This window comes from Nonomuraea sp. NPDC049141, from assembly GCF_040648415.1.
Taxonomy (GTDB): domain Bacteria; phylum Actinomycetota; class Actinomycetes; order Streptosporangiales; family Streptosporangiaceae; genus Nonomuraea.
In genome coordinates, this window is sequence record NZ_JBEZDR010000018.1 from 1 (window position 1) to 110,763 (window position 110,763).

Genomic DNA, 110,763 nt, shown 5'->3' on the forward strand with positions numbered 1-110,763 from the left:
ACCCTGCACATCTGGAACGGCAAGGGCGACAACAACTTCTCCAGCGCCGTCGAGGTCGGCCCCGGCTGGGCGCTCTACGACAGCACCCTCATGTCGCTGGGTGACGTCAACGGCGACGGCCACACCGACATCGCCGCCCTCCGCGAAGGCACCGGCACCCTCTACCTCTGGAACGGCAAGGGCGCCAACAACTTCGACTCCGCCACCGAGCTCGGCCCCGGCTGGGCCCCCTACTTCTAACGACCCAATCCCATCCCGGTGAAGCCCTTCCCACGACTTGGAGCGTAAGACAGTGACCAGAACATCCGCTCGCCATGTGGCGACGGCGATGCTGACCACCCTCGCGATCGTCGCCTTATCCCCCTCAGGGCACGCCGAGGCTGATCCGACCGGACCACCGACCGGCCGAGTGACCGCCTCCTACGCCACCGCTGCATGCGACCCCAACGGCACGACCAGCGGGGACACAGCCCTGGCCGCACAACTGAACGGCGTCCTGACAGCCACGATGAAGGGCTACATGACGGCGTACCGCGTTTCGTGCGCCCGCATGGTCGTCAAGGCCGCTCGGGATCGCGGCCTGGCTCCAAGGGCGGCGGTCATCGCGGTCACCACCGCGATCGTGGAGTCGACCATCCAGAACATCAGCGAGACGGTCGACCATGACAGCCTGGGACTGTTCCAGCAGCGTGCGTCGTGGGGCAGCGTCCAGGAGCGGCTCAATCCGATCTGGGCCACCAATGCCTTCCTCGACAAAATGATCAGGGAATACCCGAACAACGCCTGGAAGACGGCGCCGATCGGCGAGGTATGTCAGGCGGTACAGGTCTCGGCCTACCCCGACCGCTACCAACCCCAGGCCGGAGACGCACAGAAGATCGTCGATGCCCTCTGGAAGCCACGGAGTTCGCAGGGTGGGGATTTCAACGCTGATGGGGTGGGTGACATCTTCTCGGCCGCTACCGGGACGCTGACCGTCTGGAACGGTAAGGGCTCGAACAACTTTGCCGGCGCCGTCGAGATCGGCCCCGGCTGGGGCTCCTACAGCAAGCCGATCGCCGGCGACTTCAACGACGACGGCATCAGTGACCTGGCCGCGGTCAAGGACGGCAGCACGCTGACCATCTGGAACGGCAAGGGCGACAACAACTTCTCCAGTGCCGTCGAGGTCGGCCCCGGCTGGGCGCTGTATGACAGCACCCTGACCTCGCTCGGTGACGTCAACGGCGACGGCCACACCGACATCGCGGCCGTCCGCGAGGGCACCGGAACCCTGTATCTGTGGAACGGCAAGGGCGCCAACAACTTCGGCTCCGCCACCGAAGTCGGCCCCGGCTGGGCCTCCTTCAGCAAGCCCGTCGGCGGCGACTACAACGGTGACGGCATCGGCGACCTGGCCGCCGTCAAGGACGGCAGCACCCTGCACATCTGGAACGGCAAGGGCGACAACAACTTCTCCAGCGCCGTCGAGGTCGGCCCCGGCTGGGCGCTCTACGACAGCACCCTCATGTCACTGGGTGACGTCAACGGCGACGGCCACACCGACATCGCCGCCCTCCGCGAAGGCACCGGAACCCTCTACCTCTGGAACGGCAAGGGCGCCAACAACTTCGACTCCGCCACCGAGCTCGGCCCCGGCTGGGCCCCCTACTTCTAACCAATCCACCCATCCCGCCGGGGCGTCGACACACCAAGACGCTCCGGCGGGATTTCTGCTGCGCCATCGGCTTTCCGGTGACGGTGGCGGCCGAACAAGCCCCGGCGGCTACGACCGTTCGTAGCCGAGCAGGTCTCCCGGCTGGCAGTCGAGCGCGTCGCACAGGCGCATGAGCGTGGAGAAGCGGATCGCCTTGGCATGGCCGTTCTTCAGGATCGACAGGTTGACGACGGTGATCTGGACGCGGTGCGACAGCTCGGTGAGCGTCAGGCCGCGCTCTTTGAGGAGTTCGTCCAGCCGTACGCGGATGAACGGCTCGGCCATCAGACGGTGGCCTCGACCTCTTCGAGGAGCACCACGCCGCGCCGTACGATCTCCGACACGCCCAGCACCGCCATTCCCGTCACGACCCCCATCAGCACGTCACCCGTCTGCAGATAGAACGGATAGCTCTTGGCCAACAGTATCGAGGCCAGGATCGACTCGCTCACCGCGCCGAGTACGCCCGTGGCAAGCGAGCCGATGATCAGGATCCAGCCGAGGCGGCGCAGGTGGGCGGCGGTGACGGCGGAGAACAGCGCCCTGTCCCCTGATCTGGCCCGGCGCACCGCGCGGACGACGGTGAACAGGGCGAGCAGCAGGGTCGCGATGCCCGGTGCCCACAGGAGCAGATAAAGCAGGGCGACGACCGGCGCCGAGCCCTGGAGGCTGACTTGGACGTCGGCGATCGCGTGGGAGATCGCGGCACCGGGCGCCGCCATGCCCGCGACCGGCACGTCGTACACGTGCAACGGGATACCGAAGCCGTTGCCGCCGCCGACGGAGGCGATCAAGACGGTGGACACCAGCAGCCACAGCGCGCCCAGGCAGCTGATGATCAGGGAGAAGGTCAGCAGGATTTCAAGTCGGTTGAGCCACTTCGCAGTCATAACGATAATCGTAAATAACGATAGTCGTTATGTCTACTTCGCTGCTCCTCTCCAAAGGCGCGCGACCACCACCGCCAACCCCGCCGCAGCAGCCGTCACCAGCCAGATCATGAACGTCGGATAGAGGTAGACCACCTGGATCCACATGATGTCCCTGCCTCGGGCGAGGACCCGGAAGACCGGCGCGATCGCCGTACACAGGACGAGCGGCAGCAGATACGGCAGCAGTCGCCACCGCTGCCAGCCCGTCCGGCGGGCGGCCCAGCGCCGCGAGCGGGCCACGCCGCGTGCCGCCAGCGCGACGGTCGCCAGGGTCAGCACCAGAAACACCAGGTCGGTGGTCAGGAAGGGCGAGGAGGGCGCGTCCGGTTGCCGTCCCTCGATCAGGGCGACCAGGCCGTCCATGAGGGCGGCGCTGTCGGCGAAGGCCATGCCGGTGTTGGCCATGACCGCCACGCCGTATCCGGAGCCGGGAATCAGCAATTGCTGGGCCGTGGAGGTGAACAGGTCGCCGCCGTGCCGGAGGACAGGAGTGCCGCGCGCGGTCTTGTCGAGCTCCCAGCCGAGGGCGTAATCCGGGTTTTGGGCGGATGGGGTGCGCATCTCTTTGACGCTCGCGGGAGACAGGATGCCGTTGTTCTGGGCGATCAGCCAGCGGGCCATGTCGTTCGCGCTGCTGAGCACGCCGCCGGAGCCGTTGCCGAACCCGGGCGGCTCCGGTACGGCGATCGCCTGGCCGAGGAGGTAGAGGTGGCCCCGGGCGCTGCCCGGCAGGTCCCGGTCGGTGTCGATCGTGCTGCTGTGGCGCAGGCCGAGCGACGTGAACACGTGTGCCTTGAGATAGGCCGCGAACGGCTCGCCGCTCACCACTTCGACCAGCCGGGCGGCGACCTGGTAGTTGGTGTTGTGGTAGCTGTAGGCGGTCCCCGGCGCCGTGGCGAGCCGCGCGTCTCTGAGGCGGGACACCGCACCCTGGAGCGAGTCAGGCTGAGGCAGGCTCTTCTCGCGGAACGCCGAGTCGGCCATGCCCGAGGTCTGGTCGAGGAGCTGGCGCACGGTGATGCCGGCCGCCCGGGGATCGGCCAGCTGGAACTCGGGCAGGTAACCGTGCACCGGTTTGTCCAGCTCGACCTGGCCTTTCTCCACCAGCTGCAGGACGGCCAGTGAGGTGAAGGATTTGCTGACCGACGCGAGCGCCATGGGGGTGTCGGCGGTCACGGGGTCGCCTGTCGCGGTCCGGCCGTAGCCTGCGGCGTGAATGACCTCCTTTCCCTTGGTGACCGCCACCGCCACACCTGGCAATCCGGTCGCTTCACGGTATTGGGCGATATATCGGTCGATCGTCGCCGGAGTAGGAGCGGGGCCGCCAGGCGCGGGGAGTACGGCCAGGCAGAGCGCCGCGAGGGTGTTCAAGAGCACGCGTCAACGCTAGGCACCGCGCCTCGACGGCACATTGCGGAAAGCCCTCAACCTGCACTGCGGAAAACCGCCATCAGATCCCTGTGATTTCGCCGTCCTTGCCCGGTTCGGCGAAGGCGAGCAGCCTGGCCGCCTCATCCCTGATCTCCCGAGCCCGCGCCGGCGACACCGGCCCGAACATCTCGACGCTCACCACCCGCTTGTCCCGCTTCCACACCCCCTGCACGAACCCGTCGACCAGGACCGTCCCGAGCACCTGCCCGTTGACGGTGATGACCCGCTTGCGGTGCTCGTCGGAGATGATCCGGGTCCGGTCGGCATGGCTGAGCAGCACGTTGTCGAACGGTGCCAGCAGCCGCACCGGCGCGTCCACGTCCGGGCCGGGCCGTGGCGCGTCCGGCAGGTCGAACAGCCCCCTGTCCAGCTCCACCAGCCGCGGGCGCAGCCGTTCGACCACCTCGCGCAGCCCGGTCAGCCCCGACCACGCCTGTACGTCGGCCACGGTGGCGGGCCCGAAGGCGGCCAGGTAGCGCACCACCAGATCCTCCAGCGACGGTGACGGGTGCAGCTCGCGGCCCAGCCACGACTCGGCGGTCGCGTACGCGGTCTGCCCGGCCTTGCCCCACACCGCCCTGGGCGGCACCTGCACCAGCGGCGCCAGGATGCGCATGACCTGCGCCAGGTCGGCCGCGGCCGTGCCGGGGAAGCGCCCGGCCAGCAGCGTTCCGAGCTTGGCCGCGGTCAGCGGCCCGTCGGTCAGCGCCTCGCGGCCCGCCTCGACGACCGCCGCCAGGTCCAGGCCCACGAGCTGCGCGCCGTACGCGCTGTGCAGGTATTTGGTGAGCGGCGGCTGCGTCAGCGGCCGCAACGTCAGGCAGTCGGCGGCACTGACCAGGTGGACGGTGCCGCGCATGAGCACGATCCTGACCACCTCGCGCCCGGTCAGCAGCCCCGCCAGCTCCTCGGGCCGGAACCCCTCCAGGCGCGACCAGAGCCCGAAGTACGGCGGGAACGGCGCCTGCGCCTGCAACCCGACCAACTGCTCCACAGCCCGCAAGGCGGGCATCGCGTGCCGCTGGAGCAGGAGTTGCCTGGCCAGCGTGGCCCGGTTGAGCTCTCTGGCAGTGATCATCGGTCCATCCCGTCGAGGAGGTAGCCCATGGTCAGCCCCGACTCTCCCTCCGCATCCAGCGGGGTCACGGCCTCGGCGGCGATCCGCTCCAGGGTGACCGGTTCGCGTTCCTGTTCGCGCGTCCGCGGCCACACGCTGCCGTGGGACCCCAGGCGACAATACTGGATCAATTACGGCTGGTTAAGCGAGGTGATGCGGTCGAGATCCACGACGGCGTCGTACGGGCCGGAGGCGCGGATCCAGGCGTCGCGCTCATCGCTGCCGCCAGGAACGTGATTGCCCAGCGCCGGGCCGCCTCGCCCGCTACCGGGGACAGGCCGGCCGGGACGCGAAGCTCCTCGGCGTCTCCCGCAACACCATCTACAACTGCCCGAGTTGAAGGGCGGCCGTCTCGCGCTCGCTGAGTCGACCCTCCCGGCCAGAGGACTGATCACCGCCGCTTGCACGGTTCTTACAGGCTTAACGGGTTCACGCCGGGGGGTGGAGATGGGTGCGCTGTCCGTCGTGATCGAGGATGACGAGGATCTCTGCTGGACCGCCGTGTGCCTTGATGGCGTGGGGGATCATGGTGGAGAACTCGGCGGCCTGACCGGTCTCGACTCGTATGGCGCGCTCGCCGAGGATCAGCGCGACGGTTCCCGACAGGACCGTGAACCATTCCTTGCCGGGGTGCACTCCGAGCTGATCGGCCCCCGGTCCGTGCGCCTCGTCGGTGATGCGCATCTTGGCGACGGTGACCCCGGCGGGCGCGGAGCCGCGGCTCAGCAGCCAGGTGGTCAGTCCACGCTGATCGTCGCGCTCGGGCCTGATCACGACGTCGTCGTCATTGACGGTTTCCACCAACTGGTCGATCGAGGTTCCCAGGGCGCGTGCCAGTGAGGTCAGCTGGTCGAGGCTGATGCGCTGGCGGCCGGTCTCGATGCGGCTCAGGCTGGAGGGACTCATGAGGGCGCGCTCGGCGAGGTTGTCCAGAGACCAGCCGCGTGCCTGCCGCAGACTCCGAATGCGCATGCGGACCGTGCTGTCCAGATCGCCTTCTTGCGTCATATGCAAGAGCTTATGTGATTCGTGCAAGGCCGCATTACGGTCGAAGTATGAACAGCACCGAAACCAGTCCGTTTCACCCGCACCAGAACCACGCCGGAGCCGACGCCGACGCCGTCGCGATGGCCGAGCTCCTGGAACTGGATGCCGAGGTCCTGCGGGCCTACCTGTCGGAGCTGACCGACTGGCTGGGGGAGCTGTCCGACCGGGAACCCGGTCGCATCGTCGACCTGGGCAGCGGGACCGGGACCGGCGCCCTCGCCCTCGCACGGCGTTTCACGCAGGCCGACATCACGGCTTTGGATCTTTCCCCCCAGATGCTCCACCGGCTCTCGAAGAAGGCATGCACGCTCGGCCTCTCCGACCGGATCCGGGGCGTCCAGACGGATCTGAACGAGGGCTGGCCGCACCTGGAGACCAGCGACCTGGTCTGGGCGGCCGCCGCTCTGCACCACATGGCCGATCCCGACCGCGTACTGGCCGGAGCGTTCGACAACCTGCGGCCGGGCGGACTGCTGGCTGTCACCGAGATGGACTTCTTTCCCCGATTCCTGCCCGATGACATCGGCGTGGGACGCCCCGGTCTGGAAGCGCGCGTCCATGCCACGCTGAACCCGGGCCCGTCCGTCGACTGGACCGAGCACCTGGTCCGCGCGGGATTCGTGCTGGAAGCCAAGCGGCCGTTCGTCGTCGATCTGCCCGCCCCGCTGCCGGCCGCCACGGCCCGCTACGCGCAGGTGTGCCTGCGGAAGCTGCACTCCCACCTCGACGGCCGACTGCCCGCCGACGACCTGGCCGCACTCGACGTCGTCCTCGACAGCGACGGCCCCCACAGCGTGCTGCGGCGCGACAACCTCACTGTCCGCACCACCCGTACCACCTGGGTGGCCCGTCGCCCCTGACCCCGGGCGGCCGCACAATCCCCCGGCCCTTCCCGATCGCGTCCAGAAACGGCCCTGTCATGCCCAACTCAAGCCCCCGCACTCGCTGCAGCACCGCCCGCGCCACCTCTCCAGCCCAAGCATCATCGGCGTTGCCCAGCTGACGGTCGTCCTGAACGCCACCATGGTGTACATCGCACAACCCTCGGTCTCTCCGACGGCAACGGCCGTGACGGTCAGCAGCCGTCGTGTCGCGTATGACATGGTCCTCAGGCGTTGGCGGCGTCGAAGAAGGCGTAGAGGTGGCGGATGCGCCCGTCGGCGAAGACGGCGACGTCGGAGCCGGTCGCGGCGGGGGCGTCTGCTTCGGGGGCGCCGAACCGCCAGAAGAAGCGGGCCTGGTGATGGTGCGCGTCGACCGGGGCGGCCAGGCTGAACCGGAAACCGGGCGGGATCCGCCGCTGCAGGTCGGCGAACGCCGCATCCAGCGCGTCGTGTCCTTCGACGGCGATCTCCGGATCGGTGTAGGTGCAGTCGGGGGTGAGGATCTTCTCGATGGTGGCGCGACGGCGGGCGGCGTCGGTGTCGTTGATGGCGTCGATGAAGTGGCCGATGAGGTCGGCGTAGGTGGGGCTCATCAGGTGTCTTCCTTTCCTGGCGGTCAGTGCTGGACGGTGACGACGATCTTGCCGACCTGGGTGTTGGACTCCATGTGGTGGTGGGCTTCGACGATGTCGGCCAGGTCGAAGGTGCGGTCGATCACCGGGGCGAGTGCTCCGGCGAGCAGGCCGTTGATGATGAACGCCTCGGCTCGGCGGGTGCGCTCGACGTCGGCGAACAGGTGGAAGATGGCGTAGCCGTAGACGTTGATCGGCCACCACATCGGCAGCGGGGTGGGCCGTCCGTCCAGGGAGCCGTAGACGATCAGCATGCCGTCCGGGGCCACTGCCTGCGCGAGATCGGGCAGGCCGGGACCGGCGACGCCGTCGAAGACCAGTCGTGCGCCCCGGTCGCCGGTGAGCGCGCGCACCTGCTTGACCACATCGCCGTCGTCGGAGGCGATCACATGTGCGGCGCCCGCCTGTAGGAGCCGGTCGGCCTTGGCGGCGGTCCTGGTCACGGCGATGGGCGTGGCGCCCAGGTAGGCCGCGATCTGGATGGCCGCCAGGCCGACGCTGCTGGAAGCGGCCGTGATGACCACGGGATCGCCGGGTCGCAGCCGCCCGACTTCGACCAGGGCGCCGTAGGAGGTGAAGGCGGGCACCCAGATGGCCGCGCCGGTCACGGCGTCCATGTGGTCCGGGCGGCGGATCAGCCGCCGCGCCGCCACGATGGCCCGATCGGCGTAGATGCCATGGATGGACATCCCATCGTCGTTCGGCTTGGCCACGATGCTGACCGCGTCTCCGACGGCGACGTCCGCCACGTCCGGCCCGACGGCCTCCACGACGCCGGCGGCCTCGGTGCCCAGGCGCGAGGCGGGCAACACCGCGTCGTAGTAGTACCGGCCCGTACGCAGGAACACCTCGCCCCGGTTGAGGCCGAACGCGTCGATGCGCACCCGCACCTCGCCGGGACCGGGCTCACCGACCTCCACGTCTGCGAGGTGGAGCACCTCGGGACCGCCAAGCTCGTCGAACAGCACTGCCCTGGCTTTCATCGCAAATCCCCTCGATCTGACAGGTCGGCTACGCTTAAACAGCGTTCAAAGAGAGAACGCCGTTCAGACTTTGTGCGCCGTACTCTAACGTAGCGCTGTAAGCTGTCAAGCGTGCAAGAGCAGACACTGGGCCGACGGGCGCGGTTGCGGGCGCAGACCACTGCGGAGATCAAAGCCATCGCTCTCAAGCACCTGACCGAGGGCGGCCCCGACGCGGTCTCGCTGCGCGCGATCGGCCGCGAGATGGGCATGAGCGGCAGCGCCATCTACAGCTACTTCGACACCCGGGACGCGTTGATCACCACCTTGATCAACGACATCTACACCTCGCTGCTGGACCAGGTGGAGACGGCACGCGACATCGTCTCCCCCGACGACATAGCCGGCCGGATCCTGGCCTGGGGGCAGAGCGTGCGCGCCTGGTCACTGGCCAATCCCGAAGGCTTTCGCCTCATTTACGGCGATCCGGTCGCCGGCTACCACGCGCCGGTCGGCGGGCCGGCCCCAGAGGCCGCCAAACGCGCCTGCCTGGGACTCACCGAACTCGCCGTCGCCGCCTGGCCGCACGCAAGAGCCACCCAGGCATCCACCGACCACCAGTGGTCGGACTTCTCCCCCGGCCTGGTCGAAACCGTCCGCGAGCATTTCTCCGACCTGCCCCCGGCCGCCGTCGCCCTCGCGCTGCGCATGTGGGGTCGCATGCACGGCCTGATCTCCCTGGAGGTCTACGGCCACCTCCACCCGCAGACCAGCGATCCCGCCAAGCTCTACCACGCCGAACTGCTCGACCTGATCAGATCGCTGGGGCTCAAACCGGAGCTGTCGCCGGCGACTTCGACCGCTACCTGATCTTCACAGCCCACGGCCGGGTCCGCGAGGCGGCCGAGCCGGTGTGGGATCGGCGAGGAACTCCCGCAGCGCCGGGGCCAGCGCCTGCGGGTTCACGTCGTGCGTCTGGCCCGCCAGTGTGCGATGCCAACCGCCACGCGCCCGGCCGCCGTGGCACCCCGTCGCGCGGCCAGCGTTCCAGCGCGGCGGCGAACGCGTCCTGCGCGCACTCCTCGGCCAGGTCCCAGTCGCCGGTCATCCGGATGAGCGTGGCGACGACCTGCCCCCACTCCTCCCGGAACGCGGTCGCGACCGCCGCGGCGACCCGGTCCGTCACGGTTGCCAGACCGGCCTGATCTCGATCTGTCCCACGCGCGCCCACGGATGGGCGGCGGCCAGCTCGATGGCCTCGTCGAGGTCGACGCAGTCGATCACGCTGAACCCGCCGATCTGATCCTTGGTTTCGGCGAACGGCCCGTCGGTCAGCAGCACCTCGTCACGCCGTACGCGCAACGTGGTCGCGTCGCTGCTGGGCCGCAGCCCCGTCGCGCCCCGCAGGATCCCGCGGCGCTCCATGTCCTCGGTCCAGCCGCCGCAGCCGACCATGTCCGGATCCTGGTCGGCGACCGTCTCGTCGGACACGTCGCTGCGCAGCATCAGCACATAACGCAGCGGTCCTCCTCGTCATCGGGCTCGCCGGTCTCAGTCTGCCAGCGGCCCGCACATGGCGGTGGCCGGCTAACGCCCGGGGCCTGGCAGGACGCGTTCGACCACGTCGGTGACCAGGTCGTGGATCTGGCTCTCGGGAAAGACGTCGGGCAACGTGAGCCGTTCCAGGATCAGCCAGTTGAGCGCCAAGTAGAGCAGGACCACCGTGGTCGCGTCACCGGGCAGGCCGGACTCCGTGTGGAAGCTGACGTTGGCGTCGACGTCGGCGCGGATGCGCTCGGTGAGCAGGCGGCGCAGCTCAGGGCGGCGGGTGGCCTCCAGCCGGAGTTCCAGCAGGGCCAGGTAGCCGGAGCGGAAGTGGCTGACGCGCTCCACCAGGTCATGCATGAGCTCGGTGACCCGGTCGCGGTCGCGCGGCCCCTCCAGCGCGGCGGCCACCCTCCCCGCCTCGGGCTCCAGTCGTTCGTAGAAGCGGTGGCCGACCTGGGTGAGCAGGTCGTCGCGGTTGTTGAAGTAGTTGGAGGCCGTGCCGTTGGGCACCTGCGCCTCGACGTCCACGGCCCGGAAGGTCAGCCCGCGCGCCCCCTCGCGGGCCAGCACCTCGATGGCCGCGTCGAGGAGTGCCGCCCGTCGTGCCGGGTTCTGCCGCATCGAATCTCTCCCGAATCCGGAATTCAAACCACTCTAAGCATAGTACTATGTTGAGCATACGTGAATTCCGTTCACCTGAATTCGAGAACGGCGGCCGGATATAACGAGGAACGTGACTCGCATTCCTTCGCCGATGGCGGATCCCGCGTGGTTCGTCGCCCGGCTTCATCCCGGCGACGAGCGGGGGGTGGCGGCGTCCGCCGCCGTCGTCAACGCCGCGCTCGGCCATGGCGTGCTCACCGTCGGCCGGCTCCTGCGGCACATGCGCGATGACGAGACGGTGCAGTTCCTGGCGGCTTTCCCCCGGGGGTCGATGACGCCGGTGGGGGCGGCGCTGGCCCAGGTGGTCGACGACGAGGGATATCGCGGGTTCATCGCCCCGATGCCGGACGGGACCCTCTCCCCCGCGCCGCCGTCCGCCGGCGGACGCCGGGTCGGCATCCTGAGCGCCATGGCCGTGGTGCCGTCGATGCGCCGTCGCGGCCTCGGCACCGCCCTTGCCATCCAGCGCACGGCCTGGCTGAGGGAGCGGTGCACCGAGGCGTACGCCATGGTGTGGCTGCGCGACCGCCCGGGGTGCGGCGACGGCGTGCTGAAGGCCGCCGGGTGGGAGCCGGTGACCACCGTCCGCCGGTACTGGGAACAGGCCTCGGTGGCGGGCGACTGCCACTGCCATCGGTGCGGCTCGCCCTGCCACTGCGACGGCCTGCTGATGCGCCTGCCCCACCTGCCGACCGTCGACGAGGGCACGGGTACTCGCCGGGCATGGACTCTGTAGTCAGGGGTCAACACGATGCAGGGACGGCAGCGCCTACCAGGAGCGGGCGGCGTGGAGGACCTGTCCGGCGGCCGGGTACGGATCCTCACCCAGGAGTCCCAGCTCGGCCGACCAGCGGCAGAGCTGGCCGAGCAGCGGCCCAACCCCATGCTCAACGGCCACCAGGACTGGCTGACCGGCCTCGCCCGCGCCGCGACCGAGCGGAAGCGTTCCTCATAGTCGGTGACTACCCCCGTCTGGACATGCCCTACGATTACGCGGCGCTGGAGCATCTCAAAGAGAAAGACTGATCTTGTGGCAGCTGACTTTGCGATATTTCAAGCCTCCGTGGGTGACGGGGATGCGGTGGGCGAAATCCACGCGGAGTCCTGGAAGGCGGCCTACGTCGGCTTCTTCGACCCGGCGTTCTTCGCCGAAGCGGTACGAAACCGGCGCGGGAAGTGGCACGACGTGCTCGCCAACACGCAGGACACCCTCCTGCTCGCCGCGAGAGCCGGCCGACCGCTGACCTTCTCCTACTTCGGTTCCTCGCCGACGCGGCCGGGATGGGCTGAACTCTTCGGTTTCTACAACCACCCGGACGCCTGGGGCACCGGCAGCGCGGGCGCCCTGATGGTCGCTTCTTTGCACAGGCTGCGCGAGGACGGCTTCGACGGGGTGCATCTGTGGACGCTGCGCGACACCCCCCAGTCACGCCGCTTCTACGCCAAGAACGGCTTCACCGAGTCGGGTGCGGACCGCCGGCACGATTTCGGGGACGGCAACCCGATCGAACAGGTTGAGTACGAGCTCGCCCTCAGCTGAAGCCCGAAGGCCTGCCGCCGGGTCAGGCAGCCGGAGCCGCAGGCGTGTGTCCGTGTGCTTCCACCGCGAGGTCCTGCCAGTCGGCCCAGGTCTTGAGCCGATCCGCGTAGACCTGCTGGAGGATCGGGTTGCCCTGGGCGCCGAAGAACACCCTCAGCGGCGGGTCGTCGGTGTCGGCGAGCTTGAGCAGTGCCCGGCCCGCGGCGGCCGGGTCACCGACGTCCAGCGTCTCGGCGTAGGCGGCGAAGCTCTCGCGCAGACCTTCGTACAGCGGATCGGGCTCGGCCCGGACGGCGCCGGCGCTCGCGCCGGTGGCGTACGAACCGGGCTCGACCACGGTCACCTTGACGCCGAAACCGGCGACCTCTTGGGCGAGAGATTCGCTCAGACCTTCAAGGGCCCACTTGGAGGCGCAGCATGCGCCGCCGAGCGGAAACGCGGATACGCCGGCGACCGAGGAGATCTGGATGATGTGCCCTGCGCCCTGTTCGCGCAGGTGGGGCAGCGTGGCCTGGACGACCCACACCGCGCCGAACAGGTTGGTCTCCAACTGATCGCGTAGTTGCCGCTCAGTCAGCTCCTCCACCGCGCCGGACAGGCCGTAGCCGGCGTTGTTCACGATGACGTCCAGGCGGCCGAAGTGCTCCTTGGCCCGCTTCACGCTGCCGAAGACGGCGGCTTTGTCGGTCACGTCCAGCTCCAGCGGAAGCACCGCGTCGCCGTAGGTGGTGACGAGATCGTCAAGGCTTGCGGTGTTCCGCGCCGTCGCGGCCACCTTGTCACCGCGAGCCAGGGCGGCCTCGACGAAGCTGCGGCCCAGGCCGCGGGACGAACCGGTGACGAACCAGACTTTGCTCATGATGTCATTCCGTTCTTTATGTGTTGCGGTCAATCCGCGAGCCGGCGAGCCTGGTTCGTCTCGCGAACGACCGTCCAGGCGTCCGCCACCGGACCCAGGTGTCCGAGTTTGTCGGGATTGATCACCGCGCGGATCATCTGGATCTGCCCATCGAGGATGTCGAGCGTCCAGGTGTTGACCACCTTGCCGTCCTGGTCGCGGAAGATCGCGCCCGGCTGGCCGTTCACCTCGTGCGACTCCACGACCCCGCCGATCGCGACGAACGGCGTGACCATCGCGGCCAGCATCCGGGCCACGTTCTCGGCGCCGAAGACGCCCTTGCCCCACAGCGGGGCCTTGCCCCCGCTGTCGCCGACCAGCTGCGCGTCGGCGGCCAGCAGCTCCCGCAGCCCGTCCACGTCGCCTTCCCGGAAGGCGTCGAAGAATCGCCCGGCGAGTTCTTCTCGCTCCCGGCGGTCGGCCTCGAACCGGGCGCGGCCGCCGTCCATGTGGCGGCGCGCACGTACGGCGAGCTGGCGGCAGGCCGCCTCCGAGCGTCCCACCGCCGATGCGACCTCACCGAAGCCGAACCCGAACACCTCCCGCAGCACGAAGACCGCCCGCTCGAGCGGGCTGAGCCGCTCCAGCAGCAGCAGGGCCGCCATCGACACCGAGTCGGCCAGCTCCGCCGACCGCTCCGGGTCCTCATACGGGTCGGTCAGCAGCGGCTCGGGGAACCACAGCCCGGCGTACTCCTCCCGCCGGACGCGCGCCGAGCGCAGCACGTCGATCGCGATCCGGGTGACCACGGCCGACAGGAACGCCTTGGCCGACACGGGTTGCGTCGGGGAGGCCTCGTACCGCAGCCAGGTCTCCTGGACCGCGTCCTCGGCCTCGCTCACACTGCCGAGAATCCGGTAGGCGATCGAGAACAGCAGCGGCCGCAGTTCCTCGAACTCCTCGGCCCGGCTCACGCCAGCTCCTCCTTGAAGCCCTGCCGCCAGGAGGGGTAGCGCAGCTGCCAGCCGAGCTCCCGCTTGGCCTTGGCGTTGGAGAAGCCGCGCCCCTCGGTCATCATGGTCACCGCGGTCTGCCCGGCCAGCGGCCGGGCCAGCCAGACGGGTACCCGCATCGGCGGCTTCGCTCCCGCGCACTCGGCGAGGTAGGGCAGCCACTCACGAGCCGGGGCCGGTTCGTCGTCGACGATGTTGAACACGCCTTTCGCCTGGTGCTCCACAGCCAGGACGGTGGCGCCGGCCGCGTCGTCGAGATGTACCCAGGAGCTGTAGCCGCCACCGTTGCCGACGACCGGGTACTGCCGTTTGCGTACGAGTTCGACCTGATCGTCGGTGGCGCCCGGGCCGTAGAACGCGCCGTACCGCAAGACCGCGCCACCGGCTTTGACGACCGCGTCCTCAAGGTGGCGGAGCGCTTCCGCCCCCTTGCCGGTGCTCGTCGGGTCCAGCGGGTCCTCCTCGGTCTTCACCCATCCGCCCGTGCGGATGCCGTTCCAAGACGCGTAGCCCTGTGCGATGAAGTGGGATACGCCGGTCGCTTCCGCGGCGGCCAGCAGGTGGTCCGTCCCCTCGGTACGCAGCCGGTTCGTGACGGCGAACCAGCGGTCGAAGTGCTTGATATCTGGCTTGCCGGAGATAGCGGTCATCTGGTGCACGATCACGTCCGGCCGGGCCTTGGCCACCGCCTCCCCGACCGACCCCGCATCCAGCCCGTCCATCACGACCGCCTTGGCGCCCAACCGCTCCACGAAGCCTGACTTCGCCGCGCTCGTCGTCGTCGCCGTCACCTGGTGACCACGCGCCACAAGCTGCGGCACCAACCGCCGCCCCAACACCCCGGCCCCGCCGGCCACGAACACCCGCATGATCATCGCCTTCCCGATCCCACGACCTGTCTTCCATACCCGAGACGAGACAGCGCTGCTGTTCTGTGACATCGCAGGTAAGACACTCGTTCGCGGCGCTGTCTGTCCTTCCTCGCGTGTCACAGAACGACCGGGCTGTCTCGTCTCGGGGCAGACGGGCCAGCTTCTAGGAAGGACAGTCGTCATGCGTATCGCAGTCTTCGGGGCCAATGGCCCCACCGGCCGCCTGCTCACCGACCAGGCACTCGCCGCCGGACATCAGGTCGCCGCGGTGACCCGGCAGCCGGACTCCTTTCCACTGCGCCATGATCGGCTCGAAGTGGTCGGTGCCGACGTGCTCGATCCGGCAGCCGTCGACGCCGCCGTGGCGGAGCGGGATGCGGTGCTGTCGACGCTCGGAGTACCCGCCGGCAAGGAACCGATCAGCACCTATTCGCGGGGCGTGGCCAATATCGTCACCGCGATGCGACGGCATCGGGTGCGTCGGCTCGCCGTGGTGAGCTCAAGCGGGGTCGACCCGCACGCGTACTCCGAAGGCGGGTTCCTGTTCAACCGGGTCTTGCTGCCGTACGTGACGCGGGTGCTGGGCAAGACGCTGTACGACGACATGCGGCGGATGGAAGAGCTGGTCCGCGCCAGCGATCTGGACTGGACGATCGTGCGCCCCAGCGGGCTCTACCACCTGCCGGCGGTCACCGACTACACCTTCGTCGAGGGCCATGCCGACGGCAGGTTCACCGCCCGTGCCGACCTGGCCGCGAGCATGCTGGCCCTGCTGGACGACGACCGCTACCTCCGCGCCACCATCAGCGTCATCACCACCGTCGACAACCCCAGCTTGCTCCAGTGGATCCGCGGCGAAGCACTCCCCAAAAGCAGAGCCTGGCACCCTTTGACCCGTCAGGCTGTTGAGTGATAGACGTTGATCGGTGCGATTCCAAGGTGCGGCGGTGACAGCCCGCCGGTTCCGCTGACTTCGGCGGGACGACTCGGTGCGAATCCGGGCCACGCGGTGACACCCCGCCACCTCTCGGGCCTGTTCCGGCCCCTGGTTCTTCGTGCGGTGAGGCTCGTCCTCCCGCTGTCGAGAGGTGGGTCGCATGTTCACCGGCAACATCCAGGAAATCGGCACGGTGGTGGCCGTCGATGAGGCGCGCATCGCGGTCGGCGCTCCCAAGGCCGCCGCGGGCGCGCCGGGGTCGATCTGCCTGAACGGCGTAGGCCTGACCGTCCTCCAGGCCGCTCACGAGACGCACGTACTGGAAGCCGGACTGTCGGCCGACACCCGGCGCAGATCGACCTTCGACCAGATCCGGCCGGGCACCCGGGTCAACGTGGAGACTCCTCTGGCGCTGGGTGACCCGCTCGCCGGCCACCTGGTCCAGGGCAACGTGGACGCCGTGGGCAAGATCGTGCGGATCGATGACGAGGGAGCCGCACGTCGCTTGTGGATCAAACCGCCTGAGCGCTTCCTCCCGCTGATCGTCGCGAAGGGTCAGATCGCGGTCGACGGCGTGAGCCTGACCGTCGCCGAGGTGTCCCGCGACCGGTTCTCGGTGACGCTGATCCCGCTGACTCTGCAGGCCAGCACGCTGTCGGAGCTGTCTGTCGGCGATCGGGTGAACCTGGAACCCGACCTGGTCATCCGCCTGGTGCGACGCCGGTTGCCCGACCTGGCGCGGGCGGTGACCGAGGTGGTCGCGGCGCTTCCGTGGGCCGGCCGGCTCTCCGGCGGGCGCGGCGTACAGCAGGCGCTCACGCAACTGGCCGCCGGAGGAGCCGTGGTCATCTGGGATCCGGATCGGGAGGGGGAAGGTGACGTGGTGTTCGCCGGGGCGCGTCTGCGCCCGGAGGCGTTCACCTTCCTGCTCACCCAGGTCTGCGGCCACACGACCGTGCCGTGCGCTCCCGAGGTCCTGGACCGTCTGGACATCGGGCCTGTCCCCGGCCCCGGCGACCGGCACGGCACCCGCCCGCACATTCCGGTGGATCTGGTCACCGGGACCGGCACCGGGGTGTCGGCGGCCGAGCGCGCCGCGACCGTGCGCCGCCTGGCTCACCCGGACGCCCGGCCGGACGACTTCCTGCGGCCGGGACACGTCTTCCCGCTCGCCGCGCGCCCTGGCGGGCTCTTCGAACGCGCCGGTCACACCGAGGCCACCGTCGCCATGTGCGTGGCGGCCGGGCTGCCTCCCGTCGGGGTGTGTTGCGAGGTCATGAACCCCGATGGGACCATGGCGCAGGCCGCCGACCTGGAGATCGCCGCCCTGCGCTGGGGCCTGCCCCTGCTGGATGTGGCCGACCTCAGGAAGCACCTATGACGCCGAGGGGCGGGGGCCGCGCGGGATTGAGAGAGGCCATGGAAGACCAGACGCAACAGCCGCAGGCAAGCCCCGAGGTGCGGGCGCGCATCCAGGCCAGCTTCGATCGGCAGGGACTGATGCGCCACCTCGGTGCGCGCATAGCTCACATCGCATCAGGATGCGTGCGCATCGTGCTCCCCAGCCGGCCTGAAGTCACTCAGCAGCACGGCTACGTCCACGCGGGAGCCAGCAGCGCCATCGCGGACAGCGCGGGCGGCTATGCGGCGTTCACGCTGGCCCCTGAGAACACTTCGGTGCTCACGGTCGAGTACAAGATCAACCTCCTGGCGCCCGCCGTAGGCGATCACATCGAGGCCGTGGGGACGGTCCTGAGATCCGGCCGAACGCTGGCCGTGTGCCAACTGCAAGTGTTCGGCGTCCAGGACGGGCACCGGTCGCTCGTCGCGACAGGCCAGCAGACGCTGATGTTCGTCAAGGAAAGAGCCGAACAGCCGGAAAACCACCGGGCCGACATTTAAGGGGGTCAGCCCTGGCCACTGTCGTCCGTGGCAGGCACCGCATCCGCAGATCCCGCGAAAACCACGACGAGCTCCAACCCGCCCCCCGGGTTGGGGCTCGCTCGCACGTCGGCCCCGTGAGCCTTCGCGATCGACGCGACGATCGACAACCCGAGCCCGGCGCCCTGTCCACGGGTCGTCTGCAGCCGCCGGAAGGGCTCGAAGAGATCGCCGAAACGTTCCTGGGGCACGTGCGGACCGGTGTTACGGACCGTCAGAACTCCACGGGAGAGCGTTACCTCAACGGTTCCGCCGGGATGGTTGTAGCGGACCGCGTTGTCGAGGAGGTTGGTGACGAGCCGGTTCAGCAGGACAGGGTCTCCATCGACGATGAACGGCTCGGTTCGCTCCGTCACGATGACGCCGTCCGAACCTCCTTCCGCCAGGACGAGCCGTACCACCTGGTCCAGGGCCACGGGACTCCTGTCGTCCAGGCCGTGTTCCGCCTGGGCCAGGACCAGCAAGGCGTCGATGAGGTTCTCCGCGCGGTGGTTGTGGAGCAGGAGCGTGCCGCGGATCGCGCCGACGTCCTCGGGGAGCCCGATCTCGATCGCCGCCCGCTGGACGGCCAGTGGGGTCCGCAACTCGTGGGAGGCGTTCGCGATGAACCGCCGCTGTCCCGCGACGGAGAGTTCGAGCCGGTCGAGCATCGCGTCGAAGGTGTCGGCCAGTTCCTTCAGCTCGTCCTTCGGGCCGCCGAGCGCGATCCGTTCGTGCAGGGTCGACAGGGACAGCCGCTGCGCGGTGGCGGTGATCCGGTGGATGGGCCGCAGGATCCGCCCGGCGACCAGCCATCCGACGACCAACGAGACCAGCGCCAGGATCCCGACCGTCAACGCGGTCACCTTCCACTGGTAGCCGATCACGTCGTTCACCAGCTGCGGCAGCGGCGGAAGCCGATCGACCCGCACCCCCAGCGTCGGCGCCGTCGGCGCGGCCGGTGCCATCGCTCCCCCGGGCAGCCGGGCGATCCGCGTGTCCAGCGCCTGGCGCAGCAGGAGGTTGACCGTGACCAGCAACACGACCGAGGTCAGCAGGAACAGTCCGGAGTAGATCAGCGTGAGCCGTACCCGGATCGTCGTCACAGCAGGTATCCCGCACCGGGAAGCGTCTGAATGCACGGCGGGTCGCCCAGCTTGGCCCGTAGGCGGCTGACCAGGACTCGCACCACCGTGGTGAACGGATCGGCGTTCTCGTCCCATGCCTCTTCGAGCAGCCGTTCGGAGCTCACGACCGCGCCGTCCGCCCTCATCAGCACCTCAAGGACGGCGAACTCCTTGAGCGAAAGGTGCAGGTGCCGCCCGTCCCGCGAGGCTTGCAGCCGGTGAGTGTCGAGCACGATCCCGTGCCGCATCAGCACCGGCGGTACCTGCGACCGGCTGCGCCGCCCCAGCGCTCGCACCCGTGCGACCAGCTCGGCGTAGTCGAACGGTTTGGGCAGGTAGTCGTCGGCTCCCATCCCGAGACCCGCGACTCGCTCCGGCACCGACGCCGCCGCCGTCATCATCAGGATCCGCGTACGGCTCCCGCGCGCCACCAGCTCACTGCACACGAGGTCGCCGTGCATCTCGGGCAGGTCCCGATCCAGCACGAGAACGTCGTAGTCGTGCACCGCCAATCGCTCCACCGCGGCGGCCCCGTCGTACACCACGTCGACGGCCATGGCATGGCGGCGCAACCCCACCGCCACGAGATCGGCCAGGTCGCGTTCGTCTTCGGCCACCAGAATCCGCATGCCGACGTTCGTACCCGAACCGGGGTAACAACGGCGTTAACGGATCCGTTCACGACCGTGCAACCCGCTTCAGGCCACGCTGGCGGCCATGATCAAAGCCCTCTGCGCGGCCGTCCTGGTGGCGGCCTGCTCCATGTCCGCACTCGCGTCAGCATCGGCCGCCACGTCCCCATCGGCCGCCCCAGGCGGGAGCTGCACCACCAGCACGGCGCCACCGCCGGAATCGGCACCGCCGGAATCGGCACCGCCGGAATCGGCACCGCCGACCTCGGTGAACACGCTCCGGCAGGCGTACTTCTGTGTGCTGGACAACTATTACAGCGGCCCGGTCATGGATTCGAAGGCGCTGCTGAAGAGCGCCTTCGCCGCCTACACCCAGAACCTGATGCGGCGCGGCGCCGACCGGGCCAACCTTGGGCTGCCGGCCCTGACCGGGAACCGCGACACCGACTGGGCCGCCTTCGCGAAAGTCCTCGGCGCCGGCGACCCCACCGCCCTGCGCGCCGCGATCACCGGCATGGTCGCCGGACTGCACGACAACCACGCCCGCTGGGTCAGGCCGACCCCGTCGCAAGAGGGCGGGCCAACCGGAACGGGCATCGTGGGCGCGTCGGCTGATCAGGGAGGATCGCAGCTCGACCCCGCGGCCCGGCCGCCGATGTTCATCACCCGCGTCCTGCCCGGCAGCCCCGCCGCCAAGGCCGACATCAGAGCCGGTGACATCATCGTCAAGGTCAACGGCGTGCCGGCGTTCATCGGGGACACCGTGAATCAGAGCATCCTCGACGCCTTCGCCTCCGGCACGGTACGGCTCACACTCAAGCGTCCAACGACGGGACGGACCCGCATCGTCGAGCTCAGAGAGGGCCCTGTCACGCGGCAGACTCCGGCGGTGACGTCAAAGAAGCTCGCCGGTGGCGTCACCTACGTCCAACTGCCTGGATTCTACGAAGGCGCCGCCGACCAGGTCATCGCCAAGCTGCAGGGTAAGCCGAAGGCGGTGGTCCTCGATCTGCGCGGCAACGGCGGCGGGTCGCCTCGCGAGGTGACGCGGCTGCTCGGCGCGTTCGCGCACGGCAAGATCACCAGCTACTTCTGCCCGCTCAAGGGTGACTGCGTGCCCAACAGGACCGACGACAGCGTCCCGCTGCTCGGCTCGCGCCTGGTCGTCCTCACCGACCGCGGATGCGCCTCGGCCTGTGAGGACTTCAGCGCGGCGGTCAAGGACAACGGCCTGGGCACCCTCATCGGGACCCGCACCGCTGGGGCCGTCTCCGGCCCCGGCGAGGGATATCTCCTCGACGACGGCAGCGTCCTGCTCTTGCCCAGGGTCCGGCACCTCGGGCCCGCCCGCGAAATCATCGACACGATCGGCGTGCCGGTCGACCACTACGCCCCCATGACCGCCCTCGACCTGGCCACCGGGCGCGACCCGGGCGTGGCCAAGGCGCTGACGCTTCTTTGACGCGCCTGCCGCAGCGGCCGGCCGCGTGGCGGGCTAGCGTCCGCCGGTGAAGGGTGGCTCGCCTTCCTTGAGCGGGCGGAAGCGTAGCGCCGACCAGACCTCGTCCACCGCGACCTGCCCGTTCGGCCGCAGGCCGTACTCGGCGACGATGGGCCAGAGCGTGTCGCGGTTGATGTCGGCCTTGTTGCCCTTCGGGTAGGCCACCCACAGGGTCGCGGGCTGGGCCAGTTGGTCGCGGTGCTGGTCGAGGAGCTGCCGGGCCGCGGCGGCGTCGGCGGCGAACAGCACCGCCACTCCCGCCTCGCCCAGGTCGTCGATGTGCCGCGCGCCCTCGGGCAGCGGCTCGACGAGTGGGCGGTGCTCGTCGTCGGAGATCCAGACGGTGGCCTGCGGCTTGACCAGCAGCTTGTCGGCGACGGTCTTGGTGGCCACGTCACGCCTTCCCGTAGATCAGGGACAGGACACCGGTGCTGAGAGTCTGGGAGTCGAGCAGCTGGAGCGGGATCTGCCCGGTGCCCTCCTCGAACAGGCGCTTGCCGGTGCCGATCACGATCGGGTGGACCAGCAGGCGCAGCTCGTCGAGCAGGCCGTCGGCCAGCAGCGACCTGACCAGGGTGGCGCTGCCGGTCATGCCGATGTCCTTGCCCGGCTGCTGCTTGAGCTCGGTCAGCTGGGCGGCGACGTCGCCCTTGATGATCGTGGTGTTCTGCCACTCGGCGGTGTCGAGGGTGGTGGTGACGACGTACTTGGGCGTGTTGTTCATGCGGTCGGCGAACGGGTTGGCCGCCGGGTCCTCGTGCGGCCAGTGGGCGGCGAACTCCTCGTAGGTCCGCCGGCCGAGCAGCATCACGTCGGCCTGCTCCATCTGCGAGCCGACGATCTGCCCCATCTCATCGTTGAAGTAGGGGAAGTGCCACTTCTCGGGGGACTCCACGACGCCGTCCAGGGAGATGAACAGGCCCGCCACGATCTTTCTCATCGCTGTGCTCCTTGTTTGAGGTGCCTTCAGCCTCCCACCGAAAAATATAGTTGTCAAGACTTCCGCAATGGTCGGAAGAGGGCCTCAGGAATCGCGGAGCCGCAGCGCCAGCCCACCGCCCAGGAGCGCGGCGGCGGCCCATGCGGCGAGTACGCCGAGCCCCGCCCACGGGCTCAGGGGCAGGCTCGACAGGTGGGTGGTGGCCTGGATGGCGAGCCCGGCGCTCATCGGCGCGATCCGCCAGAGCAGCCTCTGCCAGTCCGGGTCGTAGATCATGAACGGCAGGATCGACAGGACGTAGAGCAGCCCGAACACGACGCCGATGGCCGCCGCCGAGTCCCGTACGATGGCCGCCACGCCGAGGCTGAGCAGGGCGATCAGCCCGAGATAGAGGACCGAGCCGAAGGCCGCGCGCAAGGTGGGTCCGTCGGCCGGCGACAGCGGCGCGTAGCCGTGTGCGGCGGTGAAGCCGTTGCCGGGCAGGATGAGCCGTCCGGCCAGTACGGACGCGAGCACCGCGATGGTCGCCGCGGCCAGCGTCAGCCCGGTGACGATGGTCGCCTTGGCGGCCAGGAGGGTGACCCGGCGCGGCATCGCGGTGAGGGTGGTGCGGATCATGCCAGTGCTGTATTCGCCGCTGATCGCCAGTACGGCCAGGATGGCGACGACCGCCTGGCCCGCCTGGACCCCCATGAGGCTGAGCTTGGTGATGTCCTGATCGCATCCCGCCGACGGGCAGGACACGGCCGCGGCCGCCGCGGCGCTCATCGTCGCGGTCAGTGCGATGACGGCGAGCAGCAACCAGGCGGGACCCGCGACGGTACGCAGCTTCGTCCACTCCGCGTGGAGCTCCTGTCTCATGCGTCCCTCCCGCGCAACCGGACCATGGCCGCGCCGAGGGCGAGCGCCGCATAACCGCGGAACAGGGTTGCTTGCATGCCAAGGCACACTAGGCAGCGGCCCGCCACCGGTCGTCACGCCGCCGAGCCATCTTCACCGTCACTGACTCGAGGGACCTCCCGTCCCCCATGTGAGGGATGCCAGCGCACCACACAAACCGGAACAATGACCTGCGTGGAGCGAGCGGGCGGATGGGCGGACAGGGGACGGCGGATCGCCGCGGCCCCGTACGCGCCCGTCGTGGTGGGCGTGCTGCTGGCGCTGCTCGCGGTGGCCGAGTCGATCGCGCAGGCCCGAAACCCGCGACTGGCCCAGGTGATCGGGCTCGTCGACACCGAGCCGGTGGGCGCGACGATCCGGCACGCCGCGAGTACGCCGCCGCCCGAGTACGCCGCCGCCCCGCTGTACCTGGTGATACTCCCCCTGGTCGGCCTGGCCACCACGCTGCCGATCGCGTTCTTGCGGGGGCACCAGACCGGGGGCGGGGTGGCCGTGTTCGCGATGATGGGGCTGTCACTCGTGGCCTTCCAGACGCTGACCGTGGCGGGCGCGGGCGCGCAGTTGGTCGCCGGATACCGGCTCGGCCGCGCGGGTTCGCAGCGGCTGGCGCTGGTTCTCGCCGCGCCGTACCTGGTGTTAGCCCTGGCCGGTGTCGTCGCGGGCTCGTCGATCCTCTCCACGGCAGGCAACGAGGTGCGGATTCTCATCCTGCTGCTGGCCTGCCTGACCCCGGCGGCGGCCCTGGCCGGAACGGCCCGGCGGGCGCGCAGCGAGGCTCTGGCCAACACCACCGCGCGGCAGGCCATCGCCGACACCCTGATCGAGCACACGGCACGCGGCGAACGCGCCCGCATCGCCCGCGAGCTCCATGATGTCGTCGCCCACCACATCTCCATGGTCGCCGTACAGGCGGAGACCGCCCGGCTGACCACGCCCGGAATGCCGTCCGCCGGCGCCGAGCGGCTGTCCGCCATCGGCGACACCGCGCGGGCGGCGCTGACCGAGATGCGGCGGCTGCTCGGCGTGCTGCGCGAGGACGCGGAGGCGGACCCGGCGGTCCGGCGGCCCCAGCCGGGCCTGCGCCTGCGGGAGCTCAACGAGCTGCTCGACGAGTCACGGGACGCGTCGGGGACGGGGACGCGCCTCATCCTCCGCGGCCCGCCGGTCACGCTCGACCCCGGTGTCGAACTCGCGGCCTACCGCATCGTCCAGGAGGCCCTCACCAACGCCCGGCGGCACGCGCCCGGCGCAGCCGTCGACGTGGAACTGCACTACACCGACGACGACCTGCGGCTGCTCATCCGCGACAACGGACCCGGGCTGTCGACCGTGACGCCCGGCGGCGGTCACGGGCTGTCCACCGCCATACCCGGCGGCGGCCACGGGCTGTCCGGCATGCGCGAACGCGCCGCGGCCGTCGGCGGCACGTTGCGCGCCGGCCCCGCCGAAGGCGGCGGCTTCCTCGTCGAGGCCCGCCTGCCGGGAAAGGAGGAGATGGCCCAGTGAGCGCCCAGCCCCCGGCGGATGGCCGGACGAGTGCCCAGCCCCTGGGGGGTGGCCCGATGAGCGCCCGGGCCTCAGCGGTCAGGATCGTCGTCGCCGACGATCACCCGGTGGTCCGCACCGGCTTCGCCGAACTGCTCGACACCCAACCGGACTTCGAGGTCGTCGGTACGGCCGCCGACGGCGCCGAGGCCGTACGGATCTGCCGCGAGCTGTCCCCCGACGTCGTCCTCATGGACGTCCGCATGCCGGGCATGGACGGCATCGAAGCGACCAGGCGACTGGCCGGCTCCAGCACCGCCGGGCCGCGCGTCCTCATCCTGACGACCTTCGACCTGGACGAGTACGTCTATGACGCGCTGCGCGCCGGAGCCAGCGGGTTCCTGCTCAAGGACGTCACCGCTGAACGGCTCTTCGACGCGGTACGGGTCATCGCCGCCGGCGAAGCGCTGCTGGCCCCGGCGGTCACCCGCCGCCTCATCAGCGAGTTCGCCCAACTGCGGCCGAAACCCGACGCTGCCTCCACCGCCGCGCTCACCCCCCGCGAAACGCAGGTCCTGCGGCTCATCGCCGAAGGGCTGTCCAACCCGGAGATAGCCGGGCGGTTGACGGTCACGGAGGAGACCGTCAAGACGCATGTGAGCCGGGTGCTGAGCAAGCTCGGGCTACGCGACAGAACGCAGGCGGTCGTCACCGCGTACGAGACCGGACTGGTCGTGCCGCGCTCCCGCGGGCCGAGATAGCGTGCCGCGCTCCTGCGGGCCGAGACAGTCCGCGCGGAGCGGCCGGGCTGACGAGCCGACGTGCGGGGCGGCCGGGCTGACGAGCCGACGTGCGGGGCGGCCGGGCTGACGAGCCGACGTGCGGGGCGGCCGGGCTGACGAGCGGGCGGGGCGGCGGGGATGGCGAGCCGACGTGGGGAGCGGCAGGGCCGGCGAGCCGTGGCTGGGGACGTTCGGCAATAATCTTCGCTTATGCAGGTCTTCGTCGCGGGCGCTTCGGGCGCCGTCGGCCGGTTGCTCGTCCCGCTGCTGATCGGCGCCGGGCACCGGGTCACCGGAGGGTCCCGCTCCGACGCGGGCCTGGAGTCACTGCGCGCCCAGGGGGCGACCCCCGTACGGCTGGACGTCTTCGACGCCGCTGCCACGCGGCGCGCGCTCGCCGACGCGGCCCCCGACGCGATCATCCACCAGCTCACCGCGCTGAGCGGTGGCGCGCTCGCCGAGAACAGCCGCATCCGCCGGGTGGGCACCCGCAACCTCGTCGAAGCCGCCAAGGAAGCGGGCGTCGGCCGCATCGTCGCCCAGTCCATCGCCTGGGCGTACGAGCCGGGAGACGCGCCGGCCATCGAGAGCGTCCCGCTCGACGTCGGCGCGCCCGAGCCCCGGGCGGGCATGGTCGGTGGCGTTCGTGCGCTGGAGGAGGCGTCGGCCGAGCTGGAACACCACGTCCTCCTGCGCTACGGCATGTTCTACGGCCCGGGCACCTGGTACTCCCCCGACGGCCTGGCCGCGGCGAGGCTGCGTGGCGAGCCGGCGGCGGGGTTCCCGGGGAAGCTGGTGGCCAACGACGCCGTCACCTCGTTCGTGCACGTGGCGGACGCGGCGTGGGCGGCCGTCGCCGCCCTCGATTGGCCGAGCGGCCCGGTCAACATCGTCGACGACGAGCCCGCGCCGGCCTCCGAGTGGCTCCCAGCGCTGGCCAAGGCGGTCGGCGCGCCCGTACCCGTACCGGACGGGCAGGCCGGGCGCGCCGGGTGGGAGCGTGGCGCCGACAATGGCCTGGCCCGCGCCACACTCGGCTGGCGGCCGGTCCACCCGACCTGGCGGACCGGCTTCGACGCCGGATGAATCCGTGCCTGTGTCAGGCCGGAAGGTCGCCCAGGCGGTCGGCCCAGCCCATCCGCTCCAGGGCCACCCGCAGGAGCGGTTGCCCCTTCTGCACGACCTCGTACTGCAGCAGGTCGGCCGTCTCCTCGTTGATGATCATCCGGAACTCGGTCCCGTCGTCCCCTGTCGTCGAAAGGGCGACCCCGGTACGCCCCACCGCGTCGGTGACCTGACCCAGCGAGGTGATGCCGTTCTGGTCGGCCAGCACCTTGAACAGGGCCGACCGGGTGCCAGGCTTGATCGGCGCGGTCATCAGGTCCACGCCCGTCTGCCACAGGTAGACGGTCATGCCGGTCTGGGTGTTGTAGGGGCTCTGCCTGAACAGGGTGTCCAGGCGGCGCTTCATCGCGTCCTGACCGGTGGGCAGCTGTGAGATGTTCTGCATCGTCAGGCTCGGGTTGTCGATCGACAGGATCCGCTCGCTGCTGTCGTCGCGGGTGGCGGGCTTGTCCGCGAGGGCGGGCGAGCCGGCGGCCTTCCAGGCGGCTTCGTCCTGCGGAGAGCCGAAAGAGACGCGCACGTCCTGGTGCCGGGTGAAGCGGCTGGCCTCGCCCGGCTTCATCGCGCGCCAGGATTCGTCCATGTCGGAGGTGAACGCCTGGTACGGCAGCTCGGAGGTCTTGAGCTTGACCATCTTCTGCCTGATGTCCTTGCGCTCGGCGGCGAGCTCGTCCGGTTTGTCCTTGAGCTCTTTCTCCTTCCGCTTCTCCTCCGCTATCAGGGCCTGCATCGCGGCCATGTACTCGCTCGGCGCGACGTGCACCTTCTGGTAGGTGCGCTCGCGGACGTACCAGTAGCGGCCGGACGTGGCCGGCTCGCGCACCGCGGTCGCGGCCGCCGCGAGCAGGAACGAGCGGGCGTCCACCGGCTTGGCCGCGATCGCGGTCCGCGCGGTGGAAGGCGTGGTGGCCGGTGTGGTGGCCGGGGGCGCGGGTTCGCCGGACACGACGATCACCGCCGCCGCGGCCACTCCGGCCGCGGCCGTGCCCGCGACCAGCAGGAACGGGATCCGGAACCGCTTCGGGGATGGGCGCGCGGAACGGGGGGTCTGGAAGGCGCGGGCCAGGTCGGCCGAGCGGCGCCGCCGGTGGGCCTCTTCTGTCATCTCCTCCAGCTCCGCGGGCTTGAGCTGGGCGAACAAGCGGTCGGTCATGTCATCCTCCGGGTGGGGTGCTGCGGACATCAGGTCTCTGAGCTCTCTTGGAACCGGCCGCGGACCGTACGGGCCTGAGGGCGTGCGCCGCCCGGCTCCAGGCGCAGCGCGTTGGCCAGCCGTTTGCGCGCGCGGTGGAGCCTGACGTTGTAGGTCCTGACCGAACAGCCCATGACGGCGGCGGCCTGCTCGGGCGGCAGGCCGTACCAGGTGGCGAACACCATCGCCTCCACGTCCTGCTCCGGCAGGGCCGACAGCGCGGCCAGCGCGCTCTCCCGATCGATGACGTGGTCGGCCACGTCCCAGCTCACGTGCTCGCGCGAGGTGGTCAGTGTCGTGATCCGGTCGACCAGGGCCTGCCGCCGATGGCGCGAGTCGCGCTGCTTGGCCAGCAGGTTGCGCGCCACGCCGAGCAACCACGGCAGCGGCGGCTCCGGCAGGTCGTCCAGCCGCCGCCAGGCGACGAGGAACGTCTCGCTGGACACGTCCTCGGCCGCGTCACGCTCGGCACGCAGCAGCGCGTAGCCCAGAACGCTCCGGTAGTGCCGGTCATAGAGTTCGGTGAATCGTTCTTGAGGATCGTCCACACCCAGTAGTCCCTCCAACCGCTCCGGGATTACCGCAACCCACCCGGAATCTGGTCAGCCGCCCGGTTTGCGGGCCCAGAACAGGGCGTGCCCGCTGTCCCCTTCCGGGACGAACTCCTCCGAGGTGACCTCCAGCCCGGCCTCCCGCAGCCAGGACCGGTAGGTGGCCACGTCGGTGTGGCTCCACCACATGGGCGCGGTGCCGCCGAGCCAGCCGTCCTCGGTACCGGTCCAGGGCTCCCAGCCGGCGGTGGCCAGAAGCACCCCCGAGGGCCGCAGCCAGGCGGCGACGCGCTCGATGAGCCGAGGCTGACGCTCCAGCGGCAGGTGGATGAGGGTGTACAGGCAGACGACCGCGTCGAAGGAGGCGTCCGGCAGGTCCAGGGCCGTGGCATCGCTCCGGACGAAGGTGGCGGCGGGCACGAGACGGCGGGCCCGCTCGATCTGGACGTCGCTGAGGTCGACGCCCGTCACGTCGTGCCCGGCCGCGGCCAGCGACCGGGAGACGGGGACTCCGCAGCCGCAGCCGAGATCCAGCACGCGGGCCCGGGGCGGCAGGCGGGAATGGAGCTCTTCGAGCCACGGGGCGTATGCGCCGTCGTCGTCCTCGTCGCCCCGGTAGAGGTAGGACAGCTCGTTGTAGCCGTGCCGGACCAGGTCGGTTTCCTCGCTCATACGGTTACTAGATCACGTACCAGGAGACGAGAACGGCCGGCCGTCGAAGGTGCCGGAAAGGGCGGGACGCTCCTGCGCGGTGAACGCCTGCCAGGTCAGCGTAATGGCGTGCGCGCGGCCGTCGGCTCCCGTCGCGCGTAGTGCGGCGGTGGCCTGGCCGGTCGGGCCGAGGTGGATGTCGCCGCCGGCCTGGAGGTCGGTGACGAAGCGGGCCTGGTCCAGGGTGATGGTGGCGGTTTCGTCGTGGAAGTCGACCCGGCCACCGCGCAGCCCCGGCTCGGTCTTCAGCCTGGCGTGGAGCAGCGCGTACGGATTGCGGCGGGACGTGGCGTCCACGGCCGTGGCGAAGACCGCCGAGACGGTACGCCGCTCGGACTCGGTCAACGCAGTGGCCGGGATCGCGGTGACGTCGGCCGATGATCGCGGGAACGTTCCGGCCGCACGATAGTTCTCCGCACCGCACCGCAGGTCAGGGACCCGATGGGCGGGGTCGGACAGGAAGGCGCGCATCCCCGTACGTACGCAATCGCTGACCGGCCCGCCGCCCCAGGCGAGGCTGTGCCCGCCATAGCGGACCCGGACGACCTTGGCGTTCGGGAAGGTGCGCAGGGCGCGGGCGACCTCGGCGGGGCTCTGGGTGTCGAAGTCGCCGCCCACCACCAGAACCGGTACCGCTGGGCGCGTGGCCCGCGGCGGGACCGGAGGGTTGTCGCGCGGCGTGGGCCAGTTCACGCAGAACTCCAGGGCCGCCGCGCCGGTCACCCCCATGTCGGCGGGCGTGAACGGCGCCAGGGGGCGTTCCTCGCGGAAATAGCGTTCGAGCTGGCGCTCACGCACGGCCGCAGTGGCGTCCCGGTCGAAGGGGAACGAACCGTCGCCGCAGCGGTGAGCCAGGTAGCCCGCCCATTCGGCGCCCTCGACGGGCTGCTGGGGACTCCCGCTCACCACGCGGGCCAGCCGTCGCAGCGGTGCGGGGTCGCCCTTCAGGTAAGCGGTGGCGGCGGCGCTCGACTCCCGGCCGAACACCGGCTGTTGCACGTTGCGCACGATGGCGATGAGCGAGCTGAGCGGCAGTTCGGCATCGGGCTCGGCCCGCAGGTGGGCCACCAGACGGGTCCAGGTGCCGCTCGCGTCTCCCGGCAGCGCACGGCAGGCGCGGGACCGCTCGCAGATCAGGTCGAGCCGGTCGAGGCGGCTCCGCATCGGCCAGAGCGCGTACCCGTCGGGCGCGGTGATCGTGGTGCTGTCGAGGAAGGCGGCGGCCAGGCTCTCGGGGTAACGGGTCGCGTACGCCTGGGCGTACAGGGTGCCGTACGAGTTGCCGTAGAAGGTGACCTTCGGCACGCCGAGCGCCTGCCGGACCGCGTTCATGTCGGCGACCACCTGGTCGGCGGTGAAGTACTGGGCGCGGGGGCCGAGCTGTCGCGCGCACGCGGTGATCGTGTCCGGGGCCATCAGGTTGAGGCCGGGGCACAGCAGCGGCGACGACTTGCCCAGCCCGCGCGGTTCGACGACGAGCAGGTTCTGCCGGTCGAGCACGGGACCGAGCGTCTGCTGGATGATCGGGATCTGCGGCAGTGCGGGAAGAGGCCCGCCGGGATTGGCGAGGATCGTGCCCTTCGCGCCGTCCTTCGCGGGCAGCCAGGCGAAGGAGACGGTGATGCGCTCGGAGGACGGGTCGTTCCAGTTCAGCGGCACCGAGACCGTGCCGTCGCAGCGGCCCACCGCCTTGGCGCACTCGTGTACGGGATCGGCGGAGGCGGGGATGGCGGGCAAGGCGGCCGTTGCCAGCGCGAGGCCGACCACTAACGCTCTGATGTTCATCAACCCAGCCTCTTCATCAGCCGATAGGTATTCTTCCGCCCTTCGTACGATTTCCGGCTAGGAGCAGGCTCCTAGTCACCCCGCGCCGGGACCGGCGTCGCGGAAGAGCCGGAGCCGAGACGGGGCAGCAGGGACGCCGGCAGCAGGGCGAGGGCGGCCAGAGCGGCCAGGACCAGCAGGGCGGGTCCCATCGCGGGGGCGGGCGAACTGATCAGCATGACGCTGGTGGCGACGGCGATGCCGAGGGTCGGGCCGATGTTCATGGCGGTCTGCTTGAGCCCGCCGACGACTCCGGCGTACCCGGGCGGCGCGTCGCCGACGACGGTGCCGGTGGCGGTGACCATGACGGTGGCGAACCCCGCGCCGAGCACCGCGAAGCTCACGCCGGTCGCCACCGACACGCCGCCCGGACCGAGCCGGGACAGGGCTGCGATGCCCAGGACGAGCAGGACCGTACCGGCGATCGCGGTGCGGCGCGGGCCGTAGCGGCGCAGCGCGGCGGCGGCGACGGGCGCGCCGGCGACCATGAGAGCGGTCATCGGCAGGACCAGCAGGCCGCCGGCGAGCGGATCCAGCCCGAGCGTGTCCTGGAGGTAGAACGTGGCCACGAACAGCGCGCCGAACAGGCCACCGGTGACCAGGAGCAGGATCGCCATCGACGCGACCACCGGTAGGGACCGGGCCACGGCGGGCGGCACGATCGGCTGCGCGCCGCGGCGTTCGCGCACGACGAGCGCGGTGGCGACGGCCGCCGTGGCGGTGAGTTCGAGCAGCGTCGGCGCGGTCCATCCGCGGGCCGGCAGGGCGACCAGAGTGTGCACCAGCAGCGCGAGCGTGCCCGCGAGCAGCGCCGCGCCGGTGAGGTCGAGTCGCTGGGAGCCGGCGCGGTCCGGCGCCGGCACCCGTACGGCGAGGGTGAGCGCGGCGATCGCCAGGGCGATGGGGATGTTGACCACGAACACGGCCCGCCAGCCCAACTGGGTGACGATTACGCCGCCGAGCAGTGGGCCGGTCGCCGCGGCCACGCCGATGGCGCTGGTACGAACGGCGATCGCCCGGCCCAGCCGCTCGGCCGGGTAGGCCAGCCGCAGCAGGGCGAGCGTGGCCGGCTGCAGGAGCGCGCCGAACACACCCTGCACGGCACGCAGGGCGATCACCCAGCCGACTCCGGGCGCCAGCGCGATGCCGGCCGACGCGACGGCGAAGCCGAGCACGCCGGCGAACAGCAGCCGCCGGTGCCCGTACCGGTCGCCGAGGCGCCCGGCGATGACGAGCAGCGCGGCCACCGCGAGCAGGTAGGCGGTGTTGGTCCACTGGACCTGCGCCATGCTCGCGCCCAGGCCGCGTTGCAGGCTGGGCTGCGCCACGATCAAGACTGTGCCGTCCAGCGCGACGATCATCGCGCCGCCCGCAGTGGCCAGGAGCGCCAGGCGATGCCGTACGGACGCGGTCACGAGCCCACCGGGCCGAGGTGCGCGTCCAGGGCCGCCGCCACCAGCTCGTCGAGAGGGTCACTACCAGGCGCGTCGCCGGATGCGCCGCCACCAGGCGCGTCGCCCGGTGGCGGGGCAGCGAGGGCGAGCGGCAGACTGCCCCAGGCCCATAGCTGGGCGACACCGTGCAGGTTCGCCCAGAGGGCGGCGGCCGTCACTTCCGGCGGCGGCCCAGCCTCACCGCGAGGCCCGACCTCACCGTGCGGGCCGGTCCCGCCGTGCGGGCCGGGGCGGTGGGTGGCGCCTCGCTCCGACTGGTGCCGGGTGACGAGGGCGACGACGTGCTCGAACAGCGGCAGGGTCGACTCCCGAAGCCGCGGAGAGTCGGCGGAGTGCTGTTCGCTGTCGAGCAGGTCGTGCCGGAACATCAACTCGAACATGCCGCGGCACTCCAGCGCGTACCCGACGTACACCCGCGCCAGCGCCCGCAACTGATCGCGCGGCGCCACCTCGCCGTCGGCCGCCGCCACGAACCGGGCCGTGAGGTCGGCGAATCCGCGGCGAGCGATCGCGGACAGCAGCGCGTGATGCGTGGGGAAGTAACGGCGCGGAGCCCCGTGCGACACCCCCGCCCGGCGGGCGATCTCCCGCAGCCCCAGCGAGGCGGCTCCGTCGGTCATCACGAGGTCCACTCCGGCGTCGATCAGCCGGTCTCGAAGATCCATAGACAGTGTCTACCAGCTCGCGTAGACACTGTCTACGCCCCGATCTCATACTTCAGAGCTACGCGAAAGGTGCACTCTCCGGCGGGAGGCCGACCACAGGGTGGGATCCGTAGCTTCGGTGCCGCAACCACCGGCATCCGGAAGGACCCATCCGCCATGGCATTCCCCCAGCTCATCCGGCGGATCGAGGCGGCGACCCCGCCCGCCCGCGACCGGGCCGTCGACGCGCTGCGTGCTCTGGCCATCCTGGGGGTGGTGCTCGGCCACTGGCTGGTGACCGCCGTGGTCGTCGGCGACGACGGTACGGTGCGCGTGGCCAGTCCGCTCAAGCACCTGCCCCAGCTCGCTCCTGTTTCCTGGGTGTTCCAGACGTTGGCGGTGTTCTTCCTGGTGGGCGGGCAGATGGGGGCCAAGGGTTACGCCTCCGCCCGCGCCCGTGGCATGACGTACGGGCAGTGGCTCGGCGGGCGGATGGCCCGGCTGTCCCGGCCCATCGGCGCGGTGCTGGTGGTGTGGGCCGTGGTGGCGGTCGCGCTGCTGGCCGCCGGGGTCAGCCTGGAGACCGTGGGCGCGCTGGTGAAGCTGGTGCTGTCGCCGCTGTGGTTCCTGCTGGTGTTCGCGGCGCTGACGGCGGTGACGCCGCTGGTCGCCAGGCTGCACCCGCTGTGGCCGTTCGCCGTCGTCCTGCTCGTGGATCTGATCGTGTACGGTCTGGGCGGCCCCGCCTGGCTCGGCCGGGTCAACGTGGTGGCCGGCTGGCTGGTCCCGTACTGCCTGGGCGCGGCCTGGGCCCGAGGCGACCTGCGCGACCGCGGGACCGGATGGGCACTGCTGCTGGGCGGCGCCGCCACCTCGGCCGGGCTCGTCCTGTGGGCCGGATACCCGGCCGCCATGGTCGGGGTGCCCGGCGCCCCGATCTCCAATCTCGACCCGCCTACCCTGGCGGTCGTCGCCTTCGGGCTGGCCCAGTGCGGGGCGGCTCTGCTGCTGCTCGACCCGCTGCGGCGGGTTTCGCGGCGTCCGGCGGTCTGGGCGGCGGTGGCGCTGGTGAACCTGTCGGCGATGACGATCTTCCTGTGGCACCAGACCGCGATGATCGTGGTCACGGTGGCCGGGCTGTTCGTGGGGGACGCGCTGCCCGGTCTGCACACCGCTCCCGACGGGTTCGGGTGGGTGTTGGTCCGGCTGGTCTGGCTGCCGGTGTTCGCGGTGGTGCTGCTGGGGTGCTGGGCAGTGGTCCGTACGTACGAGCGGGATGTCAGCCCGACGGCAGGCGGAGGACGGCGACAGCGCCGTCGGGGGCGTTGACCAGGGTCAGGTCGGCGCCGATGACCTGGGCCTGCCCCAGCGCGATCGTCAGCCCGAGGCCGTGACCGCGACCGCGTTCGGCGGCACCCGTGCGGAAGCGTCTCGGGCCGTCGGCGAGCAGCTCCGGAGGGAAGCCCGGCCCCCGGTCGCGGATCTCGATCACGTGGTCCCGGACCGTGATCTCCACCGGGGGCGCACCGTGGCGGTGGGCGTTGAGCACGAGGTTGGCGAGGATCCGGTCCAGGCGGCGCGGGTCCGTCTCGGCCACCGCGTCCCCCGAAGCCAGCACCCGCGCCTCGACCCCCACCCGGGCCGCGGACTCCTCGGCCACCTCGGCCAGTGGCACCCGGACCCGCTCGGCGACCTCGGCGCCCGCGTCCAGCCTGGAGACTTCCAGCAGGTCCTCCACCAGCGAGCGCAGCACCCGTACCCGGTCGCGTACCAGGTCGGCCGCCTCGCCCTCCTCCAGTAGTTCGACGACGGTGACCAGGCCCATCAGCGGGGTACGCAGATCGTGCGCGACGTCGGCCGTGAAGCGCTGCTCGGCCAGCAGCCGCCGTTGCAGGCCGGCGGCCATGGAGTTGAGGCCGGCGCCGATCTCGGCGATCTCGTCCCGGCCGCGCGCATCGGTGCGGGCGGCCAGGTCGCCGTCGGCGATCTGGCGGGCGGTGCGGGCCATGCGCCGCAGCCGCCGGTTCGGGAGTTCGGCGGCCAGCACCGACAGCGGCACCACCCCGGCCAGGGCGAGCAGTGCGGCCTTGACCATGTCGCGGTCCAGCGCGTACAGGCTGAGCAGCTCCGAGCCCATCGAGATCTGCGCGCTCACCGCCTCGCGGCCGTCGCTGCCGTACGGCTTGGCGGCCCACATCCACGGCTCGTCCCGGTGGTCGAGCCCGTACCAGGTCACCGTCCGGCCGGGCCGCAGCTGGGCGGCCAGGGCGTCAGGGAGTTCCGTGACCGCCACCACGTCGGCGGAGGCCGGTGACTTGTCGATGGCCACCTCGGCTCGGGCCTTGCCCAGGTCCAGGGCGCGCTGCCAGGTCGCCTGGTGCACCAGGAGCCCGACCACGGCGGCGACGACGGTGGCCGCGAGTGTGACGAGGGCGGCGATCTTCCAGCGCAGCGAAGCCGGATTCATGTGGCACTCAGCTTGTAACCGAACCCGCGCACCGTCTCGATGCGCTCGGCGCCGATCTTCTTGCGCAGGCGCTGAACGCACAGGTCGACCACGCGGCTGTCGCCGTCCCATCCGTAGTCCCACACGGTGCGCAGCAGCGTCGCCCGTTCCAGCACGATGCCGGGATGGGCGGCGAACTCCAGCAGCAGCCGCAGCTCGGTCGGGCTCAGCTCGACACGTCGCCCGGCCCGACGTACCTCCAGCGCGCCGGTGTCGACGCTCAGCTCGCCGAAGGTGAGCACCCCACTCACGGCTGTGGTTTCGGCGAAGGTGGCTCTGCGCAGCAGCGAGCGGATCCTGGCCACCAGCACCGGCAGGTCGACCGGTTTGACGACGTAGTCGTCGGCACCGCCCTCCAGCCCCGCGACGATGTCCAGGCCGTCACCGCGGGCCGACATCATGAGGATCGGCACCTGACTGGTCTCCCTGATCCTGCGGCACACGCTGATGCCGTCCAGGCCCGGCAGCATCACATCCAGCAGCAGCAGGTCGTGACCACCCGCTTGAGCGGCCTCCAGGCCGGCCAGCCCGTCAGCGGCGGTGGTCATGTGGTAGCCGTAGCGTTCCAGAGCCAGACCCACCGACGCGCGGATCACCGCGTCGTCCTCGACGAGCAGCAGGGATGTCATGAAAGTGCACCATACCTAGCGAAGTGCGGTGACCGGCTCCATGCGAGCGGCCCTCAAAGCCGGGTACAGGCCGGCGAGCAGCCCGACGACGGCACCGGCGGCCGGCGCCATGACGGCCAGCCGTACATCCATGACCGGAGTCCATTGCTTGACGGCGCAGACCGCGACGATCACCACGATCCCCCCGGAAGCGCCGATGACGCCGCCGGTCAGCCCGGTGAGGGTGGATTCCAGCAGGAACTGCGCGGCGATGTGGCGGCGGGCGGCGCCGAGGGCGCGGCGCAGGCCGATCTCGGCGACGCGCTCCATCACGGTCACCAGCGTGACGTTGGCGATGCCGACCGCGCCGACGACCAGGGAGACCAGCCCGAGGATCAGGAAGAGGGCGTTGACGTCGCCTTCCACCGCATCGCGTGCTCTGGTGGGGCTGGGTGGCGAGCTGACCTGCAGGAGGGCCTCGTTGCCTGGGCTGAGCGCGGCCGGCGCCTGCTTGGCGATCAGTTCGGCGGCGCCGAGGCCGGTGTTGACCAGGACCCGGGTCACGGTGCCCAGGCCATAGCGCTCGCCGACGGCCGGTGGCAGCAGGACCGCGCTCGCGAGGCTCTTTTCGCGCTGCGGGTCGCCGAGCACGCCGATGACGGTGTACGCCTGGGTGCCGATGAAGACGGCCGGGGCCCTGGTCAGCCGGGTGATGCCCAGCAACTTGGCCGCGTGCTGGCCCAGCACGACGACCTTGTCCCCGCGGGCGATGTGCCCGGCGTCGAAGTAGCGGCCCTCGATCATCCTGCCTTTGACCGCGGCGGGCAGGCCGGGGCTGCTGGAGAGCACGGTCAGGGTCTGGGTGGTGATCCGGGTCGGGTCCACGATGTCGTTGGAGCGGACGCTGAGGTTGGCGCTCTGCTCCGACTCGGCGAGCGCGGCGGCGGAGACCACCCCGCGCAGCCGGCTCACCCGGCTGACGTCGGCCCAGTCGACCAGGGGGAACGGGTGGTCCGGGACGTCGACCGTGATGGAGGTGGCGGTGAGCTCGTCGAAGCGGCCGACGATCTGGTTGCCCGCCGTCGCGGCGATGCCCAGGGTGACCACGAGCGTGGAGATGCCCAGCACGGTGCCCAGCGTGGTCAGCGCCGAGCGCACCGGGCGGGCCAGCAGACCCGCCACGGCCTCGTTCAGCAGATCGCGAGGGTGCACGTCTACTCCTCGGTGAGTACGCCGTCGGTGATGCGCACCCGGCGCCCGGCCCGATCGCTCACGTCGGTTTCATGAGTGATGACCACGATGGTCATCCCCTGGGCGCGCAGGTCGTCGAACAGGTCGAGCACCGCGTCGGTGTTCTTGCTGTCGAGGTTGCCGGTGGGTTCGTCGCACAGCAGCAGCGACGGTTCGCCCATGAGCGCGCGGGCGATGGCGGCGCGCTGCCGCTCACCGCCGGACAGCTTTCCGGGCAGGAAGCCCACCCGGTGCGAGAGCCGTACCCGCTCCAGAGCCCGAAGCGCGCGTTCGCGGCGTCCCGCGCGCGGTGCCGCGCCGTAGACCTCGGCCAGCATGACGTTCTCCAGCACGCTGCGGTGCGGCAGCAGGTGGAAGGACTGGAAGACGAAGCCGATCCGGCTGCCGCGGATGGTGGTCCGTACGCTGTCCTTCAGGCTGACGGTCTCGATGCCGTCGAGCCGGTAGCTGCCGCTGGTCGGCCGGTCCAGCAGGCCGAGCGTGTTGAGCAGGGTGGACTTCCCCGACCCCGAAGGGCCAACGATGGCCACGTAGTCCGATTTTTCAACTCTTAGGTTGATAGCGGAGAGTGCCCTGACGGGAGGATCGGCGGGGAACTCCTTGGTCAGGTCGTCGAGCAGGATGACCGGCTCAGGCATTGTTGATCACCACCTGGTCGCCCGGCTTGAGGTCGCCGGTCACCTCCACGGCTCCGTCGGCGGACAGGCCGGTGCGTACCTCGACCTCCTTCGTCCGGTCGGGCGCGATCTCCACCTGCACCCGGGCCTTGCCGTCAACGGCGGTGACGACCGCCGCGGCGGGGACCACGAGCACCTCCCGGTCGGTGGCGCCGATGGTCACGCGAACCGTGACAGGCGCGCCGGCCAGCTTCTTCAGGCCTTTCATCGAGGCGGGCGTGATCGTCACCGGCACGGCGCCCTTGGCGTCGCGTCCGCCGAGCGAGGTCACCGTGCCAGAGACGGTCTTGCCGGCCTCGGTCTCGATGCTCGCGCCCAGACCCGCCTTCACCCGCTCGGCCTCGGCCACGTCCACCGAGCCCGAGACCACGAAGGCGGAGCTGGTCACCGTGGCGATCGACTTGTCCACCAGCTCGCCCGCCTTGACGGTCGGCTTGTGCAGGCGGGCGGGCAGCTTGGGCAGGAAGACGACCTCCCCCGGCGGGACGGTCGTGCCGTAGGTCCGGGAGAACTCGGCCAGCAGCGCCCGCGCCGCGGCCAGGTCACGCTCGGCGTCGGCCACCTTCAGTTTGACCGGCGAAAGCTGTCTGGCCTGCCTGAGCGCCTGCTCGGCGGTGACGGCGGCCTCGCGCGCCACCCGGACGTTCTTCCTCAGCTCGGTCAGTCGTTTCGCCCGCGTGATCCGGGTTTCCTCCTGTACGCGCTCCTGCGCCGACCTGGCGGCGGCCAGGTCCGCTCTGGCGTTGGCGACCCGGAGTTCGAGCAGGCGGGTGTCGGCCGGCGGCCCGGCCGTGGGAGCCGCGGTGGGGCTGGGGCTGGACGCGGTGGTGGGCGCCGCCGGGGTGGGTGTCGCGGTGGCCTGGGCGAGCTCCTGCTCGGCCGCCAGCAGTTTCTCCTCGGCCGCCCGTACGGCGCTCTCGGCGGCCTCGACCTTGGCCTCGTCCTCGGTGGTGGTCTCCTGTGCCCGCGTGCTCTTCAACGCCTGGTCGGCCTCCTTCAGGTCCTGCCGGGCGTTGGCGAGCTTGGCCTTCAGCGGGAGCACATCCTTGCCCTGGTCAAGGGCCTGACGCTCGGTCGCGAGCACTTCCTGCGCGGTCCGTACGGCCCGGCCCAGCTCGTCGCGCTGCTGCCGCTGTTCCAAGGTGGGTCGTTGCGCCTCGTAGCCGCGCTTGGCGTAGAAGCGTGACACCGCGGCACTGGTCGCCCGGTCGAACACGCTGGTCACGGGCGCGCGGTAGCCGAGCCTGCGCAGCGCCTTCTGCAACTGCCGGACATCGTTTCCCTTGGCGCCGGGCACGATGCCGCGGTGCATCGGCACCGTGCCGGCGAAGACGAACACCGGGCGCCCGTTCACCTCCATCATCACCGCGCCCTCCGCGAGGGTGCCCCGCCGGGGAGCGCGGGTGGCACGCTGAGCGCTCTCGCCCCCGCCCACCACCCCGGCCAGCGACACCGGATACGGCGAGCCGTACTCCAGCGTGCCGCTGACCACCACGGTGGCGACCAGCTCGCGCCGCTCGACGGTGGCGGTGACCAGCGATGGTCTGGGCGGCTTGCGGGCCGCCGCCTCGTCCGCCGGGGAGCGCAGCAGGGTGCCCACTCCCCAGCCGGTCCCCGCGACCACCAGGACCACGGCCAGGACGAGCAGCAGCTTGCCGCGAGGGGTACGCATCACCGCTCTTGGAACCCGTACTTCACCCTGGCCTCGTTGGTGAGCCGCTTCTGCAGGGGGATGAAGGCGGCGTAGAAGTCCTTGCCGCAGTCCAGGTCGACCAGCGCCGACTTGATCTCCCTGGCGAGGTACGGCCTGGCCACCTCCGCCGTGACCGTGCCGGCCTTGCCGAGCCGCTCGGACTGCTCGCTCCACAGCGTCACGCCGCGGGCGTCCAGCGCGACCGGCTTCTCGGAGGTCACCCGCTCGCCTTTGGACTTCAGGCATTCGGCGAACGGCGCGGCGAGCTCCAGGAGCTTGGGGTCGCCGTCGAGAGTCTTGTCGATGTTCTCGATCTCCGTGCTCATCTGGTCCTGGTAGTCGGCGACCGAGGTGACTTTCAGGCCGTTCACCTGCCGGAGCGCGGCGACCCGGCACTCGTTCAGTGTCTTGAGATAGGCATCCCGCTTGGCGCCGGACAGGCCGTCGATCGTCGCCTGGTTGGGGTCCGGTGCCTGCGTCTCCGGCGGCTTCGGATAGACGACGGCGGAGAAGACACCGAAGCCGTTCTTGGCGCGGTCCGCTTTCATCGCGGCGTAGTCGGCGGGGTTCGCGTCGGACTTCTTGGGGAGGCTGACCGAGGGGGTGTAGGAGAAACCCTTCTGCTTCATGCAGGTGGCGATGACGGTCTCCCGTTCGCGGGCCTTGTCCACCGTGGCACCGCCGTTACCGGCGGCGGGGGCCGGGGCGCCTCCGCAGCCGGCCAGCACCGCCAGGCCGAGCAGACCGCACATCAACACACGCATCAAAGTCTCCTTCTCGGTGGGATCACGCCGCTCTTGAGCACGCCGTGGCCACTCTGGAGCCCTTGTTCCGCAGCTCTGTATGCGCCGGGTATCGCCGGACGCTCAACCGTGTATCCGCCGGGTATCAACCTCACGCGGGGACAGGGTCCCGCAGCCCGGGTGCCAGGGTCAGGGTGACCGCGACCGAGGCCGCCGCCATGACCGCTATCGCCGTCGCGGGCGAGGTCAGCTGCGCGGCGGCACCCGCGAGCGCGGCGCCCACCCCCTGCATGGTCAGCATCCCTGTGGAGTGCAGCCCCAGGGCGTGCCCGCTCAGCTCGTCCGGCGTCAGCGACATCAGGCGCTCCTGGAGCACCAGGCTCGCCGAGTATCCGGCCGAGGCGAGCACGACGGCCGCCACCACGACCGGCAACGGCGGGTGCAGCACGAAGATCACGTACGGCGTGGCGAGCAGCAGGCACAGCGGCACTCTGAGCCGCTCCCGCCACAGCGGCGGCACGAACCGGCCGGTCACGACGTCACCGGCCAGCATCCCGAGCGCCGCGCAGGAGAAGAGCAGCCCCGCCTGCCCGGGCGCGTACGGCACGAAAAGCGACTCACAGCCGACGATCAACCCGTTGGGCACCCAGAGGGCGAGGTAGACGTACCGGCGGGGTCTGGCCGACCACAGCCGGACGTTGTCCCGCCAGGTGTCGGCGACCGACGGCCGCCCGGCGGCCCGCGGCGCCCGGCGGCTGAGGCCGAAGCGGGCGACGACCGCGGCGGCGAGGTACAGGGCCGCCCCGGTCAGGAGCGCGCCACGCGGCGACAGGACGGCGATGAGCACGCCGCCGGTCGCGAACCCGCAGATCTGCACGAAGCCGTCGGACATGTTGAACATCGAGCGGCCGAGCAGGTACCCATCCCGCGTGAGGATCTCGTTGAGCAGCCCGTAACGCACTCCCCCGCCCAGCGAGGTGATCAACCCCTGCCCCAGCAGTACGGCGAAGACGGCCCACACCGGCAGCCCCGGAACGGCCTGCACGGCGGTGGCGAGGGCGAAGACCAGCAGCAGGCCCGTCAGCGCGGCACGCGGCGGTAACCGGTCGGCCGCCGACAGCAGCGTGGCCGCCCCGACCACCTGCACGAGCGCGGGACCGAACATGGCCAGCCCGGACAGCAGCGGCGACCCGGTCGCCGAGTAGACCAATGTGCCCAGGGCCAGCCCGCTCACCGTGTGGCCGGCCACCTGCCCGGCGCACGCCAGAAAGAGCGGCGTGAACTCCGGCGTCCGGAAAAGTTCGCGATAGGTACGCATGGCGGAAAGTGTCAGTGGCCCTGCCACCAGGGCGTTAATGTTTCGCGGGGAGGCGAAACCATGGGCTGGTGGCAGGTCAACGCGGACACGCTCGCGGACAGCCGGTTCGTCGTCTCGCCCTTGGCCGAGGCCACGGCGAGCCTGAAGACCCTCGAACGAGGCACGGCCGCGCATCCGGGCGAGCGCGCGTGGCTCGACGCCCACCTGCCCGCCTACCGCGAACGGCAGGCCCGCGACCCGATCACCGCGCTGCTCATCCGGGCCGCCCTGGGCCGCACCTGGAACGCCGACTTCCTCACCCCCACCCCCTTCGACGAGACCGAACCCGCTTTCGAGCAGGAGGTGGCGCGCATCCGCGAGACCCCGCCCGAGGCCGCCCGCGCCGACCTGACCGTGTCACTCGGCGGCCCGCTCCCCGCCCGGCTGCACCGCGGCGACCTGCCGGAACGCACCGCCGTCCTGCTGGAATGGGTGTGGAGGGAGACGGTGCTCCCCTACTGGGCGCGCCGCCGCAGGGTCATCGAGGCCGACGTCATCGCCCGCACCGCGCGGCTGAGCCAGGGCGGCTGGGCGGCGACGCTCGACGACATGCGCCCCGGAATGCGGTGGCTCGGCGAGAGCCGGCTGCAGATCAGCACGCATGACTACCCGCCGCGCGAGCTCTCCGGGGCGCGGCTGATGTTCGTCCCCGTCACACCGAGCCAGACGTGGGTCTCGTGGGACACGGCGCATCGGCACGCCGTGATCTATCCGTGCTCCGGCGCGCTGGCCGACGCCGGTCGCGCGCCGGTGCCCGAGGCGCTGGGCAGGCTGCTTGGGCCCGCGCGGGCGAACGTCCTCATGCTGCTCGGCACCCCGAAGAGCACGACGCAGCTCGTGGCGCTGACCGGCCAGGGCCTGGGCTCCGTGGGCCGCCACCTCAAGGTCCTGCTCGACTCCCGGCTGATCCGCCGCCGACGGGCCGGGCGGTCGGTGTTCTACGACCGTACGGAAGCCGGGGAGGTCCTGGTGAACGCCCAATCGAACTGATCAATGGGCGCTCGCTGGTCTGGGCGGCATGCCCGCGGCCTGATAGCAGGCGTCGATGAGTCGCATGTTCGACACGGCGTCGTCCGAGTCGATCGGGAGAGGCGTGCCCATGCGGACCGCGGAGGCGAACGCCTCCAGCTGGTAGGTGTACGACGACCGCTCGCCGAGCGTCTCGACGCGTGAGCCGGAGCGGGTGGTGATGCTGAGCCGGTCGTCCATGTGCGGCAGGACGAAGTTGTGCGCCACGGCTTCGCCCTCCGTCCCCACGATGCGGAGTGTCATCTCCACCTCCCCGTATGCCATGTGGCAACGCGCGGACCCGGTGGCTCCGCCGGGGAAGGCGAGTTCCGCGTTCAGCCACTCGTCGACGTCCGTCAGATCCCGGTGTATGCCGGCCCTGGCCGACACGAGCTCGGGAGGGCCGCCGGCGAATCTGCCCATCATGCGTTGCGCGTGGAGGCCGTAGCAGCCGAGGTCCATCATCGCGCCGCCGGCGAGCGCGAGGGACCAGCGCGGGTCGGCATCCGACGGCGGCGGGATGGCCACCACGGTGGCGATGCGCTCGATCCGGCCGAGTTCTCCGGACTCCGCGATGGCGAGCAGGCGCTGGGTCACGGGGTGGAACAGGTAGTGGAACGCCTCCATGAACGTGGTGCCGGCCTTCCGGACCGCCTCGCCGACCGCGGCGGCCTCCTCGGCGTTACTGGCGGACGGCTTCTCGCTGAGGACGTGCTTGCCCGCTTGAAGAGCGCGGATGTTCCAGGGGCCGTGGAGGCCGTTGGGCAACGGGTTGTAGACCACGTCGACCTCGGGGTCGGCGATCAGGTCGGCGTAGCTGCCGACGACGCGCTCGACCCCGTGCTCCTGGGCGAACGCCTCGGCGCGGCGCCGGTCCCTCGCCGCCACCGCCACCAGCCGGTGCCCGAGCGTGGCGGCGGGCGCCACGATGGATCGGCCGGAGATCCTCGCCGCTCCCAGGACGCCGATGCGGAGCGGTTCTTCCAGGGGGGACATATCTGGTGGCCTCCTCAGGCGTAGTTCGTGTCTTCGGCGACGTCCGCGAGGCCGACGGGTACGGGGGCGCCGGTGGCCAAGGACTTCAGCCCCGCTTCGCAGACCGCGGTCGCGGCGTAACCGTCCCAGGTGGTGGGTCCGACGACCTCGCCACGGCGGCTGGCGTCGGCCCAGGCCTGGATCTCCAGATCGTACGCGCGCGCGAAGCGGGCCCGGAAGTCCGTGGGGACGGTGCCGCCCCAAGATCCGCCGGTGTCCCCTGAGGTCGTCGAGTAGAGGTCTCCCCAAGGGCGACCGGCGATGACCGTTCCGCGCTCGCAGACGACCTCGCAGCGGACCTCGTAGCCGACCTGGCTGCGAACGAACACCTCGTTGGTGACGATGCCGCCGCCCGCCATGCGGAAGATGGCGACCTGGGGATCGACGACTCCCTCGGGTGAGTGGCCGGACGGTGCGGGAGACAGGACGGTGATCTCCTCGATCTCCTCGTCGAAGACGAAGCGCGCGACGTCGACCTCGTGCACGAGGCTGTCACGGACGATCATCTCCGAGCGGAACGAGTCCGGGACGTCCTTGTTGCGGTGGGTGTTGTGCACGAGCAGCGTCCGCCCGAGCCGTCCAGAGGAGAGCAGTTCCTTCAGCTGGGCGTACTCGGGGTCGAAGCGGCGAATGAACCCGAGCTGGACCAGCGGTCGGCCACGGTCGCGCTCGGCGCGGACCAGGCGCAACGACGAGGCGCTGTCCATGGTCAGCGGCTTCTCGCACAGGGTGTATTTGCCGGCCTCGAGGCAGGCCAGGACCTGCTCCTCGTGGACCGATCCCGGCGAGGCGATGACGACGGCGTCCACGTCGTCGTCGGCGACGAGGTCGAGGGCGTCACTGATCGCCCGTACGCCGTCGTACTGCCCCGCGACCGCCTGCGCCCGGGTGGTGTCGGGGTCCGAGACCGCCACCAACCGGGCGTTCGCCACCAGCCGGGCGATCCGGTGGGCATGGTCGGCGCCCATCACGCCGACGCCGATGATGCCGACCCGTAGCTCGTGGTCCTTCATGCTCACGCCTCGCCCGTCGGGGTGCTGTCGGGGGCGGGGACGCCGCCGTGCTCGACGGTGTGCGGGGTGACGACCTTGCCGGGTTGGGCGCCGCGCAGTTCGTGGCTGAGTTCGGTGAGTTCCTGGCCGCCGGCCATCTCGGCGGTGAGTTGTTCGAGGGTGAGTTCGTCGCGGTGGGCGTCGAGGACGACGTGGCCGAGTTTGAGGATGATGAAGTGGTTGCCGACGAGGTAGGCATGGTGGGGGTTGTGGGTGATGAAGATGACCCCGAGGCCGGCGTCGCGCGCCTTGGCGATGTACTTGAGGACGACACCGGACTGTTTGACGCCGAGCGCGGCGGTGGGTTCGTCGAGGATGATGACGCTGGCGCCGAAGTAGATCGCCCGAGCGATCGCGATCACCTGGCGCTGGCCCCCGGAGAGGCTGCCGACGGAGCGGTCGAGGTCGGGGATCACGATCCCCATCTTGGTGAGCTCCTCGTGGCAGATCCGCTTCATCGTGGGAATGTCGAGGAACGGCCCTTTGCGGATCTCGTTGGCCAGGAAGAAGTTCCGCCACACCGACATCAGCGGCGCGAGTGCGAGGTCCTGGTAGACCGTCGCGATGCCGAAGGCCTGGGCGATGCGCGGGGAGCCGAAGCGACGGATGATGCCGCGCAGCGACATGTTGCCCTCGGTGTGGTCGTGCAGGCCTGCGACGATCTTGATGAGGGTGGACTTACCGGCTCCGTTGTCACCGAGGACGCAGGTCACCTCGCCCTGCCTGACGGTGATGTTGACCCCGCGCAGCGCATGGATATTGCCATAGTGCATGCCGATGTTCTCGAGCTGCAGGACTGGATCTGTCTCATTCTCCACCGTCATCGGGCATCCGCCTTTTTCTTCACGTAAAGGTTCACCAACGTGGCGGCGATGAGCATGATCCCGAGGAAGGTCTTGAACCAGTCCGGGTCCCAGCCGGCGTAGGAGATGCCCAGCTGCGTCATGCCGAAGATGAGGGCGCCCACCGAGGCCCCGACGACCGAGCCGTAGCCCCCGGTGAGCAGGCAGCCGCCGATGACGGCCGCGATGATGTAGATGAACTCGTTGCCGACGCCTTGACCGGACTGCACGTTGTTGTACATGAACAGGTTGTGCATGCCCAGCAGCCAGGCGCAGAAGCCCACCCCCATGAACAGGGCGATCTTCGTGGCCTTGACCGGGACGCCGACGGCGCGGGCGGCCGCCGGGTCACCTCCGGCCGAGAAGATCCAGTTGCCGTACCTGGTGCGCAGCAGCAGCACGGAGGCGATCACCGTGAGGACCGCCCAGTAGACCACCGGGACCTCGACGGTGACCGGACCGATGCTGAAGCCGGAGGCGAACACCGCCTTGGCGCTGTCGAATCCGTCCATGTCGTTGAGCGAGTTCGACGAGACACCGCCGGCGATGACCCGGGTCATCGCGAGGTTGACCCCCTGGAGCACGAAGAACGAGCCCAGGGTGACCAGGAAGCTCGGCAGGCCGGTGCGGTGCAGCAGCCATCCGTTGAAGGCTCCGATGGCGAGCGAGAACACCAGGGCGAACAGGACACCGACCCAGACGTTCAGACCGAGGTACCACGCGGTGTGCGCGGCGGCCAGACCGGACGAGGTCACGGCCACACCGGCCGACAGGTCGAACTCCCCGCCGATCATGAGCAGCGCCACGGCGACGGCCATGATGCCGATCGTCGAGGAGCCGTACAGGATCGTTCCGATGTTGGCGGCGTGCCGGAACGCCGGCGCCACCGCGAAGAAGAGCACGGCGACGGCGCCGGCGCCGATGAGCGCCCCCACCTCCGGACGTCCGAGGAACATGGCCGCCGGGGACCGCGTCGCGACGCGGTCGTCGGTGGGTGTGGCCATGACGATCGTCATCTCAGATCACTCTCCTGATCATCGAGTGCCGTTGGCGGCGTACTTGGCCACGGCCTCGATGTTGGTCTTGTCGATGAACGCCGGCCCGGTGGCCACGTTCTGGCCGCCTCCGAGGGTGTTGCCGTTCGTCCGGTACCACCAGATCCCGTCGACCGCGAGATAGCCCTGCATGTACGGCTGCTGGTCGACCGCCCACTGGATGGAACCGTTCTGGATGGCGGCGACGAGCTCCTTGTTCGTGTCGAAGGTCCCGATCTTCGCCGAGCTGCCGGCACCCTTGACGGACTTCACCGCGTCGAGGGCGATCGGTGCGCCGAGAGTGACGACGTAGTCGATGCTCGTGTCCTGCGTCAGCTTCGCCTGGATGGTCGTCGTCACGGCCGAGTCGTCCGTGCCGTTGACGTAGATCTGGGTGACCTTGGCGCCGGCCGCTCCCTCCTTGACCCCGTCGCAGCGGTCGACGAGCTGCTGCTGCCCCTGGGTCTGGTTCACGCACAGGATGTTCTTGGCGCTGTCGGCCACGGCCTTCTTGCCCACCGCGATGCCGGCGTCCTTCTCGCCCTGGCCGAAGTAGCCCAGCGCGCCGAGGCCGAGCGCGTCCGAGCCGCCGGCGTTGAACATCGTCACCGGGATCCCCGCCGCGATCGCCTTCTTGATGGTGGCGCCGAGTGCCGGCGTGTTCGGGTCGGTCACCGCGATGCCGTCGACCTTCTTGTCGATCGCGGCCTGGATGAGCTGCGCCTGCTTGGCCGCGTCCGGGTCGGAGGAGTACTGGATCTCGGCGTTGTCCTTGGCCGCGGCAGCGTCGGCTCCCTTGCGAATGATGTCCCAGAACGTGTCACCCGGTGCCGCATGGGTGATCATGGCGATGGTCATCTTCGGGGTGGACGCCGCGGCGGTGCCACCGCCGCTCGCGGGCGAGGCCTCCTGCTTGCCGCCCGACGATGAGCAGGCCGTCAGGGCCAGGGCCGCGGAGAGCGCGAGGACTGCGCCGGCGACAGGCTTGGAGCGAATCATGATCGGCTGCCTTTCGGACATCACCGCCTCGACGCGGTGACTGGATGAATGACATGTGGTCGACGGCGACGGCCCAAACGGTGGCCCGGGACCGGTGATTGCCTATGGGTTCGACGTGCTGAGGAACGTCCGGCGCGTCGGACTGGCCGGGCGGCGTCTCCTGTGCTGCCCTACCCCCGAGAGGGGGGGTGACGCGTGTCACACTAGTACGCATAATCGGCTCCCGAACTTGGTGAAGTGCCTCAAGAACGCCTCAGAGCCCGGGACGCCGGTGCGGACACACGGAGGAAGACGGATGGGCGCTCGTCGCGAGCACCGGGTGGTCGACATCGCAGCTCAGGCCGGGTTGAGCCGGGCGACGGTGGATCGGGTGCTGCACGGCCGCGAGGGGGTCCGGCCGGAGACGGTCGCACAGGTGAGCCGGGCGATCGACGAGCTGGAGCGGCAGCGGGAGCAGGTGCATCTGTCGGGGCGCACGCTCATCGTGGACTTGGTGATGCAGACACCGGAGCGTTTCGCCATCGCTTCCCGGGACGCGCTGGAGGCCGAACTACGGTCGTTGCGACCGGCGGTACTCCGGGCCCGGTCGCATCTGAGTGAGCACAGCGACGCGGCCGCCGCGGCGGCGCTGCTCGACACGGTGGGCCACAGGGGGGCGCACGGGGTCATCCTCAAGGCGCCCGACCATCCTCTGGTGGTCGAGGCGGTGCGGCGGCTGGCTGACCGCGGCATCCCGACCGTGACGTTCACGACCGACGTTCCGGACAGTCAGCGGGCGGCCTACGTGGGCATGGACAACGTGGCCGCCGGAGCGACGGCCGCGTATCTCATCACGCAGTGGGCAGGGCCTTCCGGAGCCGTCCTGGTGACCGTCAGCCACTCGTCGTTCCGCGGCGAGGAAGAGCGGGACATCGGCTTCCGGCGCACGCTGTCCGAGCTCGCCCCCCGCCGGACGGTGCACGAGGTGAAGGACACCGACGGCCTGGACCCGACGATCCTCGTGGCGGTCCGTGAGGCGTTGGCGCTGCACCCGTCGATCAACGCCGTCTACTCCGCGGGCGGTGGGAACGTCGCCATACTCAAGGCGTTCGAGGAGGTCGCGATGACGCCGAAGGTCTTCGTCGCGCATGACCTCGACGGCGACAACCAGTCGCTGCTGCGCACACGGAAGATCTCCGCGGTTCTGCACCATGACCTGAGGGCGGACATGCGGCGCGCCTGTCGCCTGCTGCTACAGGCGCGCGGGGTCCTGCCGGGCAAGCCGGTGAGCATCCCGTCCCAGGTGCAGGTCGTCACCCCGTACAACGAGCCGGCGTCGATCTACGGCGGCTTCGAGCTCTGACGGCCCTGGAGACAGGTTGTTCCTCACTCGGCGAGCAGGCTCCGCAGGTAGTCCACGCTGGTCCTGACGTCCGCGACCGGGCCTTCGCCGGCGGGCGGCTCGGTGAGGATGGTGTCCTGTTCGAGGGTGTACCAGCCGTCGTAGCCGTTGCCGCGCAGGTGCCCGACGATGGTGGCGACGTCGACGTCACCCGTGCCCAGCGGCCGGTACATGCCCTCTCGGACCGCCTCGGTGTAGGTGAGGCGGCCCGCCTGGACCTTGCGGGCGTACGTCAGGTCGACGTCCTTGAAGTGGGTGTGCGCGATCCGGTCGGGCACCTGGCCGGCCAGGACGGCCGGGTCGGTGCCGCCGATGAGCAGGTGGCCGGTGTCCAGGCACAAGGAGACGGCCGAGCCGTCGAGGACACGTCGCACCTCCGGTCCGGTCTCGACCATGGTGCCGACGTGCGGGTGGAGCACGGCGCGGATGCCGTGCTCGGCGGCGTGGGCGGCGACCCGGTCCAGGTTGCGCAGCAACCGGTGCCAGCCCGCCTCGTCCAGGTCGGGCCTCGCGTCGTAGCCTGTCTGGCCGGAGTCGGCGGACAGGACCATGACGCCGGCCCGCGCGGCCTTGAAGCCGGGCAGGAGCCGGTCGAGCTCGATCATGGGGTCGATGTCATCGCGATGAAGGACGAACGGGGTGAAGCCGCCGACGGCGTGCAGGTTGTGCGCCGCGAGGGTCTTGGCGAGCTCGTCGGGGTCGGTCGGCAGGAAGCCGTCCGGGCCGAGCTCGGTGGCCGACAGGCCGATCTCGCTCATCTGGCTGAGGACCTGGTCGGCGGGCAGCTGGTAGCCCCAGCCGGGGACTTCGCAGACACCCCAGCTGATGGGGGCGCCGGCGATACGGTGGACGGTGTCGGTCATTGTTCCTCCTGTGCGGGCACGGGGTTGGCGAGAGCGGCTGGTCGTCGGCCCGCGAGGACGTCCGCGACACCCTGCGCGGCAGCGGCGAACGTGGCGCGGGTGGCGCCGGCGCTGAGTCCCATGAGATGAGGCGACAGCACGACGCCGACGTGGTCGAAGACCGGATGGTGGGTCGGTGGTTCGGAGTCGAAGACGTCCAGGCCGAGACCGGCTAGACGGCCGTTGGCGAGGGCGTGCGCGGCGGCGTCGAGGTCGAGCAGGCCGCCGCGGCCGCAGTTCACCAGGACCGACCCGACCGGCATGGCGGCCAGGAAGGCCGAGCCGACGAGGTGGTGGGTCTGCGGCGTGAGCGGCAGGTGCAGGGTGACGACCTGCGAACGGGAACGCAGTTCCTCGAGATCGACGAGCTCGGCACCGTCGCGGTCCTCCGGCTGTGCGAGGTGGGGGTCGTGGGCGAGGACGGTCATGCCGAACGCGCGGGCCAGGTGGCCGACGCGGCGGCCGATCCGGCCGTAGCCGACGATGCCGATCGTCGCTCCGTCGAGGTCACCGAGGGTGATCGTGCCACGTTCTGACCAGCGGCCTCGTGCGACGCACTCGGTCGTGACGCCCAGCCGTTTCACCAGATGGAGGATCATGGCCAGGGCTCCTTCGGCGACGGCGTGGGTGCCGGCGCCGGGTGTGACGACGACGGCGATGCCGCGGCGGGTGGCCTCGGCGACGTCGACTCGTTCCACGCCGACGCCGGTGCGGGCGAGGACCCGGAGGTTGGGCATCCGGTCGAGCATCGCGGTGTCGACGAGGACGTCGGCCCGCACGATCGCTCCTACGGCTCCACGGAGGTCCTCGGGGCCGGGGTCGGCCACGAATCGCGCGTCCGGCGGCAGGTGCCCGGTGACGAGGCCGGGTTCGACGTCACCCAGGGCCACGACGACCTGCCGGCCGACGTCGGTCTTCACGGCGTCTCACCGGCCCTGCGCAGCTCGGCGATGACGGTCTTCACGGCGTCTCACCGGCCTTGCGCAGCTCGGCGATGACGGTCTTCACGGCGTCTCACCGGCCTTGCGCAGCTCGGCGGCGACGGCTCCGGCGAGCAGGGTCGTGTCGGAGCCGATGGCGAGGAATTGCCAGCCTGCCGCGACCAGTCTGGCCGCCGCGTTGCCGTCCGACACGAGCTGTCCGGCGGCCTTGCCGTTCCCCTTGGCCGCGGCGAGGACCCGGTCGAGGGCGGCGACGTACGCCGGGGCCTGGGTCTGGCCGGGGACGTCGAGGGCGTGACTGAGGTCGCGGGGGCCGACGAACAGGACGTCGACGCCGTCCAGGGCCGCGATGTCCTCGACGGCGTCCAGGGCCGGGAGGGTCTCGATCTGGACCACGCCGAGGACGTCGCCGCCCGAGCGGCCGAGGGCGGCCGGGTCCAGCCCGTACCGGCACATGCGGTTGTAGGTGGCCACTCCCCTGTCCCCCGCCGGCGGGTAGCGCAGGTGCCGCACGCAGGCGGCGGCCCCGTCGGCGGTGTCGACCCGGGGGAACATGATCCCGGCCGCGCCGAGGTCGAGCAGGCGGCCGGCGCGGATTCGCTCGGTGGACTCCACCCGGACGACGGTCGGCACCGTGTACGACGCGGCGGCGGCGATGACGTCACGGGCCTGCTCCTCGCCGCCGGCGCCGTGCTCGAGATCGAGCAGGACCCAGTCGACGCCGGCCGCCGCGCACACTTCGGCGGTGACCGGTGTGGCGGCGCCGAGGAAGGTGCCGTAGGTGACGTCGCCGTGGGCGAGCCGTCGTCGCAGGTCACCGCGGTCCAGGGCATACGGGTTGTGGGTCATCCGTGCCACCGCTGGGTGGCCAGGCCGGCCTCGTACTGGCTTCGGGCGGCGCGGACCGTGTCGGACTCGGACACCTCGGCGGGCGCGACGTCCCACCAGCATCCCGCCGACGGAAGGTCGGCGTGCGGGATGACCGGGACGACGATGACGACCGGACGGGTCTCCGACCGGGTCTCCTGGAGCGCCCGCCGGATCTCGTCGGCGGTCGTCGCCCGCAGGGCCCGAGCGCCCAGGCCGGCGGCGACCCGCACGAGGTCGACCTGGAGGTAGTCGCCGGTCAGGGCGGCGTCCTTGCCCGCCTCAAGAGTGAGCGGCTCCGTGCGGTACCGGAACTCGTTGCCGAACTCGCGGCCCATCGTGAACATCTGCAACCGGTGAATGACCTGGTAGCCGTGGTTCTCGGGGACCACCACGGTGACGGCCAGGCCCTCCTGGGCGGCCGTGGCGAGCTCGGTGGGTGCCATGAGGAACGTACCGTCGCCGATGAAGGCGGTGACGCGATGCCCTGGGTCGGCGTCGGCGAGCCGGGTGCCGATCGCGGCCGGGATCTCGTAGCCCATGCAGGAGAACCCGAACTCGAGATGGCAGGCGCGTCCGTCAGTGGCGTCCCAGACCTTCAGCAGATCACCGGGCGGTCCGCCCGCGGCGGCCACGATGGTGTCGCCCTGATGGGCGTGCTCCTGGAGCAGTCCGATGAGCTGGCCCTGGGTGAGGACGGCATCGGTGTCCGGGATGGCGTCGGTGGAGTGTGCGCGCAGGGCGTTCACGTCGACGGGGGTGTCGGCGTCCAGGGCCGCCGCACGTACGGGCAGCCAGCCTGCCTTGGCGGTGGTCACGGTGTCCCGCCAGGCGGTGCTGGTCGTGACCCCGGCGGCCACGAGGGCGTCGGCCAGGGCTCGTAGTGCGAGCTTGGCGTCGCCGAGTACTGACGTGGCGCCGAGCCGGTCGCCGTCACGCGGGTCGACGTTGATGCTGGCGAATCGCACGCCGGCGGTGGCGAACAGCGAGTGGGAGGCGGTGGCGAAGTCGGTCAGCCGGGACCCGACGGTGAGCACGAGGTCGGCGGCGCGGGCCACCTCGTTGGTCGCGGGGTTGCCCTCGAGGCCGATGCCCCCAAGCTGCCACGAGGCGTCGGTCTGGACGGCGCCCTTGCCGGCGAAGGTCTCGGCCACCGGGATGCCGACAGCGTCGGCGAGCCGCTCGAGCTCGGTGCCGGCGTCGGAATAGATGACACCGCCGCCGGCGATGATGAGCGGCCGGGACGCCGTCGCGAACAGTTCGGCGAGGGCGGCGATCTCGTCCTGCTCGGGGACCGGCCTGCGGATGGCCCAGTCGCGCTCGGCGAAGAACTCCAGCGGGAAGTCGTAGGCGTGCGACTGGATGTCCTGCGGCAGGGACAGGACGGCGGCTCCGGTGTTGACCGGGTCCACGAGCACCCTCATGGCGGCCGGGAGCGCGGTGAGAAGCTGCTCGGGGCGGGTGATCCGGTCGAAGAACCGGGACACCGGGCGGAAGGCGTCATTGACGCTGGCGTCGGCCTCGATCGGGTGTTGCAGCTGCTGCAGGACCGGTCCCTGCCGGCGGGTCGCGTAGGAGTCGCCGGGCAGCAGCAGGACGGGCAGCCGGTTGACCGTCGCCAGGGCGGCGCCGGTGACCATGTTGAGCGCGCCGGGCCCGATGGACGCGGTGACGGCCAGCGCCGCGCGTCGCCTGGAGGCCTTGGCGAACCCGCTGGCGATGTGGACCAGGCCCTGCTCGTTGCGGCCCTGGATGAACGGCAGGTCGTCGGCGTACTGGTCCAGCGCCTGTCCGAGTCCGGCGACGTTGCCGTGACCGAAGATCCCCAGGGCGGCGGGGATCATCCGACGGCGATCGCCGTCCGCGACGCTGTACTGCCTGGATACGTACAGGACCAGTGCCTGGGCCGTGGTGAGGCGCAGCGTCCGGTTGCTTGTCATGTCCTTGTTCTCCTTGGGACGCACGGGATCCGCACTGACTGAGGGGCGGGTCACCAGGGCTGGCCGTGCAGGATGACGGTCTTCTCCTCGGTCATCTCCGCGACGGCGGCGCGGAAGCCTTCCTTGCCGATGCCGGAGGCCTTGAGGCCGCCGTAGGGCATGAGGTCGGCGCGCCACAGCGGGGTCCAGTTGATGTGGATGACGCCGGCGTCGATCTGACGCATGGCACGCACCGCGGCGCTGACGTCCTTGGTGAACACACCGGCGCCCAGCCCGTAGGCGGTGGAGTTGGCGTACGCGATGGCGGTGGCCCAGTCCTCGGCGGTGGATACCGCGACCGCGGGGCCGAAGAGCTCTTCCTGGTTCAGGGGAGCGGTCGGGGCCACGTTGTCGACGACAGCCGGAGTGACGATGGCGCCCTCGCGCTGCCCGCCGGTGAGCAGTTTGGCTCCACCGTCGACGGCCGCGCGGAGCGCGCCCTCGACGCGCCGCGCCTCGGCCTCGCTGATCAGGGTCCCCAGCCGGGTGCCATCCTGGGACGGGTCGCCGTAGGGGATCGCCTCGACCATGGGAATGAGGGCGTCCAGGAGGTCGCCGTGCACCCGAGGGTGGGCGATGACGCGCTGGACGGAGATGCACACCTGGCCGGCGTTGATGTAGCCGCCGGCCGCGATGGCGCCGGCCGCGGCCTCGATGTCCGCGTCCGGAAGGATCACGACCGGGCACGAGGCGCCGAGTTCGAGGGAGAGCTTCTTCACCCCGGCGGTGCGTGCGATGTGCTCGCCGACCGTGGTGGAGCCGGTGAAGGAGATCTTGCGGACCCTGGCGTCGGAGACGAGGGCGTCACCGAGCCGGCCGCCCGAGCCGGTGAGGACGTTGAGCACACCCGGGGGCAACCCGGCGTCGGTGAACGCCTGTGCCAGGGCCAGCGCGGTCAGCGGGGTGGTCCTGGCCGGCTTCAGGATGACGGCGTTGCCGGCGGCCAGTGCGGGCGCGACCTTGTGCAGCACCAGCAGCGAAGGGTAGTTGAACGGGGTGATCGCGACGACCACGCCGCACGGCTGGCGCAGGGTGAAGCCCACCTTGTCCAGGCCGGTGCCCCGGTTGGCGTCCAGCGGCAGGGTGTGGCCGTAGAGCTGGGTGCCCTCGTATCCGGCGAGCCCGATCATGTCGGCGGCGCGGGCGACCTCGCCGCGTGCCTCGGTGATGGTCTTGCCGTTCTCGGCGGACAACAGCGAGGCGATCGCCTCCGCACGCACGTCGACGAGCGCGGCAGCGCGCATCAGGATGGCGTGACGGGCGTGGGCGGGCGTCTCGCGCCACACCGCCGCGCCGTGCTCGGCGGCGGCCAGAGCCTTGTCGACGTCGGAGGTGTCGGCGATGGCCGCCTGCCCGACGACGTGACCGTCGTACGGGGAGCGGATCTCCTCGACCCGCCCACCGGCGCTGGGAACCCATTCGCCGGCGATGAGGAGCTGACCGTCGATCATGGTGAAGGCCTTCCTGTTCAGACGCTGATCCAGCGCTTCTCGGCGTCCGAGCGAAGCATCGCGTCGACGAGCCGGGCGGCCAGCACCATGTCGGCGATGGTCGCGCCGTCGGGCGTACGGGTGACGATCGAGGTGAGCAACCGCTGGGCCTCGATCACCTTGAGGTCGTCGAAGCTGAGCGGGATCGCGGTGTCCGGCTGGAACGCCCCGGCCTCGCCATCGCCCGGCCCGACGCGGTGGGTGGTCCACGACGCGCCCTGGTAGTCCTGGCCGAGGCACACCTGCAGCTCGCCCATCCGCCGGAAGTCCCAGGCGAGAGAACCGGTGCTGCCGTGCACCTCGAACCCGTAGGAGTTCTGCTCGCCGACGGAGGCGCGGCTGGCCTCCAGAAAGCCCTTGGCCCCGGAAGCGAACCGCAGCATGGTGAGGACGTGGTCCTCGTTCTCGACCGGCAGCAGCGGGCCGTCCGCGCCGCGTGAGAAGTGCGACGAGGCGCCGATGGCCTGGGGACGCCGGGTGATGAACGTCGACGTCTCGGCGAGCAAGGCGGTGATCGGGCCGACAACGTACTGGGCGAGGTCGAGGCCGTGCGAGGCGAGGTCGCCGATGACGCCGCTGCCGGCCTGGTCCCTGACGAAACGCCAGGTCAGGGCGCCGTCGGGGTGGGCGCAGTAGTCGCCGAGCATCTGCACCCGGACGTGGCGGACCTCGCCGATCCGGCCGGAGGCGACCAGGTCGCGGGCGACTTCGACGGCGGGGGCGTTGCGGTAGTTGAAGCCGACGGCGGAAGCGACGCCCGCGGCCGCGATCGCATCGGCGATCTCCTGGGTCTCGGCCAGGTTGCGACCGGCGGGCTTCTCGATCCAGATGTGCTTGCCGGCCTTGGCGGCGGTCACGGCCACGTCGCGGTGAGTGAAGTTCGGGCCCGCGACACACACCAGATCGATGTCGTCGCGGCTGACGAGGTCGGCCCAGTCCGGGGTGGTCCAGGAGATGCCGAAGACCTTGCGGGCGTAGTCGAGACGGTCGTCGTCGGCGGGGTCCGCGACCCCGACCAGGCGCGGGGTCGCGCCCAGATCGCGGTAGTGCTGAAGGACGCGAGTCAGGGCCTTGGCGTGGACCTGGCCCATCCAGCCGAAGCCGACGATGCCGATGTTGACATTCAGCGACATTGGGGTCCACCTGTGGCGGATGGCTCCGCCTACCTTTCTGAAGGAGGCCAGCTCTGAAGGTGATCAGCGGACTTCGTCGAGGCGCACCGGCCGGTGCTCGCGCCAGGAGCGGGTGGCGGCCTCGGCGATGAGCGACGCCTCGACGCCGTCGTGGAGGGTGCAGGGCGAGGGCAGGGTGCCGGCCACGACCTGGGTGAAGGCGGTCAGCTCGGCGCGGAAGGCGTCCGCGAAGCGGTCCATGAAGAAGTTCCACGGTGTGCCTGACGGAAAGGCGACCGCCGGATCGGCGGACCGCAGCGGCAGGCGGTCGTCCAGGCCCGCGGCCACGGAATCCTTGCTGCCCAGCACCTCGAGACGGACGTCGTGGCCGCGGCCGTTGGAACGGCTGTTGGAGACGACGGCGAGCGTGCCGCCGGACATGGTCAGGATGGAGGTGACGGATTCGGCGTCACCGGCGGCCTCGATGTAGTCGACGCCCTGGTTGGTGCCGGCGGCGTACACCTCGACGACCTCCTGGCCGGTGACGTACCGGACGGCGTCGAAGTCGTGGATCGCGCAGTCGTTGAAGATGCCGCCCGACCCGCGGATGTAGGCCTCCGGCGGAGGCGCCGGGTCCAGCGTCGTCGAGCGTACGGTGTGGACGTACCCCAGGGTGCCCGCGACCAGGTCTGCCCTGGCCGCCATGTAGGCGGCGTCGAAACGGCGTGGGAAGCCGATCTGGATCGGGGTGTCGTTGCCGGCCAGTTCGTTCCGCAGCGCGACGGCCTCCTCCGACAGTGCGGCGACGGGTTTCTCGCAGAAGGTGGGGATCCCCGCCAGAACGCAGGCCCGGATGAAGTCGGGGTGCGTGGCGGTCGACGACGCGATGATGATGCCGTCGACGCCTGAGGCCAGGACGTCGGCGGGCTCCGGGGCGACGCGGACGCCGAGCCGCTCTCCGACTCCTCGCGCGAGGTCGGGGACGGCGTCGGTGATGATGATCTCGTCGACAGCCGGGAGGTCCGTGAGCGTCTGTGCGTGGAACGCGCCGATGCGTCCCACGCCGATCAGTCCGATGCGCATGACGTACCTTCTACTCGTAGGTGCCCGGGATGGTCTGGTCCCAGTCGATGACGGACCCGGTGACCACACCGCTGCGCGCCGAGAGCAGGAAGATCACGAAGTCGGCGATCTCGTCGACCTGCCCCAGCTTCCCCATGGGCTGCTGTGCCGCGGCCCTTTCGAGCCAGTCGTCGTCGGCGTCGTGCCAACGGCGCTGGGTGGCGTCCTCGCCCTCGGTCTCGGTCCATCCGATGTTCACGCCGTTGATCCGGATCCGGTCCCAGCGATGAGCGAACGCGGCATTGCGCGTCAGTCCGACCAGGCCGGACTTCGATGCGACGTACGGCGCCAGGTACGGCTGACCGCCGTGGGACGACATCGTGATGATGTTGACGATGGAACCCCCTCTGCCTCGGGCGACCATGTCCTTGATCGCCGCCTGCATGAGGAAGAACGGACCGCGCAGATTGACGGCGATGTGCTCGTCGAAGAGCTCCGGCGTGGTGTCGAGCATCGTGCCGCGGGTGGTGAGGCCGGCGCAGTTCACCACGCAGTCGATCCGGCCGAACCGGTCGATCGTCTCCGCGACCGCGGCCTGGCCCTGGCCGACGTCACCGGCATCGGCCTGGACGTAGCGAACCTGCCGGCCCGACCGCTCGGCGAGATCGGTCGCGAACTGCTCACCGACGTCCTTCCGCCGGCCGGTGACCACGACGTCGGCGCCGTTCCGTACCGCGGCGTCGGCGATCGCCGCACCCAAGCCTTGCGTCCCACCACTGACGAGGACGACCCTGCCGTCGAGCAAGGCGTCGCTGAGCTGAGGCATGACTGGCTCCCCCGGAGGTTCTGATGGCGCACCCGCGACGATCGGCCGGGTGCGAGACAGGGTGTGTGACCCCTGACACAAAACCGTAGGCTCCGTCCGTGCGCGTACGGCGGCCAGAACGACTCAAGAACGCCTCAGCCGTCGCAGCCGACTGAGCAGTGTGATCACGTGACCAGGAGGCCCACTCGAAGCGGGTCTTGTGGATCGACGGGCACCGAGGTGAAGATCTCGCCGGTGACGCTCTCGTGCGATGGGAAGTCGTCGTGGACGCGATTCGTCGCGCCTTGCTGTCGGGCGAGCTCGTACCCGGGCAACGCGTCAAGGAAGCCCCGCTCGCCGACGCGCTGGGCGTCAGCAGGCCCACCATCCGTGAGGCGATCCACCAGCTGATTCATGAGGGATCCCTGGTGCAGGAGCCCTACAAAGGCATTCGCGTCGCCAAGCCCAGTCCACAGGACCTCCTCGGCGTGGCGGAGGTTCGCGTGGCGCTGGAGACCCTCGCCGCCCTCAATCTCGCCAAGAATCCGCACGGGTAGGGCATGACGCGGCTGCGCCATGCCCTCCAGACCCATCTCGACGCGCTCGACTCCGGCGACGTCGTCAAGGCCGACCTGACGCGAGACGCCGACCTGCACGTACGCCTCGTCGATGTGATCACCTCCGGCGACGAGGACCAGATCGTCGCCTAGGTCCGCGAGCACATCGCCAGAAGCGCGGGCGAGGTCGTGAAGCTGATCGAACGCCAGCCCGGTCAACCCTGAACCACGCTCCCTTTGGCGGCCCCTGCGGTCGCGGGCCGTGTCGTTTCGCGCGCCCGGCGCCGAGCCTGCCCGAACAGCAGGCCCGATGACTCACATCAGCCAGAGGCATAGTCGGCCAGGCCGGGCTCCAGCAAGTCGAAGGCTTGGATGGCTTCGGCGGCGATGGTGCGGGCGATCTGGTCGTTGGGCTGTCCGGCGAGGGTGAGGGTCTGGATGCGGTGAAACAGCACGCGGTGCACAGTGCCCAGCAGAGCAGCGGCGGTCTGCACGGCGATGTCGTCGGACTGGGCGGCAGTGACGTCGGCGAGCACTTGGGCGAGGTGGTGTTCCCGCTGGTCGTGCAGGCCGCGCAGACAGGCGGTCAGGGTGGGACTGTCGGCGATCATGCGGGCGAACTCCTGGCCGGAGAATCCGGCGACCGGGTCCTGGGCGGCCACGGCGTCGGCGAACGCGCGGCGCAGCGCGGCCAGCGCTGATTCCCCTGGGCGTCGTGCGGTGACGGCACGGGCCAGGGAGGCGGCGAACTCCTCCTGATGGTCCAGGGCCAGGTCTTCCTTACGCGGGAAGTAGTTGGTGACGGTCTTCTTTGCTACGCGGGCGACGGCGGCGATCTCGGCGATGGTCGTCGGCTCGAAGCCCTGGGCGATGAACAGCCGGGTCGCATGGTCGGAGATGAGCTGCCGGGTTTCGTGCTTCTTGGTCTCGCGCAGCCCGGCGACGGGAGCGGGAGTCTGGGTAACCATGGAGCAATCTTACCTTCGTAGCATCTTTATGTTGACACCCTTGGGCGCCCTGGACTAACTTTACCTCCGTCGTAAGTTTATGACGATGGAACGCCGAGTTCGAAGGAGAACGCCCTTGCGCAAGCACCCCCACGCCGCCGCCGCGCCCGTGGTCGAGTTCGCTCGTGTGCCCCGATCGCAGCAGCCCGAGCGGGCCCCGCTGCACGGCGCCGAACTGCGTCGGCCGCCGACCGACCACAGCATCCGTGCGTCGCAGCAAGTCCGGAGCAGGCGCATCGTCCCCCGGCGCCGCAGCTACTGACCCCACCCCACCCCACCCCGCCGCACCAGAGGAGATCCCTTGCAGTTCATCGCTTCCACTGTCTCGCTGACCGTCGACGACGTCGCCGCCTCTCAGGCGTTCTTCACCACCTACCTGGGCTACACCGTCCAGCATGCCGCCGCCGGCTTCGCCTCCCTGTCGCGCGACGACTCGGTCGACATCGTCCTGCTCGCCCGCGGCATCGAGGTGCTGCCACCCGAGCAGCGCGACCAGCGTGCCGGCGGTCTGATCCTCGCCTTCACCCTCGACGGCGGCCTGGCCGAGCAGGAAAAGCGGCTGCGCGACGCCGGGGCGCAGATCACCATGCCGCTGCGCCAGGAGCCCTGGGGCGAAGCCTTGTTCCAGGTCACCGACCCCAACGGCCTGATCGTCCAGTTCGTCGAATGGGTCGCCCCCGAACGCCGCTGACCCGCCCGCACGACAAAGGCCCCAATCGGCGCGTCACCGCGACGTGCGGGAACGCACTCGACGCGTCACTTTCCCCTTGAGCAGGAGAAACCGCCATACCTGTGACCTTCAACCACACCATCATCGCCGCCAAGGACCGCCACGCCTCGGCACGGTTCTTCCGTGAGCTGTTCGAGCTCCCCGAGGCGCCTTCCTGGGGGCCGTTCACCAACGTCCTGCTGGATGTGCCCCGGAGTCCCACCACGTCGGTGACCGGCAGCGGCAGGGCCACCCGGACCATGTCGTCCCAGTGCTGGCGAATGACCATCCTGTTGATGAACCGACCACCGCGGCCCTGTTCTGCGAACCGCGGCCGGGCAGCTCACAGAGGCAAGGGCCGGTTCTCGACGACGCTCTTCATGACAAGGGTGGAGCTGAGGCGCAGGACGCCGGGAAGAGCGGACAACTGGCCGTCGTAGACCTCCTGGAAGGCGGCCAGGTCGCGGGCGATGACGCGCATCAGGTAGTCGGGGTCACCGAACAGCCGTTGAGCCTGCAGGACGTGCGGGACGGCGGCGACCGCCTGCTCGAAGGCGTCGACCGTGTCGCGGTCCGCGGCGCGCATGGTGACGAAGACGAGGGCCTCGAACGTCAGGCCCAAGGCGTGGGCGTCGAGGTGTGCCCGGTAGCCGCTGATCGCGCCGGAGTGTTCCAGGGCGCGCAGGCGGCGGTGGCAGGGCGAGACGCTGAGGCGGACGCGCTCGGCGAGTTCGGTGATGGTGAGCCGCCCGTCGCGCTGGAGTTCGGCAAGAATTCTCCGGTCTACGTCGTCCATGGGGCAGATTCTCCCTCATAACGGGCTTTGTGGGGGAAAGATTGGAAGCACATTCCGGCCATGCGACCATAAACTTCCTTATCGAATCTGAGTGAGCGCGAAGGAGAAGCAAGGTCATGCCCGTCGGTACCGTCGCCGCGTTCTGGGCGGTCTCATTGATGTTCGTGGTGACACCCGGCGCGGACTGGGCCTACGCGATCACGGCGGGGCTGCGCCATCGGACGGTGTTGCCGGCGGTGGGCGGGCTGCTGGCCGGGCATCTGGCGGCCACTGCGCTGGTGGCGGCCGGAGTGGCCGCCCTGGTGGCCCGGTCGCCGCTGGTGATGACCGCGCTGACCGTGGCGGGCGCGGCCTATCTGGTCTGGCTGGGGATCGGCATGCTGGCTCGCCCCGCGGCCCCGCAGGCCGGTGCGGAACAGGCCGCCACCTCGTGGGCGCGGCAGATGGTGAAAGGGGCAGGGATCAGCGGGCTCAACCCGAAGGTGTTCCTGCTGTTCCTGGCGCTGCTGCCGCAGTTCACCGACCCGGACGCCGGTTGGCCGCTCGCGGTGCAGATCGTGGCGTTGGGGCTGGTGCACGTGGCCAGTTGCGCCGTGGTCTACACCGGAGTGGGCGCGGGAGCGCGCCGGGTGCTGCGGGCGCGGCCCGCCGCGGCCCGGACGGTGAGCCGCTTCTCCGGCGCGGCGATGGTGGTGATCGGTGTGCTGCTGCTGGTGGAGCAGCTGGTCGGGTAGGGCCCCGCAGATATGTACCTGCGTACACTCCATGCGTACGCTCGTACATATGGAGTCTGACTTCGACGGCCGCTCGATGCGCGAGCGCATGCTCGCCGGTGACCTGTACATCGCCGACGATCCCGAGCTGGCCGAGCACATGCTGCGGGCCATGGACCTGGTGGAGGCGTTCAACGCGACGTCGGCGCGTGATCCGCGGGAGCGGCGCCGGCTGCTCACCGAGCTCCTGGGTGCGGTCGGTGAAGGTACGGAGATCCGGCCGCCGCTGCGCGTGGACTACGGCGGCAACATCCGCATCGGCGCCCGGTCGTTCGCCAACTTCGGGCTCGTCGCCCTGGACGTCGCGTCGATCACCATCGGGAACGATGTGCAGATCGGGTCGTATGTGCAGCTCATGACGCCGACTCATCCGGTTGATCCAGAGCTGCGCCGGGCGAAGTGGGAGGCCGCCAAGCCGATCACCATCGGTGACAACGTGTGGCTGGGCAGTGGGGCGATCATCCTGGCCGGGGTCACGATCGGGGAGAACACGGTCGTGGGGGCGGGCGCGGTGGTCACCCGCGATCTTCCGGCCAACGTGGTCGCGGTGGGCAATCCCGCCCGGGTGATCCGCACGATCGAGCTGGATACGGCATGAGCGGCCCCACCGACGCGTCCGCTCCACGGCGGCCGCGGCGGCACGACCCCGGGCGGCGGGACCGGCTGATCGACGCGGCACTCACCGTCATCGCTGAGCGTGGCGTCGCCGGGACGACGCATCGGGAGATCGCTCGCGCCGCGGACGTGCCGCTGGGGTCGATGACCTACCACTTCACGTCGCTTGAGGAAGTACTGGCCGAGGCGTTCACCCGGCACGCCGACGCGGTGGCCCGCGTCTTCGACGAGCGTCTGAGCGCCGCTCAGGATCGTCAGGAGGCGGTCGAGTCGGTCATCGCGCTGGTGTCGGACGACCTGCTCGGCTCACAGGACGATCTCGTCCTGTCCGTGGAGCTGTACGTGGCCGCTGCGCGTAATCCGGCCCTGAGAGCCGTCACGCAGGCATGGATGGCGCGCAGCCGCCGGGCGCTGGAGCGCCATTTCGACGCCACCACCGCCCGGGAGCTGGACGCGCTGATCGAAGGGCTCGTGCTGCACAGCGCTCTGTCGACCGACCCGATGACGCCCGACCAGATCCGCCACGCCATCCACCGGTACTTCCGCTGATCTCCGCTCGCCCGCACCAACGTGATCGGAGAGCCGATGCCCGCTGCCCCTCTCACCGCACCCACCCGTGAGGCCCCTTTACCTCAGCGCCGACCTGCGTACCGATGCCGCCACCGCGGGTCTGGCCGTCGTGGCTCTCCAGGTCGCCATGACGGTCGGCCGTCTGACCGGTGACCGTGTCGTGGACCGCTTCGGCCGGCGCACCGTCGTCCGCGCCGGCGGAGCCCTGGCCGCCGTCGGCATGGGCGCTGCCCTCGCCGTGCCGTCCGTCGCGACCGCGCTGGCCGGCTTCGCCCTCGCCGGGCTCGGCGTCGCCACCCTCGTGCCCGCCGCCATGCACACCGCGGACGAACTGCCCGGACTGCTCAGCGTCGTCCTGGCCGGCGTCATCACCGTCGTTCTCGCCCATGTCCTGACCAACCGCACCCCAGCCTAGGCTCGGGGCTTGTCCCGAACGCACTGTCTGGGGGTTCGACTGCGGGCTCTTGGCCGGCGTCGAGCATGTTGGTCAGGGGTGGATGCCGAAGGGCCCGAGCAGGCCGGTGTCGATTCGCATGGACTCCAGCAGACCGAAGGCGTTGTCCTTGGTGAACACGTCGGCGGCGGCCAGCGTGCCGAGGTAGCCGGCGACGACCGGGGCGGCGGCCTGCTGGGCGACCGCGTCCAGGTAGCCGGCGAAGATCGCCCACGCGTTGCCGGCCGGACCGTACTTGCCGAAGAACGGCGCCGGGTCGAGGCTGGCGACCGTGTCACGGACGCTGGTCCGCAGGTCGGCCAGGTATCGCTGCTGCAGGTGTCCGTCGGCGCGGGTGCCGAGGCGGCCGAGGTGGCCGCCGACGAGGGTGCGCCACGGATATCCCATGGCGGTGTCGTGGGCCCGCAGCCAGCCGGGGATGTCCTGGGAGACAGCGAGATTCTTGAAGGGCACCCAGCCGGGATAGAGCACGTCGACCACCATCAGGGTCTCCTGCTTGGGGGCATGGATGAAGATGTTGTCGGGTGAGTGATTGGGGCCGTGGTAGGCCAGTTCGAGACGCTCGCCGCCGACCCGCAGGACGTAGTGGTCGTCGAAGGTGAGCGTGGGCGCCGGCCGGTTCGGGTCCGCGTCCCGGCGCAGGAATCTCGCGGTCTCGGTATGTCCGATGCGGATGACGTCCTTGCCGAAAATCGAGGCGGCTCCGATGTGGTCGGCGTGCGAGTGGGAGTAGATGAGGTGGGTCACCTTCCGGGGGCGCCCGTTGGCCCGGGTGACCTCCTCGATGGCGCGCAGCAGGTTGTACCCGATGGTGGGTGGCGCGTCGACGAGGACGACGCCCTGGCGTGTGGTCAGGAACATGGCCTGGTAGGAGGAGTCGGTGACCCAGTGCAGGTCGCCGTCGATCCGGCCGACGAAGTAGCCCTTGTCGTTGAGCGCGGGGCCCTTCGACGCCTCGGGGATGGGCGCGTAGTCGGGGAGGGCGCCGGATGCGGGCGCCTCGCCGGTCCCGAGCAGGCTGGCGGCCAGGGGTAGCGCCGATGCGGCGGTCGCTCGGGTGAGGAAGGTTCGCCTACTCGCGTGGGCGATGGTGTGGACCATGGGGATTGTCTCCATTCGGAAGGTGCGGCCGCCTGGCGAACGTAGGACGGGCGGAGCGGATCGAAGGGTCCGGTGGTGAGGGGTGGTCGGCCGGTGTCCTGGACCGTCACGATCCGGCCCAGTCCGCGGGTGAGCGCTGGCCGGAACCGCGGCAGGCGCGGGGATCGCGCCTGCCGCGTGCCGGACCGATGGGTCTCGTGTGGGGATCAGCGGGTGGCGCGGGCTGCCGCTGTGATGACAGCGGTGGTGGCGTCAGGCCGGGAGATCATGATCACGTGTGAGGCTTCCCCGACTTCGCTGGTGCGCGCGCCGGCGCGCTGGGCCATGAACCGCTGGGCTGCGGGTGGGATGGCCTGGTCGGCGCCGGCGACCAGGTACCAGGAGGGGATGGTCTTCCAGGCGGGCGCTCCGCTCGGGGAGCCGAGCGCGGCCAGGGCGGCCGGGCGCTGGGTGGCGGCCATCAGGGCGGTGTCGCGGGCGGGCAGGTCGGCGGCGAAGGCGGCGTGGAATGCGGCGGGGGCGATGTAGGCGTCGGTGCCGGTACCGCCGCCGGGCAGCGGGTACTGGCGGGTGATCAGGCTGGTGGGCAGCTGGCTGCCGGGGAACTTACCGGTCAGGTCGAGCGCTGACTCGGCCTCCTCGGGTGCGAACGCGGCGATGAAGACCAGCGCCTTGACGTTGGGGTGGCCGGTGGCGGCGTTGGAGATGACCGCTCCGCCGTAGGAGTGGCCGACCAGAATGACCGGTCCGTCGATGCTGGAGACGATGCTCGACAGGTAGGCCGAATCGCCTGCCAGGTCGCGCAGGGGGTTGGCGGGGGCGATCACCGGGTAGCCGGCCCCTTGGAGCCGGGCGACGACCTTGTTCCAGCTCGAGGCGTCGGCGAACGCACCGTGGACCAGCACCACAGTGGGTTTGACCGTTTGCCGGCTCGTCGCGGCGGCGGCCGAGGGAAGAGCCGTGACCAGGATGGCCAGCATGGCCAGGACGGCCAGTGTCACGGGCAACAGGAGTCGGATCCCCGGCCGGAAGAGCGGAGAGGTCTGTGCGGACATGGCGGATCTCCTTGGTAGGGGTGAAGGTGTCGAGCGGTGCGCCTAGGCCACCGGCGGAGGACCCGCCACGCGCAGGCGGTACGCCTCGGCCGAGGCGAGGATGGCTTCGATGTCGAACAGGTCGTAGCGGTCGTCCCCGACGAAGAAGGTGATCTCTCCATCGAGCACGATCCAGATCTCGTCCTCCGCCTCGTGAACGTGCAGGGGTGGCGCGTGGCCCTTGGGGTCGGTGAACTCCATCACGCTCAAGGTGCCGCCGGTCGCCGTGCCCGGCACCAGGATCTGGGCCCGGCCACCGAGGAACCAGAAGGGGTTCTGCGTGTCGCCGGAATGGGGTGCACGTCTGTTGTTCATGTGGCTGCTCCTGTTTCGGCGTCGGGTCAGTTCTTCTTGAGGAAGCGCAGGAGTGTGCGGGTGAGCTGTTCGGGCTGTTCCTCGAAGATCCAGTGACCGGAGTCCTCGATGACGATCCCGGTCACATGGCCGGCGTACTTGCGGACTTGGGTGGGGACGAAGTCACCGAGGCTGCCGCGGGCGCCGATGGCGAGTACGGGCATGGTGAGCTTCTTCGCGCTGTATGCGCTGTTGTCAGCGACGTCCTTGGGAAAGGCGCGGAACCATTCGAAACTCGCCCGCAGGTGAGCGTCATCGCGCAGGTAGCGGGCGTACTCGCGGACCTGTTCGTCGCTGACGCCGTTCTTCTTGACTTCGAGGGAGTCGACGAAACGCTCCACCCACTGCTCCTCCCGGCCGTTCACCATGCGCTCGGGCAGGCCGTTGCGGACGCTGAAGTAGCCGAAGTTCCAGAAGCCCGGCCCCTTCGCGGTGAGGGAGGGGAAGGTGTAGAGGGTCTTGTCGGGGATGGGTGCCTCGCTGAGGACCAGCTTGGTGACGTCGCCGGGGTGGGCGGCGGCGTAGGAGTAGGCGACCATCGTGCCGATGTCGTGCCCCACGAGCCTGATGTCCCGCTTGAGGCCGAGCCTGGTCAACAAGCCGTGCAGGTCAGCGGCGAGGGTCTTCTTGTCGTAGCCACTGGCGGGTGCGTCGCTCTTGCCTGCTCCGCGTAGATCCGGCGCGATGACCGTGTAGTGCTTGGCGAGCTCGGGCAGGACTTCGCGCCAGGTGTACCAGGTTTGCGGGTATCCGTGCAGCAGGACCAGCGTCGGCCCGTGTCCACCGCGCACGTAGTTGATCGCGACGTCGCCGACCTGAACTCTCCCCTCACGAAAACCTGCCGGAATGCGCGGCGCATGGCCGGTCTCCGACGGCGTCTTGGAGGCGATGGCTGTGATGGGCACCGGGGCGGCCTGGGCGGAAGCGGCAGGGGCGAGGTAGGCGAACATGCCGGCCACCGCGATCGGGATGACGACGCGGCCGCGGACCTTCTTGGCGTTCATGGGGCAAACCGTAGAAACCGGCTCGCTTGCCGCGCGAGCGTCACCTGACTGCGTCACCGAGCGCTACGTGACCGCAGGTCTTGTTCCAGGCTGAAGGTGAACGAAGCAGTGGCCTCCGCTGCCACCGGCTCTCTCCCGTAAGCTTTGGGTGATCTCCACTTGATCGCGGAGAAGGAGCGCTCGATTACCGCACCCAGCTTCGCGGAGGTGCTGCGTCGCCATCGGCACGCGGCACGTCTGACGCTGGAGCAGCTCGCCGAGGCCTCGGGGGTCAGCGCCCGGACGCTGTCGGACATGGAACGCGGACGCAGCAAGGGTTCCCAGCATCGGACCGTCACCGCGCTGGCCGACGCCCTCGGCCTGGGCGACGCCGACCGCGACCAGCTCGTCGAGCTGGCACGCGAGGGCCGCCTGCGCGATCACTGGGCCCGCCCGACCGGGCTGTGCGAGCTGCCGCGCTCCGTCGGCGACTTCACCGGTCGAGCCGCGGGACTGGCCTGGATCAGCGAGCTCTTACGCGCCGGGGACGCGCCGGGCGCCGCGGGTGTGGGGCTCATCACCGGTTCTGCCGGGCTGGGCAAGACCACGTTGGCAGTCCGCGCCGCCCACGCCCTGCGGCCGGACTTCCCTCACGGGGTGTTCTTCCTCGACCTGTTCGGTATGTCTGCGCAGCCCCTGCCCGTCGACGATGCCTTGGGCATGCTGCTTCGCGCACTCGGCATCGCGGATCAGCAGATCCCGGGCGACGTCGCCGGGCGTGCGTCCTTGTACCGGTCCCTGCTGCGTGACCGGCGCGTGCTGATCGTGCTCGACAATGCCGCCGCCGAGGAGCAGGTCCGGCCGCTGCTGCCGGGCGGCGGTGCGGGAAAGGCCCTGGTGACCAGTCGCCGCCTGCTGGCCGGTCTGGAAGGAGTGCGCAGACTCGCCCTCGGGCCCCTGCCCCTGCTGGAAGCCACCGAGCTGCTGACCGGAATCCTGAAAGACCGCGGCGCCCCGGACGAAGGATCGGCCGTCGGGCAGCTCGCGCAGCTGTGCGGCGGTCTGCCCCTCGCGCTCCGGATCGCCGGAAATCGGCTGGTCAGCCGACCCGGCTGGAACGCCGCCGACCTCGCCGCCCGGCTGACGAACGAGGAGCGCCGCCTGGACCAGCTCAGCGCCGGCGATCTCAAGATCGCCACCGCGTTCGGGCTGTCCTACGAGCAGCTGGCCACCTCGACGCGACGGCTCTTCCGCCGGCTCGCCCTGGTGCCGGGCCGCAGCTTCGACGCCGCTCTGGCCGCCGTGGTGGGCGGCACGTCGATCGAGGAGGCATGGGACGCCCTCGACGACCTCGTCGACCTCGGTCTGCTGCAGGACAGCACGTCGGAACGCTACCGCTTCCACGACCTGGTACGGCTGTTCGCCCGCGATCGGCTTCAGCAGGAGGAGCCTGCGGCCGAGCGCGACGCGCTCACCGTGACGATGACGTCATGGCTGCTGCGGACGGCCACGACCGCCGGGCGGTGGTTCGAGCCCGGGTACGGCGATCCTGGCCAAGCTGCCCCCGATGCCGCTGAGCTGTCCTCCGCGGAGAAGGCCGACCACTGGCTACGCGTGAATGTCGACAACTGGCTGGGCGCGTTACGTCACGCGGCGAGCATCGGCCGGTTCACCGCCGTCCTCGACTGCGCCGAGTCGATGGACTGGTTCTCCGATCAGTGGATGCACGCGCCGCACTGGTACGAGGTGTTCACCCTCGGCGCCGAGGCCGCCGCCGCCCTGGGCGATCCGGCCCGGCAGGCCGCGCAACTGAACATGCTGGCCTGGGTCCATCTGCTGCCGCGAGATGACCCGGAGACCGCACTGCGCTACACAGCCCAGGCGATAGACCTGGCAACCCGCAGTGGTGCCACGGCGCAGATCGGCTTGGCTCATCACCACGCGGGAGGCGCGCTTCGACGGCTCGGGCGGCTCGACGAGGCCATCGCGGCGGAAACCCAGGCGGCGCGGATCCACTTGGCCAACGGCGACATGGATCGGTACTGCCATTCTCTCGCCGCCCTCGGCACCTGCCTTCGCGACGCCGGAGATCACACCAAGGCGCTGAAGCAGTACCTCGACGTGCTGGCCCTGCTGAACGACGACTGCTCGGGGATGACGCCGAGCGTCGCGGCGTTCAACAGGCCGATCGTGCTGGCCCGCATCGGCGAATGCCTGGGATTGCTCGGCCACCGGGCTGAGGCGATCATCAAGCTCACCGAGGCGACCAGCCTCATGGAGCAGGCTCAGTTGCTCGTCCCGCAGGCCCGCTCCCTGGAGACACTGGCGGTCTTGCTGGCCGAGGAGGACCGGACCGGCGAGAGCCGCCATACCTACGCGAGGGCGGCCGAGGTGTACGAAGCCATCGGCGACGCCGAGGCGAGCAGCCGCTGCCGCGACCTGGCGAACGCCTGACGCTCGGGCCTACTTCTGCGTCCTGTTCTGCGTGGCCGGGCCGCGTGCACGCGACTTGGATGGAGAGCACCAGGACACGCGCCGGGCCTGTCCGTCCAGCTCGGGAGCGACCATGACCACCATCAGGAACATCGTGCTCGTGCACGGTGGCTTCGTGGACGGATCCGGCTGGCGGGGTGTCTACGACGAGCTGACCAGGAACGGGCTCCGCGTCCACATCGTGCAGAACCCGACGCTGTCGCTGGCGGATGACGTCGCGGTGACCCGCCGGGTCCTGGACGGCCTCGACGGCCCGGCCGTCCTGGTCGGCCACTCCTACGGTGGGGTCGTCATCAGTGAGGCCGGCGCCCACCCCAACGTCACTTCGCTGGTCTACATCGCCGCGTTCGCCCCGGACAAGGGCGAATCGGTCAGCACCCTCATCGCCGACCCGCCGGCGCCGCCCATCCTCCCTCCCCAGGAGGGCTTCCTCTTCCTTGACCGCGACACGTTCGCCGCCTCGTTCGCCGCCGACCTGCCCGGCCAGGTGGCGGCGTTCATGGCCGATTCTCAAGTCCCGTGGGGCGTGGACGCCCTCGGTGGGTCGGTCACCGAACCGGCCTGGCGGCACAAGCCCAGCTGGTACCTCGTCGCGACCGAGGACCGGATGATCCCGCCGCCGGCTCAGCGCATGATGGCCGAGCGCGCCGGAGCGAAGGTCGTCGAGGTCATCGGCAGCCACGCCGTCTACGTCTCCCAGCCCGCCGCGGTCGCCGACCTCATCCGCGAGGCCGCCATCTGACGGCAGGTGGGGCGGCGTCATCCCCAAAGAGCACCGCCGCCTGCGAGCCGCCCAGAACACGCATCCGCAGAACTGAGCGCATCAGCGAAAGGCCTGAATCCTCATGATCCGCGTTTCCGACGAAGGCATGGTGCTCGTCCCCGGCGGCACCCTCATCACCGCCACCAAGTTCGCTGGACGGGACCCCGAGCGCACGCGACCATGGCTTCATATGCCAGCAAACCAGCAAGCAATACCACTTTTCGGGCGGGAGTCCGAACAGCGGCGTCTCGGCGAGTTCGTGGACGGCGTCCGAAAGAGCGGCGGAGCGATGCTGGTGCGCGGCGAGGCGGGGATCGGGAAGTCGGCCTTGCTGCTGGACACGGCGGGGATCGCGGCCGCTCGGGGCATGCGGATCTTGCGGACGGCCGGTGTGGAGTCAGAGACGCACATGCCCTTCGCCGGTCTGCATCAGGTGCTGCTTCCGCTTCGTACCGAGATCGGGGAACTGCCCGCACCTCAGCGCGGCGCGCTGGGAGCGGCGTTCGGGCTGACCGACGCCCGGGTGCCGGACCCGTTCCTCATCGCCCTGGCGGCGCTGAACCTCCTGGGCGAGGCCGCCGCCCGCGCGCCCGCCCTGCTCCTTGTCGAGGACGCTCACTGGCTGGACCGCGCAAGCGCCGACGCGCTCGCGTTCGTCGCGCGGCGGCTGGACTCCGAACCGATCGTGCTGCTGGCCGCGATACGCGACGGTTTCCAGAGCCCCCTGGAAAGGGCGGGGCTGCAGGAGTTGCTCCTCGATCGGCTCGATGAGACCGCCGCGACCGCCTTGCTGGACGCCTGCAGCCCCACCCTGACGCCGGCGGTACGCACCCGGTTGCTGCGGGAGGCTGCGGGAAACCCCTTGGCCCTCGTCGAGCTGCCGATCGCCGCGGACACGCGGGACGGGAAGGGCCCCCTGCCGCCGGGATGGCTCCCGCTGACCACCCGGCTGGAACAGACCTTCACCGCCCGCATGTCGGGATTGCCATCGACCCTTCGGACCATGCTGCTGGTGGCCGCGCTCAACGACAGCACCGACCTTTCCGAGACCCTCGACGCCAGCGCGCTGATCACCGGTGTACCGGTCACGGCAGACGATCTGGCTCCCGCTGTCACCGTACGGCTGGTCGACGTGGACGAAGCCGGGGTGTCGTTCCGGCACCCGCTCATGCGCTCGGCGATCTACCAGGGCGCGAGCATCTCCCAGAGGCACGCCGTGCACGCCGCCTTGGCCGACGTTCTCACCGGCCGGCCGGACCGTCGTCTCTGGCACCGCGCGGCATCCAGCCCCAGGCCGGATGAGAGCATTGCCGTCGAGCTGGAGACCACGGCCCAAAGCGTGCGACGTCGGGGCGACCTGCTGTCGGCCGTCGCGGCGCTGGAGGACGCGGTCAGGCTCAGTGAGAATCCCGCTCACCGGTCTGAACGGCTGGTGCGGGCCGCCGAGTACGCGGCCGAGATGGGACGGCGCGATATCGTCGTGCGGCTGCTGGGCGAAGGCGAGCAGCCGCACCTGTCGGCCCAGCAGCAGGCCCGTGTCGTGTGGATCCGCGAGAGCTTCCAGGACGGCATCCGTGACGACAGCGCGGCAGCGCACTCTCTGGCCGATCTCGCCGAGACGATGGCGGCGCAGGGGGACGTCGATCTCGCGCTGAAACTCCTGTCCAGTGCGTCCTTGCGATGTTTCTGGGCTCATGCTGACGAGCGGTCGCGGCAACGCGTCGTCACCGTGGCCGAGGGCCTGCCCGTCGACGATCTGGACGGGCGGTTGCTGACGGTCCTGGCGTTCGCGGCTCCGATCGAGCGTGGCAAGGTCGTGATCGAGCGATTACGCCATCTGGCCGCCCACCCGACCGGCGGCCGGCCCGCGGCTCGCCTGCTCGGCAGTTCGGCGTTGATGGTGGGGGCGTTCGACCTGTCGGAGGAGTTCAGCGCCGCGTCGCTGCCGACTCTGCGCGCGCAGGGCCGGCTCAGCCTCCTGGCGCGAGACCTCGGGGCACAGGCGTGGAGCGCGGCCCGGCTGGCCGACCTGAGCGTGGCCATCCCCGCGGCCGAGGAGGCCGCCCGTCTGGCGCACGAGACCTCCCAGCCGCTGATGCACGCCATCGCTCAGGCCTCGGGCGCGGTGCTCGCCGCGCTGCGCGGCGAGCAGGATCGCGTGGAGAGCCTCGCGGTGGCGGCCGAGCAGGTGGCCCTGCCCATCGGAGCCCGGCCCGTGCTGGCCACGGTGCAGCTCGCGCGTGGACTCGCCGCGCTGGGCGAGGGACGTTACGCCGACGCCTTCGACCAGCTGCGACGGATGCACGACCCCGCCGATCCGGCCTTCCACCTGGCGCTGCGCTGCTTTTCCATCGCCGAACTCGCAGACGCCGCGGCGCACAGCGGTCAAGGGCACGCGGTGGCCGGCATCATCGAGGAACTGGAGGCGGTGGCGCTCACCACGCCGTCGCCGTCCTTGCACGCCGACCTGCGCTACGCCCGGGCCGTCCTGTCCGATGAGGCGGCAGCAGAGCCCCTCTTCGACGCCGCGCTCGGTGCCGACCTGCGGCGATGGCCCTTCGTACGGGCTCGGGTGCAACTGGCGTACGGCGAATGGCTGCGGCGCCAGCGGCGTACGGCCGAGTCGCGGGCACCCTTGCGCACGGCTCGCGAGACGTTCGACGCCTTGGGGGTGATCCCCTGGAGCGAGCGAGCGCGCCAGGAACTGCGGGCCTCCGGCGAGAGCAGCCGCAGTCGCAGCAGTGAAGCGCGCGACGTGCTGACCGCGCAGGAACTCCAGATCGTCCAGATGGCGGCCGATGGCCTGACGAACCGGGAGATCGGCGAGAAGCTCTATCTGTCTCATCGAACCGTCAGCTCCCACCTCTACAGGATCTTCCCCAAGCTGGGGGTCACCTCGCGATCGGCGTTGAGCAGAGCCCTGCGCGTACCATCCTGACCTCACCGCTTCGCCTGGTGACGCTCGGTGACGCAGTCATGTGACGCTCGCGACCCGCGCAGAGGGCTTCTTACGGTGAGGCCATGAGTTCCTTCAAGAACGGCAGCACGCCGACCGTCGTGCTGGTCCACGGCGCCTTCACGGACGCGTCGAGCTGGGCGGGCGTGATCGCCGAGCTCCAGGATTCCGGGATCCCCGTGATCGCTGTGGCCAACCCGCTGCGCGGACCGGCCACCGACGCCGCCTACCTCGCCGGCGTCGTCGCCGCGATCGACGGTCCGGTCCTGCTGGTGGGTCACTCCTACGGCGGTGTGGTCATCACCCGGGCCGCAGCCCAGCCGGGCAACGTGGTCGGGCTGGTCTACGTGACCGCTTTCGCCCTGGAGGCAGGGGAGAGCGTGCTGGACGTCACGGGCCGCTTCCCCGACAGCCGGCTGGGCCCGGCGCTGCGGCCGGCCGTCTTCCGCACTGGCGATGGAGAAGAGGCCGTGGAGCTGTTCCTCAAGGAAGACCAGTTCGCCGCGGTGTTCGCCGCCGACCTGCCCGAGCGCCTCACCTCGGTGGCGGCCGCCGCGCAGCGCCCCATCGCGGCGGTGGCGTTCGAGGAGAGCTCTCCCGCCGCGAGCTGGAAAACCCTGCCGTCCTGGTACGTCGTGGCGACCGCGGACCAGGCGATCCATACCGCCGCACAGCGTTTCATGGCCCAGCGCGCCGGGGCCGACACCATCGAGGTCGACGCCTCACACGCGATCGCGCTGTCGCAACCGGCAGCCGTGGCCGGCCACATCCGCACCGCCGCGACCGCGACCCAGGCGGTCAAGCACACCCATCCGGCATGACAGCCATGTTCCTGAGGAGCAACCGATGACCGCACCGACCACTCCCGTCATCTTCATCCACGGCCTTTGGCTACACGCCACCTCCTGGTCTTCCTGGATCGAGCTGTTCACGACCGCCGGCTACGACGCGGCGGCGCCCGGCTGGCCGGGGGACCGCGAAAGCGTCGAACTGTCCCGCAAGGACCCCGACAGCATCGCCGACCATGGCATCGACGACGTCGTCGCCCACTACACGGAGATCATCAACGCTCTGGACGTCAAGCCGATCCTGATCGGTCACTCCTTCGGCGGCATGATCGCCGAGAAGCTGCTCGGGCAGGACCTGGCCAGAGCCGCGATCGCGATCGACGCCGCCCAGATCAAAGGGGTGCTGCCGCTGCCGTTGTCGGCGTTGCGCTCGACCCTGCCGGTGTTCAAGAACCCGGCCAACAAGCACCGGGCCGTCTCCCTCACCCTCGACCAGTTCACCTACGCGTTCGGCAACGCCATCCCGGCTCAGGAAGCCGCCGAGCTGTACGAACGCTGGACCATCCCCGCGCCGGGCAAGCCGCTGTTCGAGGCTGCCGCCGCGAACTTCTCCCCCCATTCGCCCGCCAAGGTCGACACCGGCAACGACGCCCGGGGGCCGCTGCTGCTGATCGCCGGCGGCAAGGACCACACCGTCCCCGAGACGGTCACCGAAGCGACGCTCAAGCAGTATCGAGGCTCCACCGCGATCACCGAGATCCAGCGGTTCCCCGACCGGGGCCACTCCCTGACCATCGACCACGGCTGGCGTGAGGTGGCCGACGCGTGCCTGACCTGGCTTACCAGGAACGACCTGTAGACGAGCTGAGTGGCCCTGGTCGAGGACGGCCGGGTGGGGGCACCGTCGTGACTCGCCGCCATTGCCAAAAACCCTTGCCGTTGTGGCAAATTGGGTCCATGGACGATGACGAGATTGTTCTGGACGATGTTCTGCATGCCGTCGGGCCCCGGCTGCGGACCCTGCGCCAGCAGCGCGGCGCCACCCTGACCGAGCTGTCGGAGTCCACCGGCATCTCGATCAGCACCCTGTCGCGCCTGGAGTCCGGGCAGCGCCGGCCGACCTTGGAGCTGTTGCTGCCCCTGGCGCGCGCCCACCAGGTGACACTGGACGAGCTCGTCGACGCGCCGCCCACCGGTGACCCGCGCGTGCAGTTGCGCTCGTTCCGTCGCCGGGGCTCCGTCTTCATCCCGCTCACCCGCCGGCCCGGCGGGCTCCAGGCGTTCAAGCAGGTCATGCCGCCGAACTGGCCCGGAACCGAGCCCGATCCCCGGGTGCACGAGGGCTACGAGTGGCTCTACGTACTGTCCGGGCGGGTGCGCCTGGTCCTCGGCGAGCACGACGTGATCCTCACGCCCGGCGAGGTCGCCGAGTTCGACACCCGTATCCCGCACTGGTTCGGCAACGCCGGTTCCGAGCCGGTCGAGATCCTCTCCCTGTTCGGGCCTCAGGGCGAGCGTCTCCACGTCCGCGCCCAGCCGACCGGCAAATGAGCTGACCATCGACGGCGCTCGTTACGGGATGACGTCCGCCACGATCTTCGCGGTGGCCTGGCGGCACGAGGAGAGTCGCCCGCTGATGTTCGCCTGAGCGGCCGAGTTGCTGGCGCAACGCCATCCGCCGACGGTCGCGACCCCAGCGCTGCCCTGCTTGGGGGTGTCCGGCCGGTAGTAGGTCCGGAAGATCTTGAGGGCCGTACGGCAATCGGCTCGCCCCGCGGACACCGCGACCGCCGCCATGGCGCCGCCGCCGGGCGGCTGGATCTCACCGCACACGGTCCCGGGGCCGGCGAGCGCGCGCTTGCGCGAAGGCCGGGCCGTGGGCGTCGGGGATACCGGCGGTACTGATGTCGTGGGCGTGTGGGTGGCGGACGGTGCGGCCTCCGGCTCGGGCTTCTCTCCGCAGGCGCCCATGAAGAGCAGCAGTACCGGGACGCAGGCGATAACTCGTGAACGCACGAAACAGGACTCCGCACCTCGACTCCAAGATCGGCGTAGTCTCTCACACGCTCTCAGACGGGGCTGCCGGCGCGTCGCTCCACCATACGGACGATCTCAGGCGGTGGCCGGGAGTGCGAAGCGCACCGTGGTCAGGCGTTCCGACAACTCCCAGAGGCGGCGGCCGGTCTCGGGATCGGTGGCGGTCGGGGCCAGCTGGACCTGTTTGGGGGCGCCGCGCAGCTCAGCCATGCCGCCCGGCCCGATGAGCTGCCCACTTGCCGCGTCCGGGGCGGTGGCCGCGTACAGCTGAGGCAGCGCGCCCCGCTCGGCGGACTGGGCGAGCGGGGCGAGGATGCGGCCGAACAGCAGCTTCACCATGCCGACCGGTGCGCTGGTCTGGAGGTTGGTGGAGGCGTAACCGGGGTGGGCGAGCACGCTGCGCACCGGGCTGCCCGCCGCGGTCAGCCGCTGGTGGAGCTCCCATCCGAAGGCGGCGTTGGCGAGCTTGGACTGGTTGTAGAACTTCATGGGAGAGTACGTGCGCTCACCGGTGAGGTCGTCGAAGAAGATCCGGCCCTGCCGGTGGTTGGTCGAGGTGACCGTGACCACGCGGGGGTCGCTCCCGTCGGCCAGGAGGTCGAGCACCAGGCCGGTGAGTGCGAAGTGGCCGAGGTGGTTGGCGGCGAACTGCAGCTCGTGGCCCTGCGCGTTGAGCGTACGGGGCGGCGCCATCACCCCCGCGTTGTTGACGAGGAGGTCCAGGCGCCCCAGGTCGGAACGCAGCCGGTCGGCGAAGGTGTGGACCGAGTCCAGATCCGCCAGATCGAGGTGGCGCACCTCGAGACGGGCATCCGGCCGCTCGGCGGTGATCTCGGCGACGGCCCGCCGCCCCTTGACCTCGTCCCGTACGGCGAGGATGACGTGCGCGCCCCTGTGGGCGAGTGCCCGGGTGGTCGCCAGGCCGAGGCCGCTGCCGGCCCCGGTGACGACAAAGGTCTTGCCGGTCTGGTCGGGAATCTGGTCGATAGTCCAGCTCATCACGCGGCCTCCTTGAGGGTACGACAACTATCATTGTCGTACGAACGACAATGATAGTTGTCGTATGCTGGTGTCAAGCAGTCCCGTTCGGAGAGGCCCATGCGAACCTGGTCGGACGACAACCCCAAGGCCCAGCTCATGCAGCGCAAGCGGACCGCGATCGTGGACGCCGCGCGCGAGGCCTTCCTCGACACCGGCTACGCCGAGACCTCGGTGCACCGCATCGCCGCGGCGGCGGGTGTCTCGATCAAGACGGTCTACCGGCATTTCGACGGCAAGGACGACCTGTTCAGTGCCGTCATGCGGGATGCCTGCTCAATGCCGGAGCCCGAGGTCCTTCCCGACAACGATTCCGAGTTTCCGGACTTGCCGTGGTTCACCGAGTCGCCCCAGGTGGCGTTGCCGCTCGCGGGCATGGACTACCTGCGACGAGTGCTGTCACCGACAGAGCTGGCGCTGTACCGGGTGGTGACCCGGGACGCGCCTCGGTTCCCGGAGCTGGGGCACCGTTACCGCCAGATCATGGAGCTCCGGGTGCATGCTCTCCAGCGCTACCTCGAACGCTGGGCGCCCAGCCAGGATTGGAAGGCTGGGAGCCTGCGGTGGGCGGCGGGGACGTTCGTGGCGATGCTGGGCGGGGGGCTGTTCGAGGACGCGCTCCACGGCGTACGTGAGCCGACCGAGGAAGACATCACCGCGCGCGCCCGTAAGGCGGCGGACCAGCTGATGACGCTCCTGAAGGCAGATTGACGGGTTCCATGGTCCACCGGGTGATCGGGTCACGGGCGCCGTAGGGGCGGTGGGGCAAGCTGTCGCGCCTGCCCTGCGGCAGTGCGGTCATCGCCCGGGGGCCCGACCTCGACGCCGGAACACACAGGTCACGACTCCAGGAAGCGGAGGACGGCCAGCACGCGGCGGCTGTAGCCGGTCTGGTGCGAGAGATGGAGCTTGTCGAACAGTGAGTTGACGTGCTTTTCCACGGCGCTCTGCGACACGTGCATGGCCTGGGCGATCGAGGCGTTGGTCAGTCCCTGGGCCATGCGTTCGAGGACGTCGCGCTCGCGCGGGGTGAGCCGGGCCAGCGGATCGATCTGGGTGGTGCGGGCCAGCAACTGGCGTACGACCTCCGGATCGAACGCCGCTCCCCCGGCGCCCACCCGGTCGAGCGCGTCGAGGAAGTCGGCTACCTGCGCCACCCGGTCTTTCAGTAGATATCCGATACCTTCCACATCGCCGCTCATCAGCTCCGTCGCGTACCTCTTCTCCACATACTGCGACAGGACCAGCACCTTGACGGTGGGCCAGCGTCGCCTGATCTCCAGTGCGGCGCGCAGGCCCTCGTCAGTGTGGGTCGGTGGCATCCTTACGTCGACCACCACGATGTCGGGCCCGTGGGCGGCCACCGCCTCGACCAGGGCGGCACCGTCGCCCACGGCGGCGGGCACCTCGTGGCCCTCCTCCACCAGCAGCCGTAGCAGGCCCTCGCGCAGCAGCGTCGAGTCTTCGGCCAGGATCACCCGCATGGCAGCTCCGCCACGATCATTGTCGGACCGCCCGCCGGGCTGACCACCTGGAACCCGCCGTCGAGTGCCGCCACCCGGCGGGCCAGCCCCGACAGCCCGCTGCCCGAGGCGGTCGCGCCGCCCCGGCCGTCATCCATGACCCGCACGACGATCATTGTGCCCTCCCGGTGCACGTCAACGGTGATGAGGGTGGCTCCCGCGTGCTTGGCGGCGTTGGTCACCGCCTCGCAGACGACGAAGTAGGCGGCCGTCTCCACCCCCATCGGGGGGCGCGCGGCCAGGTCGCAGGACACCTTGACCGGTACGCTCGAGCGCTCGGCCACCCCCGCCAGCGCCTCGCCGAGACCGAGGGAGTCGAGGCCGCTCGGGTAGACCCGCCAGGCCACCTCGCGCAGCTCGGCCAGCGCCTGCTGCGCCTCCTCGTGAGCCTGGTCCAGCAGCTCGGGACGGCCCCGCCGGGATCGGCCGATCAGCATCGACAGGGCGACCAGGCGCTGCTGGAGGCCGTCGTGCAGGTCGCGTTCGATCCGGCGGCGCTCTGAGTCGACCGCCGCCACGATCCCGGCCCGGCTCTCGGCCAGCTCGACGATCCTGCGTTCGAGTCTCTCAGTCGGATCGGGGCCGAGCACCCGGCGGGCCAGCCGCTGTTCGAGCGCGTGCACGCCAACCACGCCCGACAGGATCAGGAAGAGCAACAGCAACCCGACCAGGGCGAAATAAATGAAGATCGGCCAGGTGGGTTCGATGTCGTCGAAGGTGCCTCCGGTCCCCCAGGCCCAGGCGATGCGGACGCCCGTCACCACCCCGATCAGCAACAGCCCCACCACCAGCCCGCCCAGCACCCCGACCGGAACGCGCAGCGCGAGATAACGCGTGGCCCGCCCGCCCACGTCGAACTCCGCCGGGTCGAGGCGCAGCCGCCGCGTCTCCAGCAGGGCCAGCCGCCTGGCCATCGCCCGCGTGTTGGGATAGCCCAGGAAAGGCAGCGCCACCAGCAGGAACGCCAGGTCGGCCAGGGCGGTGGTCGCGCCCAGCGACACCGCCGCCAGCAGCCGCAGGCCCTCAGCGACGGGACGCATGTCTGCCCTTGCGCCGCTCCGCCAGGCGTACGCCGATGAAGACGAGCACCGCCAGCACGACCAGGCCGATCACCACGTTCGTGCCGACTCCCACATAGGCCTCCACCAGCGACCAGTTCTCGCCCAGGTAGTAGCCGGCGAGCACGAAGATGGTGTTCCAGATGAGGCTGCCGGCGGTCGTCAGCAGGGTGAACGTGAGCAGCGGCATCCGCTCCACCCCCGCCGGGATGGAGATCAGACTGCGGAAAATGGGGATCATCCGCCCAAAGAACACCGTCTTCTTGCCGTGCTTGAGGAACCACGCCTCGGTCTTCTCGATGTCGGAGACCTTCACCAGCGGCAGCTTGGCGGCGATCGCCAGCGTACGGCGGCGGCCGAGCAGCGCGCCCACCCAGTAGAGCGCCAGCGCCCCGAACACCGACCCCGCCGTGGTCCACACCAGCACATCGAGCAGGTCCATCTCACCCCTGCTCGCGGTGAACCCCGACAGTGGCAGGATCACCTCGCTCGGCAGCGGCGGGAACAGGTTTTCCAGCGCGATAGCCAGGCCCGCCCCGGGGGCGCCCAGGGTCTCCATGAGTGCGATGAGCCAATCAGTCATGTTGTAGAGGCTAATCAAGATCCAATATGGCGGTAATGAGGTGGGCGGCAGATCTCGGCTGTGGTAAACCACAGGTGTTTTGTACCGTACACTGTACGGCCGTGAGCCCAATGACGGATCTGGTACGGCAGGCGGTCGTCTTCGAACCCGGCGACCCGCCCAGAGAAGGGCGGATGGCCTTCCTCGACCCGGGCGGGGACGCCACGGTGACCGTGGTCGAAGAGCATGGCGGTGAGCTGCGGGTTCTGGAGGCCGGGGCCACCCGCGTCCCGGTCGCCGACGCCGTGGCCACGCTGGCCAGGGCCAGGAGCGACGCGGGCGCCCACCCTGCGGCGCGATTCTGGGGCGCGGTGGCACTGGTCGCGCTGCAACTGGTCGCCAGGGGGCGGATCCTGCCGGGGGTTTCGGCGGGCGACTTCGACTCCTGGCGGGCGGGGCCGTTCGACACGGCCGACGTACAGCGCATCCGGGAGCTGGCCGACGCCATGCCCGCCGCGGCGCGGTCCGTACCTCTCGAAGGGTGGGCCACAGCCGACGGCGGGCGGCCCGAAGCCGACGAGCGGCCCGGCCGCGCCGGTGCGGGAGGGGTGCGGTTGAGGGATGCGGAGTCGCTGGTGCGGGCGTTCCTGGACGCGGTGGCCGACGCCATGCCGCGCTCCCCCGGCGCTGTCCGCGCCACCGGCACCTCGGCGTTCGCGGCCGTCAAACCGGTCAAAGTGCCCCGGCTGCGTGCCTGGGCCGAGGAGGTGTCCGCGGGGCTGGACTCCGGCGTACGCCTGTCGCTGCGCCTGGAGGCCGACAGCCTGGAGCAGGCGGAGTTCCGGGCGGTGGTCCAGCTGCACAGCCTGGCCGACCCGTCCCTGGTGGTGGACGCCGCCGACCTGTGGGAGGGCAGGGACCCGGGGTTCGGCCCCCGTGCCAGGATCGAGGCCACGCTGGCCATCAGGCGGGCCGCCCGCGCCTGGGCCCGGCTCGAACGCCTGCTCGACAGCGCCGTCCCCGACGAGCTGACCCTGTCCGGCGGCGACGTGGAGGAGCTGCTGGCCGGCGCCGCCGAACGCCTGGGCGCGGCCGGTGTCGAGGTCCACTGGCCAAGGGAGCTGGTACGCGGCCTGAGCGCCCGCGCCGTCGTCGGCGAGCGCGACAGCGCCCCGTCCGACCTGCCGTCTTTCCTCGGCGGCCATCACCTGACCAGCTTCGACTGGCAGCTCGCCCTGGGCGGCGAGCGGCTGACCGCGGCCGAGATGGACCGGCTCGCCGAGGCGCACCGGCCCGTCGTACGGCTGCGCGACCAGTGGGTGCTCATCGAGCCGGACCTGGCCCGCAAAGCCCGCCACCGCGACCTCAAGCCGCTGACCGGCCTCGACGCCCTCGGCGCCGCGCTGACCGGCACCGTGGAGGTCGACGGCGAGCAGGTGCCGGTCGAGCCGAGCGCCTGGCTGCGCGAGCTGCGCGACCGGCTGTCCGAGCCCGAGGAGATCGCCGCGCCGGAAGGCCTGGACGCGCGGCTGCGCGACTACCAGCTGCAGGGCCTGCGCTGGCTGGCCAGGATGACGTCGCTCGGGCTCGGCGCCTGCCTGGCCGACGACATGGGCCTGGGCAAGACGATCACGCTGATCGCCCTGCACCTGCACCGGGGCGGCGGGCCCACGCTGGTCGTCTGCCCCGCCTCGCTGCTGGGGAACTGGGAGCGGGAGATCTCCAGGTTCGCCCCGGGCGTCCCTGTCCGCCGATTTCACGGAAATAGCCGGACATTGGCTGATGAGGGATTCGTACTGACGACATACGGCACGATGCGGATGGACGCCGCGCGGCTCGCCGCGCACCCGTGGGACCTGCTGGTGGCCGACGAGGCCCAGCACGTCAAGAACCCCTCCTCGGGTACGGCCAAGGCGCTGCGCGAGATCCCGGCGGCCGCCCGCGTCGCGCTGACCGGCACCCCCGTGGAGAACAACCTGTCCGAGCTGTGGGCCATCCTCGACTGGACGACGCCGGGGCTGCTCGGCTCGCTGGGCAGGTTCCGCTCACGCTGGGCCAAACCGGTCGAGTCAGGCGACTCCGTGGTGGCCGAACGGCTGGCCAGGCTCGTGGGGCCGTTCCTGCTGCGCCGCCGCAAGTCCGACCCCGGCATCGCGCCCGAACTACCGCCCAAGACCGAGACCGACCGCCCGGTGGCGCTCACCACCGAGCAGGCCGGGCTGTACGAGGCGGTCGTACGCGAGATCATGCGGCAGATCGAGAGCGCCCAGGGCATGGCCAGGCGTGGACTGATCGTCAAGCTGCTGACCGGGCTCAAGCAGATCTGCAACCACCCGGCCCATTACCTGCACGAGGCCGCGCCCAGGCTGACCGGCCGGTCCGGCAAGCTCGAACTCCTCGACGAACTCGTCGACACCATCGTCGCCGAGGACGGCGCGGTGCTGGTCTTCACCCAGTACGTGGCCATGGCCCGGCTGCTCGACCGGCACCTGACGGATCGAGGGGTCGCCACCCAGTTCCTGCACGGCGGCACCCCGGTGCCGAAGCGGGAGGAGATGGTGCGGCGCTTCCAGGAGGGGGCGGCGCCGGTGTTCCTGCTGTCGCTCAAGGCGGCCGGCACCGGACTGAACCTCACCCGAGCCGACCACGTCATCCATTACGACCGCTGGTGGAACCCGGCCGTCGAAGACCAGGCCACCGACCGCGCCTACCGCATCGGCCAGGACAAGCCCGTCCAGGTGCACCGGCTGATCGCGGAGGGCACGATCGAGGACCGCATCGCCCAGATGCTGGCGGCCAAGCGCTCGCTGGCCGACGCCGTACTGGCCTCGGGCGAGGCCGCCTTCACCGAACTGACCGACGCGGAACTCGCCGCCCTCGTGGAGTTGAGATGAACGCTGTCCGAGGATTCCCGGCATTCCCCTCGCAACGGGCCGGCGCCCGCTTCGCCACCTCCTGGTGGGGCCGCGCCTGGATCCAGGCCATCGAGGACACCTCCCTCGACCAGAAACTCCTCCGCAAAGGCCGCACGTACGCCAAGTCCGGCCAGGTCGGCCCCATCACCGTCAGCCCGGGCCGCATCGCCGCCGTCACCGAGAGCGAGTACGACACCGTCGTCCACGTCGAGCAGCTCACCGCCCCCGAATGGGAGCGCTTCCTCGACCAGGTGGCCGCCAAGGCGGGACACATCGCGGCGCTGCTCGACGGCGACATGCCCCACGACCTGGTCGAGGACGCCGAGGACGCGGGAGTCCCGCTGCTGCCGACGGTCGGCGACCTCGAACCGGAGTGCTCCTGCCCCGACTGGGGGCACCCGTGCAAGCACGCCGCCGCCCTGTGCTACCAGGCGTCGTGGCTGCTCGACGCCGACCCGTTCGTCCTGCTGCTCATGCGCGGACGGGGCGAGCGGGAGCTGATCGAGGCACTGCAGGGTCGCGACGTCCCCGCACCCGATCTCGCCGCCGACGCCGGCATGCCCGCCGCGATGGCGTTCGGCCTGGGTGTGCCGCCGTTGCCGGGGCCGCCGCCGTTCGACGTCGCGTTCGCGCCGCTCGGGCTGGAGCCCGCGCCCGGCGTCGACGTGGCCGCCCTGGAGGTGCTCGCCGCCTCAGCCGCCGACCGGGCCCGCGAGCTGCTGCTCACCGGGCGGCTGGCCGTACTGACCGAATACCAGGACCGGGTACGGCTGGCCGCCGCCCACGACCTCGACCTCGGCCTGGAGACGGCCGTACAGGCCTGGCGGTACGGCGGCGCCGACGGACTGGAGGCGCTCGAATCAGCCTGGACCCCGCCCAAGCAGGACCTGGCCAGGGCCCGGACGCTGCTCCGGGCCGGCTGGGAGGGCGAGCACCCACCGGAGGTCGAGGCGTGGCGCAACCGCTGGACCATCGGTGCCCGGCAACTGCGTTACGGCCGCGACGGCCGCTGGTACCCGTTCACCGACCGCGACGGCCAGTGGTGGCCAGCCGGCCCACCGGAACGCGACCCGTCGGCGCTGGTGGGCTGACGAGGCTTCTGGGTCGACCTTCCTCGGCCGCCCGTCCCAGGACAGCCGGGCTCCCGGCGCCCGGCTGCATGGGAAAATGGTGGTGTGACCGCACGACGTATCGCCTACCAGGGCGAGCCTGGCTCGAACTCCCACTTGGTGTGCAAGCACCACTACCCCGACTGGCATACGGTGCCGTGCGCGTCCTTCGAGGACGTGTTCGCGGTAGTGGAGAACGGCGAGGCCGAGCTGGCGATGATCCCGATCGACAACTCGATCGCCGGCCGGGTCGCCGATATCCACCACTTCCTGCCGACCTCGGACCTGCACATCATCGGCGAGCACTTCCTGCGTATCCAGTTCGACCTGATGGCGCCGCGGGGTGCGACCCTGGACACGATCAAGTCCGTGCACAGCCATGTGCATGCCCTCGGTCAGTGCCGCCGGATCATCCGCGAGCACGGCCTGGTGCCGATGATCGCCGGTGACACCGCCGGCGCCGCGCGCGAGGTGGCCGAGGCGGGCGACCTGACCCAGGCGGCGATCGCGCCGCCGCTCGCGGCGGAGATCTACGGCCTGCACATCCTCGCCCGCGACGTCGAGGACGAGGAGCACAACACCACCCGGTTCGTGGTGCTCAGCCCCAACTTCGTGCAGGCACCGCGCGGCGAGGGCCCGGTGGTCACCTCGTTCGTCTTCAACGTCCGCAACCTGCCGGCCGCGCTCTACAAGGCGCTCGGCGGGTTCGCGACCAACGGCATCAACATGACCAAGCTGGAGAGCTACATGGTCGGCGGCCACTTCGCGGCCACTCAGTTCCTCGCCGAGGTCGACGGGCACCCCGAGGATCCCGGTCTGAAGAACGCGCTGGAGGAGTTGGCGTTCTTCACCACGGACGTGAAGATCCTCGGGGTCTACCCGGCCGACCCGTTCCGCGCCGACTGACGCCGGGGCTGCGGGAAACTTGATCACCTGGAAGGCCGCGTCGGGAAATGCGCAGGGACGGTTTGCGGCCTCAGAGCAGCTTGCGGGGCTCGGCTTGTCGCCACTGATCGTTCCGATGCGGGTGGAGGTGTGGTGACCTGCAAGCGATGACCGTCAGCTGGATGTGGTGTGCACAGTGATCTCTTCGGCCAGGTCGGCTTGCGGGCGCGCGCTGCGCAGTGCGGTCTCGACGCGGCGGTTGCTGGTCATGGTCGCGGTGACGGCGGTCATGGCGAGCAGGAGGCTGGCGGCGGCGTAGAGCGGGGTGCGCAGGTCGTAGGTGGTGGCCAGCCAGCCGCCGAGGACGGCGCCGAAGGGGGCGGCGCACATGGCGAGCATGCGGGAGGTGGAGGCGACGCGGCCCATCAGGTGGGCCGGGACGATGGCCTGCCGGAGGGAGGGCCCGAGCACCATCGTGGCGCCCATGCCCGCCCCGCAGACGGCGAGCGCGAGCCCGGCCACGTACGGGTTCGGGGCGGAGGCGAGCCCCAGGATGGCGAGGCCCTCGATTGTGGCGGTGCAGGTCAGCGCGGTGCCGGTGCCCAGACGCCGGCCGAGTAAGGAGGCGATGCCCGCGCCGAGCAGGCCGCCGGTGGCCTCGGCGGTGAGGAGCAGGCCGAAGCCGAAGGCGCCGACGCCGAGACGTTCGCGGGCGAACAGGGCCAGAACGGTCTCCACCGCGAGGAAGGCGACGTTCCCGACCGCCGGACGGAGCGCGAGCCCGAGCAGCAGCCGGTCCCGGAAGACGTAGGAGGCCCCGGCCCGCGCCTGCCGGAGCAGCGACTCGCGGGCGCTTGCGGCCGGCCGCGGCACGGCGGGCAGCGACCGGACGAGCAGTGCGGACAGCGCGAACGACACCGCGTCGGCGAGCAGCGGAACCGAACGTCCGAGCGCGAGCAGCGCACTGCCCGCAGGTGGCCCGGCGAAGCCGGACGCTGCGGTCTGGGCGCCGCGCAGGCGAGCGTTGGCGCGCTCCAGCTGGGCGGGGTCGCGGCCGAGCAGATCCGGCAGGTACGCCGTGGCCGCCGTGTCGAAGAACAGCCCGCCGAGGGCGAGCAGGAACGCGACGGCCGCCAGCAGCGGGATGCTCAGCACGTCGAGCGCCGCCGCCGCAGCGGGTACGGCGAGCAGCACCGCACGCGCGGCGTCCGTGACCCACATCGTGCGGCGGCGGTCCCAGCGGTCCACCAGCGCACCGCCGAGCACTCCGAACAGCAGCCAGGGCAGTGTCCCGGCGGCCGTGACGACGGCCAGCGCCATCGGATCCCGGGTCAACGTCAATGCCAGCAGCGGCAGCGCGGCATGCGTCACGCCGTCACCGAGCGAGGACACCGTCTGCGCGGTCCACAGTCGCCCGAACCCGGTGGGCAACTTCGCCACATCATTTTTCAGATTCGGGGTCACTTGGCGTCCCCCTCGACCTGCTGGCGCGGAGCCGGCCGGAACAGCGCGAAGACCAGCGACACGTCTGGAAGCGATGGATCAGACAGCGTCCGGTACTCATCCGCCAGTGCCTGCAGCCGCGCCCCCAGCTCCGTGAACTGCTCCTCGGTGAGTCGCAGATGTGCCATTCGTACGTGCCGCTCACCATCCACCGGCGACGCCTCCAGGTCCGCCACCGCATTCCGCAGCAGCACGTCCGGCTGCCCCGGCCCTGGATCCGGCAGCTCGATCGACCGCGCGGCCATCGCGTAGTACCGCTCGGTGACCCCTCTCACTTTCCGCGTCCGCACCACCTTCACCAGGCCGGCCCGCTCGAGTAACCGCACGTGATAGCTGGAACTCCCCTTCGCAAGGCCCACCCGCTGGGCGATCTGCGTGATCGTCGCCGGCTCGAAGCGGAGCGTGGCCATGATCCGGTGACGCGTGAGATTGGAGACGGCGCGTAGCTGCTCGTCATTGGTGACGTGAAACGTCTCGGGGAGATCATCGGTAGGCATGCGGACAATGGTCAACGACTCTTGACCATTGCGCAAGGGGTTAGGCCCTAGCAATATGGCGATGATCTTGCGGATCTACCGAGGTCGAAGCCAACAGGGGTCCCGCATCCCCCATGAGAGCTACCGGAATCGTCCACTCGCTGGTGATTCGTCGGCGCCGTCGCGCTCCTAATGTTTCCGCTGGGTCGCCGACCGTGCGACCACTGTCAACGGAGGTCACCATGAGCACGACAGCCACGCCGGACCACGCACACCAGGGCGGCGGCCGGATGCGGCGGATCGCCCGGTTTCCCCTCACCTGGCTGTTAGTCGGGCTGCTCGGCGTCGGCGCGGTGTCGGCCGTGGCCGCGAGCGGGCCGCCGGTGCTCGCCGTGCTGGGCGCGGGCGCAGCGGTCGCCGTCTACTGGGCGGTCATGCGCTTCGTCGCGGGACGGAGCACGCCGGAGATCGCGAGACGCGGGGCCGGGCGGGAGGCGTTGACCGGCGCCGGGATCGGCCTGGGGTTCGTCCTCGTCTCCGCGCTCCTGATCGCGATCTTCGGCGGTTATTCGTTCACCTGGTCGTCCGGGAACGTCCTGTCGGTCGTGTTCGCGATGGTCGCGGTGTCCGTCGGCGCGGCGGTCACCGAGGAACTGATGTTCCGTGGTCTGGCGCTTCAGGCCCTGGAACGGCTGTTCGGCAGCCGGGCGGCCGTGGCGATCACCGCGTTGGCGTTCGGTGGCATGCACCTGGCCAACCCGGGAGCCACGGGGTGGAGCTCGCTGGCGATCGCCCTTGAGGCGGGTGTCCTGCTCGGTGCCGCGTACCTCTGGCGGCGCAGTATCTGGTTCGTCGCGGGACTCCACTTCGCCTGGAACGCCACCGAGGGGCTGCTCGGCATCCCGGTCTCCGGCCATGTGGCACCCGGGCTGCTGACCACGCACGTCACAGGCCCGGCGCTGCTGACCGGCGGTGAGTTCGGGCTGGAGGCGTCGATCGTGCCCGTCGTGGTGAGCGTGCTGCTCACCGTCCCGATGTTCATCCGTGCCCGCCGGCGCGGCGATCTGGTGCCGATGCGACGTGGCGGCCGTTAAGCTTGCGCGGTGTTCGCGAACGCCACACGTTCTGTCCGCTCCTGGCCAGGCTGGTGGCGAGCCCACCCGATGCCCGCGAAGGACGGTGTGCTCGCGGCGGTGCTCACGCTCCTGGCGTTCGAGCCGACACTGTCCACCATCTCGGCGCAGCTCGGTGACCTGCCCAGGCGCCCGTCGGACGCGCTGGCCGTGACGCTGACCTTGGCTCAGTCCGCGCCGCTGGCGCTGCGCAGCCGATGGCCCGCGGCCGGTCTGGCGGTCATCGGCACCGCCTTCGCCTTTCATCAGGCGCTGTCCTATCCGCCGACGTTCGCCGGCATCGGGCTCTATCTGGCCCTGTACGCCGCCGGAGCCCATCAAGCCCGGTTCCGTCGCGGTCTCGTAGCGGTGTCGACCGCGGGCTATGTCGTGCTGGTGCTCGTGCTGCACAGCCTGGGGTCACCCGATCGAGCCCAGGACTTCCTCGTGTTCTATCTGGCGTTGGTGGTGAGCTGGTTGGCTGGTGCCGGGATGCGCCGGTGGCGGGCTGAAGAGGCCGAGCTCCGGCGGCTCAGCGCGGACGTGGCCACGGCCGCCGAGCGCGCACGTATCGCCCGCGAACTGCATGACGTGGTCACCCACCATGTGACCGCCATGGTGGTGCAGGCCGACGCGGCCCAGTTCCTGATCAGCGGCGCCCCGGATCGCGCCGGGGACGGACTGGCCGCCATCAGCGAGACCGGCCGGCGGGCGCTGACGGAACTCCGGCACCTGCTCGGAGTGCTGGAGGCGACCGGCGATTCGGCGGTCGCGCACCGTACGCCGACGCTGGGCAGGATCGGCGATCTGGTCGAACAGGCCCGGCTGTCCGGCCAGCCCGTCGAGCTGACCGAACACGGAGACCAGCGACCTCAGACCGTCGATGTGGAACTGGCCGCCTACCGGGTGGTGCAGGAGGCACTGACCAACGCGATCAAACACGCGACGGGACGGCCCACGACGGTCACGGTCCACCACCACGACGATCACCTCGCCATCGAGGTGACCACCGACGGACCCGCCGAGGCCGCATCCGTGGTGCCGTCGAGCGGACGAGGCCTGGACGGGCTGCGGGAACGGGTACGCCTGCTCGATGGCGTACTGGTGGCCGCGGCCCGGCCCGGCGGCGGGTTCAGCGTCCGCGCCCACATCCCGTCCAGGAGCAACCCATGACCGACCCGCCGATCCGGGTGCTCATCTGCGAGGACCAGGCGCTGGTACGCGCCGGCTACATCACCATCTTCTCCGCCCAGCCCGACATGGACGTCATCGGGGAGGCCGCGGACGGCCGCGCGGCAGTCGAGGCCGCCCGGCGGCTGCGCCCAGACGTCGTCGTGATGGACATCCGGATGCCCATCCTGGACGGCATCGAGGCCACCCGGCAACTGTCCGGCCCCGACACCGCCAACCCGGCGAAAGTCCTGGTCGTCACCACCTTCAACGTCGACGAGTACGTCTACGAAGCGCTCAAAGCCGGAGCCAGCGGCTTCCTGCTCAAAGACGCGCCACCCGCGGAGCTCGTCAACGGCGTCCGGACCATCGCCCGCGGCGACTCCCTGCTGGCGCCCGCCGTCACCCGTACGCTCATCGGCCACTTCGCCGAACGGCTCCGCCCCGCCGACACCTCGCGCCCGGCCAGGGACGAGATCGTACGAGCGCTGACCCCCCGCGAACTCGAGGTGCTCGAACAGCTCGCCGCCGGTCTGTCGAACGCGGAGATCGCCGCGACGCTGTTCATCACTCCCGAGACCGTGAAGACCTACGTGTCACGGATCCTGATGAAACTCGATCTGCGCGACCGCGTGCAGGCGGTCGTCCTCGCCTACCGGGTGGGGCTGGTGTCCGGCGCGGACTAGCTGACCGGCTTCGACGCCACCGCCATCAGGTGCGCGCTGACCCCCAGCATGGACGGCTCAGACTCGACCAGCCGGATGGCGCGCAGCAGATGCTCCGGCTCTTGGAGTAATTCCTTCAGTCAGCCGGTTCTGGGCGGTGGCGTCGATGATCCACGCGTAGCGGCTGATGACCTCGGCCAGCAGCCGGCCTCCAGGACGCGGCCCACGGTGCTCCTTCACCAGGAGGCCGTCCGCTTGGCCATCTCCTGGAGCATGAACACGCTCGACTCCCGCGCCCGGTCCTCCCAGGCGAAGACGCATGCGGTCATCGTGCCGTCGAAGCCGAGGCGCCCCAGGGTGCCGAAGAATTCGTCCCAGTCGACCTCACCCTGACCGATGTTCAGGTGCTGGTGGACCCGGGCGGTCGACCCCGGCGGGTTGACGATGTAGCGCAGGCCGGATGACCCGCGATGGTCGAAGGAGTCGGCGACGTGCAGGTGGGTGAGCAGATCGCCGGCGTACTCCATGATCTCGGTCATGTTGCCGCCCTGGTGGAAGGTGTGCGGAGCGCAGTAGAGGAACGACACGAGCGGGGAGTTGATCCCCCGCACGACGTCGACGGCGGTCTTGCCGTCCTCGACGAAGTCGTCGGGATGCGGCTCCAGGCGCAGTTCCACTCCCTCGCGCTCGAAGACGGGAAGCAGTTCCTCCATCGACCTCCAGAACATGGCCTCGCTCCGAGACGCCTGCTCGGGACGGCCGTTGAACTCCGAGTTCATGACGTTGCAGCCGAGCTCGACCGTGATCTCGATGGCCCGCTTCCAGTAGCGCACGGCCGCCTGGCGCTCCTCCTCGTCGGGTCCGGACCAGCGGTACAGCGGTAGCACCGAGGCGAGCTTGACATCCGCTGTGGCGAGGGCGGATCTGAAGGCGGCGATGGTGTGGCTGTCGGCCCTTGGGTGCAGGAAGAAGGGCATGAAGTCCTCGCGGGGCGAGAGCTCGATGTGCTCATAGCCCAGCTCCGCGACAAGCGCGGGCAACTCCAGCAGCGGCGTGCGGCGCATCATGTACGGATCAAGAGCGATCTTCATTATCGGGTTCCTCTCAGGTGTAGAGACCGGGCCGCTGGACCAGATCGACGGGGACGGGAGCGCCCGACTCAAGTGAGGCGACAGCGCTTTCCGCGACCGCGGTGGCCGCGTAGCCGTCCCACGCGCTCGGCCCTGCGACGGCACCGGCGAGCAGTCCGCTGATCCACTCCTGCAGCTCCGCCAGGTAGGTCGCGCCGAACCGGACCCGCCAGTCGGCCGGGACCGTCTCGATGCGCCGTCCGTCGCGGATCAACGCGTTGGCGCCCGGGGTCTCCAGTGCCACGACGCCCGCGGACCCCACGACCTCGCAGCGCACGTCGTAGCCGTACTGGCAGTTGACGAACACCTCGACGGTGACCACGCCGCCGCCGGCCAGCTCCAGTAGCACGATCTGCGGGTCGCGCAGGTGGGCCGCGGCCAGCGGGCTCGGCTTGGTGGCGACGACCGTGGTGCGCACGATCTCCTGGCCGAACAGCCAGCGGGTGGTGTCGATCTCATGGATGACCGAATCGGTCATCGCCATCGAACTGGTGAAGGAATCGGGCACGACGGCGTTGCGGTGGACCATGTGGGCGAGGAGCGCCTCGCCGATGGTGCCGTCGTCGATCGCGTCCTTGACGACCTGGTAACCGGGGTCGTAGCGGCGCATGAAGCCGATCTGGATCAGCCGTCGGCCGGATGAGACCTCGGCTTCGACGACCTTGAGGCAATCCGCCGTCGTGGTGGCGAGCGGCTTCTCGCACAGCACGGGCTTGCCCGCCGCGATGCAGGCCAGGACCTGCTCGGCGTGGAGATCGCCGGGCGAGGCGATGACCACCGCGTCGACCATGGGATCCTCGATGACCTCCAGCGCGGTCGCGCGCGTCACGGCGCCCGCCCCCGCGGCGACCCGCTCCGCGCGGGCGATGTCGACGTCGAACACGGCGGCGACCTTCGACCCGACGACCTGGGACGCCAGACGTGTCACGTGGTCGGTCCCGATGTTGCCGGTCCCGATGACACCGACCTTGATTGCCACCTTGGCTCCTTGCGTGTTCGAGTTCGTGGAGAGATGCCGGTCAGGTACGCGGTCCGAGGCCGCAACCGTTGAAGTACTTCCGGGTGCGGGTCGCGATGGGGAACGGAGTGTCCGGCGGGCACGGATAGAGGTCCTGCTCGACGATCGCGAACAGGTCGGCGTCCAGCCGGCCGAGCTCGGCCAGCAGCGGCTCCATGTCGGGAACACCGGTGGGAGGCTCGATCATGGCTCCACGGCGGACGGCCTCGGCGAAGCACAGGTCCTCGTCGCGGACCTGCCGGACGATCTCGGGGTCCACCTGCTTGAGGTGCACGTAGCCGATCCGCTCGGGGAACGCCCGGATGATCTCGATGTTGTCCCCGCCGCAGTAGGAGATGTGGCCGGTGTCGAGGCAGAGCGAGACGAATTCGGGGTCGGTGTCCTCCAGGAACCGCAGCACGCGCTCCTGGGTGTCGACATGGCTGTCGGCGTGCGGGTGGAAGACCAGCTCCACGTCGGTTTCCTCGCGGAGCACGCGAGCCAGCTCGGACATCCCCGAGGTGAGGTCCTTCCACTGGCCGGGTGTCAGGTCCACCGGCTGCGTGAGCTTTCCGTCCAGGTCGGTGTAGCCCTCGGGCAGCGAGACCAGGTGTTTCGCGCCGAGCGCGGTGAGCAGCCCGGCCTCCGCGCGGCACTCCTGGATGGCGTCCTTCAGTGCCTCCCGGCCGCGGTGGAGACCGGAGAAGACCGCGCCGCCCGACAGCCGCAGACCGCGTCGGCCGAGCTCGTCGCGGAGCCGCTCGGGATCTGTCGGCAGGTAGCCGTACGGGCCGAGTTCGATCCAGCGGTAACCGGCGGCTGCCACTTCGTCGAGAAAGCGGTCCCAGGGAACCTGGTTCGGGTCATCGGGGAACCATACGCCCCAGGAATCGGGGGCCGTGCCCAGCCGGATCCGGGACAGGGGGCTGGTGTCGGCGGCAGTGCTCAACATCATCTCCAAAGGTGGGAAAGCGAATCGGTGATCAGGTGAGCGACTGGCGGAAGCGCTGCAGTCCGAGCTCTCCCTCGACCACGGCGGCGGTGAGCTCCTTGACAGAGGTCTGCTCGCGAGTGGTGTCGAGGATCTTGCGTCCGTGGTTCATCACGATGTGCCGGTCACACACCTCGTAGGCATGGTGGAGGTTGTGCGTGACCAGCACCGAGCTGACGCCCTCGCCCTTGAGCCGGGTGAGGTAGGCCAGCAGGGCTTCGGTGGCACGGACAGCGAGTGCGCTGGTGGGCTCGTCGAGAATGAGCAGGCTGCGCTTGAAGTGCACGGCCCGGGCGATCGCCACCGCCTGCTGCTGCCCCCCGGAGAGCGAGCCGACCAGCTGGCGGGGACTCTTGATGCCCTCGATGGTCACGACGCTGTCGAGGATGTCCGCGGCGATGCGGTCCATCTTGCGCAGCCTCATCAGGCCAAGGGCGTTGGTGAGCTCGCGTCCCATGAAGATGTTGCGGGTGATGGTGAGCGACGGGACCAGCGCGGAGTCCTGGAAGATCGTCTCGACGCCGAGCTTCTCGGTCTCCTGACGGGTCGGCGCCGCCAGCTTCTTCCCCCGCCAGGCGTAGTCTCCCCCGTCCGCCTTGACGACACCAGACATGATCTTGACCAGCGTGGACTTGCCGGCGCCGTTGTCGCCCAGCAGTCCGACCACCTCACCCTTGCGGATCTGGAAGCCGACGCCGTTGAGGCAGACGTTCGGTCCGTATCGCTTGGTGATGCCGGACAGCTCAAGGAGGACCTCTCCGGTCGGCTCCGGGGCGGTGGTGGACACGTCCGCTCCGTTCTGGCCGGAGGGCGCCGACACGCTCATTCCGCTTTCCCTTCGATGAGGCGGTTGAAGACGGCGGCGAAAACGATGATCGCGCCGATGAACAGGTTGAGGTAGAAGCCCGGGGCCCCGGAGAGCAGCAGGATGTCCTGCAGAACGAGGATGAGTGCCGCACCGAGCACCATGCCGAGGACGCTCCCCTTGCCGCCGCGCAGCGATACGCCGCCGACGACGGCTGCGGCGATGGCCTGCAGCTCCATGCCACGGCCGGTGCCGGGCTGGACGGACTGCGTCCGCACCGCGACCAGGATCGAGGCGAGTGCCACGCACAGCCCGAGGATTCCGAAGGCGACCAACTTGATGCGCGTCGGGTTGATGGATATCGCACGAGCCGCGGACTCGTTGCCGCCGACGGCGAAGATGTGGTTGCCGAGCTTGTGCCGGTGCATGAGCACCCAGAAGAACACCGCGACCAGGACCAGCCATACGACCTGACCTCGGAAGGGGCCCACCTGCCCGGCGAAGATGGTCTGCAGGGTCTCGCCGCGCTGCATGCGTGCGGCCGAGCTGCCGTTGTAGAACAGCGCGGCACCGTCCCAGAACAGCATCATGCCCAAGGTGACGATGAACGACGGGATCTTGAATCTGGTCACGATCACGCCGTTGAGCAGCGCTATGCCGGTGCCGATCGCGAAGGTCACGACGAAGGCGCCGAGTACGTTGCCATCGGAGTACCAATGGATGAAGACAAGCGCGCAGAAGGTGAAGTTCATCCCTAGCGAAAGGTCGAACTCGCCCGCGATCATCAGCACGCCCGCGCCGATCGCCAGGATCGCCAGCACAGGGATCGACTGGCTCAGCACGTTGAAGTTGGCCCCGGAGAGGTAGGGGAAGCTGTCCGGGGCCATCAGGTAGGCGACGACGCAACCGATCTGCACCAGTACGAAGATGATGCCGATCTCGAGTGCGCCGCGGCCGCGTATCAGCCGCAGCCATCCGCCGAACTGCTCACTGCGGCCTTTCGGGACGTAGTCCGTCATGGTGCGCTTCACCGGGGCGGTCAGCTCCGCCCCGGCGGGCGCCGCCGCCAGATCATGTTCCTCCATGGTCCCGCCCAAGGTCGGCGACGGCGCTCCGTCGCTGGTCGGTCTGCTCATGTTTGGCTCTCCCCTATCCGTCGCGGAGGTGACTGGTGGGCGGCCCACCCCTCAGGCAAGCTGCCGATCCGATCAGCGGATCTTGCCTGCCAACTGCTCGACGACCGCGACGTTGGACTTGTCCACCAGGCCGCTGCCACCGGAGTTGATGGTCGCGGGGCTGAGGCCGAAGTCGAGATGCAGCGCCAGTTGCGCCACGGTCTGGAAACCCTGGACATAGGGCTGCTGGTCCGCGGCGGCGAGGATGGCCCCGCTCTTGATTCCGTCGATGACCGGCTTGGACAGGTCGAAGCCGACCACCGGGACCTTGACCCCGACGTCCGACATCGCCGCCTCGACGTTGCGATGCGGGGTGCCGCCCAGCGGCACGATCGCCGCGGTGTTCTTGTGACCGAGCAGGTACTGGCTCATCTTGTCCAGGGCTCCCGCGTCGTCGATGCCGGTCGCCACCATCTCGGTCTTCGCGCCGATGGCGTCCAGAGCCTTCTGGACCCCGGCGTTGCGCTGGATGGCGTAAACCTGTTCGGGGAACTCGACCGGGGTGAAGACCTTGGCTCCGCGTGGGAGCTTCGCTTCGGCGATCAGGCGCTGCCCCAGGAGGTATCCGGCCTCCTCGAAGTTCTGGCCGACGAAGCCGGAGGTGCACGCGGCGACCTCGCCCTGCTGCGTGATGTTGTACGCGAGCACCGAGATGCCGGCCTTCGAGGCCGCGCAGACGTTCTCGGTGTAGCGCTTCGGGTCGTCGATCACCGCCGCGATGGCGGCGGGTTTGTCAGCGACGGCACTGCCGATGAGGTCGTTGTACTTCGACGGGTCGCCCTGGCTGGTCTGCAGGTTCAGATCGATGTTGAACAGCTGGGCCGCGTCCTTGGCGCCCTGCGAGATGGTGCCCCAGAAGGAGTCACCGGGATCCTGGGAGAGCAGGAACGTGATCTTGCGATTCTTGGCCCTGCTGCCGAGCCCGGACTGCAACCCTGCCGCCGAGGCGGCCTTCGCGGTCTCTGCGGACTGCGTGTTCTGTGCGGCGCCCGAACCATTCGAGCAGCTCGCCAGGGCGAGAGCGATGATCGGGGCGAGCACTAGAGCGCGCCAGTTTGTGACATGCCAGCTGGTCGGGGATCTGCGAATGTGCGGCACTGGGTTCTACCTCTCCCGGGGAGTGACCACGGTGGCGGGCTGGAACGGGCCCTTGGTGCGTTCGGCCGGCATCGGAACCGGCCTCGCTTCGAGCGATGTAACCTGCGGAGGAAGTGCCCTGTCAATAGGATGTCTTGACATTTTGCTTGGAAAATTTGTCCTGACATAAGGACATGCTGAGAACCTGACTAAAAAACGTCGACATGCCCTAGATGGCCTGGTCGATGGCTAGCCCATCGAACGTCCGGCCGCCTCGACGGCCCGTTCGCCGCGCGAGCTAGGGTCCGGCGAGCTGCGTGGTGTCCCCGTGGCCGAGTCGACGGAGGGGCATCGCGGCACGTGCGACCACGCCGCCGTTCGCCGGGGTTTCGGGATGATCCTTCTTGCCGATCAAGTAGTCCAACGAGGTATCGGCGACTCGCGAGGCTTCATGTCTTCATCCGATGTCACATTGAGCGCGCTCTACTAGCGCGCTCTAGTGGCTGTTACTATGAACTCGGTCACACCGAATGTCAACAGCTTGCAACAAGGCGTGCACACCGGAAAAGGGTTGGTGTTGGAGCAAACGGGGTCATCTGCTGCAAGGGTCTCGACGCGCACCAAGCGACCCACCATGGCGGATGTCGCGGCACGGGTGGGCGTATCACGGGCGCTGGTCTCACTCGTGTTCCGCAATGAGCCGGGGGCGAGCAAGGAGACGCGCGACCGGGTCCTCCGCGCCGCCGACGAACTCGGCTACCGCCCGGACAACGCGGCGCGGCTCCTCGCCCGCAATCGCAGCATGGTCCTTGGCGTGATGATCAACGTGCGCAACGCCTTCCATGCCGACCTCGTCGAGGCGATCTACGCGGAGGCGGAACGGCTCGGCTACGAAGTCCTGCTCAGCGCGCTCGGCCCGGCTCGCAACGAGCGGAAGGTCGTGGAGGCGTTGCTGGGCCACCGCTGCGAGGCATTGATCCTGCTCGGCCCGAACGCCGAGGCCGCGTATCTCGCCGAGGTGGGAGAGCACACCCCCACGGTTGTCGTGGGACGCCGGGTTTCGGGTGCCGGCGTCGACAGCGTCCACACCGCCGAGAACAAGGGCATACGTCAGGCCGTTGATCACTTGGTGGGCCTCGGCCATCGCGCCATCGTCCACATCGACGGTGGCAACGGCCCGGGGTCCGCCGAACGCCGCCGCGCGTACCGCGCCGCCATGCGCGGACACGGGCTGGAGAAAGAGATCCGGGTGCTTCCGGGGGATCACACCGAGGAGTCCGGGGTGAAAGCCGGAGAGACCTTACGGCACGATCACCAGTTGCCGACCGCCGTGCTGGCCGGCAACGACCGGTGCGCCATGGGCCTCATGCACGCGCTCAGCCGCGCGGGTGTCAACATCCCGAAAGACATCTCGGTGGTCGGTTACGACGACAGCCACATAGCTCATCTGTCTCACATCGACCTCACCACCGTGCGTCAGGACGCCGAGCAGATGGCCCAGCTTGCCGTACGCTCCGCGGTAGAACGTCTGGACGACAACCGGCTCCCCTCCCGCGAGCTCATCCTCGATGCCCGGCTCGTCGTCCGAGGCACCACCGCTCCACCGCACGCTTGACCGCGCGCCGCGGCGACGCCCTCGCCTCTGGTAAGTGCACGCCGAGCGGATGAGCCGGAGGGGGTGGCCCATCCGCTCGGCGGGTCTGTGCGTCACCGTGCCGCGTAGGCGCGGATGACTTCCTGGGAGACGGTGTTGCCGTCGACGTCGGAGGCGTTGAGCCGCAGTGAGACGAAGCCCGACGGGCGCGGCTCCAGCGTGGCCTCGTAGTTCGTGCCGCCCTTCGCGCGCAGGCGGGCCGCCCGCCAGGTGGCGCCGTCGTCGTAGGACACCTCCAGCGACACCTCCTTCACCGCGCTCGACGCCGCCCCCTCCTGCCGGTAGAGGGACACGCCGAGCTTGGCCGAGCGGGCCCGGTTCTTCAGGTCGACGGGCGCGTCGATCCCGGCCAGGAGCAGCGGGATCACCGTGGTCGCGGCGGCCGAGCGCTCCGAGCCGAACGTCCACACCGACCGGATACGCGTCGACAGCTTCGCCCAGGTGGCCTCGTTGCGGACGTCGTACTCGATCCGGTACGCCGACTTCTCCGCCGGCAGCGTCACCGTGCCCGAAGGCAGGTAGGCGGTCTGCTGGAGCAGCTTGTCGCCCTGGTAGAGGCGGAAATCAGTCTTCATGCCGTGCTCGAACGGGCTGGTGTAGGCGTCGCCGTAGTTGCCGTCCGCGTCGATGAAGCCCTCCATGGAGACGCGCAGCTTGTCGCCCTCCCTGCGCAGCGGGTTGCGCGGGTTGACGCCCGGCAGCAGCGGCTGCTTGAACCAGGTCCGCTCCACCCGCTCGCCCGCCTCGTAGCTGCGGAACTCCGGCGACGACAGGGCCATGCGCGGGGTGTCCACGTGCGGCCACATCGTGTTGTAGAACCGCTCAGGGCTGCCCGCCGAGGCGCTCCAGCGCAGGTCGGGGTCGGGGGTGAAGTATTGAACCTGGGTACGCGGCGTCTTGGCCAGCGGCCGGTTGGTGGAGATCGAGGAGGTGTCCCACGGCTCGAAGACGAACCGCGCCTCGTTCACCGTCACGTCGTCGGCGAGCTGGCTGTGATAGCCCGACTCGACGCGGGCCAGCGACTTGTCGCGCACCACGTACCGCAGCGAGTCCGGCACCCGGCCCTTCTCGCGCAGGTACAGGTCGTAGGTGTAGGGGCTGGCCACGATCCCCTTGGCCAGGACGGGCACGGGCAGCCGCCGCAGCCGTTCGACCAGTTTCAGGCCCTCCTCCTGCGTCAGCCGCACGGTCGGGACCGTGAGCTTGACGCCGGTGCCGCCCGAGGTGATGTCCGCCCCCGGGTGGTCGCTGTAGATCGCCACCATCCTGGCTCCCGCGGCGGCGGCAGCGTTGGACTGGGTGGAGACCGGCACGCCGTCGGTACGGCGGATGACCGCCAGTTTGCCGCGCAGGTCGCGGGCCTTGATCTCCTCGGCCGTGCCGCGCCCGGCGTCCACCGCCAGGAACAGCTCGGTGCCGTCCAGCTTCGGATACTCCGTGGCGTAGTCGCTGAAGGAGACCGGGTCGTAGTACTGGGGGTTCAGGGCGAGGCCCGGAGCCGTCAGGGTGATCGCGGGTGCCTCCAGCCGCCAGCGGGTGGCGACGGTGAAGGTGCCCTTGGTGACCTTCCTGGTCGGCTGGATGAACAGCCGCTCCTCGATCTGCCCGCCGGGTGAGATGTTGGTACCGCCGCGCAGGGCCGTGCCCTTCTCGCCGGCGCGGTACCAGGCGAGCTGCGCCGCGGCGCCCATGTTCCGCTTGGTCTTGTGGTCAGGGGTCTCGATGGCGACCTCGACCGCCTTGCGGGCGTCGAGTACGACCTCGGTGTTCTCGGTGATCTTCATCTCGGGGTCGCCGACGAGGCTCTCGTTCAGCGGCTTGCCCGTCGCCGTGCTGTCCTGCGTGGCGGGCATGGTGAAGATGTGGCCGAGCACGGAGTAGGTGCCGGGCTTGACCAGCAGGCAGGTGCCGGTGCCGGACTTCTGCTCGGTGCACGGCTGGGCCGGGTCGCCGGGCAGGAGGCGTCCGACCAGCGTGCCCTCGTCCAGGTTCAGCACCGTGAATCCGCCGCGCGCGTTGCGGCCGTCCCTGGCGACCCCGCGTACCCTCAGCTCGACGCGCCGCTGCTGCTCGACGCTCGCGGTCAGCAGGGTCCGTACGGTGGCGCCGCCGGGAACGCTCGCCGACAGTTCCTCCCGCAGCAGGCCGGGCGTCGCGGCCTTGAGGGTCACCTTCACCTCGGCCTGCCCGGCGCCGGGCACGGTCACCTCGCCGGGCTCGGCGGTGAACGGGCCGGCGCCCTTCAGGTCCAGCTCGACGGGGTCCTTGCCGAGGTTGCGATACTTCACCGTGACGCTCTTGGCGGCGCCTTCCACGAGGTCGCCGAAGTTCACCGAACCAGCCGAGGTAACGACCGCGCCCTTCAGCGCCACGGCCACGTCGATCCGGCCCGTGCCCCGCGCGTCCGCGGGCGTGCCCGGCGTGGGCTTGGCGGTCCCCATCAGCAAGGACTTCAGCTCGGGTCCCGTGAGGTCGGGGCGGGCCTGCCGCAGCAGCGCCGCGGCGCCCGCGACGTGCGGGGTGGCCATCGAGGTGCCCGACATCGTGACGTACCCACCGCCCGACTTCGCGGCGGTGATCTCCACGCCCGGCGCGGTGACATCCGGCTTGACCGAGTGGTCCGCGGCGATCGGGCCCCTGCTGGAGAAGGTGGCCAGCTTGTCGTCGTGGTCCACCGCGCCGACGGTCAGCGCGTCGGCGGAGTCGCCGGGGGCCCCGACGCAGCCGTCACAGCCGTCGTTGCCCGCCGCCACCACGAACAACGTGCCGTACTGCTGGGAGAGCCGCGACACGGCCGAGGTGAGCGGCCCGCCCGCGACGCGGCTGCCCAGGCTCATGTTGACGATCTGGGCGTGCTTCTCCCCCGCCGCCCACTCCATGCCGTCGATGATCCACGAGAGCTGGCCGGTGCCGTCGCCGCCCAGCACCCTGCCGTTGAGCAGGCCGGCGCCGGGCGCCACGCCCTTGCGGCGGCCGTCCGACGCGGCGCCGGAGCCCGCGATGGTGCTCGCCACGTGGGTGCCGTGGCCGTGGGGGTCGCCGGTCACGTTCTCGCCGGTGAAGTCGCGCTGGTCGGCGACCTTTCCGGCCAGGTCGGTGTGGGTGGCGTCGATGCCGGTGTCGAGTACGGCCACGGTCGTGCCCGTGCCGTCGAAGCCCGCCGCCCACGCCTCGGGCGCGCCGATCTGCGGCACGCTGTTCTCCAGCACCGGCTCCACCTTGCGGTCGAGCCAGATCTTCGACACCCCCGCCAGCGGGCTCGCCGTACGGGCTGCGGTTCCGGCGGCGAGCCCGGCCAGCGCGGCTCCGAAACGGGCCGCGTCATGGGTGGCGAGTGACACTCCCGCGCCGCCGATGCTCTCCAGGGTGCGGAGCTGCTTGACGGCCGGGAGGGCGGTTTTGGCGACGTTGCCGTCATAGGTCAGGATGAGCGGGAGCGCGGTGTCGTATCCGTCCTCGGCCAGCTCCGACACGTTGAACAGCTCGGCGTCGAGACGCTGCGGGACCAGGGCGGCGACGTCGTCGGGGATGACGGTCAGCGCACCGTCCGCCTCCAGCACCTGGAAGTTCGGCACGGAGCCGTCCGCGCGCGGGGCCGGGGTGATCGTCACCGCCTGGTGGCCGCCGTCGACGGCGCGTACCTGCACCTGGTCGCCGGTGATGAGCGTGATCTCACCGCCGGTCGTACCCCGAACCAGCCCGGAGGCCGCCACCCCGGTGCCGGGCACCGACAGCGCGGAGACGGCCAGCACCGCCGCGACGGTGGCCACCGCCTTTCGCCCACGCGGCATTGACGACCTCCAGTGAATCGGTAAGAGAAGCTACCGAATTCCTAGTGGTCATGATCTGGGATTGTCTACGTGAAAAGGGTGGCTAGATCCAGACGTGTCGTGAACCCGCCATGGCTGAGGGCCGGCTAACGAGAGCTGAGGTACTCTCGGGACTTTGACCCCCCGAAAAGGAGACGCCTGACCTTGTCCGAGTCCTTGAAAGCCGACTGCGAAAGCTGCTTCGGGCTGTGCTGCGTGGCGCTGCCCTTCTCCGCCTCGGCCGACTTCGCGATCGACAAGGACGCCGGACAGCCGTGCCCCAACCTGGAGACGGACTTCCGCTGCGGTATCCACCGCGACCTGCGGAAGCGCGGTTTCCCGGGCTGCACGGTCTACGACTGCTTCGGCGCGGGTCAGAAGGTCTCCCAGGTCACTTTCAGCGGGCGGGACTGGCGGCAGGCTCCGGAGACGGCCACCCAGATGTTCGCGGTGTTCCCGGTCGTGCGGCAGCTCCACGAGCTGATGTGGTACCTGACCGAGGCGCTGACCCTCGCCCCGGCCCGCGAGCTCCACGACGAACTCCGCGCCGCCCTCGACGAGACCGGACGGCTCAGCCGCGGCGACGCCGACGACCTCCTGGTCCTGGACGTGCCCGCGCACCGGCAGGCCGTCAACACGCTGCTGCTGCGGACGAGCGAACTCGCACGCGCCGGATCCCCGCGCCGCAAGAACCGCAGGGGCGCCGACCTCATCGGAGCCAAGCTCAAGGGCGCCGACCTCATCGGAGCCAAGCTCAAGGGCGCCGACCTGCGGGCCGCCGACCTCAGAGGGGCCTACCTCATCGGCGCCGACCTCAGGGGAGCCGACCTGCGGCTGGCCGACCTGATCGGCGCCGACCTGCGAGGCACCGAACTCGGCGGAGCCGACCTCACCGGCAGCATCTTCCTCACCCAGCCGCAGCTCAACGCGGCCAAGGGCGACGGCGCCACGAAGCTGTCGCCCACCCTCACCCGCCCGGCCCACTGGTCGGCCCCCGACCGGCCACGGCGGGCAACCCGCTAGCGTCCCAGCCGAACCCGATGGCGCCTCATCGGCGCCTTCTACGGCGTAGAGTGACTTCTACAGTGTAGAAAACGGAGGCTATGGTGCAGACAGTGAAGGTTCCCGGGGCGCGGCTGTACACCGAGATCGCCGGCGAAGGCCCGCCCTTGCTGCTGGTCTCCGGCGGCGGCGGAGACGCCGGCATGTACGAGGACGCGGTGCCCCCGCTGGCCGAGCGGTTCACAGTGATCACGTTCGACCGGCGGGGCAACTCACGCAGCCCGCTGGTGGAACCGGACGCGTCCCTCACGGTGTCTCGGCAGGCGGCCGACGTGGTCGCCATCCTGGATCACTATGGCATCGACCGTGCCTTCGTCTTCGGCAACAGCGCCGGGGCGATCATCACGGTGGAGCTCCTGATCCGCCACGCCGACCGGCTGCGCGGCGCGGTCGTCCACGAACCGCCACTGGTCGGAGTCCTGCCCGATGGCCGGGACAGTCCCGAGCAGCGCGCCTTCGACGAGTTGGCCGGCATCGCCGAGCGGGAGGGGCCCATGCAGGGGTTCGCCGCGTTCTCGGTCATGACCCTGCCCAAGGCGCCGCGGCTGTTCACCAACCCGACCGGGCGGGCCGTGACCGCCGGCGCTCTGCGGGTGGCGATGGGCGGCGCCGCGCTGGCCCGCAGGGTGACCGGCCGCCGGCCGAGCGGGATGTTCCGGCTCATGGGCAACGTCGACATCCTGCTCACCCGCGAGCTACCCGTATTCATGTCCTACCAGCCCGACCTGAAGGCCCTGGAGACGGTCACGATCCCGTGGTGCCTGGCCACCGGCCACGACAGCGTGGGCCGCCCCTACTACCGGCCCGCGCACGTCCTGAGCGAGCGCTTCGGGGTGCCGTGCCAGGAGTTCCCCGGCGGGCACACCCCGTACCAGACTCACCCACGGGAGTTCGCCGACCTCCTCACCACGATCCTGGACGGCTTCGACCACCCGAAGACCTGACGCCAGGCGGGGGGCCGAGTACAGCAGAGTGCTCGGAGCGGTCGCTTCACAAGTTCGGGTAGAGCGGGAATTTCGCCGTCAGGGTGGCGATCCGGGAGCGCAGGTCGGCCAGTAGCCGGCCGGTGGGCGGGGTGACCAGGGTGGTCGCGATGATGTCGGCGACCTCGGCGAACTCCGCGGGGCCGAATCCGCGTGTGGCGAGCGCCGGCGTGCCGATGCGCAGACCGGAGGAGATCATCGGAGGCCGCGGGTCGAACGGGACGGCGTTGCGGTTGACGGTGATGCCCGCAGCGTGCAGCCGGTCCTCGGCCTGGCGTCCGTCGAGGTCGGAGTGGCGCAGGTCGACAACGAGGAGGTGAACCTGGGTACCGCCGGTCAGTACGGAGATGCCGGCCGCGCGGACGTCGTCGGCGAGCAGCCGTTCGGCGAGGACGCGGGCGCCATCGAGGGTGCGGCGCTGCCGGTCGCGGAACTCCTCGGTGGCGGCCAGCTTGAACGCCACCGCCTTGGCGGCGATCACGTGCTCCAGGGGGCCGCCCTGTTGTCCGGGGAAGACGGCGGAGTTGACGCGTTTGGCGAGTTCGGCGTGATTGGTGAGGATCACTCCGCCGCGCGGGCCGCCGAGGGTCTTGTGCGTGGTGGTGGTGACGACGTCCGCGTACGGCACCGGGTCGGGGTGCAGGCCGGCCGCCACGAGTCCGGCGAAGTGCGCCATGTCCACCATCAGGTACGCGTTCACGCGGTCGGCGATCCGCCGGAACTCAGCGAAGTCCAGGTGCAGCGGGTACGCCGACCAGCCGGCGACGATCAGCTTGGGCAGGTGTTCGAGGGCGAGCCGTTCGACCTCGGCCATGTCGAGGCGGAAATCGGTGTCGCGCACATGGTAGGGCACGGCGTTGTACAGCTTTCCGCTGAAGCTCAGCCGCATCCCGTGGGTGAGATGCCCGCCGTGCGCCAGGTCGAGGCCGAGGATCGTGTCGCCGGGATCGAGCAGGGCGGACATCGCAGCCGCGTTCGCCTGGGCGCCGGAGTGGGGCTGGACGTTGGCGAACGCGGCGCCGAAGAGCCGCGTGACCCGGCTGATCGCGAGCCGCTCCATGACGTCGACGTGCTCGCAGCCACCGTAGTAGCGGCGGCCGGGGTAGCCCTCGGCGTACTTGTTGGTCAGGACGGAGCCCTGTGCCTGCATCACCGCGAGCGGAGCGAAGTTCTCGCTCGCGATCAGCTCCAGGGTGTGCCGCTGCCGGTCCAGTTCCGCGGCGACGGCCCGGTAGATCTCCGGGTCGAGCTCGGCCAGAGACTGGTTGTGGGCACTCGACATGGTGGAGGCTCCTCCCTCGGTCAGGCGCCGCTCGGTCGCGGCGCCACGGCTGGGTGACCTCCCCGCTCTGTCATCGGTACCTGAGAGTTTCACCGCGTGAACGGTTTGCACCATGGGTGCAGGACCGGGGTCCTGGCTTTTCAGAGTTCGCCTCGCCGGAGCGGTCATGGGGCCTGAGAGTTTCTGGGGAGAGTTGCTCCTTCGGCGCCTCACCGCGACAGGCAGGCGAGGGCTCTCCCGCTCCGGTGGAAACGGCGCGATATTCAGTTGGTTAGGAACTATGCGAGTTCATCACTATAGAAGGTGCTGAAGGAACTGACCGGTTCTCGCGGGGTGCGGTGCCGATTGAGGTGGTGGTCGGGGTCGGCATGCCCCAGTGCGAGCCCGCAGACGATGAGGTGGTCCTCGGGTATGCGCAGGTGTTCGCGCAGCACCGGATAGAAGTCGATGAACGACGCCTGCGAGCAGGTGTCCAGACCTGCCTCCCGCGCCGCGAGCATGAGCGCCTGCAGGAACAGGCCGGCGTCCACGAGTGCCCCCAAGAGGGGGTGCCGGCTGACGGTGAGGATGATCCCGACCGGTGCGCCGAAGAACTCGTAGTTGCGCCGGTGATGGCTGAGCCTGCCCGCCGTGTCCTCCGGGCTGAACCCGAGCGTGTCGCGGTACAGCCCCTCCCCGAAACGGCGTCGTCGTGACCGGTACGGCTCCGCCCACTCGTCGGGCCGGGGCTGGTACGGGTATTCGGTCTCCGGCACCCGCTCGCCGTCGTCGTGCGCGCGGAGGACCGCGGCGCTGAGGCGACGCTTGGCCGCACCGGTGATGACGTGCACGTGCCAGGGTTGGGTGTTGGCGTTGCTGGCCGAACGAGCGGCCAGGGCCAGCAGCCGGTCGATCTCGGCCCGCGGAACGGCCTTCGGCAGGAAGGCGCGCACGCTACGACGGCCGAGCAGCGCCTCCTCGACTGTCGCCGCGGACATCGTCAGTTCGTCCACGGGTCGCATGTCAGGCGGCGGGCGGGGTGATGTCGTACGAGATGCGCCCGGCGGGCAGGTAGAACAGGGCGATCAGCGCGCCCCCTTTGACCTCGGGGTAGTGGTGGCTGCTGGGCCCGGGCGCGGTCCAGCCCGCGCCCGTCCATCCTCGCGGGCCGATGAGCCGGGCGCCGGGGTCGAGCGGGACGACGACGTTGAGCTCGCCGTAGGGATGCTGATGGTACTGCCCGCGGTAGGGCTCCTGGCTGTCCATGTACACGGCCGTGATGCTGAAGTAGTTCAGTTCCTCGCTCGGTTCGGCGATCCGGCTGCGCCGGTACTTGGGGCCGTCGACTTCGATGTTGGCCGCCCACCCGTCACGGACGCCGTCGGTGATCATGCGAGCGAGGTCGTCGTACAACGGCGTGCCCGGGCCGTAGGTCTCGTTGAGCCAGATCTCGAGGTCCTCGCCGGCGGTGCGGTTCTTGATCTCGTCGAGGAACGGGATGCTGCGCTCGATCAGGTCTTGCGGGGAGGTCATGGAAACTCCTTTCGTTCGATTGCCGCACAGAGGTTCAACGGATACTGTGAGGCGGAGCTGTGGTGATCGGGAGGGATAGCGGCATGGGACGTCTGGCGGACAAGGACCGCGCGGAGCGGCAGGAACGTCAGCTCGCGAACGCGCCGAACGCGGCGGACTTCTCCGAGGCGCTGGCCCGGGGTCTGGCGGTGCTGTCGGCGTTCGGGCCCGACCGGCGGCGTCTCACACAGGCCGACCTCGCGCGCGAGCTGGACCTGTCGCGGGCGACGGTGCGGCGGGCGGTTCTGACGCTGGAGCATCTCGGCTTTCTCGTGATGGACGGCCGCGCGTACGAGCTCACACCGCGAGTTCTCCGTCTGGCCAGCGGCTATCTCACATCGAATGTGGCAGGCGTGATCATGCAGCCGGTGTGCGACCGGATCTGCGGGGAGTTGGGCGAGGCGTGTTCCGTCGCGGTGCTCGACGGCCCGGACGCCGTGATGATCGCCCGTTCCGTGCCGAACCGGTTGCTCCAGATCGGCAGCGGGATCGGCTACCGCACCCCGGCCGCGATCTCCTCGCTGGGCAAGGTGCTTCTCGCGCACCTGCCGCCGGAAGAACGCGCGGCCAAGCTGGCGGAGGTCCCCGACGCTCCCTCCGGTGAGGTTCTCGACCGCGTCCTGCGCGACGGCTACAGCTACGTGGCCGACGACGTGGAACGCGGCGCCCACTCGATCGCCGTGCCGCTGCGCCGCTGGGACGACCGTACGATCGCCGCACTCCACGTCGGATGCCGGATCGAGCAGATCTCTCCGGAGGTCATGCACGGCGACGTCCTCAAGGTCTTGAGGGAAGCCGCCGAGGAGCTTCACCACCAGCTCATGTGACAAGGCCTGGCTCCCGGTGGATCGCCGAGGGGCGGGTGGCGGCGTCGTAGGCGGCGTGACCGCCGACGGCGCCGACTCCGCTGTCACCGGCGGGCTCGAAGACGCGGTCCGGGCCGCCGCCCTGCCATTGGTTGATCCAGATGATCCCGGCGGGGAGGGTTTCGGCTGCTTTCGCGTGCGCGGAGTTGTCCGTGTAGATCGTCGCGGCCAGCCCGAACCGCGACCGGCCGGCGAGCCGCAGCCCGTCCTCGAACGAGTCGACGATCCGCACCGGCGCGACCGGGCCGAAGGTCTCCTCGGTCATGACGAGCATCGTGTCGTCCACATCGGTCAGGACCGTGGGCGGGTAGTAGAAGCCCTTGCCGCCCGGAAGCACGCCTCCGGTGTGCACCTTGGCCCCGCGTGCCACGGCGTCGGTGACATGGGCGTGCACGACGTCGCGCCGGCGTGCGTCGACCAGCGGGCCCAGCATCTTCGCCTCGTCGTCACCGTCGCCGAGTGTGTAGGTCTCCGCCGCCGTGACCAGCGCGTCGATGAACGGGGTGGCGATGTCGCGGTGGACGTAGATCCGTTCCATCGAGGTGCAGATCTGCCCCGTGTTGACGAACGTTCCGTGGGCCACGGCTTGGGCGGTGACGACGGGGTCGACGCCGGTGTCGACAATGACCGGGTCTTTACCGCCGAGCTCCAGAAGCGCCCGGCGCAGCCCGTGGCCGGCCTTCGAGCCGATCGCGCGGCCGACCGGGACTGAGCCGGTGAAGTGGATCAGTCCGACGCCGGGATGCTCGGTCAGGGGTTCCCCGGCCCGCCCGTCGCCGAGGACGAGGTTCGCGACTCCGGGCGGCAGCGTCAGCAGCTCGAACAAGCGGGCCGTCGACAGGGGTGATTTCTCCGACGGTTTGACGACGATGGTGTTCCCTGCGACCAGCAGCGCGCCGACGGCTGAGAGCACCGCGGCGACCGGGAAGTTCCATGGCGTGATGACGGCCGCGACCCCAAGGGGATTGCGGATGATCCGTGTGGTTCCGCCGCCATCGTGCATGGTGGACGTCTCGAAGGAGTAGGTGGCGGCGTCGGCCAGGCTCGCCTTGAGCGCGGCGACGCCACCCGCCACGAAGAAGCGGCCGGCCGCGGCCGGCTTGCCCATCTCCTGGCATTCGAGCTCGGCCAGCTCGGCGGCGTGCTCGGCGATGCCGTCCGCCCATGCGTCCACCAGACGTACGCGTTCCGCGACCGGATACGCGTGCCATTCCGGTTGTGCCACCGTGGCCGCGGTGACGGCCTTGTTCACGTCCAGCGGCGATCCGGCGGGAATCCGGGCGACGACCTCCTCCGTCGCCGGATTCACCACGTCCAGCCTGGCGGGGTCGGCGGACTCGATCCACGTGCCGCCGATGAAGTTGCGCAGCGGTGTCACGCTCGTTCTCCTCATTGTTCAGTTCAGTCCAGAAGGTCGGCGATCAGCTCGCCGGCCATGATCGCCGCGAGGTTGGTGTTGGCACGGGGAACCGTTGGGAAGATCGAGGCGTCCACGACGCGAAGCCCGTCCACGCCGAGCACGCGGCAGGCGGGGTCGACCACCGTGGAGTCCTCGTCCGGGTCGCCCATGCGGCAGGTGCTCGTCGCGTGCTGGGCGTCGAACGCGGTGGCGAGCAGGTAGTCGTCCAGCTTGGCGTCGTCGTCGAGGACAGCGAGCAGCGCCGTGTTGAGACGGTCGGGCGAGAACGCCGTGATCGATTCGACTTCCTTGCTGCGCACCAGGTCCATGAGCTGCCTCGTCGCGGTACGCATCCGACCAAGGTCACGCTCATCGGAGAGCATCCGCTCGTGGACCTCTGGCTGGACCGTGGGATCGGCCGAGACCAGGCTTACGGAGCCGCGGGAGTAGACCTGGTTGACCCACAGTCCGAAGGCGCCGGCGCCGAAGTGCAGATCGGCGATCTCCATGGCCAGGACGTTCTGGTTCCCCGCCATGACGAGGATGTCGTTCTCCTGCCCGGCCGGATCGTCGCTGGTGTAGCGGATGCACACGTTGGTGTGCCGGGCATCGGGGCTCTTGACCGCTGAGGCCTCGTCGAGCGGGATGCCGATGAAGACTACGGGATGGTCCTGCAGCCCCAGCCCGACAGGCAGATCGGCGACCACGTCGACGCCCAGCGACCGCAACTGGTCCGCCGGGCCGACGCCCGAGCGCAGCAGGATCGCCGGCGAGTGGACCGTGCCGGCGCTCAGCACGACGACGTCCGCGTACTCGCTGGTCAGTTTGCCGTCCGCGCGGACCCGCACGCCGACCGCCCGGCCGCCGGAGATGATGACCTTGTCGACGAGCGCGTCACCTCGGACGGTGAGCGTGCCGAGATTCCGTGCCGGTTCCAGGTAGGCGTCGTTGGTCGTCACCCGGCGGCCGAAGCGCGAGTTGATGGGATAGGGCGAAACCCCGGTGGCACCTGGGGCGTTCACGTCGGGCGCCCAGCCGTACCCGGCCGCGAGCGCCGCCTCGTGCAGGGCGTGGTCCACCGCGCCCCAGGCCGCCTGCGGCGTCCGGTAGATCGGGATCGGGCCGCCACGCCCGTGGTAGGACTCGTCGCCGAACTCCTCGTCGTCCTCAAGCCGCGCGAAGTACGGCAGTACGTCCCGCGGGGACCAGCCCGAGCAGCCCATGCGCGCCCAGTCCTCGAAATCCGCCATAGGGGGCCGGATGGCGATCTGACCGTTGACCGCCGAGCTGCCACCGACTCCGCGGCCTCGCCAGAACGGCGCCGGCGCCTGCCTGTCGGTGCGCGTCGCCTGCAACCCCTGCCAGACGAGGCGTTCCGTCGCCGCCGGGTCCATCAGCGCGCGCATCGGATTCGGCGAACGCCAGACCTCGGGCATTTCCCGCGAACGGTAATCCGGGCCGGCTTCGAGGAGCAGCACCCGTTTGTCCTGGGCGGCCAAGCGTGCCGCGAGCGCTGCCCCCGAAGACCCTGCGCCCACCACGATCACATCCCAACCCGTCCTGTCCACGACCCCTCCTGCGCTGTGTTCGATTAACGAACCAAAGTTCGTTTCTTTGGTCACGCCACCGTACGACGGGACGCGCCCCATGCGCAACGGCCTGTTTGACGGGT

113 protein-coding genes and 1 riboswitch are annotated in these 110,763 nt (G+C 70.2%); of the genes, 42 read left to right on the forward strand and 71 right to left on the reverse strand.

What is annotated here, in order from left to right; all coding sequences use genetic code 11:
* Both AB0B91_RS42540 and AB0B91_RS42545 read left to right on the forward strand, forming a co-directional pair.
* Positions 1-240: VCBS repeat-containing protein (locus AB0B91_RS42540; protein ID WP_358332931.1), on the forward strand; the 240-nt coding region annotated here is incomplete at its 5' end.
* 52 nt (positions 241-292) lie between these two features.
* Positions 293-1,657 carry a VCBS repeat-containing protein gene (locus AB0B91_RS42545; RefSeq protein ID WP_358332934.1) on the forward strand — a complete coding sequence of 455 codons (1,365 nt, stop codon included), beginning with the start codon at positions 293-295 and terminating at the stop codon, positions 1,655-1,657.
* 108 nt (positions 1,658-1,765) lie between these two features.
* Here the strand turns inward: AB0B91_RS42545 and AB0B91_RS42550 are convergent, their stop codons facing one another.
* From AB0B91_RS42550 to AB0B91_RS42575, 6 genes are all read right to left on the reverse strand, one after another.
* Positions 1,766-1,981 (reverse strand): helix-turn-helix transcriptional regulator, encoded by a 216-nt coding sequence (locus AB0B91_RS42550; RefSeq protein ID WP_358332937.1) that lies wholly within the window; start codon positions 1,979-1,981, stop codon positions 1,766-1,768.
* The gene (locus AB0B91_RS42555; RefSeq protein ID WP_358332940.1) at positions 1,981-2,586 is read right to left on the reverse strand and encodes a hypothetical protein; all 606 of its coding nucleotides are present in this window, start codon (positions 2,584-2,586) and stop codon (positions 1,981-1,983) included. Before AB0B91_RS42555 ends, AB0B91_RS42550 begins: the two co-directional genes overlap by 1 nt.
* Positions 2,587-2,619: 33 nt before the next feature.
* Entirely contained in the window at positions 2,620-4,005 is a 1,386-nt protein-coding gene (locus tag AB0B91_RS42560; RefSeq protein ID WP_358332942.1) for a serine hydrolase domain-containing protein, read from the reverse strand.
* Between the two features lie 73 nt (positions 4,006-4,078).
* A complete protein-coding gene (locus tag AB0B91_RS42565; RefSeq protein WP_358332945.1) occupies positions 4,079-5,137 on the reverse strand; it encodes a winged helix DNA-binding domain-containing protein in 1,059 nt (352 codons plus the stop codon).
* Entirely contained in the window at positions 5,134-5,271 is a 138-nt protein-coding gene (locus tag AB0B91_RS42570) for a hypothetical protein (RefSeq protein WP_358332948.1), read from the reverse strand. The genes AB0B91_RS42565 and AB0B91_RS42570 overlap by 4 nt, the downstream gene beginning before the upstream one ends.
* 334 nt (positions 5,272-5,605) lie before the next feature.
* The gene (locus tag AB0B91_RS42575; protein ID WP_358332950.1) at positions 5,606-6,184 is read right to left on the reverse strand and encodes an XRE family transcriptional regulator; all 579 of its coding nucleotides are present in this window, start codon (positions 6,182-6,184) and stop codon (positions 5,606-5,608) included.
* A 47-nt stretch (positions 6,185-6,231) separates the two neighbouring features.
* Between AB0B91_RS42575 and AB0B91_RS42580 the strand changes: the two genes are divergently transcribed.
* Complete coding sequence (locus tag AB0B91_RS42580) at positions 6,232-7,083, forward strand: class I SAM-dependent methyltransferase (protein ID WP_358332953.1); 852 nt, start codon at positions 6,232-6,234, stop codon at positions 7,081-7,083.
* Between the two features lie 248 nt (positions 7,084-7,331).
* Here AB0B91_RS42580 and AB0B91_RS42585 read toward each other — a convergent pair whose 3' ends face one another.
* Together AB0B91_RS42585 and AB0B91_RS42590 are read right to left on the reverse strand one after the other, a co-directional pair.
* Positions 7,332-7,700, reverse strand: a complete 369-nt coding sequence (locus tag AB0B91_RS42585; protein WP_358332956.1) for a nuclear transport factor 2 family protein — start codon at positions 7,698-7,700, stop codon at positions 7,332-7,334.
* A 23-nt stretch (positions 7,701-7,723) separates the two neighbouring features.
* Positions 7,724-8,722, reverse strand: a complete 999-nt coding sequence (locus AB0B91_RS42590; RefSeq protein WP_358332959.1) for a zinc-dependent alcohol dehydrogenase family protein — start codon at positions 8,720-8,722, stop codon at positions 7,724-7,726.
* A 111-nt stretch (positions 8,723-8,833) separates the two neighbouring features.
* On the opposite strand from AB0B91_RS42590, the gene AB0B91_RS42595 reads away from it, so the two are divergent.
* Positions 8,834-9,571, forward strand: coding sequence for a TetR/AcrR family transcriptional regulator (locus tag AB0B91_RS42595; RefSeq protein ID WP_358332962.1), 738 nt, complete (start codon positions 8,834-8,836; stop codon positions 9,569-9,571).
* Here the strand turns inward: AB0B91_RS42595 and AB0B91_RS42600 are convergent.
* From AB0B91_RS42600 to AB0B91_RS42610, 3 genes are all read right to left on the reverse strand, one after another.
* Positions 9,564-9,887 carry a sigma factor gene (locus tag AB0B91_RS42600; protein WP_358332965.1) on the reverse strand — a complete coding sequence of 108 codons (324 nt, stop codon included), beginning with the start codon at positions 9,885-9,887 and terminating at the stop codon, positions 9,564-9,566. The genes AB0B91_RS42595 and AB0B91_RS42600 overlap by 8 nt on opposite strands.
* Complete coding sequence (locus tag AB0B91_RS42605) at positions 9,884-10,207, reverse strand: YciI family protein (RefSeq protein ID WP_358333611.1); 324 nt, start codon at positions 10,205-10,207, stop codon at positions 9,884-9,886. The genes AB0B91_RS42600 and AB0B91_RS42605 overlap by 4 nt, the downstream gene beginning before the upstream one ends.
* Positions 10,208-10,288: 81 nt before the next feature.
* On the reverse strand, positions 10,289-10,870 hold the full coding sequence (locus AB0B91_RS42610; RefSeq protein WP_358332968.1) for a TetR family transcriptional regulator: 582 nt from the start codon (positions 10,868-10,870) through the stop codon (positions 10,289-10,291).
* Between the two features lie 112 nt (positions 10,871-10,982).
* Between AB0B91_RS42610 and AB0B91_RS42615 the strand changes: the two genes are divergently transcribed.
* From AB0B91_RS42615 to AB0B91_RS42625, 3 genes are all read left to right on the forward strand, one after another.
* Entirely contained in the window at positions 10,983-11,648 is a 666-nt protein-coding gene (locus AB0B91_RS42615; protein WP_358332971.1) for a GNAT family N-acetyltransferase, read from the forward strand.
* Positions 11,649-11,699: 51 nt separating this feature from the next.
* Complete coding sequence (locus AB0B91_RS42620; protein WP_358332974.1) at positions 11,700-11,867, forward strand: hypothetical protein; 168 nt, start codon at positions 11,700-11,702, stop codon at positions 11,865-11,867.
* Positions 11,868-11,993: 126 nt separating this feature from the next.
* The gene (locus tag AB0B91_RS42625) at positions 11,994-12,452 is read left to right on the forward strand and encodes a GNAT family N-acetyltransferase (protein ID WP_358332977.1); all 459 of its coding nucleotides are present in this window, start codon (positions 11,994-11,996) and stop codon (positions 12,450-12,452) included.
* Positions 12,453-12,474: 22 nt separating this feature from the next.
* Here AB0B91_RS42625 and AB0B91_RS42630 read toward each other — a convergent pair whose 3' ends face one another.
* The 3 genes from AB0B91_RS42630 to AB0B91_RS42640 are packed head-to-tail and all read right to left on the reverse strand — an operon-like array spanning position 12,475 to position 15,172.
* Positions 12,475-13,311, reverse strand: coding sequence for an SDR family NAD(P)-dependent oxidoreductase (locus tag AB0B91_RS42630; RefSeq protein WP_358332980.1), 837 nt, complete (start codon positions 13,309-13,311; stop codon positions 12,475-12,477).
* Positions 13,312-13,340: 29 nt separating this feature from the next.
* Positions 13,341-14,264, reverse strand: a complete 924-nt coding sequence (locus AB0B91_RS42635) for an RNA polymerase sigma-70 factor (RefSeq protein WP_358332983.1) — start codon at positions 14,262-14,264, stop codon at positions 13,341-13,343.
* Positions 14,261-15,172 (reverse strand): NAD(P)-dependent oxidoreductase, encoded by a 912-nt coding sequence (locus AB0B91_RS42640; RefSeq protein ID WP_358332986.1) that lies wholly within the window; start codon positions 15,170-15,172, stop codon positions 14,261-14,263. The genes AB0B91_RS42635 and AB0B91_RS42640 overlap by 4 nt, the downstream gene beginning before the upstream one ends.
* 184 nt (positions 15,173-15,356) lie before the next feature.
* Here AB0B91_RS42640 and AB0B91_RS42645 point away from each other — a divergent pair, with 184 nt between their 5' ends.
* The 3 genes from AB0B91_RS42645 to AB0B91_RS42655 all read left to right on the forward strand — a co-directional run bounded on the left by AB0B91_RS42645 (position 15,357) and on the right by AB0B91_RS42655 (position 18,014).
* Positions 15,357-16,088 (forward strand): NAD(P)H-binding protein, encoded by a 732-nt coding sequence (locus AB0B91_RS42645; RefSeq protein ID WP_358332989.1) that lies wholly within the window; start codon positions 15,357-15,359, stop codon positions 16,086-16,088.
* A gap of 184 nt (positions 16,089-16,272) precedes the next feature.
* Positions 16,273-17,493: a riboflavin synthase gene (locus tag AB0B91_RS42650; protein ID WP_358332992.1), complete on the forward strand. Its 1,221-nt coding sequence runs from the start codon at positions 16,273-16,275 to the stop codon at positions 17,491-17,493.
* Positions 17,494-17,531: 38 nt separating this feature from the next.
* Positions 17,532-18,014 (forward strand): PaaI family thioesterase, encoded by a 483-nt coding sequence (locus AB0B91_RS42655; protein WP_358332995.1) that lies wholly within the window; start codon positions 17,532-17,534, stop codon positions 18,012-18,014.
* Positions 18,015-18,019: 5 nt separating this feature from the next.
* Here the strand turns inward: AB0B91_RS42655 and AB0B91_RS42660 are convergent, their stop codons facing one another.
* The 3 genes from AB0B91_RS42660 to AB0B91_RS42670 form a co-directional block, all read right to left on the reverse strand.
* Positions 18,020-19,138: a HAMP domain-containing sensor histidine kinase gene (locus AB0B91_RS42660; protein WP_358332998.1), complete on the reverse strand. Its 1,119-nt coding sequence runs from the start codon at positions 19,136-19,138 to the stop codon at positions 18,020-18,022.
* Positions 19,135-19,788, reverse strand: a complete 654-nt coding sequence (locus tag AB0B91_RS42665) for a response regulator transcription factor (RefSeq protein WP_358333001.1) — start codon at positions 19,786-19,788, stop codon at positions 19,135-19,137. Before AB0B91_RS42665 ends, AB0B91_RS42660 begins: the two co-directional genes overlap by 4 nt.
* 69 nt (positions 19,789-19,857) lie before the next feature.
* Positions 19,858-20,100, reverse strand: a complete 243-nt coding sequence (locus tag AB0B91_RS42670; RefSeq protein WP_358333004.1) for a hypothetical protein — start codon at positions 20,098-20,100, stop codon at positions 19,858-19,860.
* On the opposite strand from AB0B91_RS42670, the gene AB0B91_RS42675 reads away from it, so the two are divergent.
* Complete coding sequence (locus AB0B91_RS42675; protein WP_358333007.1) at positions 20,090-21,253, forward strand: S41 family peptidase; 1,164 nt, start codon at positions 20,090-20,092, stop codon at positions 21,251-21,253. The genes AB0B91_RS42670 and AB0B91_RS42675 overlap by 11 nt on opposite strands.
* 33 nt (positions 21,254-21,286) lie before the next feature.
* Here the strand turns inward: AB0B91_RS42675 and AB0B91_RS42680 are convergent, their stop codons facing one another.
* The 3 genes from AB0B91_RS42680 to AB0B91_RS42690 form a co-directional block, all read right to left on the reverse strand.
* Complete coding sequence (locus tag AB0B91_RS42680) at positions 21,287-21,685, reverse strand: hypothetical protein (RefSeq protein WP_358333010.1); 399 nt, start codon at positions 21,683-21,685, stop codon at positions 21,287-21,289.
* 1 nt (position 21,686) lies between these two features.
* A complete protein-coding gene (locus AB0B91_RS42685; RefSeq protein ID WP_358333013.1) occupies positions 21,687-22,232 on the reverse strand; it encodes a dihydrofolate reductase family protein in 546 nt (181 codons plus the stop codon).
* An 84-nt stretch (positions 22,233-22,316) separates the two neighbouring features.
* On the reverse strand, positions 22,317-23,093 hold the full coding sequence (locus tag AB0B91_RS42690) for an ABC transporter permease (protein WP_358333016.1): 777 nt from the start codon (positions 23,091-23,093) through the stop codon (positions 22,317-22,319).
* 213 nt (positions 23,094-23,306) lie between these two features.
* Between AB0B91_RS42690 and AB0B91_RS42695 the strand changes: the two genes are divergently transcribed.
* The 3 genes from AB0B91_RS42695 (at position 23,307) to AB0B91_RS42705 (ending at position 26,485) form a co-directional block, all read left to right on the forward strand.
* Complete coding sequence (locus AB0B91_RS42695; RefSeq protein ID WP_358333019.1) at positions 23,307-24,638, forward strand: sensor histidine kinase; 1,332 nt, start codon at positions 23,307-23,309, stop codon at positions 24,636-24,638.
* Positions 24,639-24,694: 56 nt separating this feature from the next.
* On the forward strand, positions 24,695-25,378 hold the full coding sequence (locus AB0B91_RS42700) for a response regulator transcription factor (protein WP_358333022.1): 684 nt from the start codon (positions 24,695-24,697) through the stop codon (positions 25,376-25,378).
* A gap of 231 nt (positions 25,379-25,609) precedes the next feature.
* Positions 25,610-26,485, forward strand: a complete 876-nt coding sequence (locus AB0B91_RS42705) for an NAD(P)-dependent oxidoreductase (protein WP_358333024.1) — start codon at positions 25,610-25,612, stop codon at positions 26,483-26,485.
* Between the two features lie 13 nt (positions 26,486-26,498).
* On the opposite strand, the gene AB0B91_RS42710 is transcribed toward AB0B91_RS42705, so the two are convergent.
* The 6 genes from AB0B91_RS42710 to AB0B91_RS42735 form a co-directional block, all read right to left on the reverse strand.
* Positions 26,499-27,677, reverse strand: a complete 1,179-nt coding sequence (locus AB0B91_RS42710) for a CU044_5270 family protein (RefSeq protein ID WP_358333027.1) — start codon at positions 27,675-27,677, stop codon at positions 26,499-26,501.
* A gap of 29 nt (positions 27,678-27,706) precedes the next feature.
* Entirely contained in the window at positions 27,707-28,264 is a 558-nt protein-coding gene (locus tag AB0B91_RS42715; RefSeq protein WP_358333030.1) for a sigma-70 family RNA polymerase sigma factor, read from the reverse strand.
* A gap of 54 nt (positions 28,265-28,318) precedes the next feature.
* Positions 28,319-28,939: a class I SAM-dependent methyltransferase gene (locus tag AB0B91_RS42720; protein ID WP_358333033.1), complete on the reverse strand. Its 621-nt coding sequence runs from the start codon at positions 28,937-28,939 to the stop codon at positions 28,319-28,321.
* Between the two features lie 12 nt (positions 28,940-28,951).
* Positions 28,952-30,763: an alpha/beta fold hydrolase gene (locus tag AB0B91_RS42725; RefSeq protein WP_358333036.1), complete on the reverse strand. Its 1,812-nt coding sequence runs from the start codon at positions 30,761-30,763 to the stop codon at positions 28,952-28,954.
* 71 nt (positions 30,764-30,834) lie between these two features.
* A complete protein-coding gene (locus tag AB0B91_RS42730) occupies positions 30,835-32,217 on the reverse strand; it encodes an MFS transporter (protein ID WP_358333039.1) in 1,383 nt (460 codons plus the stop codon).
* Positions 32,214-32,921: a TetR/AcrR family transcriptional regulator gene (locus AB0B91_RS42735; RefSeq protein ID WP_358333042.1), complete on the reverse strand. Its 708-nt coding sequence runs from the start codon at positions 32,919-32,921 to the stop codon at positions 32,214-32,216. Before AB0B91_RS42735 ends, AB0B91_RS42730 begins: the two co-directional genes overlap by 4 nt.
* Before the next feature lie 156 nt (positions 32,922-33,077).
* Here AB0B91_RS42735 and AB0B91_RS42740 point away from each other — a divergent pair, with 156 nt between their 5' ends.
* Complete coding sequence (locus AB0B91_RS42740; RefSeq protein ID WP_358333045.1) at positions 33,078-34,229, forward strand: acyltransferase; 1,152 nt, start codon at positions 33,078-33,080, stop codon at positions 34,227-34,229.
* Here the strand turns inward: AB0B91_RS42740 and AB0B91_RS42745 are convergent.
* From AB0B91_RS42745 to AB0B91_RS42775, 7 genes are all read right to left on the reverse strand, one after another.
* Positions 34,180-35,367 carry a HAMP domain-containing sensor histidine kinase gene (locus tag AB0B91_RS42745; protein ID WP_358333048.1) on the reverse strand — a complete coding sequence of 396 codons (1,188 nt, stop codon included), beginning with the start codon at positions 35,365-35,367 and terminating at the stop codon, positions 34,180-34,182. The two genes, AB0B91_RS42740 and AB0B91_RS42745, sit on opposite strands and share 50 nt — an antisense overlap.
* Positions 35,364-36,035, reverse strand: coding sequence for a two-component system response regulator CseB (cseB, locus tag AB0B91_RS42750; RefSeq protein ID WP_358333051.1), 672 nt, complete (start codon positions 36,033-36,035; stop codon positions 35,364-35,366). The genes AB0B91_RS42745 and cseB overlap by 4 nt, the downstream gene beginning before the upstream one ends.
* Before the next feature lie 15 nt (positions 36,036-36,050).
* Positions 36,051-37,226 carry an ABC transporter permease gene (locus AB0B91_RS42755; protein ID WP_358333054.1) on the reverse strand — a complete coding sequence of 392 codons (1,176 nt, stop codon included), beginning with the start codon at positions 37,224-37,226 and terminating at the stop codon, positions 36,051-36,053.
* A gap of 2 nt (positions 37,227-37,228) precedes the next feature.
* The gene (locus tag AB0B91_RS42760; protein WP_358333056.1) at positions 37,229-37,903 is read right to left on the reverse strand and encodes an ABC transporter ATP-binding protein; all 675 of its coding nucleotides are present in this window, start codon (positions 37,901-37,903) and stop codon (positions 37,229-37,231) included.
* The gene (locus AB0B91_RS42765) at positions 37,896-39,614 is read right to left on the reverse strand and encodes a peptidoglycan-binding protein (RefSeq protein ID WP_358333059.1); all 1,719 of its coding nucleotides are present in this window, start codon (positions 39,612-39,614) and stop codon (positions 37,896-37,898) included. The genes AB0B91_RS42760 and AB0B91_RS42765 overlap by 8 nt, the downstream gene beginning before the upstream one ends.
* On the reverse strand, positions 39,614-40,399 hold the full coding sequence (locus tag AB0B91_RS42770) for a hypothetical protein (RefSeq protein WP_358333063.1): 786 nt from the start codon (positions 40,397-40,399) through the stop codon (positions 39,614-39,616). The genes AB0B91_RS42765 and AB0B91_RS42770 overlap by 1 nt, the downstream gene beginning before the upstream one ends.
* Before the next feature lie 130 nt (positions 40,400-40,529).
* Positions 40,530-41,696 (reverse strand): MFS transporter, encoded by a 1,167-nt coding sequence (locus AB0B91_RS42775; protein ID WP_358333066.1) that lies wholly within the window; start codon positions 41,694-41,696, stop codon positions 40,530-40,532.
* Positions 41,697-41,756: 60 nt separating this feature from the next.
* Between AB0B91_RS42775 and AB0B91_RS42780 the strand changes: the two genes are divergently transcribed.
* Positions 41,757-42,725, forward strand: coding sequence for a transcriptional regulator (locus AB0B91_RS42780; protein WP_358333069.1), 969 nt, complete (start codon positions 41,757-41,759; stop codon positions 42,723-42,725).
* On the opposite strand, the gene AB0B91_RS42785 is transcribed toward AB0B91_RS42780, so the two are convergent.
* From AB0B91_RS42785 to AB0B91_RS42805, 5 genes are read right to left on the reverse strand one after another with little or no spacing between them, the layout of a single operon-like run.
* Entirely contained in the window at positions 42,726-43,739 is a 1,014-nt protein-coding gene (locus tag AB0B91_RS42785; protein WP_358333072.1) for a Gfo/Idh/MocA family oxidoreductase, read from the reverse strand.
* A 14-nt stretch (positions 43,740-43,753) separates the two neighbouring features.
* A complete protein-coding gene (locus AB0B91_RS42790; protein ID WP_358333075.1) occupies positions 43,754-44,791 on the reverse strand; it encodes a Gfo/Idh/MocA family oxidoreductase in 1,038 nt (345 codons plus the stop codon).
* Between the two features lie 2 nt (positions 44,792-44,793).
* Positions 44,794-45,654: an ATP-binding cassette domain-containing protein gene (locus AB0B91_RS42795; protein ID WP_358333077.1), complete on the reverse strand. Its 861-nt coding sequence runs from the start codon at positions 45,652-45,654 to the stop codon at positions 44,794-44,796.
* Positions 45,651-46,688: an ABC transporter permease gene (locus tag AB0B91_RS42800; protein ID WP_358333080.1), complete on the reverse strand. Its 1,038-nt coding sequence runs from the start codon at positions 46,686-46,688 to the stop codon at positions 45,651-45,653. Before AB0B91_RS42800 ends, AB0B91_RS42795 begins: the two co-directional genes overlap by 4 nt.
* Before the next feature lie 18 nt (positions 46,689-46,706).
* Entirely contained in the window at positions 46,707-47,705 is a 999-nt protein-coding gene (locus AB0B91_RS42805; protein WP_358333083.1) for a substrate-binding domain-containing protein, read from the reverse strand.
* A gap of 295 nt (positions 47,706-48,000) precedes the next feature.
* Here AB0B91_RS42805 and AB0B91_RS42810 point away from each other — a divergent pair, with 295 nt between their 5' ends.
* Complete coding sequence (locus AB0B91_RS42810) at positions 48,001-49,047, forward strand: LacI family DNA-binding transcriptional regulator (RefSeq protein ID WP_358333086.1); 1,047 nt, start codon at positions 48,001-48,003, stop codon at positions 49,045-49,047.
* 23 nt (positions 49,048-49,070) lie between these two features.
* Here the strand turns inward: AB0B91_RS42810 and AB0B91_RS42815 are convergent, their stop codons facing one another.
* From AB0B91_RS42815 to AB0B91_RS42850, 8 genes are all read right to left on the reverse strand, one after another.
* A complete protein-coding gene (locus tag AB0B91_RS42815) occupies positions 49,071-49,949 on the reverse strand; it encodes a TIM barrel protein (RefSeq protein WP_358333088.1) in 879 nt (292 codons plus the stop codon).
* Positions 49,946-50,908 carry an NAD(P)-dependent oxidoreductase gene (locus AB0B91_RS42820; RefSeq protein ID WP_358333091.1) on the reverse strand — a complete coding sequence of 321 codons (963 nt, stop codon included), beginning with the start codon at positions 50,906-50,908 and terminating at the stop codon, positions 49,946-49,948. Before AB0B91_RS42820 ends, AB0B91_RS42815 begins: the two co-directional genes overlap by 4 nt.
* 84 nt (positions 50,909-50,992) lie before the next feature.
* Entirely contained in the window at positions 50,993-51,778 is a 786-nt protein-coding gene (locus AB0B91_RS42825) for an aldolase/citrate lyase family protein (protein ID WP_358333094.1), read from the reverse strand.
* Positions 51,775-53,736 (reverse strand): 3D-(3,5/4)-trihydroxycyclohexane-1,2-dione acylhydrolase (decyclizing), encoded by a 1,962-nt coding sequence (gene iolD / locus AB0B91_RS42830; protein ID WP_358333097.1) that lies wholly within the window; start codon positions 53,734-53,736, stop codon positions 51,775-51,777. Before iolD ends, AB0B91_RS42825 begins: the two co-directional genes overlap by 4 nt.
* 50 nt (positions 53,737-53,786) lie before the next feature.
* Positions 53,787-55,226, reverse strand: a complete 1,440-nt coding sequence (locus tag AB0B91_RS42835) for an aldehyde dehydrogenase family protein (RefSeq protein WP_358333100.1) — start codon at positions 55,224-55,226, stop codon at positions 53,787-53,789.
* A 17-nt stretch (positions 55,227-55,243) separates the two neighbouring features.
* Positions 55,244-56,398 (reverse strand): Gfo/Idh/MocA family oxidoreductase, encoded by a 1,155-nt coding sequence (locus AB0B91_RS42840; protein WP_358333103.1) that lies wholly within the window; start codon positions 56,396-56,398, stop codon positions 55,244-55,246.
* Positions 56,399-56,461: 63 nt separating this feature from the next.
* Positions 56,462-57,460 carry a Gfo/Idh/MocA family oxidoreductase gene (locus AB0B91_RS42845; protein ID WP_358333106.1) on the reverse strand — a complete coding sequence of 333 codons (999 nt, stop codon included), beginning with the start codon at positions 57,458-57,460 and terminating at the stop codon, positions 56,462-56,464.
* A 10-nt stretch (positions 57,461-57,470) separates the two neighbouring features.
* Positions 57,471-58,265 carry an SDR family oxidoreductase gene (locus AB0B91_RS42850; protein ID WP_358333109.1) on the reverse strand — a complete coding sequence of 265 codons (795 nt, stop codon included), beginning with the start codon at positions 58,263-58,265 and terminating at the stop codon, positions 57,471-57,473.
* Between the two features lie 263 nt (positions 58,266-58,528).
* On the opposite strand from AB0B91_RS42850, the gene AB0B91_RS42855 reads away from it, so the two are divergent.
* Entirely contained in the window at positions 58,529-58,801 is a 273-nt protein-coding gene (locus tag AB0B91_RS42855; RefSeq protein WP_358333112.1) for a GntR family transcriptional regulator, read from the forward strand.
* 3 nt (positions 58,802-58,804) lie between these two features.
* Positions 58,805-58,954, forward strand: a complete 150-nt coding sequence (locus AB0B91_RS42860) for a hypothetical protein (protein WP_358333115.1) — start codon at positions 58,805-58,807, stop codon at positions 58,952-58,954.
* 167 nt (positions 58,955-59,121) lie between these two features.
* Here the strand turns inward: AB0B91_RS42860 and AB0B91_RS42865 are convergent, their stop codons facing one another.
* Positions 59,122-59,769, reverse strand: coding sequence for a TetR/AcrR family transcriptional regulator (locus AB0B91_RS42865; RefSeq protein ID WP_358333118.1), 648 nt, complete (start codon positions 59,767-59,769; stop codon positions 59,122-59,124).
* Positions 59,770-59,884: 115 nt separating this feature from the next.
* Between AB0B91_RS42865 and AB0B91_RS42870 the strand changes: the two genes are divergently transcribed.
* Together AB0B91_RS42870 and AB0B91_RS42875 are read left to right on the forward strand one after the other, a co-directional pair.
* Entirely contained in the window at positions 59,885-60,070 is a 186-nt protein-coding gene (locus AB0B91_RS42870) for a hypothetical protein (protein ID WP_358333121.1), read from the forward strand.
* Positions 60,071-60,109: 39 nt separating this feature from the next.
* Positions 60,110-60,499, forward strand: coding sequence for a VOC family protein (locus AB0B91_RS42875; RefSeq protein ID WP_358333124.1), 390 nt, complete (start codon positions 60,110-60,112; stop codon positions 60,497-60,499).
* 361 nt (positions 60,500-60,860) lie between these two features.
* Here AB0B91_RS42875 and AB0B91_RS42880 read toward each other — a convergent pair whose 3' ends face one another.
* On the reverse strand, positions 60,861-61,313 hold the full coding sequence (locus AB0B91_RS42880) for an Lrp/AsnC family transcriptional regulator (RefSeq protein WP_358333127.1): 453 nt from the start codon (positions 61,311-61,313) through the stop codon (positions 60,861-60,863).
* A 116-nt stretch (positions 61,314-61,429) separates the two neighbouring features.
* Here AB0B91_RS42880 and AB0B91_RS42885 point away from each other — a divergent pair, with 116 nt between their 5' ends.
* The 4 genes from AB0B91_RS42885 (at position 61,430) to AB0B91_RS42900 (ending at position 63,686) form a co-directional block, all read left to right on the forward strand.
* Positions 61,430-62,047 carry a LysE family translocator gene (locus AB0B91_RS42885; protein ID WP_358333130.1) on the forward strand — a complete coding sequence of 206 codons (618 nt, stop codon included), beginning with the start codon at positions 61,430-61,432 and terminating at the stop codon, positions 62,045-62,047.
* Positions 62,048-62,096: 49 nt separating this feature from the next.
* Entirely contained in the window at positions 62,097-62,684 is a 588-nt protein-coding gene (locus AB0B91_RS42890) for a sugar O-acetyltransferase (RefSeq protein ID WP_358333133.1), read from the forward strand.
* Entirely contained in the window at positions 62,681-63,250 is a 570-nt protein-coding gene (locus AB0B91_RS42895) for a TetR family transcriptional regulator (RefSeq protein WP_358333136.1), read from the forward strand. The genes AB0B91_RS42890 and AB0B91_RS42895 overlap by 4 nt, the downstream gene beginning before the upstream one ends.
* A 67-nt stretch (positions 63,251-63,317) precedes the next feature.
* A complete protein-coding gene (locus AB0B91_RS42900) occupies positions 63,318-63,686 on the forward strand; it encodes an MFS transporter (protein WP_358333139.1) in 369 nt (122 codons plus the stop codon).
* Between the two features lie 72 nt (positions 63,687-63,758).
* Here the strand turns inward: AB0B91_RS42900 and AB0B91_RS42905 are convergent, their stop codons facing one another.
* The 4 genes from AB0B91_RS42905 to AB0B91_RS42920 form a co-directional block, all read right to left on the reverse strand.
* A complete protein-coding gene (locus AB0B91_RS42905; protein WP_358333142.1) occupies positions 63,759-64,826 on the reverse strand; it encodes an MBL fold metallo-hydrolase in 1,068 nt (355 codons plus the stop codon).
* 206 nt (positions 64,827-65,032) lie between these two features.
* Entirely contained in the window at positions 65,033-65,881 is an 849-nt protein-coding gene (locus AB0B91_RS42910) for an alpha/beta hydrolase (protein WP_358333146.1), read from the reverse strand.
* A gap of 42 nt (positions 65,882-65,923) precedes the next feature.
* A complete protein-coding gene (locus AB0B91_RS42915) occupies positions 65,924-66,235 on the reverse strand; it encodes a cupin domain-containing protein (RefSeq protein ID WP_358333149.1) in 312 nt (103 codons plus the stop codon).
* Between the two features lie 26 nt (positions 66,236-66,261).
* Positions 66,262-67,278 carry an alpha/beta hydrolase gene (locus tag AB0B91_RS42920; RefSeq protein ID WP_358333152.1) on the reverse strand — a complete coding sequence of 339 codons (1,017 nt, stop codon included), beginning with the start codon at positions 67,276-67,278 and terminating at the stop codon, positions 66,262-66,264.
* Between the two features lie 159 nt (positions 67,279-67,437).
* On the opposite strand from AB0B91_RS42920, the gene AB0B91_RS42925 reads away from it, so the two are divergent.
* The 6 genes from AB0B91_RS42925 to AB0B91_RS42950 all read left to right on the forward strand — a co-directional run bounded on the left by AB0B91_RS42925 (position 67,438) and on the right by AB0B91_RS42950 (position 75,808).
* Entirely contained in the window at positions 67,438-69,711 is a 2,274-nt protein-coding gene (locus tag AB0B91_RS42925) for a helix-turn-helix domain-containing protein (RefSeq protein WP_358333155.1), read from the forward strand.
* A gap of 112 nt (positions 69,712-69,823) precedes the next feature.
* Positions 69,824-70,492, forward strand: coding sequence for an alpha/beta hydrolase (locus tag AB0B91_RS42930; protein ID WP_358333158.1), 669 nt, complete (start codon positions 69,824-69,826; stop codon positions 70,490-70,492).
* Positions 70,493-70,595: 103 nt separating this feature from the next.
* Positions 70,596-73,451 carry an AAA family ATPase gene (locus AB0B91_RS42935; RefSeq protein WP_358333161.1) on the forward strand — a complete coding sequence of 952 codons (2,856 nt, stop codon included), beginning with the start codon at positions 70,596-70,598 and terminating at the stop codon, positions 73,449-73,451.
* A gap of 83 nt (positions 73,452-73,534) precedes the next feature.
* Positions 73,535-74,290: an alpha/beta hydrolase gene (locus AB0B91_RS42940; RefSeq protein WP_358333164.1), complete on the forward strand. Its 756-nt coding sequence runs from the start codon at positions 73,535-73,537 to the stop codon at positions 74,288-74,290.
* A gap of 25 nt (positions 74,291-74,315) precedes the next feature.
* Positions 74,316-75,116 (forward strand): alpha/beta hydrolase, encoded by an 801-nt coding sequence (locus tag AB0B91_RS42945; protein ID WP_358333167.1) that lies wholly within the window; start codon positions 74,316-74,318, stop codon positions 75,114-75,116.
* A gap of 98 nt (positions 75,117-75,214) precedes the next feature.
* Complete coding sequence (locus AB0B91_RS42950) at positions 75,215-75,808, forward strand: helix-turn-helix transcriptional regulator (protein ID WP_358333170.1); 594 nt, start codon at positions 75,215-75,217, stop codon at positions 75,806-75,808.
* Positions 75,809-75,829: 21 nt separating this feature from the next.
* On the opposite strand, the gene AB0B91_RS42955 is transcribed toward AB0B91_RS42950, so the two are convergent.
* Positions 75,830-76,273 carry a hypothetical protein gene (locus AB0B91_RS42955; RefSeq protein ID WP_358333172.1) on the reverse strand — a complete coding sequence of 148 codons (444 nt, stop codon included), beginning with the start codon at positions 76,271-76,273 and terminating at the stop codon, positions 75,830-75,832.
* A 96-nt stretch (positions 76,274-76,369) separates the two neighbouring features.
* The gene (locus AB0B91_RS42960) at positions 76,370-77,293 is read right to left on the reverse strand and encodes an oxidoreductase (protein WP_358333613.1); all 924 of its coding nucleotides are present in this window, start codon (positions 77,291-77,293) and stop codon (positions 76,370-76,372) included.
* 99 nt (positions 77,294-77,392) lie between these two features.
* Between AB0B91_RS42960 and AB0B91_RS42965 the strand changes: the two genes are divergently transcribed.
* Positions 77,393-78,043 (forward strand): TetR/AcrR family transcriptional regulator, encoded by a 651-nt coding sequence (locus AB0B91_RS42965; RefSeq protein WP_358333175.1) that lies wholly within the window; start codon positions 77,393-77,395, stop codon positions 78,041-78,043.
* A 128-nt stretch (positions 78,044-78,171) separates the two neighbouring features.
* Here AB0B91_RS42965 and AB0B91_RS42970 read toward each other — a convergent pair whose 3' ends face one another.
* Genes AB0B91_RS42970 through AB0B91_RS42980 form a run of 3 tightly spaced genes read right to left on the reverse strand, consistent with a single transcriptional unit; the run spans position 78,172 to position 80,496 of the window.
* Entirely contained in the window at positions 78,172-78,816 is a 645-nt protein-coding gene (locus tag AB0B91_RS42970; protein WP_358333178.1) for a response regulator transcription factor, read from the reverse strand.
* Positions 78,807-79,895, reverse strand: a complete 1,089-nt coding sequence (locus AB0B91_RS42975; RefSeq protein WP_358333181.1) for a histidine kinase — start codon at positions 79,893-79,895, stop codon at positions 78,807-78,809. Before AB0B91_RS42975 ends, AB0B91_RS42970 begins: the two co-directional genes overlap by 10 nt.
* A complete protein-coding gene (locus tag AB0B91_RS42980; protein ID WP_358333184.1) occupies positions 79,879-80,496 on the reverse strand; it encodes a DedA family protein in 618 nt (205 codons plus the stop codon). Before AB0B91_RS42980 ends, AB0B91_RS42975 begins: the two co-directional genes overlap by 17 nt.
* A 110-nt stretch (positions 80,497-80,606) precedes the next feature.
* Between AB0B91_RS42980 and AB0B91_RS42985 the strand changes: the two genes are divergently transcribed.
* The 3 genes from AB0B91_RS42985 to AB0B91_RS42995 all read left to right on the forward strand — a co-directional run bounded on the left by AB0B91_RS42985 (position 80,607) and on the right by AB0B91_RS42995 (position 85,405).
* A complete protein-coding gene (locus AB0B91_RS42985; RefSeq protein ID WP_358333616.1) occupies positions 80,607-83,369 on the forward strand; it encodes a DEAD/DEAH box helicase in 2,763 nt (920 codons plus the stop codon).
* Positions 83,366-84,481, forward strand: coding sequence for an SWIM zinc finger family protein (locus tag AB0B91_RS42990; RefSeq protein ID WP_358333187.1), 1,116 nt, complete (start codon positions 83,366-83,368; stop codon positions 84,479-84,481). The genes AB0B91_RS42985 and AB0B91_RS42990 overlap by 4 nt, the downstream gene beginning before the upstream one ends.
* An 84-nt stretch (positions 84,482-84,565) precedes the next feature.
* Positions 84,566-85,405, forward strand: coding sequence for a prephenate dehydratase (locus tag AB0B91_RS42995; protein ID WP_358333190.1), 840 nt, complete (start codon positions 84,566-84,568; stop codon positions 85,403-85,405).
* 153 nt (positions 85,406-85,558) lie between these two features.
* Here the strand turns inward: AB0B91_RS42995 and AB0B91_RS43000 are convergent, their stop codons facing one another.
* Positions 85,559-86,824, reverse strand: a complete 1,266-nt coding sequence (locus AB0B91_RS43000; protein ID WP_358333193.1) for an MFS transporter — start codon at positions 86,822-86,824, stop codon at positions 85,559-85,561.
* A gap of 20 nt (positions 86,825-86,844) precedes the next feature.
* A complete protein-coding gene (locus AB0B91_RS43005) occupies positions 86,845-87,384 on the reverse strand; it encodes a helix-turn-helix domain-containing protein (RefSeq protein ID WP_358333196.1) in 540 nt (179 codons plus the stop codon).
* 221 nt (positions 87,385-87,605) lie between these two features.
* Here AB0B91_RS43005 and AB0B91_RS43010 point away from each other — a divergent pair, with 221 nt between their 5' ends.
* The 3 genes from AB0B91_RS43010 to AB0B91_RS43020 all read left to right on the forward strand — a co-directional run bounded on the left by AB0B91_RS43010 (position 87,606) and on the right by AB0B91_RS43020 (position 90,331).
* Positions 87,606-88,457 (forward strand): CPBP family intramembrane glutamic endopeptidase, encoded by an 852-nt coding sequence (locus AB0B91_RS43010; protein WP_358333199.1) that lies wholly within the window; start codon positions 87,606-87,608, stop codon positions 88,455-88,457.
* A gap of 69 nt (positions 88,458-88,526) precedes the next feature.
* Entirely contained in the window at positions 88,527-89,648 is a 1,122-nt protein-coding gene (locus AB0B91_RS43015) for a histidine kinase (protein WP_358333202.1), read from the forward strand.
* A complete protein-coding gene (locus tag AB0B91_RS43020; protein WP_358333205.1) occupies positions 89,645-90,331 on the forward strand; it encodes a response regulator transcription factor in 687 nt (228 codons plus the stop codon). Before AB0B91_RS43015 ends, AB0B91_RS43020 begins: the two co-directional genes overlap by 4 nt.
* 215 nt (positions 90,332-90,546) lie before the next feature.
* Here AB0B91_RS43020 and AB0B91_RS43025 read toward each other — a convergent pair whose 3' ends face one another.
* The 6 genes from AB0B91_RS43025 to AB0B91_RS43050 form a co-directional block, all read right to left on the reverse strand.
* A complete protein-coding gene (locus tag AB0B91_RS43025; protein WP_358333208.1) occupies positions 90,547-91,401 on the reverse strand; it encodes a sugar phosphate isomerase/epimerase in 855 nt (284 codons plus the stop codon).
* Positions 91,402-91,414: 13 nt separating this feature from the next.
* Complete coding sequence (locus tag AB0B91_RS43030; RefSeq protein WP_358333211.1) at positions 91,415-92,419, reverse strand: Gfo/Idh/MocA family oxidoreductase; 1,005 nt, start codon at positions 92,417-92,419, stop codon at positions 91,415-91,417.
* Positions 92,420-92,459: 40 nt separating this feature from the next.
* Positions 92,460-93,392, reverse strand: a complete 933-nt coding sequence (locus tag AB0B91_RS43035; protein WP_358333214.1) for a TIM barrel protein — start codon at positions 93,390-93,392, stop codon at positions 92,460-92,462.
* A 28-nt stretch (positions 93,393-93,420) separates the two neighbouring features.
* The gene (locus tag AB0B91_RS43040) at positions 93,421-94,254 is read right to left on the reverse strand and encodes an ATP-binding cassette domain-containing protein (RefSeq protein WP_358333217.1); all 834 of its coding nucleotides are present in this window, start codon (positions 94,252-94,254) and stop codon (positions 93,421-93,423) included.
* On the reverse strand, positions 94,251-95,369 hold the full coding sequence (locus AB0B91_RS43045; protein ID WP_358333220.1) for an ABC transporter permease: 1,119 nt from the start codon (positions 95,367-95,369) through the stop codon (positions 94,251-94,253). Before AB0B91_RS43045 ends, AB0B91_RS43040 begins: the two co-directional genes overlap by 4 nt.
* A gap of 72 nt (positions 95,370-95,441) precedes the next feature.
* Positions 95,442-96,449 carry a substrate-binding domain-containing protein gene (locus AB0B91_RS43050; protein ID WP_358333223.1) on the reverse strand — a complete coding sequence of 336 codons (1,008 nt, stop codon included), beginning with the start codon at positions 96,447-96,449 and terminating at the stop codon, positions 95,442-95,444.
* 547 nt (positions 96,450-96,996) lie between these two features.
* On the opposite strand from AB0B91_RS43050, the gene AB0B91_RS43055 reads away from it, so the two are divergent.
* The gene (locus AB0B91_RS43055; protein ID WP_358333226.1) at positions 96,997-98,100 is read left to right on the forward strand and encodes a LacI family DNA-binding transcriptional regulator; all 1,104 of its coding nucleotides are present in this window, start codon (positions 96,997-96,999) and stop codon (positions 98,098-98,100) included.
* A 92-nt stretch (positions 98,101-98,192) separates the two neighbouring features.
* On the opposite strand, the gene AB0B91_RS43060 is transcribed toward AB0B91_RS43055, so the two are convergent.
* Entirely contained in the window at positions 98,193-101,930 is a 3,738-nt protein-coding gene (locus AB0B91_RS43060; RefSeq protein WP_358333229.1) for a S8 family serine peptidase, read from the reverse strand.
* Between the two features lie 183 nt (positions 101,931-102,113).
* Here AB0B91_RS43060 and AB0B91_RS43065 point away from each other — a divergent pair, with 183 nt between their 5' ends.
* Both AB0B91_RS43065 and AB0B91_RS43070 read left to right on the forward strand, forming a co-directional pair.
* Positions 102,114-102,971 carry a pentapeptide repeat-containing protein gene (locus AB0B91_RS43065; RefSeq protein ID WP_358333234.1) on the forward strand — a complete coding sequence of 286 codons (858 nt, stop codon included), beginning with the start codon at positions 102,114-102,116 and terminating at the stop codon, positions 102,969-102,971.
* 92 nt (positions 102,972-103,063) lie between these two features.
* Positions 103,064-103,954 carry an alpha/beta hydrolase gene (locus AB0B91_RS43070; protein ID WP_358333236.1) on the forward strand — a complete coding sequence of 297 codons (891 nt, stop codon included), beginning with the start codon at positions 103,064-103,066 and terminating at the stop codon, positions 103,952-103,954.
* A 46-nt stretch (positions 103,955-104,000) separates the two neighbouring features.
* Here the strand turns inward: AB0B91_RS43070 and glyA are convergent, their stop codons facing one another.
* The 3 genes from glyA to AB0B91_RS43085 form a co-directional block, all read right to left on the reverse strand.
* The gene (glyA, locus tag AB0B91_RS43075) at positions 104,001-105,275 is read right to left on the reverse strand and encodes a serine hydroxymethyltransferase (RefSeq protein ID WP_358333238.1); all 1,275 of its coding nucleotides are present in this window, start codon (positions 105,273-105,275) and stop codon (positions 104,001-104,003) included.
* A gap of 151 nt (positions 105,276-105,426) precedes the next feature.
* Positions 105,427-105,525, reverse strand: a riboswitch (glycine riboswitch).
* Between the two features lie 28 nt (positions 105,526-105,553).
* Positions 105,554-106,267: a nitroreductase gene (locus tag AB0B91_RS43080; RefSeq protein WP_358333241.1), complete on the reverse strand. Its 714-nt coding sequence runs from the start codon at positions 106,265-106,267 to the stop codon at positions 105,554-105,556.
* A 10-nt stretch (positions 106,268-106,277) separates the two neighbouring features.
* Positions 106,278-106,787 (reverse strand): DUF4863 family protein, encoded by a 510-nt coding sequence (locus AB0B91_RS43085; RefSeq protein WP_358333244.1) that lies wholly within the window; start codon positions 106,785-106,787, stop codon positions 106,278-106,280.
* An 83-nt stretch (positions 106,788-106,870) separates the two neighbouring features.
* On the opposite strand from AB0B91_RS43085, the gene AB0B91_RS43090 reads away from it, so the two are divergent.
* Entirely contained in the window at positions 106,871-107,653 is a 783-nt protein-coding gene (locus AB0B91_RS43090; RefSeq protein ID WP_358333247.1) for an IclR family transcriptional regulator C-terminal domain-containing protein, read from the forward strand.
* Here AB0B91_RS43090 and AB0B91_RS43095 read toward each other — a convergent pair.
* The gene (locus tag AB0B91_RS43095; protein WP_358333250.1) at positions 107,646-109,070 is read right to left on the reverse strand and encodes an aldehyde dehydrogenase family protein; all 1,425 of its coding nucleotides are present in this window, start codon (positions 109,068-109,070) and stop codon (positions 107,646-107,648) included. The genes AB0B91_RS43090 and AB0B91_RS43095 overlap by 8 nt on opposite strands.
* A gap of 23 nt (positions 109,071-109,093) precedes the next feature.
* The gene (locus tag AB0B91_RS43100) at positions 109,094-110,659 is read right to left on the reverse strand and encodes a GMC family oxidoreductase (RefSeq protein WP_358333253.1); all 1,566 of its coding nucleotides are present in this window, start codon (positions 110,657-110,659) and stop codon (positions 109,094-109,096) included.
* Positions 110,660-110,763 lie beyond the last annotated feature (104 nt).

Excerpts from the sequence above, each read along its gene's own strand:
- AB0B91_RS42970 (WP_358333178.1), bottom strand. The coding sequence starts at position 78,816 with ATGCGGGTGATCCTGGCCGAAGACTCGACGCTGCTGCGCGAGGGCCTG.
- AB0B91_RS43060 (WP_358333229.1), bottom strand. The coding sequence starts at position 101,930 with ATGCCGCGTGGGCGAAAGGCGGTGGCCACCGTCGCGGCGGTGCTGGCC.
- AB0B91_RS42770 (WP_358333063.1), bottom strand. The coding sequence starts at position 40,399 with ATGCGTGTGTTGATGTGCGGTCTGCTCGGCCTGGCGGTGCTGGCCGGC.
- AB0B91_RS42655 (WP_358332995.1), top strand. The coding sequence starts at position 17,532 with ATGGAAGACCAGACGCAACAGCCGCAGGCAAGCCCCGAGGTGCGGGCG.
- AB0B91_RS42890 (WP_358333133.1), top strand. The coding sequence starts at position 62,097 with ATGGAGTCTGACTTCGACGGCCGCTCGATGCGCGAGCGCATGCTCGCC.
- AB0B91_RS42705 (WP_358333024.1), top strand. The coding sequence starts at position 25,610 with ATGCAGGTCTTCGTCGCGGGCGCTTCGGGCGCCGTCGGCCGGTTGCTC.
- iolD (WP_358333097.1), bottom strand. The coding sequence starts at position 53,736 with ATGACAAGCAACCGGACGCTGCGCCTCACCACGGCCCAGGCACTGGTC.
- AB0B91_RS42780 (WP_358333069.1), top strand. The coding sequence starts at position 41,757 with ATGGGCTGGTGGCAGGTCAACGCGGACACGCTCGCGGACAGCCGGTTC.
- AB0B91_RS42565 (WP_358332945.1), bottom strand. The coding sequence starts at position 5,137 with ATGATCACTGCCAGAGAGCTCAACCGGGCCACGCTGGCCAGGCAACTC.
- AB0B91_RS42930 (WP_358333158.1), top strand. The coding sequence starts at position 69,824 with ATGACCACCATCAGGAACATCGTGCTCGTGCACGGTGGCTTCGTGGAC.
- AB0B91_RS42910 (WP_358333146.1), bottom strand. The coding sequence starts at position 65,881 with ATGTCCGCACAGACCTCTCCGCTCTTCCGGCCGGGGATCCGACTCCTG.
- AB0B91_RS42555 (WP_358332940.1), bottom strand. The coding sequence starts at position 2,586 with ATGACTGCGAAGTGGCTCAACCGACTTGAAATCCTGCTGACCTTCTCC.
- AB0B91_RS43085 (WP_358333244.1), bottom strand. The coding sequence starts at position 106,787 with ATGACCTCCCCGCAAGACCTGATCGAGCGCAGCATCCCGTTCCTCGAC.
- AB0B91_RS42805 (WP_358333083.1), bottom strand. The coding sequence starts at position 47,705 with ATGATTCGCTCCAAGCCTGTCGCCGGCGCAGTCCTCGCGCTCTCCGCG.
- AB0B91_RS42950 (WP_358333170.1), top strand. The coding sequence starts at position 75,215 with ATGGACGATGACGAGATTGTTCTGGACGATGTTCTGCATGCCGTCGGG.
- AB0B91_RS42895 (WP_358333136.1), top strand. The coding sequence starts at position 62,681 with ATGAGCGGCCCCACCGACGCGTCCGCTCCACGGCGGCCGCGGCGGCAC.
- AB0B91_RS42765 (WP_358333059.1), bottom strand. The coding sequence starts at position 39,614 with ATGCGTACCCCTCGCGGCAAGCTGCTGCTCGTCCTGGCCGTGGTCCTG.
- AB0B91_RS42580 (WP_358332953.1), top strand. The coding sequence starts at position 6,232 with ATGAACAGCACCGAAACCAGTCCGTTTCACCCGCACCAGAACCACGCC.
- AB0B91_RS42650 (WP_358332992.1), top strand. The coding sequence starts at position 16,273 with ATGTTCACCGGCAACATCCAGGAAATCGGCACGGTGGTGGCCGTCGAT.
- AB0B91_RS42740 (WP_358333045.1), top strand. The coding sequence starts at position 33,078 with ATGGCATTCCCCCAGCTCATCCGGCGGATCGAGGCGGCGACCCCGCCC.
- AB0B91_RS43040 (WP_358333217.1), bottom strand. The coding sequence starts at position 94,254 with ATGAGCGTGTCGGCGCCCTCCGGCCAGAACGGAGCGGACGTGTCCACC.
- AB0B91_RS43090 (WP_358333247.1), top strand. The coding sequence starts at position 106,871 with ATGGGACGTCTGGCGGACAAGGACCGCGCGGAGCGGCAGGAACGTCAG.
- AB0B91_RS42850 (WP_358333109.1), bottom strand. The coding sequence starts at position 58,265 with ATGCCTCAGCTCAGCGACGCCTTGCTCGACGGCAGGGTCGTCCTCGTC.
- glyA (WP_358333238.1), bottom strand. The coding sequence starts at position 105,275 with ATGTCGAGTGCCCACAACCAGTCTCTGGCCGAGCTCGACCCGGAGATC.
- AB0B91_RS43045 (WP_358333220.1), bottom strand. The coding sequence starts at position 95,369 with ATGAGCAGACCGACCAGCGACGGAGCGCCGTCGCCGACCTTGGGCGGG.
- AB0B91_RS42735 (WP_358333042.1), bottom strand. The coding sequence starts at position 32,921 with ATGGATCTTCGAGACCGGCTGATCGACGCCGGAGTGGACCTCGTGATG.
- AB0B91_RS43015 (WP_358333202.1), top strand. The coding sequence starts at position 88,527 with ATGCCCGCGAAGGACGGTGTGCTCGCGGCGGTGCTCACGCTCCTGGCG.
- AB0B91_RS42745 (WP_358333048.1), bottom strand. The coding sequence starts at position 35,367 with ATGAATCCGGCTTCGCTGCGCTGGAAGATCGCCGCCCTCGTCACACTC.
- AB0B91_RS42865 (WP_358333118.1), bottom strand. The coding sequence starts at position 59,769 with ATGGTTACCCAGACTCCCGCTCCCGTCGCCGGGCTGCGCGAGACCAAG.
- AB0B91_RS42665 (WP_358333001.1), bottom strand. The coding sequence starts at position 19,788 with ATGCGGATTCTGGTGGCCGAAGACGAACGCGACCTGGCCGATCTCGTG.
- AB0B91_RS42605 (WP_358333611.1), bottom strand. The coding sequence starts at position 10,207 with ATGCTGCGCAGCGACGTGTCCGACGAGACGGTCGCCGACCAGGATCCG.
- AB0B91_RS42840 (WP_358333103.1), bottom strand. The coding sequence starts at position 56,398 with ATGTCGCTGAATGTCAACATCGGCATCGTCGGCTTCGGCTGGATGGGC.
- AB0B91_RS42760 (WP_358333056.1), bottom strand. The coding sequence starts at position 37,903 with ATGCCTGAGCCGGTCATCCTGCTCGACGACCTGACCAAGGAGTTCCCC.
- AB0B91_RS42725 (WP_358333036.1), bottom strand. The coding sequence starts at position 30,763 with ATGAACATCAGAGCGTTAGTGGTCGGCCTCGCGCTGGCAACGGCCGCC.
- AB0B91_RS42550 (WP_358332937.1), bottom strand. The coding sequence starts at position 1,981 with ATGGCCGAGCCGTTCATCCGCGTACGGCTGGACGAACTCCTCAAAGAG.
- AB0B91_RS42815 (WP_358333088.1), bottom strand. The coding sequence starts at position 49,949 with ATGACCGACACCGTCCACCGTATCGCCGGCGCCCCCATCAGCTGGGGT.
- AB0B91_RS42835 (WP_358333100.1), bottom strand. The coding sequence starts at position 55,226 with ATGATCGACGGTCAGCTCCTCATCGCCGGCGAATGGGTTCCCAGCGCC.
- AB0B91_RS42915 (WP_358333149.1), bottom strand. The coding sequence starts at position 66,235 with ATGAACAACAGACGTGCACCCCATTCCGGCGACACGCAGAACCCCTTC.
- AB0B91_RS42810 (WP_358333086.1), top strand. The coding sequence starts at position 48,001 with ATGGGCGCTCGTCGCGAGCACCGGGTGGTCGACATCGCAGCTCAGGCC.
- AB0B91_RS42825 (WP_358333094.1), bottom strand. The coding sequence starts at position 51,778 with ATGACCCACAACCCGTATGCCCTGGACCGCGGTGACCTGCGACGACGG.
- AB0B91_RS43005 (WP_358333196.1), bottom strand. The coding sequence starts at position 87,384 with ATGCCTACCGATGATCTCCCCGAGACGTTTCACGTCACCAATGACGAG.
- AB0B91_RS42940 (WP_358333164.1), top strand. The coding sequence starts at position 73,535 with ATGAGTTCCTTCAAGAACGGCAGCACGCCGACCGTCGTGCTGGTCCAC.
- AB0B91_RS42945 (WP_358333167.1), top strand. The coding sequence starts at position 74,316 with ATGACCGCACCGACCACTCCCGTCATCTTCATCCACGGCCTTTGGCTA.
- AB0B91_RS42920 (WP_358333152.1), bottom strand. The coding sequence starts at position 67,278 with ATGAACGCCAAGAAGGTCCGCGGCCGCGTCGTCATCCCGATCGCGGTG.
- AB0B91_RS42845 (WP_358333106.1), bottom strand. The coding sequence starts at position 57,460 with ATGCGCATCGGACTGATCGGCGTGGGACGCATCGGCGCGTTCCACGCA.
- AB0B91_RS42795 (WP_358333077.1), bottom strand. The coding sequence starts at position 45,654 with ATGACGGTGGAGAATGAGACAGATCCAGTCCTGCAGCTCGAGAACATC.
- AB0B91_RS42985 (WP_358333616.1), top strand. The coding sequence starts at position 80,607 with ATGACGGATCTGGTACGGCAGGCGGTCGTCTTCGAACCCGGCGACCCG.
- AB0B91_RS42775 (WP_358333066.1), bottom strand. The coding sequence starts at position 41,696 with ATGCGTACCTATCGCGAACTTTTCCGGACGCCGGAGTTCACGCCGCTC.
- AB0B91_RS42980 (WP_358333184.1), bottom strand. The coding sequence starts at position 80,496 with ATGACTGATTGGCTCATCGCACTCATGGAGACCCTGGGCGCCCCCGGG.
- AB0B91_RS42860 (WP_358333115.1), top strand. The coding sequence starts at position 58,805 with ATGACGCGGCTGCGCCATGCCCTCCAGACCCATCTCGACGCGCTCGAC.
- AB0B91_RS42975 (WP_358333181.1), bottom strand. The coding sequence starts at position 79,895 with ATGCGTCCCGTCGCTGAGGGCCTGCGGCTGCTGGCGGCGGTGTCGCTG.
- AB0B91_RS42590 (WP_358332959.1), bottom strand. The coding sequence starts at position 8,722 with ATGAAAGCCAGGGCAGTGCTGTTCGACGAGCTTGGCGGTCCCGAGGTG.
- AB0B91_RS42800 (WP_358333080.1), bottom strand. The coding sequence starts at position 46,688 with ATGACGATCGTCATGGCCACACCCACCGACGACCGCGTCGCGACGCGG.
- cseB (WP_358333051.1), bottom strand. The coding sequence starts at position 36,035 with ATGACATCCCTGCTGCTCGTCGAGGACGACGCGGTGATCCGCGCGTCG.
- AB0B91_RS43025 (WP_358333208.1), bottom strand. The coding sequence starts at position 91,401 with ATGAAGATCGCTCTTGATCCGTACATGATGCGCCGCACGCCGCTGCTG.
- AB0B91_RS43055 (WP_358333226.1), top strand. The coding sequence starts at position 96,997 with ATGAACTCGGTCACACCGAATGTCAACAGCTTGCAACAAGGCGTGCAC.
- AB0B91_RS43020 (WP_358333205.1), top strand. The coding sequence starts at position 89,645 with ATGACCGACCCGCCGATCCGGGTGCTCATCTGCGAGGACCAGGCGCTG.
- AB0B91_RS42880 (WP_358333127.1), bottom strand. The coding sequence starts at position 61,313 with ATGGACGACGTAGACCGGAGAATTCTTGCCGAACTCCAGCGCGACGGG.
- AB0B91_RS42935 (WP_358333161.1), top strand. The coding sequence starts at position 70,596 with ATGATCCGCGTTTCCGACGAAGGCATGGTGCTCGTCCCCGGCGGCACC.
- AB0B91_RS42710 (WP_358333027.1), bottom strand. The coding sequence starts at position 27,677 with ATGACCGACCGCTTGTTCGCCCAGCTCAAGCCCGCGGAGCTGGAGGAG.
- AB0B91_RS42645 (WP_358332989.1), top strand. The coding sequence starts at position 15,357 with ATGCGTATCGCAGTCTTCGGGGCCAATGGCCCCACCGGCCGCCTGCTC.
- AB0B91_RS42885 (WP_358333130.1), top strand. The coding sequence starts at position 61,430 with ATGCCCGTCGGTACCGTCGCCGCGTTCTGGGCGGTCTCATTGATGTTC.
- AB0B91_RS42585 (WP_358332956.1), bottom strand. The coding sequence starts at position 7,700 with ATGAGCCCCACCTACGCCGACCTCATCGGCCACTTCATCGACGCCATC.
- AB0B91_RS43010 (WP_358333199.1), top strand. The coding sequence starts at position 87,606 with ATGAGCACGACAGCCACGCCGGACCACGCACACCAGGGCGGCGGCCGG.
- AB0B91_RS42640 (WP_358332986.1), bottom strand. The coding sequence starts at position 15,172 with ATGCGGGTGTTCGTGGCCGGCGGGGCCGGGGTGTTGGGGCGGCGGTTG.
- AB0B91_RS42905 (WP_358333142.1), bottom strand. The coding sequence starts at position 64,826 with ATGGTCCACACCATCGCCCACGCGAGTAGGCGAACCTTCCTCACCCGA.
- AB0B91_RS43035 (WP_358333214.1), bottom strand. The coding sequence starts at position 93,392 with ATGATGTTGAGCACTGCCGCCGACACCAGCCCCCTGTCCCGGATCCGG.
- AB0B91_RS42720 (WP_358333033.1), bottom strand. The coding sequence starts at position 28,939 with ATGAGCGAGGAAACCGACCTGGTCCGGCACGGCTACAACGAGCTGTCC.
- AB0B91_RS42700 (WP_358333022.1), top strand. The coding sequence starts at position 24,695 with ATGAGCGCCCGGGCCTCAGCGGTCAGGATCGTCGTCGCCGACGATCAC.
- AB0B91_RS42685 (WP_358333013.1), bottom strand. The coding sequence starts at position 22,232 with ATGAGAAAGATCGTGGCGGGCCTGTTCATCTCCCTGGACGGCGTCGTG.
- AB0B91_RS42990 (WP_358333187.1), top strand. The coding sequence starts at position 83,366 with ATGAACGCTGTCCGAGGATTCCCGGCATTCCCCTCGCAACGGGCCGGC.
- AB0B91_RS42965 (WP_358333175.1), top strand. The coding sequence starts at position 77,393 with ATGCGAACCTGGTCGGACGACAACCCCAAGGCCCAGCTCATGCAGCGC.
- AB0B91_RS42790 (WP_358333075.1), bottom strand. The coding sequence starts at position 44,791 with ATGAAGGACCACGAGCTACGGGTCGGCATCATCGGCGTCGGCGTGATG.
- AB0B91_RS42575 (WP_358332950.1), bottom strand. The coding sequence starts at position 6,184 with ATGACGCAAGAAGGCGATCTGGACAGCACGGTCCGCATGCGCATTCGG.
- AB0B91_RS42630 (WP_358332980.1), bottom strand. The coding sequence starts at position 13,311 with ATGAGCAAAGTCTGGTTCGTCACCGGTTCGTCCCGCGGCCTGGGCCGC.
- AB0B91_RS42960 (WP_358333613.1), bottom strand. The coding sequence starts at position 77,293 with ATGAGCTGGACTATCGACCAGATTCCCGACCAGACCGGCAAGACCTTT.
- AB0B91_RS42785 (WP_358333072.1), bottom strand. The coding sequence starts at position 43,739 with ATGTCCCCCCTGGAAGAACCGCTCCGCATCGGCGTCCTGGGAGCGGCG.
- AB0B91_RS42690 (WP_358333016.1), bottom strand. The coding sequence starts at position 23,093 with ATGAGACAGGAGCTCCACGCGGAGTGGACGAAGCTGCGTACCGTCGCG.
- AB0B91_RS42610 (WP_358332968.1), bottom strand. The coding sequence starts at position 10,870 with ATGCGGCAGAACCCGGCACGACGGGCGGCACTCCTCGACGCGGCCATC.